The following is a 110,695-nucleotide window of genomic DNA, read 5'->3' as shown; positions in this document are numbered from 1 at the left end:
CCGTCTGGATCGAAAACGGCGTTTCCTTCAGCGCGGTATCGCTCTTGTTGGCGGTGGGCGCGACCACCGCGCGATAGGCCCGCTCGCGCGTGCCGGTGACGGTCACCGCTTCGAGCTCGGTCATCGCGCGGGCCTCGCCTTCCTGCGCCGTGCAGATGCCGGGCACCGCGGCAAGCAGCGCCATCGTGGCGCGCTGCTGCCATCGGTTCGTATGGGATCGTCTTCGCATGGTCGAGCGCAAGGTGAGCAGGTCCGGGTCGGTGGGATCGGCGAGAAGGCCGAGATCAGCCATACCGATAAAGTCGATAATGATATTTCATTATCATTAGAAGTCAATCGCACCGGTTCAGGCAGCGCGTGTTCGCGTACGCCCACGCGCCGCGAGCACAGCCACGACGGCAGCTGGCACGGCGGTTGCATTCCATCTTGGATACAAGATTGGATGCACCAAAAATGCTAACTGCCGCTACCGACCTCACTGTTCACGACAAGATCTCCCCGGCCTGGATCCGCCGCTTCGACGCTGCGCTGGCCGGCGCGGCCACAGGCCCGCTGGTCGGCCTGTCGTTTGCCATCAAGGACAACATCGACCTGGCCGGCTACCCGACCACGGCGGCCTGCCCCGCTTTCGACCGGATGCCGCGCGACAGCGCGCCGGTGGTGCAGCGGCTGCTTGCAGCTGGTGCATCGCTGTACGGCAAGACCAATCTCGATCAGTTCGCCTGCGGGTTGAACGGCACGCGCTCGCCCTATGGCGCGGTGCCCAACGCCTTCGATGCCCGCTATGTGTCCGGAGGATCGAGTTCGGGCTCGGCCTATGTGGTGGCCACCGGAGAAGTCGATTTCGCGCTGGGTACCGATACCGCGGGCTCCGGCCGCGTGCCGGCGGGGTTGAACAATATCGTCGGGCTCAAGCCCAGCAAGGGTCTGATCAGCGCCCGCGGCGTCCTGCCGGCGGCGCAGAGCGTCGATTGCGTGTCCATCTTCGCGCGCACGGTCGACATCGCATGCCGCGTACTGGCCGTTGCCCAAGGCTACGATGCGCTCGACCCCTACTCGCGCCCTCTGCAGCTTTGCCGGCGCCCTTTTCCGGCCGCCTTCCGCTTTGGCGTGCCCGACACGCTCGAATTCCGCGGCGATGCGCTGGCCGAGCGCGAGTTCAGCGCCGCGATCGAACGGCTGCGCGAACTGGGCGGCGAGCCGGTGACGATCGACTACGCGCCGCTGGCCGAAGCCGCTGCCCTGCTCTACGACAGCGCGCTGGTGGCCGAGCGCTATGCCGCGATCCGGGGCTTCTTCGATGCGCACGAAGCCGACGTGTTCGAGCCGGTGCGCGGCATCATTGCCAGTGGCCGCGACTACAGCGCGGCCGACGTGTTCGACGCGCAGACGCGATTGCGTGCCCTCGGACAGCGCGCGGCAGCGATGTGGGAGCGTATCGACCTGCTGTTGGTGCCGACCGCACCGACCCACTACACGATCGCGCAGATGCGCGACGACCCGATCGCGCTGAACCGCCATCTCGGCGCCTATACCAATTTCGTCAACCTGCTGGACTACGCGGCCTTGTCGGTGCCGAGCAGCCTGCGCGCGGACGGCCTGCCCTTCGGCGTCACGCTGATCGGCCCGTGCGGCAGCGATCTGCAACTGGCCGAACTGGGGCAGCGCTACCACCACCGCAGCGGACTGACGCAGGGCGCCACCGGCCTGCCGTTGCCCGCGCCCGGCCCGATCCCGGGGCTCGTACCGGCGGACCAGGACACCGTGCGGGTGGCCGTGGTGGGCGCGCATCTGAGCGGCATGCCGCTGAACCACCAGCTGACCGAGCGCCACGGGCGCCTGGTATCCCACGCCATGACCGCCGCGGACTATCGGCTTTATGCGCTGCCGGACAGCACGCCGGCAAAGCCCGGCCTGTTGCGCGTCGCGCCCGGCACCGGGCACCGGATCGCGGTGGAAATCTGGCAGATGCCGGTGCAGGCCTACGGTTCGTTCGTCGCGTTGATCCCCGCGCCGCTGGGCATCGGACGCATCCGCCTGGACGACGGCGGCGAGGTGCAGGGCTTCCTGTGCGAGCCGTTCGCACTGGCCGGCGCCACCGATATCAGCCACTTCGGCGGCTGGCGCGCCTATGTCGCGGCGAACGCCTGACGCGTTCCTTGCAGCCCAGCACTGCGCACACCGAATCCATCCCGTCCCTTACTACCGACCAGCGATCTCAACCTCCAGGAGCGATCTGATGCCCCGTGAATCCATGCCCTTCCGTGCCGCCGACGCGTTGCCGGCTCCCGCCACCGTCACGGCGCCGCAACGCGGCCGCCGCCGCATGCTCAAGGCCGCCGCTGCGACCGCGCTCGGCGCCATCGCCGCCCCCGCCATCGTGCGTGCGCAAGGCACGCCGCCGATCCGCATCGGCTTCTGGCCGGTGGCCTCTGGCCTGCCCTTCTTCGCCGCCATCGACAAGGGCTACTTCAAGGAGGCGGGCCTGAACGTGCAGGCGCTCAAGTTCGCCAGCCCGCAGCAGGTCACCGAAGCCATCCTCGCCGGGCGCGCCGAGGGCAGCGCCAGTGGAACCGCATCGGCCGCGCTGGCGATCGGCGAAATCGCACAGCCGGGACTGGTCAAGATCTTCTGCGCCAATCCGAGCAATGCCAGGTACGTCCTCGACGAATTCCTGGTCGCCAAGGACAGTCCGATCCAGCGCATCGCCGAGCTGAAGGGCAAGAAGATCGGCTGCGGACCTGGCGTACAGAACGTGCTGATGGCCAGGACGGTGCTCGAGCGCGCCGGTGCGACCGGCGCCACCGTGGTCGAGTTGCCGATCGGCCAGCATGTGGCCGCGATCGCCGCCGGGCAGATCGAAGCGTGCTACACGCTGGAGCCGACCGGCACGATCGGCCGCCTCAATGGCGCGACCCGCACGCTGGAAGTAGGCGTGATCGCCAAATACCTGCTGGGCGATCCAATGGCGCCCTGGTTCGGCGGCTCGGCCAGCCTGTCCAGTGAATTCATCGCCAGGCATCCCGACGCGGCGCGCAAGTACATCGCGGCCTATCGGCGCGGCGTCGAACTGGTGCAGAAGAACCTGCCCGAGGCTCGCGCATCGCTGAAGGGCTATACCGCGATCGAAGGCGCGCTGACGGCCGAGGTGCCGATGGTCGACTACGTGTTCTCGACCGATTTCAAGCCCAGCGACGTCGCCTACTTCCAGAAGTATTTCGACCTGTTCGCCGAGAAGGGCATCTTCAGCAAGCGCGTGCTGGTCGATTCGATGCTTTACAAGGGTTGATTGCCATGCCGGAAACGACCACGACTTCGCCAGCCTCTCCGCCGTGGGCCGCCGCGGCGGCGGCAGCCACGCCGGCGCCGCCGAAACCGTCGCTGGGCAGCCGCCTGCTGCCCTTCGTCGGCCCGCTGGTGCTGTTCATCATCTGGGACCTCGCCGTGCGCGGCGGTTTCATCAAGGCCATCCTGTTGCCGCCGCCGTCCGACACCATCGCCACGCTGGTATCGGGCCTGCTCGGCGGTCCGCTGCTGACCGACTTCCTGGTGACGGTCGCGCGCACGCTGCAGGCCTTCCTGGTGGCCGCGGTGGTCGGCATGCCGCTGGGCGTGCTGCTCGGCAGCAACGAGAAGGCCTATCGCAGCGTCGAATCCCTGATCGACTTCTTTCGCTCGACGCCGTCGTCGGCGCTGATCCCGCTGTTCCTGCTGATCTTCGGCGTATCGGACATCAACAAGGTGGCGATCGCCGCGTTCGGCGCCCTGCTGATCGTGGTATTCAACAGCGCCTACGGCGTGATCAACGCGCGCAAGCAGCGCGTGGCGGCGGCACAGGTGATGGGCGCCTCGCGCTGGCAGATCTTCAAGGACGTGCTGATCTGGGAAAGCCTGCAGCCCTCCTTCGTCGGCCTGCGCTCGGCGGTGTCGATGGCGCTGGTGATCGTGATTGTCGCCGAGATGTTCATCGGCTCGGAGAACGGTCTTGGCCATCGCATCATCGACGCGCAGCAGGTGCTGAACGTCAAGAGCATGTACGCGGCGATCCTGGCCGCGGGCGCGCTCGGCTATGTATTGAACATCCTGTTTCTGGTGATCGAACGCCGGATCGTGCATTGGAGCGGCAGATGAGCGCAGTGATCAACGCCCCCGTTTTCGCGGACACGCCGAAGCCGGCCTTCCGCCCCGGCCCCGCCGGCACGCATATCACCATCCGTGGGTTGACCAAGTACTTCGCCGGCTGGCCGCTGTACGAGAATTTCGATCTCGATATTCCGAAGGGCAAGATTGTCTCGATCTTCGGCCCCAATGGCTGCGGCAAGTCCACGCTGATCAACATGATTGCCGGGCTGGTGCCGACCGACGCCGGCGAAATCCTGTTCGACGGCAAGTCGCTGAAGGACACGAAGATCGGCTACGTGTTCCAGAACTACCGCGAGGCGCTGTTCCCGTGGATGCGGACCATCGACAATATCGCCTACCCGTTGAAGCTGGCCGGGCAATCGAAGGCCGAGGTCGACCGCCGCATGGCCGAGCTGGTCGCCTCCTTCGACGTCAAGTTCGACCTGAACCGCTATCCGTATGAGCTGTCCGGGGGCCAGCAGCAGACCGCGTCGATCATGCGCGCGCTGGCGCCGAAGCCCGAAGTGCTGTTCCTAGACGAGCCCTTCTCGGCGCTGGATTTCGAGATGACCCTGTTCATCCGCGAGAAGCTGCAGGAGGTCTTCATGCAGACCGGTACCACGATGATGCTGGTCTCGCACGATCTGGAGGAGGCGGTCTATCTGGCCGACGAAGTGCTGCTGCTGACCAAGCGGCCGACGCGCGTCGCGGAAATCCTGCATTACGGCGATGCGCGGCCCCGCACCGTCGAGACGCTGTCGCAGCCCAGCTTCGTCGATACCAAGCGGCTCAGCATGGAAATCTTCCAGCGCGAGGTACGGCGCTGAGCGCCGCGCGACGTGCCGGACCGGCCCGCCGCGCGGTATGCTTCGAACCAGCAGAAGACGGAGACACCTTCTTTCCATGCAGACCCTCGGCAAGCCGGCACGCGCGGCCACCATCAAGGCGCCCACGAAGGCGGGCCCGAAGACCGCCCTCGAGCGCACCGGGGCGGCGCCCCCAAAGGCAACGCCCGCCGCCGTCGCCGCAGGCCCGCGGCGCTCGGTTGCCGACCAGGTCTACGATGGACTGAAGCGCGATATCGGCCAGTTCCGGCTGGTGCCCGGGGACCGCTTCACCGAACTGGAACTATGCGCCCGGCTGGGCGTGTCGCGCACGCCGGTGCGTCAGGCGCTGGTGCGCCTGCAGCAGGAGGGCTATGTCGAGGTGTTGTTCCGCAGCGGCTGGCGTGTTCTGCCGTTCGACTTCGACCGCTACGAACAGCTCTATGACCTGCGCATGGTGCTGGAAACCACGGCGGCGCAGCGGCTGTGCACCGAGCCCGCGGTCTGCGGGAATGCGGTCGATCGTGCCCGCCTGGAGCGGTTGACCGCGATCTGGCTGGTCGAGCCGGCGCGCCGCAGTACCGATGGCGCGCAGGTCCGGCAATGGGACGAAGAATTCCATTGCGCGCTGGTGGAGGCGGCCGGCAACGCCGAAATGGCGCGGGTACATCGCGACATCACCGAGCGCATCCGCATGGTGCGCAGCCTGGATTTCACCAAGTCGTTCCGGATCGAGGCCACCTACGAAGAGCACGCGCAGATCCTGCGCGCGATCCTGGCCAAGCGCGCCGACCAGGCCACGATGCTGCTGCGCGCGCATATCGGCAGCAGCCAGGCCGAGGTCCGCAAGATCACGCTGCACCAACTGCATCTGGCGCGGCATCAGGGCGGGGCCGCGGGCGACGGCCTCACCTGACGCCGCGAGGCCGGCATCCTCCGGCGCCGATTTCCTGCCCGATCCGGAACGATTTCAACTCCATCAGTCCAAGGGGATTTCCAGGCGATCGCGGCCGAGCACTACGTTACCGCCATAGTGTTTCCGCACGCCCTCCAGCCACTGCTCGTCGTGCATGGCGGGATCCGCTCCGGGGACGAAATGCGTCAGCACCACGTTCTTGACGCCGGCCGCCGCGGCGATCCTGCCGACATCCTCGGTTGTGGTATGCGAGGCCAGCAGATGTTTCATCAGCGTCTTGGCATTTGGCGACCGCTGCGTCAGGCGCTCCAATGCCGGCACGTACATCACCTCGTGCACCAGGTAATCGGCATTTCTGGCAAACGCCGCCAGTGGCGGAAAGTAGGTCGTATCGCCGGAGAAGACGATCGTCTTGCCGCCCTTCACTTCGATCTTCAGCGCATAGCTGTCGTCGATCGGCGGATGCGCGACCTTCAGCGCGGTCACCTTGATCCGCTCGTTCTCCATCACCGGCCCTTCGCTGTACGTCTTGACGTCGATCAGCCGGCGCAGGTCGGGACGTCCTTCGTCCTGCATGCGCGTCGTCATGTCGAAGGCATTGGACTGCAGATATCCGGCGACGAGGTTCTCCACGCCGCGCGGCCCGTAGACGCCGACGGGCTTGGCGAGCCCTCCGGTCCACGCGCTGTAGATCAGAGGCCCAACGTCGAGGTTGTGATCGGAATGGTGATGCGTCAGCAGGATGGCACGCACCGAAGTCAGCGGAATCCTGGCTTCGACGAGCCGGAGCGCCGCGCCATATCCTGCGTCGACCAGATACGTGTCCTTGCCGAGCACCACGGCGTTCGACGTCGGCACCTGGTCGACGTCACGCACGCTCGGGCCACCCTTGGTGCCAAGCAGTATGAGGCGGTCGCGGTCCGTCCTTGAGTCCGCCGTGGCGGGCACGGCGGTGACCGACATGGCGGCCGCCAGCATGCAGGCAACAGCCGTCCGCCACACCTTCGCGGGCAAGTTCATATCTCCTCCTTGTCGTGTTTATTCGGGCGGAAATGCCCTGTCAGGCCAGCTTCTTCAGTTGGCTCTTGTAGTCGGTGCCGCGCTTGACGTAGTCGGCGGCGTTGGCGCGCAGGTTGCGCACTTCCTCTTCGCTCAGTTCGCGCACGGCCTTGGCCGGCGAGCCGAGGATCAGCGAGCGCGGCGGGAAGGACTTGCCTTCGGTGACCAGCGCGCCCGCCGCGACCAGCGATTCGCTGCCGATCGTCGCGTTGTTCAGGATCACCGCCTGGATGCCTATCAGTGCGCCATCGCCGATGGTGCAGCCATGCAGCATCGCCTGATGACCGATGGTGACGTCGGTACCGATGCGCAGCGGGCAGCCTGGATCGGTATGCAGCACCGCGCCTTCCTGCACGTTGGCGCGATCGCCGATCGCGATGGGTTCGTTGTCGGCGCGGATCACCGCGCCGGGCCAGACGGTGACCTGCTCGCCAAGCTGCGCGTTGCCGATGACGGTGGCCTGATCCGCAACGAAGGCGGTGTCGGAGATCGACGGCGTCAGGTCGCCGAGCTGGTAGAGAGCCATGTTCGAGGATGCGTTGGTAGGGAGAAGAAAGGCCCGCGTGACGCGTCACGCTATTCGATCGACACGTTGGCCTTCTTGACCAGCGTGGCATAACGCGCGACCTCGCTGGCGAAGAACTTTGCCGCCTGCGCCGGCGTGGTCGGGCGCGTGGCGGTCGCCTGCTTCTTCAGCGCCTCGACCACCTCTGGGCTGGTGAAGGCCTTGGCGAAGGCGTCGTGCAGGCGCTGGACTTCGGCGGGCGGCATGTTGGCCGGACCGACGAGCGCGAACCAGCCCTCGATGTCGTAAGCGGGCAAGCCTTGTTCCGCGATGGTCGGGATATCGGGGGCCGCCTGCGATCGGGTGGCGCCGCACAGGCCGATCGCACGCAGCGTGCCCGCCTTCAGGTGCGGCAGCACGGCGTTCAACGCGACCACGCCCATCTGGACCTGGCCCGACAGCAGATCGGTGACCATCGGACCGGTTCCCTTGTACGGAATATGACGGGCCTTGACGCCGGCCTCCTCCAGGAACATCTGGCCGGCCAGATGAATCACGGTACCGTTGCCCGAGGACGCGTAGTTGTATTCGTCCGGCCTGGCCTTCAGCAGAGCGACCAGCTCCTTGACGTTGCGCGCCGGCACCTTGGGATTGACCACCAGCACCAGCGAGGTCGCGCCCAGCACGCTGATCGGCGTGATGTCCTTGATCGCATCGAACGGCATCGACTTGAACACGCTGGGATTGATCGCGTGGTTGTTCGACACCATGCCGAGCGTGGTGCCGTCCGGCGCGGCCTTGGCCACCGCCGCCGTACCGGTGATGCCGCCCGCACCGGGCATGTTCTCGATGACGACCGGCTGGCCGAGCGCCTTGCCAAGCGCCGGCGCAGCGGCCCGGGCGATCGCATCGACGCCGGAACCGGCGCTGATCGGCAGGATCAGCCGGATCGGCTTGCCGGAGACCGGCTGCGCCTGCACAGCGCGATGGGGATACAGCGCGGGCACCCCCAGCACGCCGAACGTGACGGCCGCCGCGGCCAGCTTCATCACGTTGCGGCGGTTCGGAAGCGAGGGCGCGGGAGAACGCGGGCGAGAGGAATTCATCAGTTGTCTCCGGATGGTCGTGTTCGGCCGCTGTGCCGCGGCCTGTTCGGGTTTGCCCGGCGTGCATCGCACGCCGGGCGCACCGGTGAGGTCAGCGCGCGCCTTTGCCCAGGCGCGACAGGATTTCGTCGTTGTGCTCCCCGGGCTTGGGCAAGGGACTACGCACGCCGGGACGGCGGCCCCCCATCAATAGCGGCAGCAACACGGTCGGCGCCGTCGAGCCGTCCTCGACCTGCATCGGCACCAGTCCTCCGCTCACCTTCAGATGCACGTCGTCGAGCAACTGATCCGGGCGGACGATCGGCGCGTAGGGAATGCCAGCCGCCTCGAGCTTCGGCGCCAGCTCGGCGACGCGGTAATGCCGCAGGATGTTGCCGAGCTGCTCCAGCAACTGGGGACGCACGGCTACGCGCGAGGCATTGGTGGCGTACTCGGGCACGTCGAGCAGGTCGGGCCGCTCCAGAACCGTGCATAGCGTGACGAACTGCTTGTCGCTGACCGCGCCGATGAACAGCTGCTCGTCGTCGGCCAGCGCGAAGACGTCGTAGACGCTCCAGGCCGATACGCGCGAGGGCATCGGCGGCGGGGCCTCGCCGGTCATCGCGAATTGCTGCATATGCTGCGAGGCGAGGAACACGCAGTTCTCGAACAGCGCGCTCTGGATCTCCTGGCCGCGCCCGGTGCGATCGCGTTCGCGCAGCGCGGCCAGCACGCCGATCGCGCCGAACATGCCCCCCATGATGTCGTTGACCGAAGTCCCGGCGCGCAACGGCCGCCCCTTCGGCCCGGTCATGTACGACAGGCCGCCCATCATCTGCACCACCTCGTCCAGCGCCAGCCGGTTCTCGTACGGCCCCGGCAGGAAGCCCTTGTGCGAGACATAGATCAGCCGCAGACAGGACTTCGACAGCGTGTCGTAGTCCAATCCGAGCTTGCGCATCAGACCGGGGCGAAAGTTCTCCAGCAGCACGTCGCACTGCCCGGCCAGTTCCGCCGCGGCGGCGCGGCCCTCGTCGGTCGTGATGTCGAGCACCACGCTCTTCTTGTTGCGGTTGAAGGCGCGAAAAAAGCCGATGCCCAGGCCCGGCAGATTGCGCGTCTTGTCGCCGCCCGGCGGTTCGACCTTGATCACCTCGGCACCGAGGTCGGCGAGGATCATGCCGCAGGTCGGCCCCATGACCATATGGGTGAACTCGACCACGCGGATGCCGGCAAGCGGCAGGGATTCGTTCCTTTGCGTCATGATATGAGCCAATTGGCGGCGATCAGGCGTGGAAAGTCGGGGAAGTTGCCGCGCCACAGCGGCTCGGCACATCAGGGCCGGCATCCTGGTCGGCGCCGACGCCGGGGAATGTCCTCGGCAAGCCGGCGCGCCACAACGTGCCGTGCAAGGTCTCGCCAGCAAGCCAGCCTGCAACCCGCCCGCGCAGGCGCAGCAGCGCGCCGATATCGACGCCGGTGTCGATGCCCATGCTGCCGAGCATATAGGCCAGGTCTTCGGACGCGACATTGCCGCTGGCGCCCGGCGCATGCGGGCAGCCACCGATGCCGCCAAGGCAGGCGTCGAAGCGGCTCACGCCGGCCTGCATCGCCGCGTAGACATTGGCCAATCCGAGTCCGCGGGTATCGTGGAAGTGGCCGCACCATAGCCGGTCGCCGGCGATCGCGACAGCGCGTTCGAACAGCGATGCGACCTGCGCTGGATCGGCATAGCCGACCGTATCGGCGAGGCTGACGCGGTCCGCGCCGGCATCGAGCAGCGCCTGCATCAGGCGCAATACCTCGTTTGCATCGACATGGCCCTGGATCGTGCAGCCGAACGCTGTGCCAACCCCGCCTTCGATCAGCGTGCGGGCACCGGCGGCATCGCGGGCCGCGCGCATGCGGGCCACCTCGGCCACCACCTGGTCCGGCGTCTTGCGCAGGTTCGCCAGGCTGTGCGCATGGCTGGCAGACAGCGGCACCAGCATCAGGTCGGCGCCGTGGGCCAGCGCCAGCTCGGCACCGCGCAGATTTGGCACCAGCACCGAACAGAACAGGCCCGGCAGCGTCCTGGCGAAGGCGAGCAGTTCGGCCGTATCCGCCAATTGGGGCAGCAGCCGTGCCGGCACGAACGAACCGATCTCGATTTCGCGCTGGCCGGCCTCATAGGCGGCGCGGATCCATTCACGCTTGTGCTCGGTCGGCACGATGGTCTGCACGCTCTGCAGCCCGTCGCGCAGGCCGACCTCGCGGATCACGGCGCGGCTTGGAAGGGAGGAAAGATGGCTGGCGTTCATGGCTCTCACAACGATACGGGCCGGCAGATTGGCGATCTGGCGCGGCCAGGTGGGAGCAATGTATGCCATTCCGGAAATGATCTACAGCGATGATTAGTGCAGATGACGATTCCAAATCGGAAAGTCTCGACGCTACGCAACGGAAGCCGTCGGAACGCTTCCTGTGAGACGCGGCACTGGATCGCAGACACAAAATACAAGTAATAATTTCCATTTTTCCGTCACAGCACTATTATTATTTCCATGCCACGCAAAGCAAACGCCGTAACCACGCTTCCTGGACCCGTCTCGCGATCGCTCAAGACCTTGGGCGCCAATCTGCGGGTCGCCCGCAAGCGACGCAAGGAAACCATGACGGCATTCGCCGAGCGAATGCAGGTATCCGTGCCTACGTTGAGGAAGATGGAGAACGGCGACCCGACCGTTTCGATGGCGGTTTATGCAATGGCGCTCTGGCTGGTGGGCCGCTTGAACTGGCTACCTCAGATTGCGGATCCCGCTGTGGATGCGGTAGCCCTGGAACTGGAACTGTCGCGAATTCAACGCACAAGCACCGCTCCCAAAGTGACATGGAGAAAGCCGTGACGGACCATCTCTTTGTATGGATATATCCGCCGCATCAGCCGACGCCAGTCCTATGCGGACGCCTGGACCTGATCGGCGGACGCCAGAGCCTGTTTTCCTATGCCACCGGGTATCTCGAACGCCAGGACAGCTTTCCGGTTTCCCCAGACCTTCCATTGCGGCCGGGTCAATATGCGCCACCCCCAGGCCTCCCGTTGCCCCCGATCTTTGAAGACGCGGGACCGGATCGCTGGGGTCAGCGCGTCATCGACCGAGCGTTCAATCCGCGCCGCCGGGCCGCCATCGACTATCTGGCACTGGCTGGCGAAGACCGCATTGGCGCGTTCGGCTTTTGCCTTTCCGATCAGGCGTACATCGTCGAACAGTCCCCGATTTTCGATCGAGGCGATCTGGCCAGCCTGCTAGAGGCAGCACGCGCGGTGGAACTGCAACTGCCGATCGACGAACGGCTCCGGCAATTGCTTCGACCCGGGGGGACGGCGGGCGGAGCTCGGCCCAAAGCAACCATCGATGATGACGGACGTGCATGGATAGCGAAATTCCCGGCGCAAGGAGACGACGTCGACTTCTGTGCAATTGAGCATGCCTGCTTGCGACTCGCCGCCACCTGCGGCATCGAGGTACCGGAATCGCGGCTGGTGAAGCTGGACCGCAGCAGCGTTCTGCTGGTGGCCCGCTTCGATCGTGAACCGGATGGGGCTCGTACGCATTTCGCCAGCGCACGTACCATGCTTCTTGCCCAGGGAATTGGCGAACCGGAAATGTCCTACGCGGACATAGCGGAGGTGGCTCGGCAGTTTTCACCAACACCCGTCGATGACAGCCGGCAGATGTTCCGAAGGATGGTGTTCAACGTGCTGATCGAGAACACCGACGATCACGCCAAGAATCACGCCTTCCTCCACGCGGGAGGACAGGCATGGCGCCTGGCACCCGCCTATGACCTTCAGCCACAGATGCAGGGCCTCCACTACCATCAGTTGATCATCGGCAACGACGGTTCGGAGCCGACCTTGGCGAACGCATTGTCATACGCATCGAGATTCATGCTGACCGAGAGCGAAGCGCGCACGGAGATCGAGGCCCTGCTCGACGGTGTATCGAGGTGGAAACAGGTGTTCTCGGAAGCTGGCGTACCAGCCTGCAACATCGAGGCCTGCGCTCCTTACATGATGCGCGACACGACGCTTCCTCGGCCACGCAGCCGTCGGCGACCCTAGCGAGAGAGATTGGCCTGAAAAACAAGCCCCCGGTCGCCCCCGTCCCGGTAGAAACTGCCGTGCGGCCGATATACGACGTCATGAACCGCTGCCATGCGCCGCACTATGGACAGGGCCGCGGCAAAGGCGATCCATCATAGAATTTCGTCTCCCCAAACGAACGACGAGATCGCGATGGACGATTGGAACTTGCCCTGGACCGGTGGATGCCGATGTGGACGATTGCGCTTTGAAATCACCGCCCCGCCGCTGCTGACGATGGCGTGCCACTGTACCGGCTGCCAGAAAATGAGCGCCAGCGCCTTTTCGCTATCGATGGCGATTCCCCAGGCTGGCTTTCGCGTGACCGAAGGGAACCCCGTCGTCGGTGGCATGCATGGCGAACAGATCCACCACCGGCATTGCGATTGGTGCAAGAGCTGGGTATTCACCGAGATGGAACCCAGCATGGGGTTTGTGAACGTGCGCCCCACCATGCTCGACGATGCCGCATGGTTCGCGCCGTACGTCGAAACCTATACGAGCGAAGCGCTGCCTTGGGCGAAGACCGGGGCGGCGCATAGCTTTGCCAGGTTCCCGCAGATGGAAGAGTATGGTCCGCTCGTCGCGGAGTTCGGGGCCAGGGGTCCGCGGCCGGGCCGCTAGCATGGATTCCGGACCGGCGCACGAGCCGATCGTGCGCCCGGTCCCAGCCAGCTTGGCGCAAGGCGGCTCAAGTCGGATCAGGTGGGCCAGGCCGACCCGAGAATGATGCTGCAGAAGTTCAGGCGCTGGTAGCCCGGGTCCTTCAGTGCCAGCACATCGGCCTTGACGTTGCCGAAGGTCGTCAGCGGCTTGCGGCGCGTGCCCTCGGCGAAATGGTCGATGATGCTTTCCTTGAAGTTGTGCTCGCGTGGGTGATGCTGGCAGACGTGGTCGCGCTGCTCGCCGGTGAAGTCGTGATAGCACAGCCCCAGCACATCCATTTCGACGCCCGCCGTGACCAGCGCCACCGTCGGCCGCATATGCTCGGGGATGCCGGGGGTCGTATGCAGTGCGATGGCCGCCCAGACATCGTCGATATCCCGCTCCGCAATACCGTACCCCTTCAGGAAGTCCCGCGCCGCATTGGCGCCGTCCACTTCGAAGCGCAAGTCGTCGCTGGCATAGCGCGGCGTCAGCCCCATGTCATGGAACATCGCGCCGATATAGAGCAGCTCGGGATCGTAGGCCAGCGCCTTGCGCTCGCCCGTCAGCGCGCCCCAGAAAAATACGCGGCGGCTATGGTGGTACAGCAGATCGTCTTCGGTGTCGCGCACCAGCTGGGTCGCTGCACGCGCCATCGCGCTGTCGGGCACGCGAATGCCGGCAATGATTTCAGCCATCGTAATTGCTCCTGAATGATCGGCATGGCGGGCATCGGCACGGATCGGCAAGAATCCGCATGAAGACGACGCCTTGGCCATCGCAGCAGTGGAAAGGAAACCGCCAGCCGGAACCGCCATCCTTGGTCGGTCTTGCGGTCCCGGTCTCGCGCTTTCATTCTGGTCTGCGCTGCGTTTGGCTACAATGATGTGGATCCGTCAGATCCGGACATCGTGACGGCGCTTGAAGACAACACCGGGAAACCGACTCCTTGAGCGTGACCACCGTAGCGATCCTGATGCTCGATGGCGTGCAGGCGCTGGATATCGCCGGGCCCGTCGACGTCTTCGCCGAAGCCAATGCCTTCATCCGCGGCAAGAACCGCTATGAGACGGTGCTGGTCAGCAAGACTCGCAAGCCGCTGCGCGCGTCCAACGGCATGCAACTGGTGCCGGACCTGTCGCTGAACGACGAGGCGCCACGCCTCGATATCGTGCTGGTAGCGGGCGGCCCCGGGCTGCCGGCCGCGCCGGCGGATGCCGCGGTCTCGAAGTGGCTGCGTACCGCGGCATCGCGCGCGCGGCTGCATGGTTCGGTCTGTACGGGCGCCTTCGTGCTGGGCCACGCTGGCCTGCTCGATGGCCGCACGGTGACGACCCACTGGCAGAACGCCGCTCACCTGGCCGAGCGCTTTCCCGCGGCCACGGTCGAGTACGACCGCATCTATCTGCGCGACGGCAAGCTGGTCACTTCGGCCGGGGTCACCGCCGGCATCGACCTGGCGTTGGCGTTGGTGCGGGAAGACCACGGCGCCGCGGTGGCGCTGGCCGTGGCCAAGCGGCTGGTCGTGGTGGCGCAGCGCCAGGGCGGCCAGTCGCAGTTCAGCCCTTATCTGGCCGCGGCGCCCACGCAGGCCGATTCTCCGGTCGCCCGCGTGCAGGCCTATGTGATGGCGAATATCGGCGCCAGATTGACGCTCGATGCGCTGGCCGCCGAAGTCGGCATGAGCGGACGCAATCTGGTGCGCCTGTTCGTCGCGGATACTGGCATGACGCCGCATGCGTTCATCGAGCGCGCCCGCATCGATATCGCGCGCAATCTGCTGGAGGGCAGCGCCCTGCCGTTGAAGTCGATCGCCTACAAGTGCGGCTTCGTGACGGTGGACCGCATGCGCGTGCTGTTCCAGCAGCGGCTCGGTATTTCCCCGGCGCAGTATCGCGCCAGCTTCCGCTAGCGCCGGCGCGATACTCGGGCATCAAATCACGCCGCCGTTCGCGCGCAGCGTCTGCCCATTGACCCAGGCACCATCCGGGCCGGCGAGGAAGGACACCACACCGGCGATGTCCTCCGGCTGACCGAGCCGCTCCAGCGGTGCGAGCTTGGCCAGGCGCTCGACGACCTGCTCAGGCTTGCCGTCGAGAAACAGCGCTGTAGCGGTGGGACCGGGCGCCACCGTGTTGACGGTGATATTGCGGCCGCGCAATTCCTTGGTCAGGACGTGCGTCATCGCTTCGACGCCAGCCTTGGTGGCTGCATAGGCGCCGTAGGTAGGCTGATACAGGCCGACCACGCTCGAGGACAGATTGATGATCCGCCCGCCGCTGCGCAGCCGTCGCGATGCCTCCCGCAGCGTGTTGAAGGTGCCTTTCAGATTGATGGCGATCTGGCTGTCGAACAAGGTGTCGTCGCTGTCGGCCAGTGTGGCCAGACGCATGATGCCGGCGTTGTTGACCAGCACGTCGACGCCGCCGAACGCGGTTTCGGCCGCGTCGAACATGCGCCGCACGGCCGCACCGTCGCTGACGTCGGCCTGGGCGGTGATCGCGTGCCCGCCGGCCTGCTCGATCTGCCGCGCCAGTGCTTCCGCGTCGCGGGCACTGCCGGCATAGTTGATGACGACGGTAAAGCCGTCGCGGGCCAGGCGCTGCGCGATCGCGGCGCCGATGCCGCGGGAGGCGCCGGTCACGATGGCAACCTGGTTTTCGGTGCGCTTGTCGGCGGGCTGGTCGGTACTCATGTCAGTTCTCCGTTGGAAGGTCGCGGATGGAAGGGTTGCGACATGGGAGAACTATGCGCGGCGGCGACCAAAAGATCATCGCCCGGGCATTGGCAGGACTGTTGGCGCGGCTTGAACAATGGCGCGCCGCGGTAATGCGTTATCGCATCATCGTGGGCATCGCGAACAGGCGCTATTGCGGCCCGAGCAACATGGCGATCAGATTGTCCGCCGTGGCGCGCAGCCGCTTCTCGTCCTGATAGACCCGTTCCACCACGACCAGCCCCCGCGTGAACGTGACGATCAGCCGGGCTGCCTGCCGCGGCGGCAGCGTCAGCGGCGCCTGATCGCCCTCACGCGACAAGCGCTCGAACAGCACCTGCTCGATATCGTCGAGCAAGGCCTTCAGGGCCGTGCGCAACGGCCCCTCCAGATCTTCTGTGCCCACCGCGGTCTTGGTGCTGAGGCAGCCGCGGGTCGGCATCCCGCTGGCCATCGACGTGGTCATCGAGGTGATCACGCAAGCGAAGAAGCTGCGCAGCGCGTCGCGCATTCTCGGCTTGTCCAGCGCCTCGCGCATCTGCCCGACGAAGCGCTCGCGATAGACATCGAACACGCGCAGGAACAACGTTTCCTTGTCACCATAGGCGTTGTACAGGGAGCCGCGCTGCACCCCCGTGGCCGCAGCCAGCTCCTGCATCGAGGTCGCGGCATAGCCCTTCTGCCAGAACAGCGCCAGCGCCTTGTCCAGCGCAAGGCCTTCATCGAATTGGCGAACCCCAGCCATCTGTTTCTCCGAATGCTCGGGCTGCAAAGCCCTTGAAAACATGTTGCCATTTAAGCCGAAGATTGACACCTCCGTCAATCTTGACTAACTTGTCCAACATGACAATGGTGTCAAACATTGGCCATCCATCGGACCGGCGCCGGACGATGCCTGCCCTGCCCCCCATTACATCAACCCATGAACAAACGTCCTCTTTCCTACACGCCAGCACAACTCGACCGCGCGCTGGTCTGGCGCTACATCTTTGCCGGCCTGTGCGCCAGCCTCGACAGCATCGGACTGGCGCGCTTCGCCTTCACGCCGCTGATCCCCGAGCTGATCCAGGCCCACTGGTTTCCCGCTTCCAGCGTGATCTATCTGGGCGCCGCCAATCTGGCCGGCTATGTCTGCGGCGCGCTGATCGGCCGTACCGTTGGCGCGCGGCTCGGTAACGAACGCACGCTGCGGCTGATGATGGTGTGGATCACCGCCGCCTTCCTCGCCTGTGCCGTGCCGCTGTCGTTCGGCTGGTACTTCGCGTGGCGCTTCATGTCCGGCATGGCGGGCGGGATCGTCATGGTGCTGGTCGCCGGCACCATCCTGCCGCACGTGCCGCCGGCGCGCAAAGGCGCCGCGGGCGGCGCCATCTTCCTCGGTCTCGGGCTCGGCATTGCGGGATCGGGCACCATCATTCCGCTGTTGCTGCAATGGGGGCTGGCGCAAACCTGGATCGGCCTGGCAATCGTGTCGGCGCTGCTGACCGCGGCCAGCTGGTTCGCGTGGCCGCCACGGCAGCTGGACCGGCCTCACCCGGCGCCGGCAAGACCGGTACCGTCCGCGACGCCGCACTTCGGCCGCGCGGTCTGGATGCTGTTCCTGCAGTACGCGCTGATGGCGACCGCCGCGGTGGTGCCGATGGTATTCCTGGTGGACTTCATCGCCCGCGGCCTGGGCGCGGGCACGCATCTGGGGGCGGTGTTCTGGGCGGTCTATGGGCTTGGCGCCATCGCTGGACCGCCGCTGTACGGCTTTCTCGCCGATCGGCTGGGCGCCGGCCCTGGTATCAGGCTGGTGTCGCTGGTGCTGGCAATCGTGCTGGCCGCCGTGTATGTCACCGACAACCTGCTGGTGCTCGGCGCCCTGACCGTCGTGATCGGCACCTTCGCGCCAGGCATGGTGCCATTGGCACTGGCCCGCGTGCACGAACTCGTACCGGAGCATTCGCCACGGCAAAACATCGCGTGGAGCCGCGCCAGCATCGTGTCGGCAGGGGCGATGGCCGTCGCCGGTTACGCCTATTCCGCGCTGTTCAACGCGAGCGGCGGATCGCACCGGCTGCTGTTTCTGACCGCCGCAGCGCTCCTCGTGGTGGCGTTGCTGGCGGACCTCTGCTTCCCGGCCAAGGCGAGGAATTCGCAGATGGCCCGCTCCTGACGCGTCCGCGTCGTTACGCCGCTGCCTCAATCATCCTCAGCACGGCCGCGGCAAGCGCGCCGCGTGCGTCGCCGAGGGCGTCGACCGCGTCGAAATGATGGCCACTCGGTTGGTCGACGATCTCCACAGGCACGCCATGCTGGCGCAGCAGCGCCGCATAGTCGGCCTGCAGGCGATGATATTCGTCGGACTCGTCGCCGCCGACGGTGAGGATCATCGGCAGCCGGGTCGAAGGCGGATGGCGCATCGGACTGAAGGCGGCCACGTCCGCCTCGGTCAGTCCCACCACCTTGTTGAGATAACAGAGCCGGATCGGCTCCAGATCGTAAAGGCCGCTGATTGCGCACCCGCCCTTGAGCACATCCGCCGGCACCCCGAAGTCCTGCCAGTGTGTGCCGGCCAGCGTCGCAGTCAGATGCCCCCCGGCCGAATGTCCGGACAGGAAGATGCGATCCGCATCGAAGCCCAGCTTCTGCGCCTGCCGGTACAGCCACACCACGGCATCCTGGTTGTCGCGCACGATATCGGCCATTGCGACGGTCGGTGCGAGCCGATAATTGACCACGGCGACATTGATATCACGCTTGAGATACGGGATTGCCAGATAGCTGAAATCGGATTTGTCCAGCGATTGCCAATATCCCCCGTGAATGAAGATCAGCAATGGCCGGGCGGCACTGCGGGCGGAAAAGAAATCGAGCGTCTGTTTGGCGTCATCGCCGTAGGCGAGATCCTGGCTGACTGCATGCACGTGCCGAATCTCTGCGCTTTGCTTGGCCCACCGGTCGAAGATCGCCTGATAGTGCGGAATGCCACCGCGAACGTTGTACTGCCGATCAAGCGATTCCTGATTGAAGTTTCGATACACTGACATTAAATTTGGCTCCGAACATTCTGGTTCGATGCGGACATCGATCCCGGAAAAAAATACGACGCGCTCACGTCGAACCCCAAGATAAATGGCCGCGCCGCCAACGGCGCCCCGCCAGATGACATCCGCTATCTCGGAGACGCCATGTTCGGAAAGAGCGAGAATCGCGACGACTACCAGCATATCGACCGCCCGCTCGGTGGCATGGCTCGCGAGCTGCCCGACCGGTTCTACATCGACTATCACTCGCACCCGCGGGGCCAGCTGATCTATGCCTATTCCGGGGCGATTCTGGTGACCACGGAATTGGGATCCTGGGTGGTTCCCCCGCAGCGGGCGGTCTGGGTGCCCTGCAATGTCCGGCATGCGATGAAGGCGTGCGGCGACGTGGAAATGCGTACCGTCTATGTCCGGGAGGACGCCGTCCCCGCCGAGCTGACGACGTGTTGCGTGGTGGCGGTGCCGCCGCTGCTGCGCGAGTTGATTTCGGCGGCGGTGAGCATGCCGCTCGATTATCAGGAGGAAGGCCGCGACGGTCTGGTCGCCAGGCTGCTGTTGCATGAAATGCGGCCGCTCTCGGTCGTGCCGCTCCATCTGCCGATGCCCCGCGATGCACGCCTGGCCCGCATTTGCGCCCGCATCGTCGCCGAGCCGTCCGACGAGACGTCGGTCGAGGAATGGAGCCGCTCCGTTGGCGCCAGCGAACGCACGATCATCCGGTTGTTTCCTGAGGAGACTGGCCTCACCTTCAGCCGCTGGAAACAACAGGCCAGGCTGATGGCCGCCGTGCGGCTGCTGGCCGAAGGCAAGCCGATCACCGACATCGCGCTCGAACTTGGATACGAGAGCCCCAGCGCGTTCAGCGCCATGTTCCGTCGCGCGCTGGGCATGACGCCGACCGAGTACTTTCAGGATAGGGCACCGCGTTAGCAGCGCACAGGCGCGCAATCTGGCGTCCGCGCGACAACGCATGGCCTCGCCGCAAGGGACAGGGTCCCGGCGCGCGAGGCACAGTGAGATGGCGACGCTGCCGTGCAAGGCGCCGGCAGCGCGTCGCCATTGCTCACGAGGAAGCTCATGCCAGTCATCGACCGCATCCGGGAGGCGGGAATCGTCCTGCCCTCGCTCGAAGTGCCAGCCGCGCTGTTTGTCCCCTATACCCTGCACCGTGGGGTCCTGACGGTCTCCGGCCAATTGCCAATGGTTGGCGGCAAGGCATTTGCGACGGGCCGTGTCCCTGACGACGTGTCGCTCGACACAGCCCGCGAAGCCGCGCGGCATTGCGTGGCCAACGTACTGGGCTGGGTCGCGGCCGCCACCGGCGGCGATCTGGAGCGGGTTCAGCGCGTGCTTCGCATAGGCGGCTTCGTGGCTACCTCAGCGGGCTTCCATGATGCCCCTGCCGTGGTCAACGCCGCGTCGGAGCTGATCAACTTCGTCTTCGGCGACAAGGGCAAGCACGCGCGCATTGCGATCGGTGTCGCCAGCCTGCCATTTTGCGCTCCGGTCGAGATCGAGGCCACGTTCGCGCTGGCCGTGGACGCATGACGATGGTATCCCGCACCGGATATGCCGACGTGCTGGTCGGCCTGCAATACGGGGACGAAGGAAAGGCAAGAATCGTCGACCATCTCGCCGGCGACTATGACGTCATCGCGCGCTTCAACGGCGGCGCCAATGCGGGCCACACGATCGATGCCCCCGGCGGCGCACTTCGATTGCGCCAGGTTCCCTCCGGCGTCCTGCACCCGTCGCTGTCGCTCTACATCGGATCGGGATGCGCGATCGGCCTGGCCGACCTGGCCGACGAGATCGCCATGCTGGCGTCGCGGGGCATCTCATTGCGCGGGCGCCTCATCGTCAGCGACCGCTGCCTGCTGGTCCAACCCGCGCATGTGGCGCGCGATCGGGACGAGGGCGGCGGCGTCGGAACCACGGGGAACGGCATCGGCCCCTGCCACGCCGACCACGCCACCCGCATGCGCGGCGGCATGCGCGTGGCATTCCAGCTACGCGACCTGGTCGCGGACAGCGAAGCGGTGTTCCGCCATCTGGGCAAGCCGGACACACGGGTTGGCATGGATGCCGGCATGCTCACCAATAGCTCGGGAATCGCACGTATGCGCGCCGCCTGGCGGACCGTACGCGGCTTCGTCACCGCCGAGCCGGACCACCTGCTCCGGCGCGTCGAGGGCGGTGCGCGCGTGCTGTTCGAGGGCGCCCAATCCGTGTTGCTCGACTTGACGCACGGCGAACAGCCGTGGGTGACCTCCAGCCATACCGTGCCGGCCTATGCATATGTCGGCGGCGACCTGCCGTGCAAATACCACCGCAAGACCATCGGCGTCGCCAAGGCCATCGTCTCGCGCGTTGGCGCCGGACCGTTCCCGTCGGAGCTTGGCGGCACGCGCTCGGCGCGATACTGCGCGACGGCGGCCGCGGACCGTGGTGCCCGGCATCGCGAGGCCGCCCACCATGAGCCGGCTCGTCTGCTTGCCAGCGACGACGCCTTCGACATCGGCAGCGCCCTTCGCGTGCTGGCCGACGAGTACGGCACCGTGACCGGCCGGCCGCGTCGCATTGGACTGCTCGATGTCGCACAACTGCGAATGACCATGCGCCAGCATGGCATCGATGAGTGGTTCCTGAACAAATGCGACTGCCTGGCATGGTTCGCCGACACACCGCGCCAGGCCATCCCGCTGTTCGATGGTGCCCCTCATGGCGCAGCCGAGCCCGCCGTCCGCGAGTTTGCGGCGTTTCGTCTCGACGCGTTGCCCCAAGGCCGTGAAGACCCGCTGCCACCGCAGCTCGACGCGCTGCTGCATTGGCTGGAAGACGCCGTCTCTTGCCGCCTTCTTGGCATCGGCCTCGGTCCGGCACGCGACCAGCTGCGCTTCCTGTACTGAATTCCCCCAACCTCTCGACCCGAGTGCAAACATGACGCCCGCCTACTTGACCAACGACATGCGAAGAACCGACCTGGCCTGGTCCGACTGGCCCGCCATCGAAGCCTTCTTGAAGGATGAACTGATTTGCCGGGTCGCCGTCCACGACACCCCCTTCCCTTACGTGACGGCGCAGAGCTTCACCTTTACCGGCGATGCCTTCCTGATCCATAGCTCCCGCTACGGCAAACTGGCTTCGGCTATCCGTGCCAACCCTCACGTGACCATCGAGGTCGACCGCCCGGTGGCATTGCTCAAGGCACCCAAAGGCCAGAACACCAGCCTCGAGTACTACAGCGTCATCGCGAGATGCGTCGCCACCTTGCGCGACCAGACCGACGAAATACGGGCGCATCAGTACGTGGCGCTCGACAAGTTCCGGCCCGAGAAGGACTACACGCCAATCGAAGACGGGGCCGCAAACCAGATCGTGGCGTACTGCTGTGAGGTCCGCTCGCTGTCGGCCAAGAAGCGGATTCTCGCGGACGGTCAATATTCGCCGCCCGGCCAGCCCCGGGCGCCGTACTTGCGCTATCCGCTTCCGGCCGGCGCGACGCTGTCGGCGCTGCCCGAGGAAGCCTTCGATACGCAGCGCTTCGCCCGCTGAGGCCTGCCACCTTCTCACTCCGATCGCTCTCACCTGGCCCGCTTCGATGGGCCGCCAGGCGTGGCCAGCCTGCTCGATGTCCTGGCGGCCACGTATTCCACAGTGTCTTGTGTTTGCGCGCATCCCTCCATCGCGCGATGGTCAGCCCCATGCGCCACGCCGACCGAACCTGTTGGCGCCATGGCGACAGTCGTTGGCATCCCTACGCGGGCCCCGCCCGCCATCCCGCGCGACAGTAGCGAACGACATGCCGCACGGCCATGTTGCACACCGCCGCTCCGCAGGGAGACGGCCACGACAAGACAGGAGACAACATGAGAGTGACACCGATCGAGCTGATGCGCGTGCGCGTCGGCGACCGCCTTGAACGCTTGCCCATCTGCGGCTACCACCGCTGTCTGTTCGCCGTCATTGCGATGGCGTTCTTCTTCGACAATCTCGATCTCGCCATGATGACGTATCTGCTGGGGTCAATCCGCACCGAGTTTGGGCTGACCAGCGCGCAGGCGGGGATGCTGGGCAGCGCCAGCTTTGTCGGCATGGCAGTCGGCGCCCTTGGCTCCGGCATGCTGGCGGACCGCTTCGGGCGCAAGCCGGTCTTCCAGGTCAGCATGATCGTCTGGGGCGTGGGCAGTTTTCTGTGCTCGACGGCAAACGACCCCGTCACCCTCGGCCTGTACCGGCTGCTGCTGGGCATTGGCATGGGCATGGAACTGCCGCTGGCGCAGACGCTGTTGTCGGAATTCATTCCGGCGCGCCAGCGCGGCAAGTATCTGGCGCTGATGGATGGCAACTGGCCGATCGCCTTCATCTGCGCAGGACTGATGTCCTACTATGTTCTCTCGGCATACGACTGGCGCACCATGTTCATGCTCGGCGCCGTGCCCGCACTATTTCTCTTCGTGGTCCGTCGCTACGTACCGGAATCGCCGCGCTGGCTGGAGTCCAAGGGACGACACGAGGAGGCGGCACGCATTGTCGACGGCATCGAATCCACGGTGATGCGCCGCCTGAAGCTGACCTCGCTGCCCGAAGCCACCGCCACGGTGACGACCGCCGATGCACAGACCTTCGGCGTAAAGGTGCTGTGGTCTGCCGAGTACCGCAATCGGACGATGACGGTGTGGGGACTATGGTTCTTCGCCTTGCTGGGCTTCTACGGGCTGAATACCTGGATCGGGGCGCTGCTGCAGCAGGGCGGCATGGGTGTCACCAAGTCGGTGCTCTATACCGTCTACATTTCCATCGGCGGCATTCCCGGCTTCCTGTTCGCCGCCTGGGCGGTCGAGCGATGGGGCAGGAAGCCGGCATGCGTGGCGACCCTGGTGGGCGGCGCCGTGGCCGCGTTTCTCTACGGCCGGGTCGCGGGCATGCATGCGGACCCGGCCGCGCTGTTTCTGTCCGGCGGCATGATGCAGTTCTTCATGTTCGGCATGTGGGCGGTGCTCTACACCTACACCCCCGAGCTTTACCCGACAAGGGCGCGCGCCACAGGATGCGGCATGGCTTCCACGGTGGGCCGGGTCGGCTCCCTGATCGGACCCTCTCTGGTCGGGCTGGTACTACCGCTTGCGGGTCAGTCCGGCGTATTCGCGCTGGGCGCCGCCTCCTTTCTGGCGGCCGCGTGGATCGTCTACCGGTTCGGCATCGAGACACGGGGCGAAGCGCTGGAGTCCATTTCGGCGAGCTGACCGCCTTCTGCCTGGACGATCCGCCGCAGCGGACCCAGGCGGCCCAATCTGCCTGAGCAGGCGTTACGCTGCCGCTTCGATCATTGCCAATACCGCCGCGGCCAGCTCGCTTTGCGCATCGCCAAGAGGCTCCAGCGCATCGAAATGGTGCCCGCCCGTCTGCACGACGATGCGGACCGGCACGCCGCGCTGCCGAAGCAGCGCGGCATACTCGTCCTGCTGGCGGTGATACTCCGCCGATTCGTCGCCGCCGACGGTCAGGATCATCGGCAGCGTGGTCGTTGGCGGATGACGCATCGGGCTGTAGGCGGCGACATCGGCCTCGGTCAGACCGATCACACGATTCAGATAGCAGAGGCGGATCGGCTCAAGATCATAGAGCCCGCTGATCGAGCAGGCGCCCTTCAGCACGTCCGCCGGCAGACCGAAGTCCTGCCATTGCGTGCCGGCCAGCATGCCGACCAGTTGGCCGCCTGCCGAATGGCCGGACACAAAGACGCGCTCGGCATCGAAGCCCAGCACCCTCGCGTTTCGGTGCAGCCACACCACGGCCCCCCGGTTGTCGCGCACGATTTCGGCCATCGTCGCCTGGGGCGCAAGCCGGTAGTTGAGCACCGCCACGTCGATGCCGCGTGCCAGATACGGGGCGGCCAGATGGCTCGAGTCGGACTTGTCCAGCGCCTGCCAATAACCACCGTGAATGAAGATCAGCAGCGGCCGGCCCGGCCCACCGGCGGGGAAATAGTCCAGCGTCTGCTTCGGATCGCTGGCATAGCAAAGGTCCTCCTGGACCGCATGCGCCTGGCGGAAGGCCGCGGCATCCGCCGCCCATCGCGCAAGAATGGCCGGGTGCTGCGGCACCGCGGCACGGTTGTTGTACTGCTTGTCGAGAGATTCCTGATCCAGGTCGCGAAACACGGGCATGCAACGAACCTCCGAATGGTCTGGCGAAAGCGACAACGCCGGAACGACGATGCCGGAACGACGATGTGGGAACGACGATGTGGGAACGACGAGGCGTTCGTACGATATCAGTTTGTGGCCCGCCCCTCTTCCCCGACGATCCTCCGAACCAGATCGCACACCGACGGCACCAATCCCTCCAGCCGTGCCGGCCCCGCGCCCTCGATCCGCTCGAGCACCAGCTCGTGCACGGCGCCGACCAGGGCCAGTGCGCTCTCGTAGGGCAGGCGCTGCCGGCGGCGCTGATCGGTGCCGACGGTGCGCTGGATGAATTCGGCCAGTTCGCGATGGACCTGCCGGCGTACCGCCAGGCCGGGACCGCCGAGACTGAGGATCTCGATGAACAGCGTGCGCAGCAAAGCGGGGTTGCCCGCCATGTAGCCGAGGTAGGCGCGCATCGCGCCTTCGACCTGTGCGGTCCACGGCTGGCGCGGGTCGATCGCGTCGCGCAGCACCTGCAGCGCATGCCGGCTCGCGCTGACGTACAGCGCCATCAGGCAATCGGCCTTGGAGTCGAAGTGTTCGTAGAAGGTCCGGCGCGAGACGTTGGCCTCGGCCACGATATCGGCGATGGTGACGTCGGCATAGCCCTTGCGCGCGACCGCGCCGGCCATGCCCTCGAGCAGGCGGCGTCGATGTTCGCTGCGGTCCGGCGCGGTGCCGGCGGTCAGGATGGCGGGTGCGTGCATGGGCGGCTAGGCATGGGTCGCTCGTTATCCGCCGCCATGGTACTTGACAGTACCGATGCGCGCCATCATGATCGGTACTCCGCAGTACCAGCCGGGCGACGTGCCGGCAACACCCCCTGGGAGACCACCGTGACGCATCTCGTCGTTCGCCGCCTGCTCGTCGATATGGAAGCGCCGATCCCGCGGCATTGGTGCGCGGGCGATCCGTTCCGCACGGCGTTCCTCAATGCGTTGTCGATGAGCTTCCCGGTCGGCGAGCAGTTCTTTATCGATGCGGTGCGCAATGGCTTGAAGGCGCTGCCGCCAGAGCAGCAGGACCGTTTCCGCGCCGAGGTGCAAGGCTTCGTTGGCCAGGAGGCCACGCACCGCCGCCTGCACGGCCTCTACAACGAGCATCTGCGCAGGCAGGGGCTGGTCAATGCCTGGGAGGTCCGTTCGAAGGAACGGCTCAAGCAGCTCGAGGGCGTGGACCCGCGCCATCCGCTGGCGATCACCGCGGCGTTCGAACACTTCACCGCAATCTTTGCCGACTGGATGCTGCGCAACGCGGACATGCTCGGCGAGCAGGACCCGCGTCTGGCGACGCTTTGGCTGTGGCACAGCGCCGAGGAGACCGAGCATCGCAACACCGCCTTCGACCTGTACCAGGCGCTGGGCGGCTCGCACGAATGGCGCATTACCTGGTTCCGCCGCATCAGCATCACCTTCCTCGGTGATGCGCTGCGTCAGACCATCGACAACCTGCGCCGCGACGGCACGCTATGGCAATGGCGGACCTGGGCCGGCGCGATGCGGTTCCTGCTCGGCAAGCGCGGCCTGATCCGCCAGACGTTCGGCGCATGGCGCGACTACTTCCGCCGCGACTTTCACCCGACCGACCACGACGCCAGCGCCTCGGCACAATGGCTCGAGGCCCATCGGGACAAGTACGTGCCGGTAGGCGCCTGAGCGTACCAAGGGCTGATCGCGCTTCGGCGGTCGCCCGACTGCATTACCAGTACGACAGCATCAGCAGCCCGATCAGCACGATCGCGATGAATACCCACAGCATCGGGCGCGCGATCAGGTGGCGGCCGCGCGTCGACGCCCGCGCGGCCTCGGCATTGGTGCCGTACTCGTCTTTCTTTGCCATGGCGATGACTCGAAGGGCTTGAAGTCCTTCCGATGACGCATGGATCGTGCCGGGGTGCAACCGCGCCCGTCGCTGCGGCGCGCCATGCCGCGCCGCGTGCAATTTTGACAACCGCATGGCCTTACGCGCCCGCCTCGTCCGCCTCGCCCGCGATCCGTGCGATCACCGTGCATCGCTTCCCCATGCCGCCGTCCGCTCGGCTATGCTTCGGTGGCCGGATTCCGCTGAGCCACCATCCGGCACGCGCTCCACCAAGACCAACAAAGCAAGGAGACCCGATGCGCATCGTCCGCCGGCGGCCCGCCGCCACCCTGCTCCGCCACCTCGCTGTCGCCGCTGCCCTGCCAGTGCTGGCCGGCACCGCTGGCGCCGCCCCGCCCACCGACCGTTATGCCGCCCCTGGCCTGGAGAAGCCGGCCAGCATCCTGATCGATCGCTGGGGCGTGCCGCACATCTACGCCGGCACGCTGTACGACGCCTTCTACGCGCAAGGCTTCATCGCCGCGCGCGACCGGCTGTGGCAAATCGACCTTTGGCGCAAGCGCGGACTCGGCGAGATGGCCAAGGACTTCGGCCCGGCCTATGTCGACGGCGACCGGATGGCGCGCGCGGTGCTGTACCGCGGCGACATGTACCGCGAATGGCTGGCCTACGGCTCGGACGCAAAGCGCGTGGCCGAGGCCTTCGTTGCCGGCGTCAACGCCTACGTGGCGCTGACCGAGGCGCAGCCCGAGCTGCTGCCGCGCGAGTTCAAGCAGCTTGGCTACAAGCCCTCGCGCTGGCGCGCCGAGGACATCGTCCGCATCCGCCACCACGGCCTGACGCTGAACTTCACCGGCGAGGTCGACCGCGCCACGCTGTACTGCCAGGCCAAGGAGCAGGCAGCGCGCGCGGACTGGCTGCGGCGCGAGCTCGATCCGCCGATCACGCCGACACTGCCCGAGGGCCTGGACCCGTGCGCGGTGCCCGCCGCCGCGCTGAAGAAGGCCTATACGCTGGCCACGGCCGCGGCGAACTTCCCGAAGGAAGCCTGGCAGAAGGCGGCCGCCGGTACGGTGCCGGTCGAGCAGCTCTACGCCGCGGTCGATGCGAACAGCGACACCGGCCGCAGCCTGGGCTCGAACAACTGGGTGATCTCCGGCAGCCGGACGTCGACGGGCCGGCCCATTCTCGCTAACGACCCGCACCGGGCGCACGGCGCGCCGAGCCTGCGCTATGTCTCGCATCTGAATGCGCCGGGCCTGTCGGTGATCGGCGCGGGCGAGCCCTTCCTGCCCGGCATCTCGATCGGCCACAACGGCACGATCGCCTTCGGCCTGACGCGCTTCTACATGGATCAGGAAGACCTGTACGTCTACGAGACCGATCCCGCGCAGCCCAAGTCTTACCGCTATCGCGGACGCTGGGAGCCGATGGAAACCATCACGGAGAAAATCGCGGTCCGCGGCGAGGCGGAACCGCGCACCGTCACGATCGACTTCACGCGCCATGGCCCCGTGCTGCATGCCGACGATGCCAGCCACCGCGCCTGGGCGCTGCGCGCGGCCTGGCTCGATGCCGGCATGGCGCCGTACTTCGGCTCGATGGATTACATGCGCGCCACCAACTGGGACCAGTTCCGCGCGGCGATGAACCGCTGGGGCGCGCCCGGCGAAAACCAGGTCTATGCCGACCGCAACGGCAATATCGGCTGGATTCCGGGCGGCCTGACGGTGATCCGCCCCAACTGGGACGGCCTGTTTCCGGTACCGGGCGATGGCCGCTACGAGTGGGCCGGCTACCGCAACATGGACGAGCTGCCGTGGGCCTATAACCCGTCCGCCGGACATATCGTCACCGCGAACGAGAACAATATTCCGCCGGATCACCCTGCCGCGAAGCTCGGCGTCGGCTACGAATGGAGCGACAGCTCACGGGCGCGCCGGCTCAAGAGCCTGGTCGCGGCCGCACCGGTCAGCTCGCTGCGCGATTCGATCGCGTGGCAGAACGACACCGTGTCGCTGCCGGCGCAGCGCACGCTGGCCGTGATGCGCACCGTCGGCAATGCCGGCGCCGCGGCCTCGCTACTGCAGGACCCGCAGGTGCAGCGGGCCGTCGCGCTGCTGCGAGGCTGGGACGGCAATGTGCGCGCCGACAGCGTGCCGGCCGCGCTGTTCGAGATCTGGTTCAGCAACCACCTGCGGCCCGCGGTGGTGCGCGCCGCGCTGCCGGAGGACGCGGCCAAGCTGGTTGGCGCCGGCGACGCGGCCCGCGTGCTGGCGGTGCTGGAGCAGCCGGACTCGTGGATGCCGGTGGCGCGGCGCGACGAAGTCATGCTGACGTCGCTGAAGGCCGCGATGGCCGAACTGGAGCGGCGTTCGCCCTCGCCGGAAAAACTGGCGGACTGGGGCGCGCTGCATCGCGCGATCTTCCGCCATCCACTCGCCAACATCGTCGACGACGCGACCCGCGCCCAGTACAACGTCGATGCGGGCGGCATCGGCGGGTCCGCCTTCACGCCGATGAACACCAGCTATCGCAACAGCGACTACCACCTGACCGCGGGCGCGTCGTTCCGCATGGTGCTGGACGTCGGCAACTGGGACCAGGGGCGCGTGATCAACACCCCGGGACAGTCGGGCGACCCGGCCAACCCGCACTACCGTGATCTGGCACCGGTGTGGGCCAAGGGGCAGACGTTCCCGCTGGTGTATTCGCGCAAGGCGGTCGAGCGGGCGGCGGAGAAGCGGATCGAGCTGACGCCTCGCTAAGGCGTCATCACCGCATCGGATCCGATTGCCGATGCGGCCGGCGGGCGTGCCTCGTGCACGCCCGCAACATGCACCCCGAAGCCCGTCTCCCCCGGCGCGAGGTCGTCCCGCAACGTCAACTGCGGAATCGCATAATCCCCACCGTTTTGCCGCCGGAATGGAATCGGCGCTGTCGTGTCGATCCGATCCAGCCGCTGTCCCAACTCGTCCTGGATGATCGCAAAGCGTGCCGCATCGACGCGGCCGGTCCGGTAGACCACGTAGGGCGGCAACACATCGAAACCCGGGTAGTGCAGGATCCCGTGTTGTATCGGGAACAGGATGTCGTCGATCGGTCCGTTGATGCCGCGCGGGCTGTAGTGCGACTCCCATCCGCCGGCGGTGACGACCAGCATCGCCCGCTTGCCGGCCAGCGTGCCCTCGCCATAACGGTCGCCCCAGCGCGCATCCGAGTGTTCGCCCACGCCATAGGCGAACCCGTAGGCATAGACGCGTTCCACCCATCCCTTCAGGATCGCCGGCATCGAGAACCACCACAGCGGAAACTGCAGGATCACCGCATCGGCCCACAGCAGCTTGCGCTGCTCGGCCGCGATGTCCTCGCTTTGCGTGCCGTTCTCGAACGCCTGTTTGGAGTCGAGTGAAGGATCGAAGCGCTCGCCGGCCCGGTGGCCGAGATTGTCCGCGGCATCGAGCGTGGCCTTCCACCGCATCGCGTACAGATCGGATACCTGCACCGTATGGCCGGCCGCTTTCAGCCGCTCGACGGCAAAGTCGCGAATCGCCCCGTTCAGCGAGCGCGGTTCGGGATGCGCATAGACCAGAAGAACGTTCATCGTGAGCCTCCATTGCCCATTGCAAGAGAAGGCCAGCTTAGGGTCGCGTCCGGTATATTGGAAATGAATTTCTGAAATTCCAGGTATTGTCATGAACAATTTCGGACGGCTGGATCTGAACCTGCTGATCACGCTCGACGTGTTGCTGGCCGAGCGCAATGTCACGCGCGCGGCCGAGCGGCTGAATCTGTCCCAACCGTCGGTCAGCGTGCAGCTGGCCAAGCTGCGTGACACGCTGGGCGACCCGCTGCTGCTGCCCGGTCCGCGCGGCATGCGGCCGACGGCCCGTGCCGAGGCGTTGCACGAGCCCTTGCGCGAAGCACTGGAGGCGCTGCAGCGCGCGGTATCCCCGCAGGACCGGTTCGATCCGGCGCGGGCGACCAACACGTGGCGCGTCGCGGCCTTCGACTACGCCGAATCGACCGTCGTGCTGCCGGTGTTGCACGGCTTGCGAACGATGGCGCCCGGCACCCGGCTCGCTGTCATGCAGGCGGTGCCGTCGCTGCTGGCGCGGCAGGCGGAACAAGGCGAGATCGATCTTGCGTTCCATACCACCGAGGGCGCGCCGCCGGGCCTGCATCGCCGCCCCCTGTTCACCGAGCGCTATGTGCTGGCCGGCCGCGCCGGTCACCCCGGCCTGAGGCGCAAGCCGACGCCGGCGCAGTTCTGCAGGCTAGAACACGTGATCGTGTCGCCCGATGGCGGCGGCTTTCTCGGGCCGACCGACGAGGCGCTGGCGGCGCGCGGGCTGTCACGCCGGGTCGTCCTGTCGGTGCCGCATTTCCTGTTCGTGTTGTCCGTGCTGGCCAGCACCGATCTGGTCGCGATGCTGCCGTCGCGCCTGGTGCGCGATGCCGCCGGTATCAAGGTGGTCGAGGCCCCGATCGAGATACCGGGCTACGAGATGTCGATGCTGTGGCATGAGCGCGTCCATCGCGACCCCGCGCATCGCTGGCTGCGCGACACCATCGTGGCGTCCGTGTAGTCCCGTCCCGGGCCCGCTACACGCACGCCGATCCGCGGCTACGATGCGCCGCCGCAAAAGGAAGCGCTGCGGCAAGCGATCAATGCCTGGATACGCCACAGCGGCGAGTTCGACGCCGTCGCGGATTTCGATGCGGCGTTGCGCGATCCGGCGCGGCCGCAGGCGATGCTGGCGCGCTACGACAGTGGCGATCGTCTGCATCCGGGCGACGCCGGCTATCGGCGAATGGCCGAAGTCGCGGCCGCCGCGGTGGCCACTGTGGCCACTGTGGCAACTGTGGCCACGATCGCCACGGATGCCACCGACGCCACGGACGACTGAACCGCGATGCCGGCGCGGCGCAGCGCTTGCCCGAATCCGTCGCCGTTCCGGAACTTCACGCCCGAGCACCGACTCACACCGGGACAACCCTGTCCCGCAGCATCGGCCGCCGCTCGGCGGCCTCCCGTCAAGAGGTGCGCAGATGAGACTGCAAGGCAAGACTGTGCTGGTGACCGGCGCCGCCTCCGGCATCGGCCGCGGCATCGCGCTGCGGCTGGCAAGCGAAGGCGCCAACGTGGTGGTCGCGGTGCATCGGCTCGACGAACGATCCGAGCAGGTGTGCAAGCAGATCCGCGAGGCTGGCGTGCAGGCATGGGTCGTGAAAGGCGATGTCTCCGGCGTAGGCGAGGTCGAGCGGCTCTTCCGCGAGGCCGCCGATGCCGCCGGTTCGATCGACGCGCTGATCAACAATGCCGGCATCGAAATCCGCGCCCCATTCGGCGAGGTCACCGAGGAAGACTACGACCGCGTGCTGAACGTCAACCTGAAGGGACCGTTCTTCCTGTCGCAGCAATTCGTGCATCACTGCCGTCAGCAGGGACGCGGCGGCAAGATCGTCAATATCAGCTCGGTGCACGAAGACCTGCCCTTCCCCAACTTCACCAGCTACTGCGCCAGCAAGGGAGGCTTGCGGATGTTGATGCGCAACCTCGCGATCGAGCTGGCGCCGCTCGGCATCACCGTCAACAACATCGCGCCCGGAGCGATCCAGACCCCGATCAATCACGCGCTGCAGCAACGCCCGGACCAGCTGCGCGCGCTGCTGGCCAATATCCCGCTGGGCCGGCTGGGCGAACCGGGCGACGTGGCGGGGCTGGCGGCCTTCCTGTGCAGCGCCGACGCGGACTACATCACCGGGGCCACGCTGGTGATCGACGGCGGGCTGCTGTGGAATTACAGCGAGCAGTAAGGGCTGGGGTGGCCGCGTTTTTCCGACGGCGTGCAGCATCAGCCACATCAGCGATCTTCATGTCATTCCAGCGCAATTCCATATCGCCCGCGGGGTGAAGATTTCCCGCCGCAGGCCGTTAGCCATCGCGTCTGCTACCGCAGGCCTCGTCAATTGGCCGGCGCCACCGATGGCGGCCCTTTCCTGGAATTGCTTCGTATGTTCTCCTCCATCCGCTCGCGCATCGTCGCGCTGTGCGTGGCTATCGTCGTGGCCGCGCTGGCGGTCAACGCCGCCATCAACTATGTGGTTGCCGACTCCTACAACGACACGGCGATCGACGAATCGCTGACCGCGCTGCAGGCGGGCCATGCCGGCGCGATCGCCGACTGGGTCGACAGCCATGGCCGGATGATCGCCTCGCTGCGCGACGCGGTGCTGCAGGCCGATCCGTCGGCGGCGCTGAAGCAGGTCGCGGACGCCGGCGGCTTCGTCAACGTCTATGTCGGCTATGACGACAAGCGGGCGATGTTCTCGAACCCGGCCGGCATTCCGCCGGGCTACGATCCGACCGGCCGTCCGTGGTATCGGCAGGCAGCCGCCGCCGGCAAGCCGGTGGTGACGCCGCCCTATGTCGATGCCGGCAGCGGCAAGCTGGTGGTGGCCTTTGCCGCGCCGGTCATCGCCGACGGCGGCGTCAAGGCGGTGGTGTCGGGCGACGTGGCGATGGACCGCGTGAGCGCCACCGTCAAGGCGATCCACCCGACGCCATCGAGCTTTGGCATGCTGGTGACCCAGTCCGGGCTGATCGTTGCGCATCCCGATGACAAGCTGACGCTCAAGCCTGTTGCCGATCTGGTGCCGGGCCTGGACGCCGTGCAACTGGCCGCGCTGCTGACGGCTGCCGCGCCGACCGAAGTGCAGGTCGGCGGCGCCGCCAAGCTGCTGCGTGCCCGCGCGATTCCGAACACCGACTGGCTCGCGGTGATCGCGCTGGACAAGACCGAAGCGACCGCGGGCATGCGCTCGGTGCTGATGGCCTCCGCGCTGACGCTGATCGTCATCGCGCTGGTCGCCGCCGCGTTGGCCGCCATGGCGACGGCGGCCTCGTTCCGCCGCCTGTCGCAGGTGCGCGACGTGATGGAGGCGATCGGCTCGGCCGATGGCGATCTGACGCGCCGCCTGCCTGCCGACGGCAAGGATGAGGTCGCGCAGATCGCGCGGGCGTTCAATACCTTCGTCGACAAGCTGTGCACCGTGATGCGCCAGATCCGCGCCGCGAGCGACTCGGTGCGCCATGCGGCCGACGAGATCGCCGCCGGCAACCTGGATCTGTCGCAGCGCACCGAATCGGCGGCCGCGAGCCTGCAGCAGACCGCGGCGTCGATGGAGCAGATCACCGCCACCGTCGCGCAGTCGGCCACTTCGGCCAGGCAGGCGGACGATTCCGCGGTCGCGGCTTCGCGGATCGCCTCCGAAGGCGGCGTCGTGATCGGCGAGGTCATCGGCACGATGGGCAAGATCGAGCAGGCCTCGGCCAAGGTCTCCGACATCATCGGCGTGATCGAGGGCATCGCCTTCCAGACCAATATCCTGGCGCTGAACGCGGCCGTGGAAGCGGCCCGCGCGGGCGATCAGGGCCGCGGCTTCGCGGTGGTCGCCGGCGAGGTCCGGGGGCTCGCCCAGCGCAGCGCGCAGGCGGCCAAGGAGATCAAGACGCTGATCGAATCAACGGTCGGCGAGGTGGCGTCGGGCTCGGGCCAGGTGCGCAGGGCCGGCGAGACCATGACGGCGATCGTCGGCAATGTGGCGCAGGTCAGCACGGTGATTTCGGAAATCTCCAATGCCGCGGTCGAGCAGACGCGCGGCATTCAGGAGGTCAACCAGGCGGTCGGCCAGCTCGACGAGATGGTGCAGCAGAACGCCGCGCTGGTCGAACAGTCGTCGGCGGCCGCATCGGCGCTGCAGGCGCAGGCGAACAAGCTGGCCGGCGCGGTGGGACTGTTCCGGCTGGCGTGAGGATGGTCGGGACGTTCCCGCGCACGCGGGAACCCAGTGTCTTTTGTAATCGCTGGGTCCCCGCCCGCGCGGGGACGACGGATCGGTTCGCCGTTGTGGCCGGCGACCGTTATTCCAACCCGGCCTTGTCCAGCCCGAACATCTTGTCCGCCGAACCCGGCACCGTGCGGAACGCCACGTTGGCCCGGTTCCAGCCGTTGATGCCCATCACCGCGAAGGTCAGGTCGGACAACTCCTTCTCCGACAGCTGCTCCCGCACGCGCGCGTAGACGTCGTCCGGCACGCCATGCGGCGGCAGCTGCGTCAGCGTCTCGGTCCATTCGAGCACCGCGCGCTCGCGCGGCGAGAACAGCGTCGATTCGCGCCAGATCGCGACATGGTAAAGGCGCAGTTCGCGCTCGCCGTGCAGCTTGGCTTCCTTGACGTGCATATCGAGGCAGAACGCGCAGCCATTGAGCTGCGACGCGCGGATCGACACCAGATCGAGCAGCGATCGTTCGATGGCGCCGCCATCGATGGCCTGGCTGAAGTTCAGATAGGCCTTGAACAGTTCGGGCGATTGCTGGATGTAATTCAGGCGTTGGGTCATGGTTTTCTCCTGGTCCAAATGGGTGCGCACCGGGGGGAGCGCGGCGGTCATCACGGCGGTGGCCAGCGGCCACGCGCCTCTGAAATAAACGAACATGCAAGCGCTCAGCAGGCGCCGCGCGCAAGCGCGATGCGCAGCAGCTTGTCGGGATTGCGCTGGGCGTGGATGCGGACGATGCGCTCGCCGTCGGTCTCGTAGCACTGCGCCGATTCCAGCTGGCCGTCGACAAAGCGCAGCAAGGCCCAGTCACCATTGAGCAGCGCCAGCTCGACGCTGACCGCCGTGCCGGGGCGCTGCGCGCTGACCGCGAACACCTTGGCGATGCGCCAGCCGCCGACCAGCGGCTTGGGAAAGCTCGGCACCTTGCCGCCGCCGTCGCCGATCAGCTCCGCGTCCTCCGCCAGCATCGACTGCAATGCCGCCATGTCGCCGCGCTCCATCGCCTGGGCAAACCCCTGCAGCAGGCGCAGATGCGTCTCGCGCGCAACGGCGAAGCGCGGCCGCTCGTCGCGCAGCTGCACCTTGGCGCGGCTGACCAGCTGGCGGCAGGCTGCCTCGCTCTTGCCGATCGCGCGGGCGACGTCCGCGTAGTCGGCGTCGAACACCTCGCGCAGCAGGAAGGCCGCACGCGACTCGGGGGTCAGACGTTCCAGCAGCATCAGGAAGGCCACCGACAGATCGTCGGCCCGCTCGGTCAGCTGCTCCGGGGTGGCGGGCGACTCCGTCAGTTCGGGCTCCGGCAGCCAGATGCCGGCGTAGTGCTCGCGCTGGACCTTGGCCATGCGCAGCCGGTCGATCGACAGTCGCGTGGTGACGGTGACCAGCCAGGCCTCGGCGTTGTCGATGCTGCCGCGGTCGGCCTCATGCCAACGCAGCCAGGCGTCCTGCACCACATCCTCGGCTTCCGCGACCGTGCCGAGCATCCGATAGGCGATGCCGTGCAGGCGCGGCCGCAGCCGGGCGAACGTCAGCGTGGCGGGATCGGCCGGCGCGGCCGTGGCGGCCGGGTCGGGCCGGTCGCGGGTATCGGGTAGGCGGGTCATCGCGTTCCAGATCGTCAAAGGTCAAGGCCATGGCATCGTGGCGGGGCCGCGGCACGGCTGCGGTGCCGGCGTGGCACTGTAGCAGCCAGTCAAAACGCAAGACGTCTGGCGAGGCCCGTTTGTGACAGCGTTGCGCTGCCAAACGGTCAGGTACCGCTCCCGGCCAGCGCCCGCGCCGCCGGCATCCGGTCCCAATACGGGGGATAGCCGATGACGAGGCCCCCGGCATCGATGGTCAGCTCGGCGGTGAATGCCGAGTCCTGGCCGTGATAGCCGCCCAGGCCGCTGCCGGCGCCCTGACGCTCTCCCGCCGGCCCGAGCGTCTCATAGCGAAAACGGCGGCAACCGTCCGTGTCCGTGGCCAGCAAGGTGTAGCGCTGCCGGACCGGCTCGACCCGCAGTTCGGGCAAGCGGACGTAGGCCATCGTGAAGACCTGGGCCACGCCCGGCTCCCAGGTGGCATGGCAGACCGGCAGCGTGTTGGTGATCGGCGTGGCCATGATGTCGATATAGGCGGCCCCGGCGAGGTCGTCGCGCGGGCCCTGCCCATCGGTCCACTGCCTGCCGTCCCAGGCCAGCTGCAGCGCCCGCGTGTCGCCCTGGTACACGGTGCGGGCATCGAGCCGGACAAAGCGCCAGTCCGCCTCGCATTCGAGCCGATAGGCCAGTTCCAGCGGCCCGTCGTCCCACTGCGCCTGCATCCGCCCTTCGACCCGTACGCGATCCTGGGTACGGATCACCGCGGCCACATCGAGGCCGGTGCGCGTCAGCCAGGACCACGCGACCAGTTGCGGATCGGCCGGTTGCCGATTGCCGGTCGGGGATGTCGATGGATTCATGATCGCCCTCCTTTGCGCAGACAGGCTCCGGCAGGCGCGGTCTGCTGTCAAAGGCCGCCTGCCCTCGCCATCGAGAGCGTCAATCTACCGCGATACCGGCAAGCCGGCGATGCACAATCGGCATCGCCGGCGGTTATGGATCGATTCGGTACAGCCATGCCGATAATGGACCTGAATATCGCTGGCAAAATATCCGGAAAACCAGCCAAACCAGGCCAATAATCTTCCGGCTCGCTCTCGCAGCGGCATCCGATATTGCACGGCGTCATCACGCCTGCCGCCTTGCCGGCCATTTTCAAAGGGCAATCATTTTATTTTCCATAATCATTCTTCATGCACCTGAAGCGGCGCAGCATAGTGATTTCAGGAATGAATCCCTGCTGGTGAAAACCCTGCCATCCCTTTCACTTGACTTAATTGATATATCACATACCTTGTAACCCATCGCCACACCCAATGCGAGCGGGGCGATGTCCGTGATGGCAACCGGCACCCCAACAGAGGGACAGCAACGGCAAGGAGGAATGCATGGAAAACGATTCGACCGGGTCGTCCATCGCCGCCAGATCAGTTTAAGCAAGCCCGCTTCGCCCCATTCTTCAGTTCCGATCGCGCCTGCCGCCGCCGGCAGCGCAATAGCGCAGGTTTTTTTGTTTCAGGAGCGGATGTGTAACGGACATAGAAGCCAACGATACAGGAGACATTGAAATGCTAGCGACGATATCCCAGCCGAGGTGCGGCACCGCACATTCGGACAGGCAGGATCAAACGATTGAAGGAGTGCGCCATGAATAATTCGTCGACGGCGGCATTCCGCCCCAATCCGCAGGTCTCCGAAAAGACGCGCTGGACGCAGCTTATCGTTGGCGTCATCTGCATGGTCGCCACCGCCAACATCCAATACGCCTGGACGCTGTTCGTCCCGGAAATCCAGGAAACCTTCGGCTGGTCGCGCGCCAATATCCAGATCGCCTTCACGGTGTTCGTGCTGGTGCAGACCTGGCTGGCGCCGATCGAGGGCTATTTCATCGACAAGTTCGGGCCGCGGATGATGGTCGCCTTCGGCGCCTTGCTGATGGGTAGTTCGTGGGTCATCAACTCGCAGGCCACCACGCTGATGGGCTTCTACGTCGGCGCCGCGGTCGGCGGGCTTGGCGTCGGTTCGATCTACGCGACCTGCATCAACAACGCGATCAAGTGGTTCCCCGACCGCCGCGGTCTCGCGGTCGGCCTGACCGCGGGCGGTTACGGCGCCGGCTCGGCCGCCACGATCCTGCCGATCGCGGCGATGATCGAGTCCTCGGGCTTCCAGCACACCTTCCTGTTCTTCGGCGTGCTGCAGGGCACGCTGGCATTCGCGGCTGCCTGGTTCCTGCGCTCGCCGAAGGCAACCGAGGTCAAGGCATCGAACAAGCTGGCGCAGGCCACGCGCGACTACACGTTGAAGGAAGCGCTTTGCACCAGGCTGTTCTGGCTGATGCTGGTGATGTTCGTGCTGGTGGTCACCGGCGGCATGATGGCCGTGGCACAGCTGGGCGTCATCGCCAAGGACCTCGGCGTCAAGGACTTCCAGGTCGACCTGCACTTCTTCGTGATGGCCGCCCTGCCGCTGGCACTGATGCTCGACCGCGTGATGAACGGGATCTCGCGTCCGCTGTTCGGCTGGATCTCCGACCATATCGGCCGCGAGAAAACCATGGTGATCGCCTTCTCGCTGGAGGGGATGGGCATCATCGCGCTGGGGTACTTCGGCCACAACCCGTATGCCTTCCTGATCCTGTCCGGCGTCGTGTTCCTGGCCTGGGGCGAGGTCTACTCGCTGTTCTCCGCGCTGGCCGGGGACGCCTTCGGCACCAAGCACATCGGCAAGATCTACGGCGTGCTCTATACCGCCAAGGGCATCGGGGCGCTGTTCGTGCCGATCGGCAACCTGATCATGGAGGCAACCGGTACCTGGTCTACCGTGCTGTACACCGTGGCCACCATGGACCTGATCGCGGCCTTCCTCGCGCTGATGGTGCTGCGGCCGGTACTGGCGGGGCATGTGGCGACATCCAGACGGCTGTTCTCGAAGGAGGAGGCGGCGGCAGCCGGCACGCAGGTACCCGCCTGATCGATCTCCACCCCGGCCAACGCCGGAGCTGACGCGGGCTTCTTCGGAAGCCCGTTTTTTTTGAAGCAGTTTTGTTCAATACAGCGGCCCACGGCCCCTTCTAGCATGCGCCATCGTCCACTCCGGAGCGCAACGATGGCCTCTGTTACCGTGCTGCTGTCCATGGCCGCCTTTGCCCTGGTGTCCTCGATCACGCCCGGGCCGGTCAATATCGTGGCGCTGAGCGCGGGCGCCCAGCATGGCTTGCGCGCGAGCCTGCGGCATGTCGCCGGCGCGACGGTCGGCTTTTCCGTGCTGCTGCTGTTGGTCGGCCTCGGCATGCATCGATTGCTGACGCAGTGGCCCGCGTTGACGACGGCGATTCGCTGGGGAGGGATCGCCTTCCTGCTGTTCATGGCCTGGAAACTGGCCACCGACGAGGGGCAGATCGACGCGAGCGGCGGCGGCAAGGGGCCGTCGTTCCTGTACGGCGCCGCGATGCAATGGCTCAACCCCAAGGCCTGGCTGGCGTCGGTGGCCGGCATCGGCGTCTACGCGGCCGATGGCGCCGGCGTCCAGGTGTGGCGCTTCGCGGCGATCTATTTCGTGGTCTGCTATCTGTCGATCGCCTGCTGGGCCTATGCCGGGGCGTTCCTGCGCGGTTATCTGCGCGATGCGCGCCGCGTGCGCATCTTCAACCGCGCGATGGCGCTGCTGCTGGTCGCCAGCGCCCTGTTCCTGGTGGAGCGTTAAGGCCCGGCTTGGGGCCCGACTTGAGGCCCGACCTGCAGCACACCGGTACTCAGCGCATCCGCTGATACTGCGCCGGCGTGGCGGCCACCATCCGCTTGAACACCCGTTGCAGGTGCGCCTGATCGGCGAATCCCGCTTCCACCGCGACATCGGAAATCGCGCGGCCCCGCTTGAGCTGGCTGCGGCTGTACTGCACGCGCCGATTGACCAGATAGGCGTGCGGCGTCAGCCCATAGTGCTGCTTGAAGGCGCGGATCAGATGCGATTCGGACAGTTGCGCAGTGGCGCAGATATCGCCAAGCCGCAGCGGCCGGGCGAAATTGGCGTCGATGAATTCGGCGGCGCGGCGCAGGCGATATTCCGGCCATTGGCGATGCGCTCCGTTTTCGCCGGTATCGAAAGACCGCGGCCTCGGCGCGGGAAGAAGACGCCGATGCACCGCCGAGAAAAAAGCGATCGCGGCCTCCTCCTTGCGCATCGGCTCGATGTCCTCGTCGGTCAGCAAGGCATGGAAGCGGCCCAGCGCGCGATGCAGCGCGGCATCGTCGCTGACCCACGTCGAGAAGGCCTGGAAGTCGCAGTTGCGGTCAAAGCCCAGATCGTGCTGCAGCGAACCCAGCCAGCCGGCGTCGACATGCAGCATCCGATACGACCATGGTGCATCGTCGAGCGGATTGCACGCGTGCACCTCTTCGGGATTCATCAGCACCACGGCTCCGGCACCGACTTCGGCGCGCATGCGGCCACCGACGTAGATGCTGCGCCCGCCGGTCACCGCACCGATCGAGAAAGTCTCGTGCGAATGCGCGCCGTAGCGGATGCGGCGGCCGTCCTCGATCCAACGCGCCTCGATAAACGACAGGGAAGGATCGCGCCAGAACACCGGCGTCGCTGTACTCGTCATCGTCGGTTGCCCGTTTGTCAGGAGTGCTCAGATTGCATGCGCGCCATTCTAGCCGGGCGTCAAGGCCGTTTCCGGCGGTACGGCGCCAAACTCGGCGTGAACCCAGTCGCGCACCAGCCGAGTGGCTGGCCGTTCTGCCGCGCGCGGGCTGTAGACCAGGTCGTAGCGGAAGCTCTGCAGCGACAATTCGAACGGCTGCACCAGCACGCCGGAGGCCAGTTCTTCGGCGACCAGCGTCAGGCTCAGCAAGCCAACGCCCTGCCCCGCGATGGTGGCCTGGATCGCGTGGATCTCGTCGGTGAAGGTGAGGCCCGCGGAGGCATCGATTTCGCCGGCGCCATCGCCCGCCCGTTCGAGCCAATGCCGCCACACCGCGGCGCGCGGGTCCTGCCGCACGCCTGCGCCCCATTCGAAATGAATCAGCTCGGCGTGACGCAGGTCGGCCAGCGACGACAGCTTCAGATGCGGACTGCAGACCGGCGCAAAACGGTCCTGGAACAGCGGCTCGACCGTCAGGCCGGGATAGTGGCCGCCGCCATAGCGGATCGCCACGTCGGCATCGCCGTCGAGATCCACGACAGCGTTGGACGCATCGAGCCGCAGCGTCCAGTCGGGATAGGCGGCGCGGAACGACCCCGCGCGCGGCGCCAGCCGCTTGGCGACAAAGGCGACCGTCGACGACAGCGTGGCGATATTGGCCGCGCGCTGCCGCTGCACCGCCGCCACCGCGCGCTCGAAGCCGTCGAGCCCATCGCGGATCGCCGGAAACAGCAGCCGCCCGCTCGCGGTCAGATCGACCTTGCGGGTTTCGCGCTCGAACAACCTGACGCCGAGCCATTCCTCCAGCAGACGGATCTGGTGGCTGATCGCGGTCGCGGTCACGTTCAATTCGTCGGCCGCGCGCTTGAAGCTCAGGCGCCTGGCGGCTGCCTCGAAGGCGCGCAGCGCGCTCAGAGGAGGCAGGCGTCTCATGGCAGCCTCATGAATGAGTTCATCTCATCCATACGTTGAGATTTGACCATTTGTCGGTGTAGGGTGAGATCACGATACTGGGGACGTTCTCCGCAGCGGCCATGTCCAGCGCCGGCTGACGGATGAAATTCCCTCAACTTTATCCTGGAGTTCGCCATGCTGCTCGAACAAGTCCGCACCAACCCCGATCCGTACGCGCCGTTCCTGCTGTCGCAGGGCATCCGCGTCGGCAATCTGGTCTTCATCTCGGGACAGGCCGCCATCGGCGACGACGGCAATATCGTCGGCCGCGGCGACTTCGACAAGCAGGCCGAGCAGGCCTTCCGCAATCTGCAGCGCGCGCTCGAAGCCGCCGGCTCGAGCCTGGACCGCGTCGCCAAGGTCACGATCTTCCTGAAGTCGATGGACAACTTCGGCAAGATCGTCGAGCTGCGCCGCAAGTGGTTCTCGGCGCCCTACCCGGCCGATACCATCGTCGAGATCTCGAGCCTGTATTCGCCGGACGCCCTGATCGAGATCGAGGCCATCGCGGTGGCCGAAGGAGAGCCGGCATGAACGCCGACGTACGACCGACGCTGTTCGATCCGCTCGACATTCGAAACATCGCGCTGCGCAACCGGCTTGTCGTTGCGCCGATGACGCGCATCAGTGCGACGCCCGAGGGCGTACCGACGCCGACGATGGCCGATTACTACGCGGGTTTCGCGCGCGGCGGCTTCGGCCTGATCGTCACCGAAGGCACCTACACCGATCGCGCCTATGCACAGGGCTATGCGGGGCAGCCGGGCCTGACCGATCTCGGGCAGGCGCGCGCTTGGCGCGCGGTCACCGATGCCGTGCACGATGCCGGCGGCCGCATCTTCGTGCAGCTGATGCATGCGGGCGCGCTGTCGCAGGCCAACCGCTTCCGCGACGAGACGGTCGGCCCATCGAGCATCACGCCCAGGGGCATGCAGATGGCCGTCTATCGCGGCAACGGAGCCTATCGCACGCCGCGCGCGATCGAGCCGCACGAGATCGACGCGGCGATCGCGGGGTTTGCCGAAGCGGCCCGGCTCGCCCGCGATGTCGCCGGCTTCGATGGCATCGAGATCCACGGCGCCAACGGCTATCTGCTCGACCAGTTCCTGACCGACTATACCAATCGCCGTGACGATGCCTGGGGCGGTGCCATCGGCCAACGCGTCCGGCTCGCCGAGCAGACCGCGCGGGCCGTCCGTGCCGCGGTCGGTGACGCGTTTCCGGTCGGCGTGCGCATTTCGCAGGGCAAGGTCAACGATTTCACGCACAAGTGGGCCGAGGGAGCCGAGGGCGCGGCGATCGTATTCGGCACGCTGGCCGCGACGGACATCGACTTCCTCCATCTGACGGAGTTCGAGGCGTGGCAGCCGGCATTCCCGGGCGACGCGCGCTCGCTGGTCCGGCATGCGCGGCTTGCCGCGCCGCATCTGACCGTGATCGCCAACGGCAGCCTGCACGAGCCGGCGCGGGCGCAGGATGCGCTGGCCGATGGCGCGGACCTTGTCGCGCTGGGCCGCGGCGCGCTGGCCAATCCCGACTGGCCGATGCGCGTGGCGAAAGGCATCGCACCGCGTGCCTTCGCCCCCGCGCTGCTGTCGCCGTTGGGCGAGATCAAGCCGGCGGAACTGCGGATGCGTGAAGCGCTGCCGCTGGTGGCGTGAACGGCCGCATGGGACCGGCCCTCCCGCGCATCGCGGGAGGGTCCATCAACGTGCTACGTGGCGAACGTCCGTTCCCGTCGTGCCTGACAGGGCGCACAGCGCGTCGCTGTCGGATTGGCCAGCAGGCGCTCGTACGGGATCTCGACCCCGCAGTCTTCGCAGACGCCGTAATCGCCGGACGCGAGGCGCTCGCGCGCCTGTGCAATGTCATCGAGCTCGCCACGGTAGTGCTGCTGCAGCGCGGCGCGATCGAGCTCCTCGTTGACGCCCTCGGCGGTGTCGGCCAGGTCCTGCGGCTCCCGTAGCGGGTTGGTCGGGGGACGGTCGCGCCCCTGCTGATAGAGCGGATCGAGCTCGCGTTCGCGCCGGTCCAGGCGCTCCCCGAGCGCCGCGATCTGTTCGCTGTTCAGATGTGTCATGTCGGCCTCCATCACGCCGGTCATCTCGGCAGTTGCCGAGGCGGCGCCATACGTTGATCGACATCCCCGTTCGCTGGCCGTTCCCCAAGCGCCGACATCCCGCTACTGCATGCCCGGCGGCGCCTGCGGCGCGTGCACCGACACCCAGTTGCCGTTCTCGTACTTCTTCCAGTTGTCGCCGGCGTCGCGCGCGTACAGCCCATCCTCCAGGATCATCAGCCGGGTCGGATGCGGTGCAACCGGCGGCGGGCCGGCCGTTTCCGGCCCCTCGCCCTCGATCACGCCCTCGGCGGCACCGTCGGCGCCCTGGGTCGCGCTTTCTGCCGCCGATGCGGTATCCGGCGGCGCGGCGGGCGGAGCGTCGGCCAGCGCGCGCTGCGCCGCTTCGCTCAAACGTGCGCCTTCGTCCGGCGAACCTCCTCCGCATCCCCCCAGCACCAGCGGTATCGCCGTCGACCCCGGCGACATAGGTCGAACGATGGCTGATCGTGAACAGGTAGTACTTGCCGTCCTTGATATAGATCTGCGGCCGCTCGGTCTGGTCGTTGACGCAATTGGCCGAGAGGATGGGCGGCAGGAACATGATCGGTTGAACGAGGTCGCCGTATAGAACCCCACGATGCGGCCATCCGGCATGATGCGCGTCGACCCGGACCACTCGGCGTTGTGGGTCATCGGCACACCGCCGAATATCCGCAGGCTCGAACCGTCGAGGAACAGGTGGCCGCCATAGATCCAGCCGCCGTTCGCCGGCCGCTTCGAGGCCGGAATGCCGGCGCGGCGACAGAAGTAGCCGATGCGCGCGTGGGATATGGCGGTCGTCGAAGGTATAGCCCGCACTGCGGTCGCGACGCCGGGCGAAATCGGCACAGATCCAGGAAGGGGCGGCCTGTCACGCGATTACGTGAAGCGTCAAGCCGCGTGAAGCCCCGCGAGGCCGCAATGCGGACGCGAGCGCGCCTCTTCGTCGCAGGTCATCCGAAGCCAGCGTCTTGCCGGGGAAGTCCCCACGCGACCACAAGGACAGGTCGCGGACAAAGGCGGCATCGGCATGCATTGCGATGCGCGCTCGTGAACGACGACGGGGACCTCGTCGGCCCCGTTATCGTTCGGGTCTGTGTTGGCCAGCGCGGATCATTCCTGCCGCGCATGGCCACGGGAGGATTGCGAATGGGTTAAAAAAAGGCAGGACAACTGTCCTGCGTGCGCGCCTGCAATGGCGCCGCTGCGGCGGCGTAAACCCGGTTCGCCGCAACGTAGAACGAGGTTAGTACACGGGTTGATCGAATGCCAAGGCTTCAATCGGTGCCGATGTGCCGGCGCCGAGCGGCGCTGCGCAAACGCCGTTCAGGCCTGCCGCCGCCAGACCGGCGAGGCGCTTACCACCACCTTGCGCGGAATGATCTGCTGCGCGTGGAAGGCATCGGCGATGCGCTGCTGCTCGTCCAGCGCCGGCGTGTCCACCGCCTGCAACTGGTAGCTGCGGCGCCGGTTCGCGATCTGCACGGTAGCCGCGTCGAGTCCGATCAACGGTGCATGCCATTCGGCCGCGGCGGCCGGATTGGCCTTGACCCACTCTCCTGCCTGCGCGAGCGCATCGAACACGGTGGCCAGCACATCGGCGCGTCGGCGTGCGAAGTCGCTGGCCGCCAGATAGAAGCGCCGATAGCTGGCCAGGCCGGTGCCGTCGGCCAGCACGCGGGCCTGGGCCTGGCGCTGCGCGGCCGCCAGGAACGGATCCCAGATGACCCATGCCGATACGTTGCCGCGCTCGAAGGCGGCGCGCGCATCGGCCGGCGTCAGGTATGCGGGCTCGATATCGCGCATGGACAGGCCGTTGCGCGCCAGCGCCTCGAGCAGCAGATAGTGCGCGCCGGCGCCCTTGGCGAAGGCGACACGGTGGCCCTTCAATTGCGCGATGGACGTGAGCGACGAGTCGCGCGGCACCACGATCGCCTGCGCCGTCGGCGACGGTGTCTCGATCGCGTAGTAGGTCAGCCTGGCGCCGGCGGCGAGCGCGAACGGCGGCACCGCGTCGGCGACATCGGCACTGAGGTCCAGCCCGCCGACATTGAGCGCCTCCAGCAGAGGCAGGCCTGAGGTGAATTCGTGCCAGGACACCGAGACGCCCTGCGGGGCCAGCGCCTTCTCCAGCGTGCCGCGCGACTTCAGCAGGATCATCAGCGTCGACGACTTCTGGTAGCCGATCCGCACCGTCTCCGGCTTGCCGCCCGCTTGCCCGCGTGCCGCGCCGGCCAGCGTCCATGCCGCGATGCCGGCGCCGGCCAGCAGCAGCTGCCGCCGCTTCTGTTGCATATCGCTGTCCCTTCGCGTCATAGCGTGGCGATCGACACTTCGGTCGACTTCACCAGCGCGATCACTTCCTTGCCGACCGCGAGCTCGAGCTCCTTGACCGAGCGGGTCGTGATGACCGAGGTCACCACCAGCCCGCCGGCGGTTTCGACATCGATCTCGGACACCACCGGTCCCTCGATGATTTCGCGGATCCTGCCGCGGAACTGGTTGCGCACGTTGATGGCATGAATCGTCATGACAGGTTCCTCGATGAAATTGCCGAATGCCTGGAATATCAGACCGACCAGCGCACACGCTCGGCGGGCCACGGTGCGCTGTTTGCGGAAGCCGTTGCGGCACGGGCCAGTTCGGCCTCGCGCTGCTGCAGTTCGCGCGCCCGCGCGGCGACACGCTGCACCGAGCGGTCGAGCCGTTCGACGATATCGCCGGTCGCGGTGTAGCCGCCCTCTGGGCGCGATGGCAGCTGCTGGTCGGTCGCGTAGATGCCGTCGAGGATGTCCCGGGCGCCGAGCGCCGACAGCACCGGCTTGAGCGCATAGTCGAGCGCCAGCAGGTGCGCGGGACTGCCGCCGGTGGCCAGCGGCAGCACGGTCTTGTCGCGCAGGCCGTCCTGCGGCAGCAGATCGAGGAAGGCCTTCAAAACGCCGCTGTACGAGGCCTTGTAGATCGGCGTGGCGACGATCACCAGCTGCGATTCACCAACCGCGCGCACTGCCTCCTGCAGGCGGGCGTCGCCGAAATCGGCCTGCGTCAGTGCCTGCGCCGGCAGGTCGCGCGGCCGGATCGAGCGGTAGGAGGACGTGAAGGCGTCCAGCCGCGACAGCGCGAGCTCCAGCAGGTAGGCCGAACGGGAAGGCGTGGAAGGACTGCCGAGTATGCCGACGATATTCATCAGAGCGTTGCCAATGCGCGGGTCCGCGCGTCGTTGTCAGGGGATTCGGTCGCGGGCTGCCGCAGCACCCGCCGCAGCACGCGCTCCTCGAGCGCGGCGAATGCCGGCGCGCCGTGGCTGCGCGGGCGCGGCAACGGCACGCGTTCGTCGAAGGCGATGCGGTGGTCTTCAATCAGCACCACGCGGTCGGCCAGCGCGACGGCCTCTGCCACATCGTGCGTGACGAGCAGCGCGGTGAAGCCGTGCGCCAGCCACAGGCGCTCGATCAGCTGCTGCATCTCGATACGGGTCAGCGCATCGAGCGCGCCAAGCGGCTCGTCGAGCAGCAGCAGCCGCGGCCGATGCACCAGCGCACGCGCCAGCGCGACGCGCTGGCGCTGGCCGCCGGACAGCACCGCGGGCCACTCGTTGGCGCGCTCGGCCAGCCCCACCTGGGCCAGCGCTTCGCGCGCGCGTTCGCGGCCTTCCCGCCCCGGCAGGCCCAGTGCGATGTTGTCGAGCACGCGCTTCCACGGCAGCAGCCGCGCATCCTGGAACATGATGCGGGTGCCGTCGTCATGGCCGTCCTGGGGCCGGCCATCGAGCGCGATGCGACCAGCGCCGGGGCGCTCGAGTCCAGCGACCAGACGCAGCAGCGTGCTCTTTCCGCAGCCGCTGCGGCCGACGATCGCGACGAATTCTCCCGGCGCGATGCGCAGATCGATCTGCTGCAGCACGGCGCGGTCGCCGTAGGCCTTGTGCAGGCCGCCGATCGCGACCTCGGTGCCGTGCGGACGGGCGGGACGGTCGCTACGGCTGGGCCTGTCGCCGGCGGTCCGCAATGTGGCGGGCGGGCCTGGCTCGCCGGCCTCACGGCCCCCGCGCCGCAGCGGCAAGTGTTGTTGCGTGGCATGCATCGGTTCTGCTCCAGCAGGAAGTCGTTCGTGTTGGCTCGCGCGCGGTCGGCCCGTCGGCGGGCTCAGCCGCCCGGGCTCTGGTAGCCGGGATGCCAGCGCAGCCACCAGCGCTCCAGTCCTTTGGCCAGCAGGTCGGCCAGCTTGCCCAGCAACGCGTAGAGCAGGATGCCGACCAGCACCACGTCGGTCTGCAGGAACTCGCGCGCGTTCATCGTCAGGTAGCCGATGCCGGCCTGCGCGGAAATCGTCTCGGCGACGATCAGCAGCACCCACATCAGGCCCAGCGAGAAGCGCAGCCCGACCAGGATCGAGGGCAGCGCACCCGGCAGGATCACCTGCCAGTACAGCGCCCAGCCGGACAACCCGTAGCTGCGCGCCATCTCGATCAGGCCCTTGTCGACCGAGCGGATGCCATGGAAGGTGTTCAGATAGATCGGGAAGAACACGCCGACCGCCACCAGGAACAGCTTGGCGGCCTCGTCGATGCCGAACCACAGGATCACCAGCGGGATCAGCGCCAGCGCCGGGATATTGCGCACCATCTGCAGGCTCGAGTCGAGCAGCGTCTCGGCAATCCGGAAGGTACCGTTCAGCAGCCCGAGCAACAGGCCGAGTCCGCCGCCGATTGCCAGCCCGGCCAGCGCACGCCACGCGCTGACGGCGGTGTGCTGCCACAGCTCGCCGGACAGCGCCAGCGTGCGGAACGCGGCCACGACCGCCAGCGGCTCGGGCAGGACGCGGCTCGACAGCCAGCCGCTGCGCGAGGCCAGCTCCCACAGCAGCAGGATCAGCGCCGGCACCAGCCACGGCAAGCCGCGCCGCAGCGCGGATGCCGCCCAACCCTGGGGCAGCAGCGCGCGCGCCGGCGCGCCCGCATGGAAGTCGGCCGCCAGCGCGGCACCGCTTTTCGATGAATTCGACATGGCGTTCAGCTCGCGGACAGATTGGCGCCCTGCGTGCCCCCCTTCGTGGCCGCCTGCGCGGCGCTCGAAGGCACGAAGGTATTGGCGACGATCTCGCCGAACGGTCCGGTCAGCACGCGCTCGGCGGCCTCCCGATGGGCCAGCGGCAGCAGCGGAAACACCAGTTCGGCGAAGCGGTGCGCCTCTTCCAGATGCGGGTAGCCGGACAGGATGAAATACTCCAGCCCGAGCTGCGCGTATTGCTCGATGCGAGCGGCCACCTGCTCGGGGTTGCCGACCAGCGCGGTACCGGCGCCGCCTCGCACCAGCCCGACGCCGGCCCACAGGTTTGGCGCGATCTCCAGGCCCTGGCGGACGTCGTGCTTGTTGAAGCGGCCGCCATGCAGCTGCGCCATGCGCCGCTGCCCCACCGAATCCATCGCGGCGAACTTGCGCTGGGCCGCCGCGACGATCTCCTCGTCCAGATGCGACACCAGTTCGCTCGCCGCACGCCAGGCCTCCTCCTCGGTCTCGCGCACGATCACGTGCAACCGGATGCCAAAGCGCAGCTGCCGGCCGACCGCGGCGGCACGCGCGCGCACGTCGGCGATCTTCTGCGCCACCGCCTCGGGCGGCTCGCCCCAGGTCAGATAGGTATCGACTTGCTCGGCGGCAAGATCGTGCGCCTCGGGCGACGAGCCGCCGAAGAACAGCGGCGGATAGGGCCGGCTGATCGGCGGATACAGCGCCTTCGCGCCCTCGACGCGCAGATGTTCGCCGGCAAAGTCGAAGGCCTCGCCATCATGGCTGCGCGCCAGGATCTCGCGCCAGATCGTCAGGAATTCGCGCGACAGCGCATAGCGGTCGCGATGCGACAGGAACAAGCCGTCGCCCTCCAGCTCTTCGGGATCGCCGCCGGTGACCAGATTGACCAGCAGCCGCCCGCCCGACAAGCGGTCCAGCGTCGCGGCCATGCGCGCGGTCTGCGAGGGCTGCATCAGGCCTGGACGCAGCGCCACCAGGAACTTGAGCCGCCGCGTGGCATCGATCAGGCTCGAGGCCAGGATCCACGAGTCCTCGCAGGAGCGGCCCGTCGGCAGCAGCACGCCCTCGTAGCCGAGGCTGTCGGCGGCGATCGCCACCTGCTTGAAGTAGTCGAAGGTCGCGGCGCGCGCGCCCCGGGCGGTGCCCAGGTAGCGCGAATCGCCGTGCGTGGGCAGGAACCACAGGACTTTCATCGGGCATCTCCGGCGTTCGGCGCACGCTGTGCGACGGCGTCTCGCTTTGCGGGCAGCGCGTCGGCGATGCGGATCGGCTTTGGGATCAGCTTCAGCGCGTGGAAGGTATCGGCGATCTGCTGCTGTTGCGCGGCCACGGCCGGGGTCAGCGGCGCCACACCGAATTCGCTGCGGTTCAGCGTGCGTTCGACGACGTCGACGTCGAGCCCCTGCTGCGGGGCGATCAGCGCCGCCGCGGCACGGGTATCGGCCTTCAGGCGCTGGCCCTCTCGCAACAGCTGATCGAACAGCGCCTCGACGATCTGCGGCTTCTGCGTGGCAAAGCGCCGGGCGGCGAGGTAATAGGCGTAGTTGTTGACCAGGCCGCGGCCATCGGCCAGCACGCGCGCGCCGATCTGCTTTTCCGCGGCGGCCAGGAACGGGTCCCAGATGACCCAGGCATCGACGGCGCCGCGCTCGAAGGCTGCTCGCGCGTCCGCCGGCGCCAGATACACCGGCTGGATATCGCTAATCTTCAGGCCGGCCTTCTCCAGCGCCTTGACCAGCAGGTAATGGACGTTCGACCCCTTGTTCAGCGCGACCTTGCTGCCCTTCAGATCGGCCACCGAGCGCAGCGGCGAATCGCGGCGCACGACGATAGCCTCGGACCCGGGCGCGGCGGGATCGAAGCCGATATAGACGAAGTCGGCGCCGGCCGCCTGCGCGAAGATCGGCGGCGCTTCGCCGACGAAGCCGACATCGACGGCACCGACGTTCAGGCCCTCGAGCAATTGCGGGCCGGCCGGAAACTCCACCCATTTGACGGCGGTGCCCAGCGGTGCCAGCCTGCGCTCGAGCGACTGCTGCGATTTGAGCAGCACCAGCAGGCTGGCGGACTTCTGATAGCCGATGCGCAACGTGTCGGTGGCCGGTTGCGCCAGCGCGGCGCCCGAGGACGCCACGGCGGCGTACGCGATGGCGAGCGCCGCCAGGCCGCGAAGGGTGCGCAGCCGGCGCAGCCCTTGATTCAGGAGCGAAAGCGTCATGGCTTGATGGATCGGGGATCGGAACAGCCCCGACGATAGCGCGACGGGCCGCCATGACAAACGAAGCGTTTCGGATTTCGATACGCGGCCAGCGCATGTGCGACACCGCGGTACCGGCCGCTGGAATCACGACCTTGGCCTGGCCCGATACGCCGTCCTGCCGATATGGCAGGCCGATGACGTCGCGCAGGCCCCATGGCGACCTCCTGCCGTCGACGGCCCGCACGAGGGAACCGCAGGCGGGACGAATCCTCATGTCAGGTCATGGCAGGCGGCATGGCCCGCTATGCCGCAGGACCCCTCCGTCGCGGTACGCGCCTGTGGGCGCCGCCCCTGCCCTCCTTCAGCGCGGCGACGAAGGCCTGCACCGCCGGCGGCGAGCGGTCGGCGCGCGTGATCGCGACCACCGTTGCATGGGTGTCGAGATCGGCGATCGGTACGAAGGCGACGTCGGGCCGGTTGGCCTCGCCGACCGAGGCGCCGACCAGCGTAAAGCCCAGTCCGGCGGCGACCAGCCCGAGCGCGGTATGGATCTCGATCGCCTCATGGCCGGCGCGCGGATCGCAACCGGCGCTGCGCAGCGCCGCCACCATCAGGTCCGCGAATCCGCTCTGCGGATCCTTCGGATACCGGATCAGCGCCATCGCGCCAAGCTCGGCCGCGCGCAACGACTTGCGCCGCGCCAGCGGCGACGTCGCCGGCAGCGCCGCCACGAAGGGCTCTTCGAACAGGATCGTGTAGTCGAGGTCGGCCGGCCGCTCGAACTCCCCGATATAGCGCGAGATGCCCACGTCGATGCGCCCGCGCCGCAGCAGCGCGCCCTGATGCTCGGACAGCTGCTCGACCAGGTCCAGATGGACATCGGGAAAGCGCTTGCGAAAACGGCGGACCGCCGCGGGCAGGATCGAGAAGATCGCCGAGCGCGTAAAGCCGATGCCGAGCCAGCCGAGATTGCCGGCGGCAACCGCACGCGCCTCCTCGTCGAGCCGCCGCATCTGCGACAGCAGGTCCTTGGCGCGCGGATAGAGGAAGCGTCCGGTCGCGGTCAGCGACATGGGCCGCGTCGAGCGATCGAACACCGGCGCGCCGAGCTGGTCCTCGAGCTGCGCGATCTGCATGCTGATCGCCGTCGGTGCCACGAACAGGCGGTTGGCGGCCTCGACGGCGCTGCCGGCGTCGACCACGGCACAGAAATAGCTCAGCTGTCTCAAGTTCATTTTTTATGAATCCGAGTCCAATAATCGATGTTTGATCCGGCTCGCACTTTACTTGAAACTGCGCTTCGAGCTTACGAGGACATCGACATGGATGCTATGCAATGCGCAGATGGGCACGGAGACGAGCGGAAGGAGGGCTGGCTGCAGGCCGTACGCGAGCTCTCCACCGCCGAGGTTTCCGACGCCCTGGACTATTTCCGCCTGCCCGGCAGCGCGCTGGGCATCCAGCCGATCGCCGGCGCGCCGGCGCTGTTCGGCCCGGCCTTCACCGTCAGCTTCGTGCCGGTGGACGTGGCCTGCCCCGGCACCGTCGGCGATTTTCTCGACGACATCCCGGCGGGCGCGGTGGCCGTGCTCGACAACGGCGGCCGGCTCGACTGCACCGTCTGGGGCGGCATCATGAGCCGGCTGGCGGCACACCGCGGCGTCGCCGGCACCGTGATCCACGGCGTCTGCCGGGACACCGCGCAGGCCGATGCCGCCGGCTATCCGCTCTATGCCCGCGGCCGCTTCATGCGCACCGGAAAGGATCGCGTGCAGGTCTCGGCGGTCGGGCAGCCCGTCAGCCTCGGCGACGTGCGCGTGGTACCGGGCGACTACATGCTGGCCGATGCCGACGGCGTGGTCGTCATTCCGCGATCGCAGGCGCAGCGCGTGATCGAGCGCGCGCTGCGGACGCGCGATGTCGAGCAGCGCATTGTCGATGCGGCGCTGGCCGGCATGGCGCTGGGCGAGGCTCGCCGGCAGTTCGGCTACCACGTGCTGCAGCGCGCCGGCCATTAGCCGTTGCCAAAGCCTGTCCGCAGCCATTCACCGCTGCCGGCCTCGGCTTCATCGACAGACGACGGACCACGTCGCACCACATGCATCAGGAGACAGCATGACCATCGAACCCACACCCGCGCACCGCCTTCCACGCCACCTTCCGCGCCGATACCGCACCGTGCTGCTGGCCGCCGGCGCGATCGCGGGCTTCGGCCTGATCGCCACGGCCGCCCGCGCCGCGGCCCCCGAGCCCTACCCGTGCGCGACCTTGCGGATCGTGTCGCCGTATCCGCCGGGCGGCACCACCGACATTCTCGCGCGCATCGTGTCGCCCGGGCTGTCGAAGCAGCTCGGCATTCCGGTGATCGTCGACAACCGCGGCGGGGCCAGCAGCAATATCGGCACGGAGTTCGTCGCGCGCGCCAAGGGCGATGGCTGCACCGCGCTGCTGGGCAACAACACCGGGATCGTGATCAACCGCAATCTGTACCAGCTCAAACTCGATCCCACCCGCGCGCTGGCTCCGGTCGGCGAGATTGCGTCGGTGCCGCTGGTGCTGTACGTCAACAGTGCGCTGCCGGTCAACTCGGTAGCGCAGCTGGTTGCGCTCGCCAAGGCCGCGCCCGGCAAATACAGCTACGCGTCGGGCGGCAGCGGCAGCCCGCAGCATCTGGCCGGCGAAATGCTCAAGCTCGAACGCCAGCTCGATATCGTCCATATCCCCTATCGCGGACAAGGGCCGGCGCTCAGCGACGTGATTGCCGGCCAGGTGCCGATCGCCTTCGAGACCACCACCGCGATCGCCCCGCAACTGAAATCCGGACGGCTGCGCCCGCTGGCGACCACCGGTGCGAAACGCGCCCGCACGCTGCCCGATCTGCCGACGATGCAGGAAGCCGGCTTTCCCGGCTTCGTGATCGAGAACTGGTACGGGCTGTTCGTGCCGGCCGACACACCGGCGCCGCTGGTGCAACGACTGAACGCCGCGCTGAACGCGGTGCTGGGCCAGCCCGATATCGCCGGCCGGCTGTCGGACATGGGCTCGGCCGACGTGCGCGGCACCACCGCGCAGTTCCGCGCCTTCATCGCCAAGGAAATGCCCTACTGGGAATCGCTGGTCAAGCGCTCCGGCGCCACCGTCGACTGAACCGTAACCCTGCCTTCATCCCTGTCCCGATCTCTGCTTCCCCGCTCGCCATGACGCACGCCGACATCACCATCGCCCAGCTGGACCGCCTGAAGCGGCTCGGCACGGCCACCATCCACGAGGCGCAGGGCCAGCAAGGCGCCGTCGATCCGCGCATCGCCGCGCTCGATCCCGGTATGCGCCTGGCCGGACCGGCGTTGACCGTCGATATCCGTCCGGGCGACAACCTGATGATCCACTACGCGCTGACCAAGGCCCGGCCCGGCGACGTACTGGTGGTCGACGCCAAGGGCTTCGCCGACGCCGGCCCGTGGGGCGACGTGCTGACCTTCGCCGCGCAGACGATCGGCCTTGCCGGGCTGGTGATCGACGGCGCGGTGCGCGACGCGTCCAGCATCGTCGAGATGGGCTTCCCGGTGTTCTGCCGCGGCGTCTGCATCCGCGGTACCAACAAGCAGCAGCCGGGCAGGCTCGGCGTGCCGCTGATCGTCGGCGGCGCCGCGATCCGCCCCGGCGATATCGTGGTCGGCGATCGCGACGGCCTGGTCGTGGTGGCGCGCGAGCAGGTGGCGCAGGTCATCGAAGCCAGCGAAGCGCGCGAACGCAAGGAGCAACGCATGCGCGAGCAGCTCGCCGGCGGTGCCACCATGGTCGAGCTGCTGGAATTGCAGGACACGCTGGCGCGCTACGGCCTGCATTGAGCGAGGCCGGCGGAAGCCGCCGAAGGCGCGCGCTGCATGCGCACGCTGGTGACAAGCCCCGCCAGCGTCAGCGCACTAGCGATCAACAGCGTGGTCTGTAGCCCCGCCACATCGACCGCGATGCCGCCGAAGAACGAACCCAGCGCAATGCCGAGGTTGAACACCGACACCAGCAGCGCGGTCGCGGCCTCGATCCCGTCGATGCCGTCGGCTGCGCGCAGCATCCAGCTCTGCACCGACACTGACACCGCGCCGTACGACAGGCCCCAGCACAGCAGCAACGCCGCCCCGCTCGTCATGGTGTTGCCGAAGGTCGCGAACAGCAGCAGCGTCGCGCTCAGCGCCAGCGCGACGGCCAGCAGCGCGCGTCCCGGATGCCGCCCCGCCAGCGGCCCCGCGGCGAAGTTGGCGATCATGCCGGCCACGCCGTAGCCGAACAGCAGCACGCCGATCCAGCCGGCGCCAAAGCCCGATACCTGCTGCAGCAAGGGGCGGACGAAGGTGTAGGCCATGAAGTGGCCGGCCACCAGGAAGAAGGTGACCGTCAGGCCGAGCCGCACGCCGCGGTTGCGGAACTGCGCGCGCATTCCTTGCCGAGCGCCGCTTGCGGCGGCCGGCAGCGGCGGCAACGTCGCGATGTTCAGCACGAAGATCAGGCCGCTGCAGACCGCCATCGCGCCGAAGGCCGCGCGCCAGCCGACCAGTTCGCCCAGCCAGGCGCCCAGCGGCACGCCAACCACCGAGGCCACCGACACGCCGCCGAAGATGATCGCCGTGGCCCAGCCGACCGATGGCGCGGCCACCAGCCGCGGCGCCAGCCCGCCGGCCACGGACCAGATGCCGCCGATGCAGAAGCCCACCACCACCCTTGCGGCCAGTAGCCAGGGCAGCGTCGGCGCCAGCGCGCACAGCACGTTGGCGCCGGCCAATGCCAGCAGCAGCGCGGCCAGCAGACGCCGGCGATCGATCGAACCGGCACCCAGAACGATCAGCGGGGCAAACAGCGCGGCCAGCAGCGCGGGCGCCGACAGCATCAGGCCAGCGCTGCCGGCCGATACCTGCAGGCTCTGCGCGATTGGCGTCAGCAGGCCGACCGGCAGCATCTCGGTGGTGACGACACCGAAGGTGGCCAGGCCGACCGCGGCGACCGCGGGCCAGCGGTTGGGGGGCGTGTCGCCGGATGCCGCGGATGGACCGGCAAGAGGGGAATCGTCGAATCTTCCTTGATGGATGTCGTTCATTGGCAATCGCTCCGTCTGACGCGGTGCCGGCCCCAATTCGCCGGGCCGCCCGCGAGTCCGGCAAGCGTAATCGTTGCCAATGCGGTGATAAAGTAGCCGACTTTCGCAACACTGGGACGAATCGTGCCTAATGGGGAAGGCATCGCGCTCGATCACCTGGGCGATGTGCGCGCCTTCGTGCAGGTCGCGCAGGCGCACAGCTTCACGCTGGCGGCGCAGCGGCTGGGCATCTCGCGCTCGGCGGTCGGCAAATGCATCGGCCGGCTGGAAGCGGGACTGGCGGCCCGCCTGCTGCAGCGGACCACGCGCAGCGTCAGCCTGACCGACGAGGGCCGCCTGTTCTACGAGCATGCGGTGCGCATCCTGGCCGAGGTCGACGAAGCACACGCCGCGCTGGCCTGGCGCAACGAGGTGCCGCGCGGCCGCCTGCGCATCGATCTGCCGGTCACGCTCGGGCGCCTGCACATCGTGCCGATCCTGCACCGGTACCTGGCGCAATGGCCCGAGCTGCGGGCCGAGGTGTCGTTCTCGGACGAATACAGCGACCTCGTGCGCGACGGCATCGACCTGGCGATCCGCGTCGGCGGCGAGCACGACAGCGGGCTGATCCGCCGGGTGCTGGCCCCGCACCGGCTGGTGACCTGCGCCACGCCGGCCTATCTGGCCAGGCACGGCACGCCTGCGACGCTTGACGATATCGCGCGCCATGAGACCATCGTCTATACGCATGCGGGCATGGCACCGCCGTGGCGTTTCACCGTCGACGGCAGCGCCTGTACGCTCGCGATCGAGGGCCGCTGGCGGATGAACAATACCGAGGCGATGCGCGACCTGGCGCTGGCGGACGCGGGGCTAGTGCAGATCGCGGCCTTCCTGGTCGGCGGCGATCTGCGGGCGGGCACGCTGGTGCCGGTGCTCGAGCGGTTCACCGGCCCCGGCGCGCCGGTCTGCGCGGTCTATCCGAACCGCCGCCATCTGTCGCCGAAGGTGCGCCGGCTGATCGACGAGATCGACCGCGCGTGGGCGAACGGAGCGCCGTGGAATTGATTTCACCGTCATCCCCGCGCACGCCGGGACCCAGTGACGTTGGCTTCGGCGCAACAAGAGCCGCTGGGACTCGCTTTCGCGGGGACGACGGAGGTAGGCGTGGGAGAACGTCAGCCCTCGCCCAGCAGCCCCTGCGCATCGAGAATCGCGTAGGCGATCTCGGGATGGCGCTCCAGGCAGCGCCGGATCGCGGCGGGGATGGTTTGCCGGGTCTTCTTGCACAAGCCCAGCTGTTCTGCCAGCTCGATACTGAAGCCGCGCACGGTCCGCACGCCGTGAATGCTCGGCTCGATCGTCACCGTGATGCCGAGCAGCTCGTGCATCTTCTGCTGCATGCGGCGCAGGTCCTCGAGCGTTTGCACGTCCTCGAGCCGCGCGATCAGCCGCTTCTCCTCCTCCTTGGTCAGCCGCAGCACGCGGATGTCCGCCTGCGGATCGTCGAGCAGCTGCTCGCGCCCGCAGACACAGGCCCCGGGTGGGCATTCCTTGCGGATCGGAAACGGGGCGTTCATGTCGACGCGGATCGGGACCGGTGTTGCGCGATGATTCTGGCGTGGCGGGATGGCGCAGGCGATGCAAAGGCCGCATGGTGGCGGCGCGCCCGCAGCCGGGCATTATAGCGGCGGCGGCGATCGCCCGCGCCGGCGGCCGGGGCAGTACAATGCCGTCCGTTTCCACCGCTTACCGCCGTTCGGCGCCGCCTGCCGGCGCGGCACGGACGCTCTCCCCTCATGTCGAATCTGATCGTGCATGGCGGCACGCCGCTGCGTGGCCGCATCGTACCCTCCGCCAACAAGAACGCCGTGCTGCCGGTGCTGTGCGCCACCTTGCTGACCGACCAGCCCGTGCGGCTGCACCGGGTCCCGGACATCACCGACGTGCGCAAGATCCTCGATATCTTCCGCACGCTTGGCTCCGATGTCCGCATGGACCATGACAGCGGCACGCTGGACCTGCATCACCGCGACACCGTCTTCGATCCCGCCCGCCACCACCTGCCGGAGGAAATGCGCTCCTCGATCATGCTGGTGCCGCCGCTGCTGAGCCGCTTCGGCGTCGCGCGCCTCGAGGACAACGTCAAGGGCTGCACGCTGGGCGTACGCGAGATTGATCCGCACGTCGAGATCTTCCGGCGCTTCGGCGGCGAGGTCGAACGCGCGCAGGGCTCGCTGCTGCTCCACAGCGACGGCCCGCTGCGGCCGATCGACCATTGGCTGGACTATGCCTCGGTGACCACCACCGAGAACTTCGTGATGTGCGCGGCCGCGGCCGGTGGCACCTCGACGCTGACCAACGCCGCGTCCGAACCGCATGTGCAGGAGTTCTGCCGCTTCATGACGATGATGGGCGCGCGCATCGAGGGCATCGGCACCTCGCGCGTGACCGTGCATGGCGGCGAGAAGCTCGGCGGCGGCGAGTTCACCTTCGACGAGGACTTCCACGAGATCACGACGTTCCTCGCGCTGGGCGCGATCACCAATGGCGATGTGGTCGTGCGCAACGGCGCGCCGGCGAATTTCCCGCTGATCGATCGCACCTTCGAGAAGTTCGGCGTGCGCATCGTGCACGAGGACGGCTGGTCGCGCGCCGAGCGTTCTGGCCCGCTGCAGGTGCAGACGCCGTTCACCAGCAACGTGCTGACCAAGGTCGAGGCCGCGCCGTGGCCCTACTTCCCGGTCGACCTGCTGCCGATCTTCATCGCGCTGGGCGTGCGCGCGCAGGGCAATGCGATGTTCTGGAACAAGGTCTACGACAGCGCGCTGGGCTGGACCAGCGAGCTGTCGAAGTTCGGCGCGCATGTATTCTCGTCGGACCCGCACCGGCTGATCACCTTCGGCGGCAACACGCTGGCGCCGGCCGTGGTGGAGAGCCCGTACATCATCCGCGTCGCCATCGCGCTGTTCATGGTCGCGGCCAGCATCGACGGCCGCTCGGAAATCCGCAACGCGGCGCCGATCCGGCGCGCCCACCCGCGCTTCGTCGAGAACCTGCGCAGCCTTGGCGTGCAGGTGGAGTGGACCGACGGCGAGTAAGGCCGTCAGCGGAGACGGCCAGGGCGACGCCAGGCAGGCCGTCGGCCTTCGCCATGCAACGTGGCGGCCCGCAAGGCCGCCACGTTGCCCCTTTCGCTGCTTCGTTATTTGGCCCAGCGCAGCACCAGCGGATCGAGCCGCCGTGCGATCGCGATCAGCTCCCTGCGCGTTTCCGGATGCATCGGCGGCAGCGGGTGGCGCGGCGCCTCGCAGGCGATCACGCCGCCCTCCTTCATCAGCGCCTTGGCCGCGAGGATGCCGGCCTGCCGGTTCTCGTGGTTGATCAGCGGCAGCCAGCGCTGGTACAGCGCGAAGGCCCGATCGCCATCGCCCCGACGGTGCGCCTCGATGATCGGCCGGATGCCGTCGGGAAAGCCGCCGCCGGTCATCGCGCCGGTCGCGCCGGCCTCCAGGTCGGCCAGCAGCGTGATCGCTTCCTCGCCATCCCACGGCCCTTCCACCGCGTCGCCGCCGAGCCGGATCAGTTCGCGCAACTTGTTGGCCGCCCCCGGCGTCTCGATCTTGAAGTAGGCGACCTGCTCGATCTCGCGCGCCATCCGCGCGAGGAACGGCGCCGACAGCACGGTGCCGCTGGCCGGCGCGTCCTGGATCATGATCGGGATGCGGATCGCATCGGACAGCCGCGCATAGAACTCGTGGATCTGCGGCTCCGGCACACGGAAGGTGGCGCCATGATAGGGCGGCATCACCATCACCATCGCGGCGCCCATCTGCTGCGCGCGCAGGCTGCGCTCGATGCAGACGGCCGTGCTGTAGTGCGTGGTGGTGACGATCACCGGCACCCTGCCCCGCACATGTTCGAGCACGGTGCGCGTCAGCACCTCGCGCTCGTCGTCCGACAGCGCGAACTGCTCGGAGAAATTGGCCAGGATGCACAGGCCGTCGGAGCCGGCGTCGATCATGAAATCGATCGCGCGCTTCTGGCTCGGCAGATCCAGCTCGCCGGTTTCGGTGAAGGTGGTCGGCACCACCGGAAAGATGCCGCGATAGCGCGGCGAAGCGTAGGTGTCAGGCATGGGCAGGGCTTGTCTTATCAGCGGGGCGCGCGCGGCTCGAGCGCGGCGCGTACCACGAAGGTCATGACCACCGCGAACACCAGCATCGCGGCGAGGAAATAGAGGCCGGCGGCGAGGCTTCCGGTGGCGTCCTTGATCAGGCCGATGCCATAAGGGCCGAGGTAGCCGCCGAGGTTGGCCAGCGAATTGATGGTGGCGATGCCGACCGCGGCGCTGGCGCCGGTCAGGAACTGGCCCGGCAGCGCCCACACCACCGCCTGGATCGAATAGATCGAGAAGGCCGTCAGGCAGATGAACAGGAATTGCAGCGCCGGCGTCTGGACCCAGGCGCTGGCCGCCATCGTCAGCGCCGCCGCGCCCGATACCACGACGATGTGCCAGTAGCGCTCGCCCTTGCGGTCCGAATGGCGCGGCACGAGATACAGACCGACCACCGCGAACAGGTACGGCACCGCCGACAGCAGGCCGGTACTCCCGTCGGTCACGCCGAACTGCTTGATGATGGTCGGCAGCCACAGCGACAGGCCGTAGATGCTCAGTGGAAACGGCAGGAACAGCAGCGACAGCAGCAGCACGCGCTTGTCCTTCAGCGCCTTCAGCGGGTTGCCGTGCGACTTCAGCGCGAAGGTCTTCTGGTCCGCCGCCAGCTCGCGCTCGATCCAGGCACGGTCGCGCGCCGACAGCCATTTCGCGTCCGCCGGTGACTCCGGCACCAGCCGCAGCGTCGGCAGGCACAGCAGCACCGCGGGCAGGCCGCTGACGACGAACAGCGTCTGCCAGTTCGACATCCCGAACAGCCCCGGCGTCGACAGCACCCAGCCGGCAATCGGGCCGGTGATGATCAGCGCGATCGGCTGCGCCAGCACCAGCAGGCCGATGATGCGGGCGCGATGCCGCATCGGGAACCACTTGGTCAGGAAGTACAGGATGCCGGGATAGAGTCCCGCCTCGGCCGCGCCCAGCAGGAAGCGCAGCACGTAGAAGGTGGTGGCGTTGTGGATCAGCGCCATCGCCATCGTGATCAGGCCCCAGGTCAGCAGGATGCGCGCGAACCAGCGGCGCGCGCCGAAGCGCTCCAGCGCCAGGTTGCTGGGCACCTCGCAGAGGAAATAGCCGATGAAGAACAGCCCCGCGCCGAGACCGTAGGCGGCATCGCTGATGCCGACCGCCGCGTTCATATGCAGCTTGGCGAAGCCGACCACCGAGCGGTCGATGTAGGCCACGACATAGATCAGCGCAAGGAACGGGATCAGCTTGCGGGTCAGCATGCCGATGATCCGCGATTCGTCGGCGGCAGCGGTGTCGGTGGTGTCGTGCGGCAGCGGCACGGGCTGCGGCATGGTCTGCGGTACGGGCTGCTCCAGCCCGGCCGTGGAATGGCTGTTCATATGGGTCTCCTCACCTTGTTCTTGGAAATGGGATGGGCGTCGATGCGCGAGCCTCAGGCTGGCGCGGGCGACCCTTCCGGCTTGCCGCCGACACGGCGCCGCAGCCCGAGCGGATTGCCGTCGCGCAACGCGTCGGGCAGCAGCGCATCGGGCAGGTTCTGGTAGCAGACCGGACGCAGGAAGCGTTCGATCGCCGCGGTGCCGACCGAGGTGCTGCGCCCGTCCGATGTCGCAGGGAACGGTCCGCCATGGACGATCGCGTCGCACACCTCGACGCCGGTCGGAAAGCCATTGGCCAGGATGCGGCCGGCCTTGCGCTCCAGCACCGGCAGCAGCGCGCGGGCGGCGTCGTGGTCGTCATCGTCCAGATGCAGCGTCGCGGTCAGCTGCCCCTCGCCCTGCTGCAGCACCTCGCGCAGCTGCCCGGCATCCGCGCATTCGACCAGCACGCTGCACGGGCCGAAGCACTCCTCGGCCAGGCGTGCGTCGGCCAGCAGATCGGCGGCCCGCACGCGGAACAGGGTCGCGGTGGCGCGGCCCGGGACCCGGGCACCTTGCGCGACCGTGGCGACCGCCGGATGCGAAATCAGCCGTTCGACGCCGTCGGCATAGGCGCGCGCGATGCCGGCGGTCAGCATCACGCCGGCGGGCACCGCGGCGATCGCGCCGGCCGCGGCCGCGACGAAGCGCTCGAACGCTTCGCCGCCGACCGCCAGAACGAGGCCCGGATTGGTGCAGAACTGGCCGCAGCCCAGCGTCACCGAGGCGACGAAGTCGCGCGCCAGCGCTTCGCCGCGCCGTGCCAGTGCGGCAGGCAGCAGGATATTCGGATTGACACTGCTCATCTCGGCATACACGGGAATCGGTGCGGGCCGTGCCGCGGCGATCGCCATCAGCGCGAGGCCGCCGCGCCGCGAGCCGGTGAAGCCGACCGCCTGGATGGCCGGATGCGCGACCAATGCCCCGCCGACCGCGTGGCCGGCATCGAACAGCAGCGAGAACACGCCGTCGGGCAGCCCCGCCGCGGCCACCGCCTGCTGCACCGCACGGCCGACCAGTTCCGAAGTGCCGGGGTGCGCGGGATGGGCCTTGACGACCACCGGGCAGCCTGCCGCCAGCGCCGATGCGGTATCGCCGCCGGCGACAGAGAATGCCAGCGGGAAATTGCTGGCGCCGAACACCGCCACGGGCCCGATGCCGATACGGCGCAGGCGCAGATCGGTGCGCGGCGGCTGGCGCTGCGGCAGCGCCGGTTCGATGCGCGCGTCCCAGGCGTCGCCGCTGCGTACCAGCGCCGCGAACATCCGCAACTGGCCGGTGGTGCGGGCGCGCTCGCCTTCGAGCCGGGCGCGCGGCAGGCCGGTCTCGTCCATCGCGCGCAGGATCAGCGCATCGCCGATCGCCTCGATGCGCGCGGCGATATCGTCGAGAAAGGCGGCGCGCGCTGCATCGGGCAGCGCCCGGTAGGCGTCGAAGGCCTCGGCGGCCAGCGCGCAGGCCTGGTCGACCTCGGCGCGCGAGGCGCCGTGGAAAACGGGGTCCGCGATGGTTTCGCCGCTGACCGCATGGACCGCGTGGAAGGCCTCGCCGCTGCCGCGAAGCGCGGCGGCGCCGATCAGCAGATTGCCGGTCAATGGCATTGCGTGTGCTCCTGGTTGCCGTTCATCGGTTGCCGTGCCATCCGTGCTCAATGCGAGTGGCGCGGCACCTCGGCGCCGCGGCAGCCCACCAGGAAATCGAGATCGCAACCCTGGTCGGCCTGCAACACGTGGTCGACATAGAGGCGTTGATAGCCCCCCTCGCCCGCGCGGCTCTCTGGCTTCGGCGGCCGGAACATCTCCATGCGGTCGGCCAGCTCCTCGGTCGAGATGTCCAGATGCAGCGTGCCGGCCTCGCAGTCCAGCTCGATCCAGTCGCCGTCGCGCACCGCCGCCAGCGGGCCGCCCGCGGCGGCCTCCGGCGCGACGTGCAGCACCACGGTGCCGTAGGCCGTGCCGCTCATGCGCGCATCGGAGATCCGCACCATGTCCTTGATGCCCTGCCGCAGCAGTTTCGGCGGCAGGCCCATGTTGCCGACCTCGGCCATGCCGGGGTAGCCCTTGGGCCCGCAGTTCTTCATCACCAGCACCGAGTCCGCGTCGACCTCGAGCGATTCGTCGACGATGCGGGCCTTGTAGTGCTCCAGGTTTTCGAACACGACCGCGCGGCCGCGGTGCTTCAGCAGCGAAGGCGTCGCGGCCGACGGTTTGAGCACCGCGCCGCGCGGCGCCAGGTTGCCGCGCAGCACGCGGATGCTGCCATCCGCAATCAGCGGCCGATCGAGCGGGCGAATCACCTCGTCGTTGAAGTTCGGCGCGTCCTTGACGTTCTCCCACAGCGTCCGGCCATTGACGGTCAGCGCGCCGGGATGCGGCAGCAGGCCGCCCTCGCCGAGCCGGCGCAGCACCGCAGGCAGGCCGCCGGCGTAGTAGAACTCCTCCATCAGGAAGCGTCCCGACGGCATCAGGTCGACGATGGTCGGCGTATCGCGGCCGATACGGGTCCAGTCCTCGAGTTCGAGCGGCACGCCGATGCGGCCGGCGATCGCCTTCAGATGGATCACCGCATTGGTCGAACCGCCGATCGCCGCATTGGTGCGGATCGCATTCTCGAAGGCCTCGCGCGTCAGGATCTTCGACAGGCACAGCCCTTCCTTTGCCATCTCGACGATGCGGATACCGGACATGTGGGCCAACACGTAGCGCCGCGCGTCGACCGCCGGAATCGCCGCGTTGTGCGGCAGCGTGGTGCCGAGCGCCTCCGCCATGCAGGCCATCGTCGACGCGGTGCCCATCGTGTTGCAGGTGCCGGCCGAGCGCGACATGCCGGCTTCGGCCGACAGGAAATGGTGCAGGTCGATCTCGCCGGCCTTCAGCGATTCGTGCAGCTGCCAGACCGCGGTGCCAGAGCCGATGTCCTTGCCATCGAGCTTGCCGTTGAGCATCGGGCCGCCGCTGACGACGAGCGCCGGCACGTCGCAGCTGGCCGCGCCCATCAGCAGCGCCGGCGTGGTCTTGTCGCAGCCGGCCAGCAGCACGACGGCGTCGACCGGATTGCCTCGAATCGCTTCCTCGACATCCATCGCCGCCAGATTGCGCGTCAGCATCGCGGTCGGCCGCAGATTCGATTCGCCATTGGAGAACACCGGGAATTCGACCGGAAAGCCGCCGGCTTCATAGACGCCGCGCTTGACGTGCTCGGCCAGCTTGCGGAAATGCGCATTGCATGGCGTCAATTCCGACCAGGTATTGCAAATGCCGATGATCGGCCGGCCATCGAATTCATGATTGGGAATGCCCTGGTTTTTCATCCAGCTGCGGTACATGAAGCCGTTCTTGTCGGCGGTGCCGAACCATTGGGCGGAGCGGAGCTTGGGTTTTGAATCCGGCATGGAAATTCCTGAGTGCGGCGGGACGAACGCCGGCCCGCGGCATCGGCCGCGCGGCGGGGACGTCATCGGGATTGGGGCAGCTGAGGGTGTCTCCTGGCTGCGTCGCGCCTCGGGGGCGATCGGTTTTGTTTTCGACAGGCGGCAGTGTACAAACCGATCGGATATCCTTCTAATGAAAATTCACGCCATTGCGATATCGAATCAGATATCCGTGTTAACCCGATGCCGACTTCCCCGCCCTGGTATATCCGCGCCCGCCTGAAAACCCGGCAGTTGCTGTTGCTGGTCGCCTTGGCCGAGGAGGGCAATATTCATCGCGCCGCGGCGGTCCTGAACATGACGCAGCCGGCGGCATCGAAGCTGCTGCGCGAACTCGAGGAAATGCTGGGCGTGCCGCTGTTCGAGAGGCTGCCGCGCGGCATGCGGCCCACGCTGTATGGCGACGCGATGATCCGCCATGCGCGCGCCGTGGTCGGCAGCCTGGACCAAGCCCAGCAGGAAGTGATGGGGCTGCGCGCCGGCCGCCTCGGCCATGTCGCGGTCGGCGCGATCACCTCGCCCGCGGTCAAGCTGCTGCCGCCCGCGGTGGCCGAGCTCAAGCGCGACAATCCCGGGCTGCGCGTCTCGCTGGAGATCGAGAACAGCAACGTGCTGCTGGAGCGCCTGGCGCAGGACAAGCTCGATCTGGTGGTGGCCCGGCTGTTCGCCGAGCATGACAAGCTGCAGCTGCGCTACGAGCCGCTGGCCGGCGAGCCTGTCTGCGTGGTGGCCCGCCGCGGCCATCGGCTGCTGGACGCCCCGGCGCTGTCGCTGGCCGATCTGGAAACGGCCACCTGGATCGTGCCGCCGGCCGGCAGCGTGCTGCGCCATCGCTTCGACCTGATGTTCCAGCGCGCCAGCCTGATGCCCCCGACCAATGTGGTCGAAACCGCGGCGCTGCTGTTCGTCACGCAGATGATCGAGCAGAGCGACATGCTGGCGGTACTGGCCGCCGATGTTGCCGAGTACTATGCGCGGCACGGCATGGTCGCGATCCTGCCGCTGGACGTGCCCTGCCATATGGACGACTTCGGCATCATCACGCGCACCGACCGGCTGCTGTCGCCGGCCGCGACGCTGATGGTCGAGGCGTTACGCGAGGCCGGCCGCGCCGTCTATCCGGGCGACCTTGGCCGCGGCGCCAGCGACCGGCGCTGAGCCCCTGCCGCTTTCGAAGGCCCCGCACGCATCGAAGACCGACCTCATGGCACGACACCGTCACGCAATGGAATTGCCGTCGATCGGCGAGCTGGACCGCTCCGCGGGACAGCTTGCCAGGCAGCTGTCGAGGCTGTTGCGCGAAGCGATCCGGCGGGGGGAACTGAAACCGGGCGAGCTGCTGCCCTCGACGCGCCATCTGGCAAGCTCGCTGGGCGTCTCGCGCGGGACCGTGCTGGAGGCGTTCGAGCAGCTGATCGCCGAGGGCTATCTCGAAGCGCAGGCCGGCGCGGGCACCCGGGTCGCGACGGCGTTGGCCGATGGGCCTGATGACGGGCGCAATGATGGGCGCAATGACGGGCCGAACGATCGCCCGCATCATCGCCCGACGACCCGCACACCGGCCCGCGATGTCCACGAACCCGCCGCGCCCAGGCAGTTCAGCACGCGGGCCACGGCGTTTGCCGAACTTGGGCGGCAATTCTCTCCGCTGCCCCCGGTGCCGTTCGCGGTCTCGGTCCCGCTTGGCCCCACCGCGCCGGACGACGTCTGGCGCCGCCTGGGCAATCGCACGCGGGCATTGCGTGCAGCCGCGCCGTCCGGTTACGACGATCCGCAAGGCGTGCCAGCGCTCCGGTCGGCGATCGCGGATTACGTGCGCCGCTCGCGCTCGGTGCATTGCACGCCGGAACAGGTGATCGTCACCACCGGCACGCAGCAAGGTCTCTACCTGTCGTGTCAGGTACTGCTCGATGCCGATGATCTGGCGTGGGTCGAGGACCCGGCCTACCGCGGCATCACCGGCATTCTGGAGAGCACCGGGCACCAGCGCGGCATGGTGCGCGTACCGGTCGACGAGGCTGGTATCGACGTCGAGGCAGGACGCGCGATGGCCGAGCACGCACGCGCGGCGTTCGTCACGCCGTCGCATCAGTATCCGCTCGGCATGCCGTTGAGCATGGCCCGAAGAAACGCGCTGCTGGCGTGGGCGCGGGCCACCGGCGCGTGGATCGTCGAGGACGACTATGACAGCGAGTTGCGCTACGTCGGCCATCCTTTTCCCTCGTTGCAGGGACTCGCGCCCGAGCTCGTCGTCTATCTGGGGACCTTCAGCAAGATCCTGTTCCCTTCGCTGCGGCTTGGCTATGCCATCGTTCCGCCGCCGCTGGTGCCGGCATTCTGCGGCGCCCGCGTGCTGATCGACCGGCACTCTCCCAGCGCCGACCAGCATGTGGTGGCCGCCTTCATCGACGAAGGACACCTGGATCGGCATATCCGCCGCGTGCGGCTGGTCTATGCCGACCGGCGCCAGCACCTGATCGCCGCCATCGCACGCTGGATACCGGACGAGTTGGCGTGGCTGCAGCCCGGGGACCAGGGCATGCACCTGGTGCTGTGGCTCGCCGAAGGGACCGACGATCAACGGATCGCGTCGCTGGCGATCGAGGCCGGCGTATCGGTCAGGCCCGTGTCGCCGATGTACTCGGCCACCAACGCGCGGCCGGGCCTGGTGCTGGGACTCGGCGGCTATAGCGACGACCAGATCGACGCGGCGGTGAAGACGCTGGCGAAGGTATTGACGTCGGCGGCCCGAAGCCGCGCCGCATCGCGCGCCGGCTGAAGAGCGGACACCGGCATTGGGATGGGATCGCCCCGGAATACTGGTCCATTCGAATTCCATCAAATTGGCTCTTCCTGCCGGCCGCCGTCGGACCGATGATCGAGCCGTCGCCGACGTTCGCGCGGCGCAACGGTCAACCCCATCGGAATTCGAGGCCATGTACATCCCATCCCATTTCGAAGTACAGGACGTCGAGGCACTGCATCGGCTGATCCGCGAGCACCCGTTCGGGATGCTGGTCACCCATGGCACCAATGGCCTGGACGCCAACCATCTTCCGTTCGAACTGGACCTTTCCGCGGGGACCAACGGCACGTTGCGCGCCCATGTCGCCCGGGCCAATCCGGTATGGCAGCACGCAGGGAACGGCGACGAGGTGATGGTCGTGTTCCGCGCCGAGGATGGGTACATCACGCCAACCTGGTACCCGAGCAAGCACGAATCGCACAAGCAGGTGCCGACCTGGAACTACCGGGTCGTTCATGCGCACGGCAGGATCACGATCCGCGATGAGGAGCGGTACGTCCGAGGCGTCGTGGCCCGGCTGACACGAGCGCACGAGGCTTCGCAGCCGGCGCCGTGGAAGATGACGGATGCTCCCGCCGACTATATCGATACCATGCTCAAGGCCATCGTCGGCATCGAGATCGACATCACCCGGCTGATCGGCAAGTTCAAGCTGAGCCAGAACCGCGAGCTGCGGGACAAGCTCGGCGCCGCCGAGGCGCTGAAGCAGCAAGGCGACGCCACGCTGGGCCAGGCGATGCTCGATGCCATCGCCGAGCGCCGCGACGACGACGGCCGATAGCGGCGGCGGCGACGGAGAACGGCATGGAACCCCTCGACTACCGCAAGTTCCGCACGCTCGACCTGAACCTGCTGGTGGCCTTCGACGCGCTGGCGAGCCAACGTTCCGTCAGCGGCGCGGCGCGGCAGCTGTTTCTCGGCCAGCCCGCGGTCAGCCATATGCTGGCGCGGCTGCGGCGGCTGTTCGACGACCCGCTGTTCGTGCGCGGCGCCAAGGGCATGGAACCGACCGCCAAGGCGCTGGCGCTGGTCGAACCGGTCCGCGCGCTGCTGAACGAGGCCTACGGGCTGGTGCGGCCCGCCGGCGAGTTCGATCCGTCGTCGACACAGGCGCGCCTGTGCATTGCGCTGCCGGCGCCATTGGAGGCGATGCTGCTGCCGGTGCTGTGCGCCGCGCTGGCCCGCGAAGCGCCGTCGATCCAGCTGGCGTCACGCGCGATGCCGGCCGCGCGCATGCCGGACGCCCTCGACGCGCGCGAGATCGATCTGGCGGTCACCGGCGTGCCGCTGGCGACGAAGGACTGGCACCGCAGCGCCGACCTGCATCGATGTCATCTGGTCTGCGCCCACGCGCCGGCGCAACTGCCGCTGCCGGCGAGCATCGGCGCCGAAGAATTGCGGACGTTGCAGGCGATCGGCCTGTCCCATGCAATCGAACTTGGCTCGGGCGGCAACGCCTTTCTCGGGCAGGTCAAGCACAACGGCGCGATGCCGACCGAAGTCGAGAGCCTGCTGACGCTGAGCCGTCTGCTGCAGACCGCACCGGTGGTTGCCGTGCTGCCCGCGCTGGTCGCGCCGTTGATCCTGGCGCAAGGCGCGCTGGTCTGCGTGCCGGTGCAAGGCACCGAAGAGACGGTCGCGATCCGTCTGCACTGGCACAGCGGCGCCGACGGCGATCCGGTGCATCGTTACGTCCGCCGGCACCTCGCCGACGCGTTCGCCGCGATGCTTGGACAAGGCCAAGGCTGATGCCTCTCACGCGCCCGCCGCAGCGGGCGCGGTCCCCATCGAAACGCCGCATGGGGGCCATCGAATCGTTCGATTTCCGCTGCGTGAAGGCCCTGCCTATAGTCGTGCCACTTCCACCACGAGGCGGCATGCAACGATGCCGGGCCAACGATGACTTTCCGGTTCTACCCCAGTTCGATCGCGCTGGCGATCGCGGCGGCCGCACTGTCCGGCTGCGCTACCAGGCAAGGCGATGTCGACAGCGATGGCGGCGGCGACGTCCGCCCTTCCTCCACGCCGGCGCCCATCGGCATGAGCCTGGGCGATATCAATCATCGGCATCCGATGCTCGACGACAGGCCGGTGCCACGGTCCGGCGTACGCCTGAACGATTCCTTCGTCGATCGCTAGGCAGCGGAGCGAACCCATGGCGACCCAGGCAAGGAGTCCCGCTTCGTCGCGGGGGCCATCGCGGCGAGCGCTGCTGGTCTCGCTGACGATCGCCGGCGCGCTGCTGGCAGGCTACGGCGGCTATCGCTGGTGGCAGCACCGCCAGCACACGGTCACCAGCGACAACGCCTATGTGCGCGCCGACGTCACCGCGGTGGCGCCGCGCGTGGCCGGTTATGTGCGTGCCGTCGCCGTCGACGACAACCAGCGGGTACGCGCGGGCGACGTGCTGTTCCGCATCGACGACGCCGACTATCAGGCTCGCGTGGGCCAGGCCGAGGCCGATGTGCAGGCGCGCCGCGCCGCGCTGGCGACGCTCGAGCGCCAGCATCGGCTGCAGCAGGCGCAGATCCGGCAGGCACAGGCGACGCTGCGCATCCGGCAGTCGGCCACGCACCGCGCGGCGCTCGATCACCGGCGCCACGCCTCGCTGCTGGAAGTCCATGCCAGCAGCCGCCAGACCTATGAGCTGGCGCGCGCCGAGGCCGAACAGGCGGCGGCCGCCGAGCAAGGCGCGCTAGCCCAGCTCGATGCCGAGCGCCGCCGGCTGGACGTGATCGCCGCGCAGGTCGACGAGGCCCGGGCCGCCGAGGCGGCCGCGATGGCACGGCTGGAGCTGGCGCGCATCGACCTGGGCAATACCGTGGTGCGTGCGCCGGTCGACGGCGTGGTCGGCAATCGGCAGATTCGCGTCGGCCGCTACGTGCAACCCGGCACGCAAGCGCTGGCGCTGGTACCGGTCGAGACATCGTGGGTCGTCGCGAACCTGAAGGAGACCGAGCTGCACCGCATCCGCGTCGGCAGCCCGGTACGGATCGAGCTCGATGGCTATCCCGGCGTGCCGATCGACGGCACCGTCGTCAGCGTCTCGCCGGGCAGCGGCGCGCAGTTCGCGCTGCTGCCGCCGGACAACGCCACCGGCAACTTCACGAAGATCGTGCAGCATGTGCCGGTCAAGATCATGCCGACGCGCGGCGGCCCGCTGCACGGGAAGCTGGTACCCGGACTGTCCGCGGTGGTGTCGATCGATACGCGGCCGGGCGCGGCGGCGTCGGCCACTCCGGCCGCACGGCAGGTCGCCCGACAACTTCCGCGGGGACTCGCGCAGGGACCTACGCAGGGACTGACGCAGGGTCTGACGCAGGGTCTGACGCAGGCCAGATGATGGACCCGCGCTTTGCCACGCTGCTGGGGGCGGTGACACTGCTCGCCCTGACCGACGCCATCAATGGCACGCTGATGATGGTCAATCGCGCCCATTTCGCCGGCGGCTTGCATGCAACGCTGGACGAGGCGGCGTGGATCAACATCCTCTACTTCGCGGCGAAGCTGGCAGGGTTCGTGATCGCGGCCGCGGTCGCGCGCCGCTTCGGCGAGGCAGCCGTGCTGCGGTGGTCCGGGGTACTGCTGGTGGCATCGACCGCGGCCGCATCGCTGCCGCTCGATCTGGCGATGCTTGGCGCGTGCCGCTTCGTGCAGGGGGCGAGCGCCGCGCTGATGCTCGCCACCGCGCAGGCGCTGCTGTTTCGCGATGCGCCGCCGCGCTGGACGCCACTGAGCCAGGCGGTGTTCGCGCTGGCGACCGTGATGGCGCCGACCACGCTGGCACCGCTGGCGCAGGGATGGGTCACCGATCATGGCTCCTGGCGCCTGGTGTTTCTGGCCGGCGTGCCATTCGGGCTGTCGGGCATCGGGCTGGCCTGGCTGGTCCTCGGTCGCGAGCCCGCTGACCAGCGGGGCGACGTGGGCAGCGCGGCGCTACCGCGCGCGCTCGATCCGGTCGGTATCGCGCTGCTGACCGTCACCTCGATCGCCACCGTATTCGTGCTGCAGGAAGGCAATCGCCACGACTGGCTGCACTCGCCGCCGATCGTGCAGGCAGCACTGCTGGCCGGGGCGGCGCTGTCGCTGACGGCATGGCGCCAACACCGGCGCGATGGCGGGCGCTGGCTGCAGGCGCAGCTGTTCCGCGATCCGCATTTCGCGTTCGGCTTCTGCGTCAGCTTCGTGGCCGGCTTCGCGCTGTTCGGCAGCGCCTTCCTGCTGCCCGCCTTTGCACTGAACGTGCTGCGGCTCAGCCCGACCCATGCGGGCGATCTGCTGACATCGAGCGCCGCCACCGCGTCGCTGGGGCTGCTGGCGGGCGGCGCGCTGGCGCAGTACACGCGCGTGGCGCCGTTCAAGCTGATCCCGCTGGGCATCGTGCTGTTCATGCTGGCGATGGGCATGCTGTCGTACACGACCGCGTACAGCGGCCTGCCGGACATGACGCCGCCATTGCTGATCCGCGGCTTCGGCCTCGGGCTGATGTTCCTGTCGCTGACGCTGGTCACGCTGGGGGGACTGCCGGTGCAATTCGCCTGCCAGGGCGCCGCGCTGTTCAACTTCGGCCGGCAGTTCGGCGGGCTGATCGGCATCGCCTTCCTGCAGACGTATCTGCATCATCGCCATGGCGCCGCGCGCAGCGCGCTGGTGCAGACGCTGCCGGTCGGCGTGGACGCCCCGCTCGCCGCGGCATCGATGGAATCGCCGTTGCAGCAGGCGCTGTCGCACGCCGACCCGACCGTGGCGATGGCCGCCACGCTGGAACCGCTGCTGGAACGGCAGGCAGGCGCGCTAGCCTTCAATGCGGGCTTCCTGTCGCTGGCGCTGCTGTTCGTCGTGGCGATTCCCGTGCTGCTGGCGATCAAGGCGGTGCTCGCCCGCCGCGCCGGCGGTACCGCCGCGCATTGACGGGGATGGCGATCCGGCCTCGCCGCTACGTCGGCTCCACCGCCCTCGGCACCTCGTGCGCCGGCGCGATCGCACGGTGCCATCGCACGGTGGCCAGCAGCGAGGCCAGCACGATCAGGCCGCCGCCGATCCAGCCGGACGGCGCGACCCGCTCGCCCAGCCACAGCCACGCGAACAGCGCGCCGAACGCAGGCTCGCTGCCCATCAGCAACGCGACACGGGTCGGGCTGCTGCGCTTGATCGCGTAGTTCTGCGCGAAGAAGGCGAACAGCGTGCAGGCGCCGACCAGATAAACGAGGCAGAACCAGAAGGCGCCCTGCGCGCCGAAGCCGGGTAACGACGGCAGCGGCGGCAGTGGCCAGGTGGGTGCGCCATTGGCGCCAGCGGCCCATGCGACTGCCACGCTGCCGATCGTCACGACGCCGGCCTGCAGCGCGGTAACCGCGAGCGCGGGCGGCGGCTGCCGGCCCATGCTGTGCTTCATCGCGCAGACATAGATGGCCCGCAGCAGCGCGGCCAGCAGGATCAGCGCATCGCCGGGATGAAAGGACAGCGGCCATGCCCCGCCGGCGGCCAATATCCAGGCACCGCACAGCGACAGCAACACCGCGACCCATTCCAGGCGCGCCGGCCGGCGCGACAGCAGCAGCCATTCGATCAGCGGCGTCAGCACCACGCACAGGCTGATCAGAAACGCCGCATTGGCGGCCCGGGTCAGCAACAGGCCGAAGGTCTCGCACAGGAAGATGCCGAGCAACAGCACGCCGGCCCCGGCGACGCGCGCCACCGACGCCGCCGGTATGCTCCGCAGGGACGCCAGCGCCGGCGACAGCAGCACGAAGGTCAGCCCGAAGCGCAGCGCCAGCAGACCCAGCACCGGGTAGTACTGCAGCGCCTGCTTGGCGACACCGTAGCTGGTGCCCCAAACCACGGCGACCCCGAGCAGCATCAGGTCGGACAACATCAGCAGGCGGGCTTGTGGGGCGGTCATGGCTTCGGGACTCGGCGGATGCGCGGACAAGGAGATCGTTTCGCGCATTGTCGGGTATTGCATCGACGGCGATAATCTGTCTCATCCGCAAATCTTTGATGTCGCCGATTCATCAATCTCCACGCCCGCCAGATGCACCAGAACACGCTGATCGCCCTGCTGCCGGACCTCGCGGTCTTCGCCCGCGTCGTCGAAACCGGCAACTTCTCGCTGGCGGCCCGCCAGCTCGGCAGCACGCCGTCCACCGTCAGCCGGCAGATCAAGCGGCTCGAGGAGGCGCTGGCCACGCGTCTGCTCGAACGTTCGACGCGCAAGGTGCGTGTGACCGAAGCCGGCGAACAGGTGGCGCGGTTCTGCCGCGACATGGTGGGCGCCGCGGCCGGCGCCGTCGATGCAGCCGGCCAACTGGGCGGAAGTCCACAGGGCCGCGTCACGCTGAGCGCGCCGGTGGCCTATGCGAAGACCGTCCTCCATCCGCTGATTCCGGCGTTCCTGCGCCAGTACGAGCAGATCGACGTGCATCTGCGCTTTTCCGACCAGAGCGTCGATCCGCTGGCCGACGAGGTCGATCTGGTGATCCGGCTGACCGACGATCCGCCGCCGGGGCTGGCTGGCCGCCGCCTCGGTACGGTGCGCTGGGTGTTGTGCGCGTCGCCGCGCTATCTGGCCAAGCGCGGCGTGCCGGCGCAGCCCCGGGAGCTAGCCGAGCACGACTGCCTGTTCCTTGGCGAGGTTGCCGACGACAATCGCTGGCGCTTTCGCCGCGGCGTCGAGACGCAGACGGTCGCGGTGCGCGGGCGCTATATCGCCAATCACGTCGGCGCGCGGCTCGAAGGCGCGCTAGGCCATCTCGGCATCGCGGCCCTGCCCGACTTCGCCGCGCACGCGGCGCTGCATTCGGGCAAGCTGGTGCAGGTACTGCCGGACTGGGACTTCCGCGCGCGGGCCTACCAGGGCGCGGTGTGGCTGCTGTATCCGCCCAAGCGCGTGCTGCCGCCGAAGGTCCGCGTGCTGATCGACTACCTCGCGATGCGCCTGAGCACGCAGGCGGACACGCAGTGGGGCCAGCATGAGCAAGGCCGGCCTCGCGCCGCGGCCGCGCCCCGCCGCAAGCCGGCCAATCAGGCGGCCTCGCGCTGAGTCGGCCTCAGCCCATCGGCGGCCCACGCGTCGATCATGAAGTCGACCTCGCGATAGCTGGCCGTGCGCGCATACCCGGTCTCCTGCTGGAGGATCCGATGCACCTCGTCCGCGGGACACGCCTGCTCGTCGAACGGATGCCGCCAATGGCAGGCCAGCAGCAGCCCGTCGGGCTCCATCGACTCGCGTACCCGGCGCGCCAGCAGCGCGACCTGGTCCGGCGCCAGGTAGTAGCAGAACTCGCTGAGCACGACCAGATCGAAACGCTGCGGCGGCCATTCCGACGGCACCTTGATCGTCTCCACGCGCACGTTCGGCACGTGGCCGGCGCGCGCGGCCGCAGCCTGGACCGCGCGGGCGTGCCGGTCGGCCGCCAGCAGCGCCTCGCAGCGCGGCGCCAGCACGGCCGTCATTTCACCGTTGGCGCAGCCGGGCTCGAAGGCCGAGCGATAGCGCGGCCGATCGAGCATCGCCAGCAGCAGCGCGCGCTTGCGCGCCTCGAACCAGCGCGTGCGGTAGTGCCAGGGATCGTCGCCGTTGGCGTAGACGGCGTCGAAGTAGGCGTCCGGGGTCGGCTCGCCGGCGCTCATGCCTGCGCCTCGTAGCGGCGCCGCAGTTCGCGCTTGAGCAGCTTGCCGCTCGGGTTCTTCGGCAGCGCCTCGGCGAAGATCACGCGCTTGGGCACCTTGAAATGCGCCATGCCCGCCTTGCAGAAGTCGATCACCTGCTGCTCCGACAGCGACCGCCCTTCCTTGAGCACGATCACCGCGGTCACCGCCTCGACCCAGTAGGGATCGGGCAGGCCGATCACCGCGACCTCGGACACCTCGGGGATGCGGAAGATCATTTCCTCGACCTCGCGGCTGGCTACGTTCTCGCCGCCGCTCTTGATCATGTCCTTCTTGCGGTCGACGATGGTGATATAGCCCTCGTCATCGCGCACCGCCAGGTCGCCGCTGTGGAACCAGCCGCCACGGAACGCCTCCGCGGTGCGTTCGGGATCGTTGTAGTAGCCGTCCAGCAACTGCGGCGAGCGATGGACGATCTCGCCGATCTCGCCCGGCGCGACATCGCGCATTTCGTCGTCGACGATGCGGGTCTCGACATTGAGTGCCGGCTTGCCGGCCGAGCCGGCCTTGCGCAGCTGGTCGTCGGGACGCAGCACGGTCGCCAGCGGCGCAATCTCGGTCTGGCCGTAGAAGTTCCACAGCCGCACGGCCGGCATGCGGCGCTGCATTTCCTTCAGCACCTCGACCGGCATGATCGACGCCCCGTAGTAGCCCTTGGCCAGCGAACCGAGGTCGGCACCGTCGAACAGCGGCGAGCGCAGCAACGCGATCCAGATCGACGGCGGCGCGAAGAAGGCATTGACGCGATGGCGCGCGATCAAGGGCAGGATCACGTCGGGCCGCGGCTGGCCGGTGATGATATTGGTGGCGCCCAGGTAGACGGCCGGCCCGAGGAACACGTCGAGCTGCGCGCAGTGATACAGCGGCAGCGCGTGCAGCACCACGTCGTCGGCCTGCATATTGCCCTCGACAATGCAGGTCACGTACTCCCACAGCACCGCCTCGTGGCTCAGCATCGCGCCCTTGGGCAGCGACTCGGTGCCGCTGGTGTAGATGATCTGCAGCAGTGAGCGCGGATCGACCGGCGCGATGTCGGGCGCCGGCGCGCTCGCCATCAGCAGATCGTCGAACCGCAGCATGCCCTCGGGCGCGCCGTCGGCCTGGTCCTCGGACGGCAGCCAGATCTGCAGGCCGATCTGCACGCCGGCAAGTTGGCCGTCCGCCGTACCTTGCTCGGCCGCGGCAATCGCGTCGACCGCCAGCGTCTCGAAGCCCGCGCCCACCAGCAGCGTGCGCGCGCCGGAGCTGCGCAGGATATAGGCGACCTCGCCGGCATTGAGCATGAAATTGATCGGTACCAGCACCGCGCCCATGCGGGCCAGCGCGAAGCGCATCGCCGCAAAGGCGTGCGAGTTGCGCGACAGGATGGCGACGCGGTCGCCGGCGGCGATGCCCTGCTGCGACAGCGCGGCGACCAGGCGGTCGCAGATCTGGTCGAAATCGCGGTAGCTCCACTGCACGTCGCCGCAGACGATGGCGGTCTTGTCGGGCGTACGCTGCGCCGAGCGCCGCAGGATGTCTCCCACACCATGCTGATGCGCGCGGCGGATCGCCGCCTGCTGGTCTAGCGTCATGCTGCTGTCTCCTATGCCTTTAACAGACTGCCGCTTACACGTGCCGCGTTAGGTCTTGCCCAATGCCAAAAGAGAGCGCTTGGTCTACCCATTAACCTCAGCGGGTCCCCAAGTCCTCGAACAGCTTCGAATGCGAGTGCACTCCTCTAATCGTGTGATGGGAGTCGTCTTCACGGGACGCGATATGCTGTATCCGCACTCCCATGTTTGATGGCCGTACGCATTCGACTTTGACGACGGGAATCACCCTATCCTTCGCGTACGTCAAGCAACTCGGATGCAATCGCGCTCGTCAAAAGAGGACTAATACCACGTGCTTTTGTGCCCAATATTTCCACTCTGAATCGTGCGCGGGTAAGTGCAACGTAAACTCTCTGATGTGAAGCATAGCTCAAAAAATTTTGACTATCTTCGTAAGACGAGGTGCCCCGCGGAGGAACACGCCCGTTATCAATACCAACTAAAACTGCCGCCCCGAATTCCAGCCCGCCTACAAATTCGGGAGCTGTCAGCACATAGCGCCCGGCCACACGAGCTCTATTCACCGCCTCGACGTCACCCCGACTCTTCACCAACTCGACGGGCTTGTTATATTCCTTCGCCCTTTTTTGCAACTCCCCAAAAACATCGTCACCAAATCCTATTATCACAACATCCGCTTTTGCTGCGGTAATTTCCTTTGCAATTATCTCCGCGCGAGCGAAGGCACCGACATACATTGCCTCATCGGAAGAAAACTGCAGCAGCACCGGTTTTTCACATTTTCTCTCCTCCTCCTGAGTGAACGCACTCACCGCGGCCGTAAGAGGATTATGAAAATTAGTAAATAAGGTGGCACCAGAAGAAGTTACCGAAAATGCCAAATTGACAATATCCGGGGAACACCGAAAAATCGATTTAATCTGCGTGGGAGCGATCTCGCCCACCATCGAGTCTGGATCAAAAGCCAACTCAAATGATTCATCGGTCCAACCACGATCGCCCAATGCTTGGGAACGATCAACTGAGTAAGCAATCGGTTGCGTATTTTCGTTCCGAGTTAATCGATGAAAAACAGACAATTCATTCAAATTAAACAGATGTGTTTCATCGATAAAAATACTATCATATCCCTCCCTGATCCGCCTGCGCTTCCAAATTGGGGTGCTGATCTGGGAGATAGCGCTGAGCACAACATCGTCTGTATCAAACTGACCCGCGGCAATAAGCTCCTTCTGATACTGCTCGTACATAATAAAAACAAATGCCCGATCCCCATCATTTTCAACCGGCAAACCGACCTTTAATCTCTGTAGCTTCTGATATTTTGATAAATCCTGATCAGCTCGCCCTTTAATCTGCACACTGATCTCGTGCTGCAACATATCCGCAAGCAACCATCCGTCTGTACGCAGTAGAAACTCTTTAAACCCGGAGGAAAGAAATGGCTCATGCGAAAGAAACTCTTTTTCTAGAACATGACCCACCGCTTCACGCGCATATAAAGTCTGAATTTGCTTGGACTCATATGCATCCCGGTCCACCAACTCCGCTTCCGATATATCCTGATGTAATAGTCCCGCGCATAGCTCCTGAAGCGTCGCGATCTTCAAAGCTTGCGGCTTTCCAAAAAAATCCATATCGTCCGCGGTGAAGGCCACCGAATCGTTCATTGCGAACAGATTTTCAATGGATCGCTTTGTGGCTTCACTATGTGCAATGAATAAAGCGCGGTGTTCCCGCTTTTCATTCGCAGCAGATTCGAGAGTGTTGAGGCACTTCAAAACAAGACATAGTGTTTTGCCAGTACCTGCGGGCCCCTCAATGCGATGCGGAACGTCCAATGTTCGCTCCACAAAATCCCGTTGTTTACTAGTGAGATACGGTAACCAGCCACTTAGACCAGTCTGCTGTGCGGGGCTACGTAAACCAGCGTGCTCCAACTCAGTTACGGCAAGCGCCTTACTCCCGGGCTGGCTAGCATGCTGAAACGCGCTTAACTCTTCATTTGCAGTTTGATATGCCGCATCTCGGCCTTCACTTGCCTTTCTGAAGTTTGTGAGCCTAGCGACCTCTGCAACACCGTCGCCTTCCGCATCAGCAAACTTATATACAAGTAGCGCGGAACCATCTTCGCGCTTGGAGCGCCGCTTTTCATCTGGATTTCGGTCTATAACCGCGCGAAGCTCTGTCTGCATTCCTATGGGGTAAGGAAACACAACAGCCTTATTATTACTCAAGATCTTTTCGTGCGAGCTTGGTTTAAGGTTTTCCCAGATCTTAATCGAAAATCGCAAAGTCTTTTGCAAGACAAGCAAAACGCCATTATCATCTCGAGAAAGAAGCAATGGCGCCTCCTCATAATCGAAGACAATAAAGTTGCTTTTTTGACCCTCTCGGCTGACGATAAAGCAGCCTTCTCCTTGTCTAAAACCCATTATCTTGTGATTGAAGAAGATTTTCATCACCTTCGATCGCAAGAAATCGACAAACAAGGCGCCACGCCCAAACTCAGCAGACTGAAGTGTTCGCTCGGAAATCAGCTCCGTCGCGGCGAATTGATCTACGTAAAGATATTTCATTTATGCCTCGACGCGGATTCTTGAAAGGGATTTCTTCACATCCCTATAGTCATTGGACCTTACCCCAATTCGGGCAAAAAGGAATGTAAAGCGTTGCATTAAATGCTCAATCCAAGGCGACTTCAGTCGACACACAGGGATAGCAATCTCATCATCACCTCGAAACACTGGACATGACAAATCCTCTCGAACAAATACCTCCTTATGCGCACCCTTCGATATCAACTTCGCGATAGCGGCTGGTATATGATGCACCTCACGAAGAAGCGCAACAAAATCGCTTCCATCGGCTTCACGTAGCGGATCCAAATCCCGAAGTAGATAATACCCGGCCAATTTGTTTTCCGTAAGCTCCCTTATAAGGGAGGTGACCTTATCATCAAATCGATGGATAAAATTATTTAAGCGAACGCTGTCGTGCAGGCAAGCTTTTATATTTCGACACTCCTGGACGTCACCGATTATTAATTTGAGCTTTTCACATCTATTCTTTCGCGAACGATCTGCCTCGAACTTTTCGATATGGGCGCTATAGATATTAGCCAGATCATGGACCCGAAGAATGGATTCGGATATGGAAAAATCCCTCAAATAATTTCCGATTGTATTTATAAGATCCGCCTCAATGCGCTCCAATACAAGCAGCGCACCGTCATAGAGCATCCAGCGATGGAGGGGAATTACCGGGACATAGCTAAATACCGGGACTTTATTCTGCGCCGCATCGCATCTCGCAGTGATTACCAGACCAAGTATGCCCGGTGCGCAGTAATTCTCGGCATAGGCACATGAAAATACCGTTCCTTGGGTAAATTCATTATTGAGCGGCAAATCGAACATTTTATTTCGCCTATTTTAGTATCCAACCCGACCCCGAAGGCACGCTCTAAGAGTGACCTTACGATGATGATTCTACGCGGGTGCTCTAACACAAGTCCAATTTGCCGCACTGCAAAACCGGAGACTCAAATGAACTCTTGCGTCATAGCGCAATTTATGATTGGTGCTTTACGACCATGCGCTGTCATCGCGGTGTTGCAGAACTAAGCTACCTGCACCTCGCACTTTTAAGGCGGACATTTGTTAGTGAAACAAACCTGCCCACAAAACTCTATGCTTTCGATGGCCGGCCGTCCGGATCCCTTCGTCGACCATCTGCTCGAACTGATGGCGCCGCTGGCCGCCCGCATCGGGCCGATCGCGGCCAAGCGCATGTTCGGCGGGCATGGCTTGTATTACGACGGGTTGATGTTCGGCCTGGTCAGCGACGGCCGCTGCTACCTGAAGGCCGATGCGCTGACGCTGCCGCGATTCGAGGCGCAAGGGTGCGAGCCCTTCAGCTATCGCAGCCGCGACAAGGAGGTGGTGATACGCCACTACCTGAGCCTGCCGGCGCAGTGCCTGGAGTCGGCGGGCGAGATGGAACCGTGGGCGCGCGCGGCGGTGGAGGCCACGCTGCGGCTGGCGAACGCGGCACCGGCCAGGCGCAAGCCGGCAGCGAGGAAGGCGGCACCGAAGGAGGCGGTGCCTGAGCAGGCGGCACCGAGCGCCGTGGCACCGACGAAGATGCCGGCGAAGAGGGGAACGGCGAAGAAGGTGGCGGCGAACAAGGATGCCGTCCAACCCGAGCCGCGGCGGAAGGCGCGGGGAAAGGCGCAGGGATAGCGCCCGTCAAATCTCGTCGATCGCGGTCGACGCGGCAGGCTTGCCCGCTTCCTGCTCCAGCGAGAAGCGCTCGCGCGTCGTCACATAGAAGCTCGCGCCAAAGCGGCCGACCGGGAAATAGTCCTGCAGCCGCACGCGCCAGCGTTCGGTATCGATCAGCCCGTCCCGCGCATGCAGGCGCAGCACGCGGCCGATGAAGATCTGGCGGCTATCGGTCTCCAGCGTCTCCCACAGCCGGCATTCGAACGCCACGGGCGCCTCGGCGATCCGCGGCGGCGCGATCCGCGTGCTGGGCGCGGCGGTCAGGCCGACGTGCGCGAGCTCGCTGACATCGGGCGGCAGCCGCTCGCCGCAGCGGTGCATCCGTTCCGTCATCGGCTCGTCGCACAGATGCACGACGAACTCGCCGGTGCGCACGATATTCGCGGCGGTGTCCTTCAGCGCGCCGTCACCCAGCCGGTTGATGCTGATCATCACGATCGGCGGCTCCTCGCCGAGCATGTTGAACATCGAGAACGGCGCGGCGTTCGCCGTGCCGTCCGCCCCCAGCGTGGTGACCAGCGCGATCGGTCTGGGCACGATCAGGCTGGCCATCAGCTTGTAGCGCTGGTATTCGGTAATGGCGTCGAAATCGATTTCCATGGTGGCGCAACTGCCTCGTTGGTGGTGTGTCATAGGCCGAGCATCTGGGCCAGGCTCTTCTCGCCCTGCATCCGCGAGGTCTCGATGCGCTGCTCCAGCTCGCGCAGATGCGCATCCATCCTGGCGATCGCGCCGGCCGCATCGCGCTGCTCGATGCAGTCGACGATCGCCGCGTGCTCCTCGTGCTCGCATGGTGCATGGCCGGGCGGCTCGTACAGGCCGACGATCAGCGAGCAGCGCGACACCAGTTCGGTCAGATAGCGCTGCAGCACCGCATTGCGCGCCAGCGCCGCGATGCGCAGATGAAAGCCGCTTGCCAGCCGCGCCCACGAGGGCTGGTCGAAGCGATGCATGGCGTCGTGCTCGTCGGCCAGCTGCCGGCGCAGATCGCGCAAGTCCGACGCGGTGGCGCGCGCCACCGCCATCTCGACCAGCACGCGTTCGAGCGCGCGGCGCGCCTCGAAGATCTGGCCGGTCTCTTCCGGCGTCGGTTCCGCGATCACCGCGCCCTTGTTGGGCCGCAGCGCCACGATGCCGTCATGCGCCAGCTTCTCCAGCACGCGCCGCACCACCGCCCGGCCCACGCCGAACAGCTGGCACAGCTCCGGCTCGGGCAGCTTGGTGCCGGGCGTCAGCCGATGGTTCAGCACGCCGTCGAAGATCGCCTGGTAGATGCGCGTATCGGCTTCCGCGCTCGCGTGCTCCGCGGCCGCCGGCCCTGTCGGGTGGACCGCCCTCGCGGTCCTCGCGCTGCTCGCGGTGGACCTGGTGCCGGCCTTGTTCAACGAACGAGCCGTCATGATGTCACCCTCCGGCCGCCACGGCGGTCGTCACCGTTGGCGTCGACGCCGGCATCGACGTTGGCGCAACGGCGTCTGCCTCGCCGGCCGCAGCCTCCATCGCCTCGCAGATCGCGCCCGGTGTCGTCATCCAGATCTCGCCATCGTCGCGGTGCCGCGCGATATGCGCGAGCGCCCGGCGCAGATGGCGCAGCCGGTGCGGCTGCCCGACCAGATAGGGATGCAGCGCGACCCCCATCACCAGCGGCTGCGGATGCGTGGCGTGGTTGGCCTGCGCCAGCATCTCGTCGAAGTGGTCGACGATCATGTCGGCGAAGGCAGCGCCGTCCATCTGCCGCCCGACGATCATCGGGATGTCGTTCAGCTCCTGCGGATAGGGAATCGACCATAGCGGCCCGCCGCGTGTAGCCATCCGCACCGGGCGATCGTCGTGGCACCAGTTCAGCGTATAGCGGTAACCGGTCTCGCTGAGCAAGTCGGGAGTCAGCGCGCTCTCCGAGATCCACGGCGACAGCCAGCCTTTTGGCGGCTCGCCCGCATGGGCGGCGATGCGGTCGCGGCAATGGCGCAGCAGCGCGCGCTCGCCCGCCTCGTCCAGATCGCTCTGGCGCACCGCGTTCGTATGCCCATGCCCGATCAGTTCGTCGCCGCGCGCGAGGAAGGCGTCCGGCACCTCGGGACAATGGTCGTACAGCGCGGTATTGAGCAGCACGCCGGTCGGCATGCGCAGCCGGTCGAACAGCTCCAGGCAGCGCCAGACGCCGACACGGTTGCCGTATTCGCGCCAGCTGTAGTTCAGCACATCGGGCTGCGGCGACGCGGGTCCGATATTGGCGCCCAGGCCCTCACCGAAGGCGAAGTGTTCGATGTTGAAGCCGAGATAGACGGCAAGCCGCGCGCCACCCGGCCAGGCGAAGTCGTCGACATCGGTAATGGGGCGATAGGGAAAGCGCCCATGCGAGCGCAGCGGGCCGAACGGCGGCAGCGAATCCGGATTGTGGGTCATCGACCTGTGTCTTTCCTGGTTTGGCGATCGCGGCATCCGCGCGACATCGAACGTCCCGCGCGGCAATGGCGGCGCGCGGTGCACCGCCCTGGCCCCGCTTCGCTGCGGGCCGCACCGCATTCGTGCGGCACGCACCGGCTTCGATCGCGATCATCTCGATATCGAAATCGTTCGCAAGATGCGGGCCAGATCGTCTGCGATCCGCGGGTCCTTTCCCTTCAAGGCATCGCGCTCGCGTGTCGACGCGTGGCATGCCTCTTGCGATCGCATCGGCGGCCGTCGCTTCGACGACGCCAATTCCATCCCCTTGCACCGATCCGGAGAACTGCCATGTCCCGCCACCGTCCCCAACCGCGTCGCCGCGCGCTGATGCTCGCCGTCGCCGCATCCACCGCCGCGTGCGCGCTGCCCGCCGTGCCGGCGCTGGCGGCCGACACCGTCAAGATCGGCCTGATCACGGCGATGACGGGACAGTCGGCACGCGCCGGCGAAGCGCTGACGCGCGGCATGACGATTGCGATCGACGAGATCAATGCGAAGGGCGGCGTGCTGAACGGCCGCAAGCTCGAGCTTGTCCGGCGCGACGACGAAAGCAATCCCGCCAAGGGCGTGCTCGCCGCGCGCGAACTGATCTACAAGGAGAAAGTCGCGGTGCTGTTCGGCGGCCTGGATACACCGGTATCGATGGCCATCGTGCCGATCGCCAACCAGGAGAAGGTGCCGTTCATGGGGCCGTGGGCCGCCGGCACGCCGATCACGCGCAACGGTGCCAACCCCAATTTCGTGTTCCGCGTGTCCGCGGTCGACGAGCTGGTCGACAAGGCGATGCTGCAGTACGCGCAGAAGACCTTCGGCGCCAGCAAGCCCGGGCTGATCCTGGTCAACAACCCGTGGGGCGAGTCCAACGAAAAGGGCATCGTTGCCGCGCTGACCGCCAAGGGCATGAAGCCGGCCGGCATCGAGAAATTCGAGGCCAACGATGTCGACGTGGTGCCGCAGCTCGGACGCCTGAAGGCCGCGGGCGCCGACGTGCTGCTGATGGTCGGCAACGTCGGCCCTTCGGCCCAGGTCGTCAAGTCGCTGGACCGCATGGGGTGGAAGGTGCCGGTGGTCTCGCACTGGGGCCCGGCCGGCGGACGCTTCACCGAGCTGGCCGGCCCGAACGCCCGCAACGTTCACTTCGTGCAGACCTACAGCTTCTTCGGCGCGCCGTCGCCGGTCGGCACGCGCGTCGTCAACGCGCTGAAGGCGAAATACAGCGACATCAAGGGGCCGGACGACATTACGCCCGCGGTGGGCGTCGCCAACGCCTACGACGCCACGCATCTGGCCGCGCTGGCCATCCAGCGCGCCGGCTCGACCAAGGGCGACGCGATACGCCAGGGCTTCTACCAGATCGATCGCTACGAAGGCCTGATCAAGACCTATCTGAAGCCCTTCTCGCCGCAGGTGCATGACGCGCTGACCGAGAACGACTACGTCTGGGCCCAGTTCATCGACAACCGCATCGTGCCGGTCGCCGACAAACAGGTCGCGTCGAAGTAAGCCACCGAATGAAGCGGCCGGACCAGGCCGCCGACGACGTCCGCTCGAGGAACACACGATGTTATGGATCTCCGCCGCGATCAGCGGCCTTGGCCTGGGAAGCATGTACGGGCTGATGGCGCTGGGTTTTCATCTGACCTATGTGGTCAGCGCCACCGTCAATTTCGCCCAGGGCAGCTCGATGATGCTCGGCGCGGTCTTGACCTACACCTTCGCGCAGACGCTGGGCTGGCCGATGGCGGCGTCGGTGCTGCTCGCGTTGGCGTTGTGCGCGCTGTACGGGCTGGCGATCGAATTCGTCGCGGTACGGCCGTTCGCCAGCCGCGGCTCGGACGCCTGGCTGATGGCCACAGTGGCGCTCGGCATCGTGCTCGATAACGTCGTCACGCTGACCTTCGGCACCGAGCCCCGCAGCCTGCCGTCGCCGCTGGCCACAAGCTCGCTGCAGCTGGCCGACGGCCTCGGCGTCTATCCGCTGCAGCTGCTGATTCCGGTCGTGGGCCTGGCGCTCGCGGGCGTGCTGCACTACGTGCTGCGCCATTCCCGCTGGGGGCTGGCGATGCTGGCGGTCGTGCAGAACCGCGATGCCGCCCGGCTGATGGCGATCCCGATCCGCCGCACCGTGGCCGCGGCCTTCGCGGTGTCGACGCTGCTGGCCGGCGTCGCCGGCGTGCTGATCGCCCCGCTGTTCAACGTGCAGTCGGACATGGGCACCGTCTTCGGGCTGAAGGCCTTCGCGGTGGCCATTCTCGGCGGGCTGTCCAGCGCCTGGGGCGTAATGATCGCGGGCCTGATCTTCGGCGTGGTCGAGGCCGCCATCACGGCCTCGCTGGGTTCGAGCTACACGCAGATCATCACGTTCGCGCTGGTGATCGCGCTGCTGGCACTGCGCCCGGCGGGACTGTTCGGCCGCGCGGAGGTACGCAAGGTATGAACGCGCACGCTCGTCTCGTTGCCGGCATCGGCACGCCGCCGCAGATCGGCGCCATGGCCCTGGCGCTGCTTGGCGCCGCGGCCGCCGCGATGATGCTGAACGGCTATTTCGTCTTCGTGATCGCCGGCGTCGCGATGCTGGCGATCTGCGGCGTGGGCCTGAACCTGCTGATCGGCCTGACCGGCCAGATCTCGTTCGGCCACGTCGGCTTCTACGCGATCGGCGCCTACAGCGTCGCGATCCTGACCGGCCAGGCCGGCTGGGCGTTCTGGCCGGCCTGGCTGGCCGGAACGGTCATGGCCGCGCTGACCGGCGCGCTGCTGGCGCTGCCCGCGCTGCGCGTCAAGGGACCGGGCCTGGCGATGATCACCATCGCGTTCGGCTTCATCGTCGAGCATGGGGCGGTCGAGTGGCGCACGCTGACCGGTGGGCAGAATGGGCTGATGGGCATCGCGCAGCCCTCGCTGCCCGGCGTCGAAGGCGGCGAGCGCGCGCTGACGCTGATCGCGCTGGCGGTGCTGGCCATCTCGCTGGCGGCCTACGCGCGCATTTCGCGCGGCAGCTGGGGCGCGGCGATGCGGGCGGTGCGCGACAGCGAGACCGCTGCGGCATCGATCGGCATCGATCCGCTGCTGGTGCGTACGGTGGCGTTTGCCTTCTCGGCCGCGCTGGCCGGGCTGGCCGGCGGACTGTTCGCGCCGATGCAGGGCATGGTCACGCCGGGCATGTTCTCCTTCCTGCAGTCGATCCTGTTCGTGCTGGCGGTGATGATCGGCGGTGCCGGCACCGTCGCCGGTCCGGTGATTGGCGCGGTAGTGGTCGGCATGCTGCCGGAACTGCTGTCCAGCCTGGAGAACCTGCGGCTGCTCTGCTTCGGCATGCTGCTGCTGGTGGTGCTGTGGGTCGCGCCGCAGGGGATCGTCGGCGTGGCCACCGCGCTGCTGCGCCGGCTGCGGACCCGACGCACCGTTGCCGCGGCATCGCGCGAGGCGGCCGACATGCCGCTGCCCGTGCGCGAGCCCGCGGCGCGGCGCGCGCTGGTGGCCGACGGGCTGTCGATGGTATTCGGCGGCGTGCGCGCCGTCGACCGGTTGTCGTTCACCGTGGCGGACAGCGCCGTGACCAGCCTGATCGGCCCCAACGGCGCAGGCAAATCGACGGTGCTCAATATGCTGTCCGGCTATTACCGGCCGCACGCAGGCGGCAGGCGCCTGGGCGACACCGCGCTGCCCGCGCGCGGCGCCTGTCATAGCGCGCGCCACGGCATTGCGCGGACCTATCAGACCTCGCAGCTGTTCGGCGGCCTCAGCGCCGCCGACAATGTCGCGCTCGCGCTGGGCGGCGGACGCCTCGGCACGCTGCTCGGCACCGCGCGCTTTACCGCCGCCCCGGTTCGGCAGCAGGCCCTTGCGCTGCTGCGCGCCTGCGGCTATCGCGGCGATCCGGACGCGAGTGCCGCCGATCTGGCGCACGTCGACCGCAGGCTGGTCGAGATTGCGCGGGCGCTGGCCACCCGGCCCGCCGTGCTGCTGCTCGACGAGCCCGCCGCGGGATTGTCGCGCGAGGACAAGGCCAGCCTCGGCCGGCTGCTGCGCCGCATCGCGGACAGCGGCATCGCCGTCGGCCTGGTCGAGCACGACATGTCGCTGGTGATGGAGGTATCCGACCGCATCGTCGTGATCGATGCCGGCCAGCGTCTGGCGGTCGGCACGCCGGCCGAGGTACGGGCCGATCCCGCGGTCCGCCGTGCGTACCTCGGCGAGGCGGCCGTCGGCAATGCGGCCGCCGCCGCACCGCGGCGCGTGTCGCGCGATGCCGCCGGCGCGGAACTGCTGGGCGTCAACGCGCTGCGGACCGGCTACGGCGCGGCGCCGGTGCTGCACGACATCGCGCTGCAGGTGCGCGAGGGCGAGATGGTGGCGCTGCTCGGCGCGAACGGCGCCGGCAAATCGACGCTGATGCGCGCGCTGTCGGGCCTGCACCGCCCGGTGCAGGGCGGCATCGCGTTCGACGGCGTCGACCTCGCCGGCATCGACGCGGCTCGCATCGCGGCGATGGGCATGGTGCTGGTGCCCGAGGGCCGGCAGGTCTTTGCCGAGCTGTCGGTGCTCGACAATCTCAGGCTGGGCGCATTCCCGTCCGGCCGCCTGAGCCGCGGCGAGATGCAGCGCCGCATCGAATCGATGCTGCTGCGATTCCCGCGGCTGCGCGAACGGCAGCATCAGCGCGCCGGCCTGCTGTCCGGCGGCGAGCAGCAGATGCTGGCCATCGCACGCGGCCTGATGTCGCAGCCGCGCATGCTGCTGCTGGACGAACCGTCGCTGGGCCTGGCGCCGAAGATCATCGACGAGCTGTTCGCGTCGCTGGACCGCCTGCGCGACGCGTCGCTCACGATCCTGCTGGTCGACCAGATGGCCGCGCTGGCACTGACGCTGGCCGACCGCGCCTACGTGCTGGAGGAAGGCCGCGTGGTCGCCAGCGGACGCGCCGATCTGCTGGCCCGCGATCCGGCGCTGGTGCAGGCGTACCTGGGTGGCGACGGCAGCGGCGAAGGCGACGCGACTGCCGGCGTGGCAACGCAAGCGGTGGTGGCCTGATGGACGCCGGCCTGTTGTCCCCGCCCGGTCTGGCGCGCTCCCGCGACGGCATGGTGACCAGCCCGCACGCGCTGGCCAGCGAGGCCGGACGCGAGGTATTGCGCAGCGGCGGCAATGCCATTGAAGCGGCGATTGCGATCGGCGCGACGCTGTCGGTCACCTACCCGCCTTTCACGGGGCTGGGCGGCGACGCCTTCTGGGTCATTGCCGACGGCGCAGGCCAGGTGCGCACGCTGTCCGGCATCGGCCAGGCGGCCGCCGCCCCGCCGAACTTCGATGGCGAGATTCCGACGCGAGGACCGGCGGCCGCCCTGACCACGGCCGCCACCGTCGATACCTGGGACCGTGCCTATCGGCTCAGCCGCGACACATGGGGTGGCACCACCTCATGGGAAGCGCTGTTCCACCGCGCCATCGAACATGCCGAGGCAGGGTTTCCCGTCACGCCGTCGCAACGCTTCTGGCTGGATTTTCGCGCGGGACAGTGGCGGGACTGGCCCGGCTTTGCCCGCGTGTTCCTGCCCGACGGCCGCATTCCGGAAATCGGCGAGCGCTTCCGCCAGCCGGAGCTGGCGCACAGCCTGCGCCGGATCGCCGAACGCGGCGCCCGCGACTTCTACGAAGGCGAACTGGCTGAACGCATCGCCAGCGGCCTGCGCGAGGCCGGTTCGCCATTGCGCGCGGCCGATCTCGCGGCGACACGGGCCCGTGAAGAATCGCCGCTGACGGTGCCGTATCGCGGCGGCGACCTCGTCAGCCTGCGTCCGCCCACCCAGGGCGTGACCACGCTGCAGATCATGGGCATACTCGACCGCTTCGACGTCCGCACGGTCGCCGAAGGCAGCGCCGATTACTACCATCTGCTGGTCGAGGCGGTAAAGCAGGCGTTCATCGAGCGCGACCGCCACGTGGCCGACCCCGAGTTCGTCGACGTGCCGGTACGGACGATGTTGTCGCCCTCGCATCTCGACCGGATGGCGGCGGCAATCCGGCCCGAGCGCGCGCTACCGTGGCCGCACCGCTTCCGTACCGGCGATACCGTCTATCTCGGCGCGGTCGACAGCCAGGGCCGCTGTGCCAGCGTACTGCAGACCGTCTACTTCGACTGGGGCAGCGGCGTGGTCGCCGGCGACACCGGCATCCTGTGGCACAACCGCGGCGCGGCGTTCAGCACCGATCCCCGGCACCACAATGTGCTGCGGCCGGGCAAGCGGCCCTTCCACACGCTCAATCCCGGGCTCTATCTGCAGGGCGGGCGCCCGCGGCTGCTGTACGGCACGCAGGGCGCCGACGGGCAGCCGCAGACGCTGGCGGCGGTGCTGACGCGGATGATCGACTACGGCATGGACCCGCTGGCGGCGCTGTCGCGCCCACGCTTTCTGCTTGGCCGGACGTTCTCGGATACGCGCGACACGTTGAAGCTGGAGGCCGATGCCGGCGACGCGGTGATGCGGGAGTTGGCCGCGCGCCGCCATGAACTGAGCCCGATCGCCGCGCAGAGCCCGCTCGCCGGCCATCCCGGCGCGATCCGCATCGGCGCCGACGGCACCATCGAGGGCGCCCACGACCCCCGCAGCGACGGCATGGCGCTCGGCTGCTAGCGGTCGCCGGGGACCTTCAGCGCAGTACCGGCGGCGGCGACAGCGGTGCCTGTGCCGCCGCGGGATGCAAGGCCACCGCCTCGACCTCGGCCAGCACGCCATAATGCAGTGCCGGCACCGGCACCACCGTGCGTGCCGGCCGCGCGTCGCCCAGCATCCGCCGGTAGGCCGCGTCGAACGCCGGCCAATGTTCGACACCGGCCAGATAGACGGTGACCTTGATGACGTCCTTCCAGCCGCAGCCGGCCGCGGCCAGCGCGGCCTCGACGTTGCGCAGCGCGAGCGCGGCCTGTTCCGCCAGCGGCAGATCGGCGCGCGGTTCGCCCCGCGCGTCCAGCGGCAGCTGACCCGACACGAATACCAGCCCCAGCCCCGTGGCAACGTGCGAGTAGTGGCCGCGCGGCGCCGCCAGTGTGGGCACGTCGGGATAGGCGACACCTTGCGCGGCGAGCGTTGCGGCGATCGGATTCGCGTCTCGATTCACGTTGGTCATCGCGCTCACCATCCACTGAAGCGCGGCCACCGCGCCTCGATGTCGGCGCTCCCTGCCACCACGGTGTAGGCACCGTGCTGTGCGGCCGTCGCGCACGCGTGGTTCGGCAGGATGCGCAGCAGCGTGCCGACCGGCAGCATCGGCGTCGCGTCCGGATCGGTGCGATGGCTGACGATCCCGTGCTCCTGGTTGGCGTCGACCATCAGCAGATCGGCCAGCGGCTTGCCGTCGATATCGCAGACCACGCCATAGCCCTGGTCGACCGGCTGCTTCGCGGTACCGCGATCGCGCGACATCGCCATCCAGCCCGCATCGGTGATCAGCCAGCCCTTGTCGCGCTGATGGCCGATCACGGTGCACAGCACCGACAGCGCGATGTCCGAGGTGTCGCAGACGCCGATGCCGTTCATCACCAGGTCGAAGAACACGAACACGCCGGCCCGCACTTCGGTGACGCCATCGAGCGACCGCGCGAAGTGCGCGGTCGGCGTGCTGCCCACGCTGACCACCGGCGCCGCATGCCCGGCCGCGCGCAGGCGCTGCGCGGCGCGCACGGCGCCGGCCCGCTCCTGTTCGGCCAGCGCCTCGATCGCTGCTGCCGAGCGGCAGTTGTACGAATCGCCCGCATGCGTCAGCACGCCGGCGAGCCAGGCGCCCTGCCCTTCATGGCCCCGCAGCGCTGCCGCGATCTCGAGGAGCAGCGGGTCCTCCGGCTTGACGCCGGAGCGGTGGCCGTCGGTATCGATCTCGATCAGCACCGGCACGCCGAGGCCGCGCTGGCGGCAATAGGCGGCGACCGCGGCGGCCGCCTCGACGTTGTCGAGCAACAGCGTCATCCGCGCCCCGCGCCGCACCAGGTCTTCGACATGCGGCAGCTTCGACGGCACGATGCCGACGGCATAGAGGATGTCGGTCCAGCCGTGTTCGAGAAAGTAGCCGGCCTCCTTCAGCGTCGACACGGTGATCGCCGAACCCGGTGCGCCGATACGCGCGGTGACGTCGGCCGACTTGTTGGTCTTCGCATGCGGACGCAGTGCCACGCCGAAAGGCAACAGCCGTTCGCGCAGACGCGCGATGTTGCGCTCCATCTTCGTGCGGTCGAGGACCAGCACCGGCGTTTCGAGTTCATGCAGCGTCATGGGTTTCCTTCCATTGCATCTGGCGCATCGTCTGGTCGAGGCGTTCCCCGCTCAATCGAGCTGCACCTTGTTGGCTTCGAGAATGGGCCGCAGCCGCGCGGTCTCGCTGTCGACCAGCCGCGCGAGATTGGCCGGCGTGTTGTCGGCACGGGCGGGAAATTCGACGCCGACCTCGCGCATCTGCCGGATCAACGCCGGATCGGCCAGCGCGTCGTTGATCGCCTGATTTAGTCGTGCCACCACCGCGGGGGGTGTTCCCCTGGGCGCCGCAGGCATAGGTGCGCTTCAGATACGCGGCGCGCCAGGCGCGACCCGGCGCCTCGCCGCCCGCCACGCTGTTCCACAGCGTCCACGAATCGAGCAGCGCGGTCAGCAGGTCGAACAGCACGACATCGTATTGGCGTGCGTAGTTGGGTTGGCGTGGTTGGCTGGTCATGGTGCGGCCCCGGTTGGAATCGATGCCACAGTGTAGGTGGCGTGTGCCCGGCCGTGGTTAATGGCATAGAATTTCTTGATTCACCTCTGGGTTAATAATGATGAAGCTGACCATCGACGACCTGCGCTTCGTGCTGGCGCTGGACCGGCTCGGCAGCCTCGCCGCGCTGGCGCGCGAGGAAAACGTGACGCCGCCGGCCGTGACCAAGCGGCTCGGCCAGCTGGAAGCGCGCCTTGGCATCCGGCTCGCGCTGCGCACCACGCGCCGGCTGCAGCTGACCCACGAGGGCCTTCTGCTGGCGCAGCACGCCACCGGCGTGCTCGAACACATGCAGACCATCGAGGAGGCGCTGCGGCAGCGCAGCCAGGCGGTGGCGGGCAAGCTGAAGGTGCATGGGCCGCTCGGCTTCGGACGGCGCTATCTCGGACCGCTGCTGGCGCAGTTCCAGGATGCGCACCCCAACCTCGAAGTGCAGCTGTACCTGTCGGACAACCTGATGCTGCCGCGCCAGCCTGTCCATGGCCACGATGCCTTCGACGTGCTGGTCAGCATCGGCGCCATTCCGGATTCACGGTGGGTCGCGCACCGGATCGCACCGAACCGCCGCCTCCTGTGCGCCGCGCCCGAGTACCTGGCGAAGGCGCCGCCGCTGACGCGTCCCGCCGACCTGGTGCACCACGCCTGCCTGGTGCTGCGCGAGAACGACGAGGACGTAACGCTATGGCGCTTCGCCGGCCGCGACGGCAAGGACGCGGCCAAGGGCAGTGGCACGGGCGGCAAGGGCGGCGAGAAGCGCGCCGGCAGCAGCGCCAGTGCAGGCAGTGCACGTGAACACACGGTGCGCGTGCGTCCGGCGATGGAGAGCAATGACGGAGACGTCGTCCATCAGTGGTGCCTGGCCGGCAAGGGCATCATGGCGCGGTCCGAGTGGGATGTGGCCGACGGTCTCGCCTCGGGCAGGCTTGTCGCGCTGTTGCCGGGCTACCGGCTGCCCGACGCGGACGTGATGGCGCTGGTGCCGCAATCGCGCGTAGCGTCGATGCGCACGCGGCTGTTCGTCGAGATGTTGCGCAAGGCGTTTGGACCGCGGCCGCCCTGGCGCAGCGATCGGCGCGCCTGATACACCGGCGTGCGGACGAGCGCGCGCTGCACAAGACTCAATCGCTGCTCTGGTGCGCGACCAGATGCAGCCGCATCACGCCGCCGTCGAAGTACTGTCCGTCGAACTGGCGCAGCAGCCCGAGGGCCGCGAAGAAATCCATGTCGAAGTCCAGCCAGGCCCATGGCTGCTCCGGGTCGCCATCGCGCATGATTTCCACCGAGCGCACCGGCGCAAACGGCGTGAACTTGTCGCGCAACCGCTGTTCGGTGATATCGCGGCGCAGGCCGCGAATCAGCACCTGCATGTCGGTCTCCTGGGGTATGACGCGCGGCCTGCATGCCGCCGAGGCGGTGCAAGGTGGGCCGGGCCACGAGACCACTATAGCCGTTCGCTGGCGGTTGCGGATCGCAGCACGGCAGACATCGGCCCTGCATCCGCCGCTGGCACGCATCGCCTTTGATCTGGCGCAATGACCGTCACCGCTGTGCTCGACAACCGCGACAACGCGGGCCGATAATCGTCCCACCTCGTGCCGGCGGCCCTGCACGGCCGCTGCCGTCATCCAAGGAAACGGCAATGTCCGATCTGCGCAGCAACGCGTCGCCTACGAATTCCACGCGGTCCGCACCGGCGACACCGGCAGCACCGGCGACACCAAATTCGGCGGCGAGCCCCGCCAGCTCCGCCACTGCGAGCAAGCGACCGCCGTGGGGACTGTTCGTCGCGGTGCTGGTGCTGATCGGCGTGCTGTCGCTGCCTGCCCCGCCCGACCTGCCCTTGGCTGGACACCGCATGCTCGCGATCCTCGCCTTCGCCGTCGTCGTATGGATCAGCGAGGCGGTGTCCTACGAGACCAGCGCGATCATGATCACCTCGCTGATGGCCGCGCTGATCGGCTTCGCGCCCACGGTCGGCGACCCCGATACGCTTTACGGCACCTCGCGCGCGCTCGGCATGGCGCTCGCTGGTTTCGCCAATACGGCGCTGGCGCTGGTCGCCGCCGCGCTGTTCATCTCCGCGGCGATGACGGTCACCGGACTGGACCGCCGCATCGCGCTGGTCACGCTGTCGGCGATCGGCACCAGCACGCGCCGCATCCTGGTCGGCACCATCGCGGTCACGATCGCGCTGTCGCTGGTGGTGCCGAGCGCCACCGCCCGCAGCGCCTGCGTGGTGCCGATCATGATGGGGATCATCGCGGCCTTCGGCGTCGACAAGCGCTCCAATATCGCGGCCGGCATCATGATCACCGTGGCGCAGGCCACCAGCATCTGGAACGTCGGCATCCAGACAGCCGCGGCGCAGAACCTGCTGGCGGTCGGCTTCATGGACAAGCTGCTGGGCGAGCGCGTGACCTGGCTCCAATGGCTGATCGCCGGCGCGCCGTGGGCGCTGGCGATGTCGGTGGTGCTGTATCTGCTGGTGCGCTGGCTGCTGCCGCCGGAGACCGAGGCAATTCCCGGCGGCAAGGAGGCCGTGCAGCGCGAGCTGGCAGGACTGGGGCCGATGAGCGGCCCGCAGAAGCGCCTCGCCGCGGTATCGATCGGGCTGCTGCTGGCGTGGGCCACCGAGGGCAAGCTGCACGGCTTCGACACCGCCACCGTGACCTTCGTCGGCCTCGTTGCCCTGATGCTGCCTCGCCTCGGCGTGATGGACTGGAAGACGATGCAGCAACGCACGCCGTGGGGCACGCTGATCGTGTTCGGCGTCGGCATCAGCCTGGGCACCGCGCTGCTGACCACGCAGGCCGGGCAATGGCTGGGCAAGTTCGTGGTCGCCAATTCGGGCCTGGCGACGCAGGGTCCGATCGCGGTGTTCGCGATCCTCGCCGCCTTCCTGATCGTGATCCACCTCGGCTTTGCCAGCGCCACGGCGCTGACGGCGGCGATGCTGCCGATCCTGATCTCGGTGCTGCAGACGCTGCCGGGCGACATCGACAAGGTCGGCATCACGATGCTGCTCGGCTTCACGATGAGCTTCGGCTTCATCCTGCCGATCAATGCGCCGCAGAACATGGTGTGCCTGAGCACCGATACCTTCAACGGCCGCCAGTTCGCGCGCATCGGCATTCCGGTCACGCTGGTCGGCTACGCGATGATGCTGCTGTTCGCGGCGACCTACTGGCGCTGGCTCGGCTGGATCTGAGGACGGATCCGCGGATCAGCGCCTCGCAATACGAGGAGTCCGACATGAAGCTCACCCTGCAGGACGCGCATCGGCTGGCGCGGGACATTCTGGTGGCGCTGAATGTGCCCGACGATATCGCCGACGATGTCGCCGAGCACCTGGTCGAGTCCGACCGCTGCGGCTATGCCAGCCACGGGCTGTCGATGCTGCCGCAGTATCGCGCTTCGGTCGAAGGCGGCAGCGTCAACCCATCGGGCCGCGCCAGCTGCGCGCTGGACCGCGGCACGCTGATGGTGTTCGACGGCAACGGCGGCTTCGGCCAGCATGTCGGCAAGCGCGTGATGCAGGCCGCCATCGAACGCACGCGCGAACATGGCCATTGCATCTTCACGCTGCGGCACTCGCACCATCTGGGCCGCATGGGCTATTACGGCGAGATGGCGGCGCAGGCGCGCATGGTGCTGCTCAGCTTCACCAACGTCATCAACCGGCCGCCGGCCGTCGCGCCCTATGGCGGCCGGGTTGCGCGGCTGACGACCAATCCGCTCTGTTTCGCCGGGCCGATGCCGAACGGGCGCCCGCCGCTGGTGATGGACATCGCCACCAGCGCCATCGCGATCAACAAGGCCCGCGTGCTGTCCGAAAAAGGCGAGCCGGCCCCGGAGCGCAGCGTCATCGATGCGAGCGGCGCGCCGACCACCGACGCCGGCGCGATCTTCGCCGATCCGCCCGGCGCGCTGCTGCCCTTCGGCGGCCACAAGGGTTACGCGCTCGGCGTGGTCGCCGAACTGCTGGCCGGCGTGCTGTCGGGCGGCGGCACCATTCAGCCGAACAATCCGCGCGGCGGCGTGGCCACCAACAACATGTTCGCGGTGCTGATCGATCCGCAGCTCGATCTGGGCCTGCAATGGCAGAGCACCGAGGTCGAATCGTTCATCCGCTATCTGCACGAGACCCCGCCCGCGCCGGGCTTCGATCGCGTGCAGTACCCGGGCGAGTACGAGGCCGACCACCGCGCCCGCACCGGGGACGAACTGGACGTCAATCCCGCGATCTGGCGCAATCTGGCCAGGGTGGCCGGCGATCTCGGGGTGGCACTGCCGGGCCGGTGAGGCCGGTCGCCGGCAGAGGCTCGCCATCCTGGCTGGATCAGATCACGCCGTCGCCCTTCAGCGCGGCAATCTCTTGCGCCGCGAAGCCCCAGTCGCGCAGCACCGCCTCGGTGTCGGCTCCGGGCGGCGATGCCTGCGTGGGCTTGTCCGCCGCCGTGCGCGAGAAGCGCGGCGCCGGCGCGGGATGGATCACGCCGCCGACGTCGATGAAGGTGTCGCGGGCGCGGTTGTGCGGGTGGACTGGCGCCTCGTCCCAGTCCAGTACCGGCGCGAAACACGCATCGCTGCCCTCCATCAGCGCGCACCACTGGTCGCGCGTGCGCGTGCCGAACACCTCGGCCAGCCGTTGCTTCAGTTGCGGCCAGTCGCGCGGATCGCCCTGCTTCGCAAAGGCCGGGTCCTCGATGCCGCACAGCTCGATCAGCTGGCGATAGAACTGCGGCTCGAGCGCGCCGATCGCGACATGCTTGCCGTCCGCGCAGGCATAGGTGCCGTAGTACGGGGCGCCGCCGTCGAGCAGGTTCTCGCCGCGCCGGTTGCTCCAGCGCCCGGCAGCCTTGAAGCCGTACATCATGGCCGACAGCAGCGCGGCGCCATCGGTCATCGCGGCATCGACCACCTGCCCCTTGCCGCTGCGCTGGCTCTCCAGCACCGCGCAGACGACGCCGAAGGCCAGCATCATCGCGCCGCCGCCGAAGTCGCCGATGTAGTTCAACGGCACGACCGGCGGTTCGTCGGGCAGGCCGATCGCATGCAGCGCGCCGGTGATCGCGATGTAGTTGATGTCGTGTCCCGCTGCCTGCGCCAGCGGTCCGTGCTGCCCCCAGCCTGTCATGCGGCCATAGACCAGCCTCGCATTGCGCGCCAGGCAGACGTCCGGACCGAGACCCAGCCGCTCCATCACGCCGGGCCGGAAGCCCTCGATCAGCACGTCGGCCTGTTCGATCAGGCGCAGCACCGTCTCGGCAGCGCCCTGTCGCTTCAGGTCGATCGCCAGCGAGCGGCGGCCGCGCGCGGTCACGTCGAAGCGGACGTCTTCGGGCAGCACGCCCGCACCGCGATCGGGCCGGTCGATGCGAATCACCTCGGCGCCCATATCGGCCAGCATCATCGCGCAGAACGGCCCCGGCCCGAGGCCGACCATCTCCACCACCTTCAGTCCATGCAGCGGACCCGCCATGCCTGTCTCCCGTTGTCGTGGTATCGTCGGACGCCAACTTACCATGCCATGCCCGGCGCCGCGCGCCGTTGCAGCGGACTGCCCCGGCCAGCCGGGTACGAGAGGAGACCATGAACGTCAGCGAAGCCATTGCCACGCGCCGCTCGATCCGCGGCTTTCTCGACAAGCCGGTGCCGCCGCAGCTGATCCGCGAGATCGTCGAGAAGGCCGCGCGCGCCCCGTCCGGTGGCAATCTGCAGCCCTGGCATATCCAGGTCGTCGGCGGCGCGCCGCTGGACGAGCTCAAGGCCATCATGCGCCAGCGCGTGGTCGATGAACCGAAGGGCGAGCCCGCCGAATACCACATCTATCCGCCCGAGCTGGTGTCGCCCTATCGCGAGCGGCGCTTCCAGGTCGGCGAGGACCTGTACGGCCATCTCGGCATCCCGCGCGAGGACAAGGCCGCGCGCCGCCAGCAGTTCGCGCGCAACTTCCAGTTCTTCGGCGCGCCGCTGGCGCTGTTCTGCACGGTGGACCGCCGCATGGGCCCGCCGCAATGGTCGGACCTCGGCATGTATCTGCAGAACGTGATGCTGCTGCTGCGCGAAGCGGGCCTGGACAGCTGCCCGCAGGAATGCTGGGCGATGTATCCGGAAACGATGCGCCGCTTCCTCGGAACGCCGCCCGAACGCATGCTGTTCACCGGCATGGCGATCGGCTACGCCGACCCCGACGCCCCGGCCAATCGGCTGGTGGCGCAGCGGGCGCCGGTCGAGGAATTTGCGCAGTTCATCGGGGTCTGAGTCGGCATCCGAGTCGTGGCCCGAGCGGCCGTATCTACGCGAACTGCGCCGCCTGCTGCGCCGGCGCGTCGGCATGCTGGCCGGCCTGCTCGCCCGCCAGCATGCGCCATAGCGCGTGCAAGGTCGGATTGGCGCTATGTGCCGACCGATAGGCGCAGATCTGCAGCGGCGAGCACCAGCTGTCGTCACCGGCCGGTACCAGCGTGCCCGCCGCCAGCGCCTGCGCGGCGGTGCTGCGCGGCAACCAGGCCACGCCGTGCCCTTCGCTGGCCATCTTCAGCAGCAGCATCGCCATATCGGCTTCGTAGCAGCGAACCAGCCGGCGATGGACCTGCTTGCGCTCCAGAATCGACTCGACCACGCGGCCCAGCGTGGTGTTGGCGGTGTAGGCAAGAAGCGGCGTCGGCTTCGACGCCTTCCCGCTCGCTTCGGCCAGCGAAAACATCGGCCCGCCGCGCGAGGTCGGCACCGACACCGGCATCAGCAGATCGCTGCCCACCGTCAGGCTGCGGAAGCGCTCGCTGTCCAGCGACACCGGCACGCGCGGATGGTTGTAGCCCAGCATCAGATCGCAATGGCCCTCGGACAACGCCACCACGGCGTCCAGCACGTTGGCGGCTACCACGCGCGCATGGAAGGTGCCCGCTCGCTGCCGGCACTGCCTTAGCCAGTCCGGAAGGAACGTCAGCGACAAGGTATGGCCGGCCGCGATTTCGAGCGCCTTGCCCGGCATCGTGGCCTCGCGCCGCAGCGCCGCGCGCGCTTCGAGCAGCCGCTCGCAGGCGTCGCGTGCCGTCGCGCAGAATGCCGCGCCCGCCCGCGTCAACGCCAGCGGATAGGTATTGCGGTCGACCAGCTCTGCCCCGGCCCACTCCTCGAGCGAGCGAATCCGGCGCGACAGCGCCGACTGGGTGATATGGCGCAATTCCGCGCCGCGCGAAAAGCTGCGCGTGCGCTCCAGCACGAGCAGGTCCTCGATCCACTTCAACTGCATGGTCATCTTCCGTCAGATGCGTGCCGACTCGTCGCCAGGGATGGCGGTGCGGTCCGGCTGGCGGTTATTCCGTTTCCGCATGGCGCCATGGCCAATCCGCATTCGCTGACGCACGGACCGTGCCTAGAATCGGCCATTCCCATCAGCGCAGTCCGCGGCCCGGCCGCGGACGCGGCATGACAGGCGCCCGGAGCCGCGCGACAAGCGGACCGCGCCAGATTCGCCATTCCGGCCTATCCCCGGCAACGTCGCCATGGCGGCGCGCCGTGGAGCCGGCCATCACGGAGCCGTCGACATCATGGTCATGCAATTGCTTCACCCCGCGCGCACCGCAACGGCGCATCCGCGCACCATCCTGAACACCGCGCGCCGCAAGGCGCTGCGGCTCGCCGCCGTCGCGGCAGTGGCAACGGCCGCGGCCGCCGCCGCACCCGCCGCGCTCGCCGAATATCCGGAACGTCCGATCCAGCTGGTGCTGTCTTTCCCGCCCGCGGGCGCGACCGATGTGCTGGCGCGCGCGGTCGGCCAACGCCTGTCTCAGCAATTGCAGCAACCGGTGGTGGTCGAGAACCGGCCGGGCGCAGGCGGCGCGATCGGCCTCGCCTATGCCGCCAAGGCGGCGCCCGATGGCTATACGCTGTACCTGGCTGCCGTCAGCAATGCGGCGATCGCCGCCGCTACCTATTCGAGCCAGCCCGCCGACCTCGCCAGGGATTTCGTGCCGATCGCCGGCATCGGCAACGTGCCGCATATCCTGGTGGTGCCCGCGACGTTGCCGGTCAAGACCGTGCCGGACCTGGTCAGGTATCTGCAAGGCGCGCCCGGCAGGTACAACTTCGCCTCGCAGGGCAACGGCACGCTGTCGCATCTGGAGTCCGAGCTGTTCCGGCTGCGCACGGGCGTCGATGTAGTGCACGTGCCGTACAAGGGGAGTTCGTTCGCGCTGCCCGATCTGATGGCTGGCCGCTCGGCCATGATGTTCGACAGCATTCCGGCCGCGCTGCCGCACGTCAAATCCGGCAAGCTGAGGCTGTTGGCGGTCGCTTCGGAGCGCCGCGTCGGCTCGCTGCCGGAAGCGCCGACCATGGCGGAGGCCGGCATCCGCGACTTCGGCGTCAATAACCTGTTCGGCCTGGTGGCGCCCAAGGGCACGCCGCCCGCCGTGGTGCAGAAGCTGGCGGCCGCCACCAGGGCCGCTCTGGCGATGCCCGACCTGGTGCAATCGCTCGAAGCGCAGGGCGTGCAGCTGCAATTCACGCCGAGCGACGCCTTCGCTCGGATGATCGGCGAGGAAATGCGGACCTGGAGCAAGGTCGCGCAGGCGGCAAAGGTCAGGATCGACTGACGCCCGAACGCCGCACGCCGCCGCGGGCGCTCGGGCAAATGCCCCCGCGCCCGTTCCTCGATCGCTTCCATTGCACATCCGATGACTTCCTTCCTGAACTTCCCCTACCGCTCGCAGCGCGTTCCCGTGCTGGCCGACAACGTGGTGGCCACCTCGCAGCCGCTGGCGGCGGCCGCCGGACTACGCATGCTCGCCCGCGGCGGCAACGCCGTCGATGCCGCGCTGGCCACCGCGATCGCGCTGACCGTGGTCGAGCCCTGCATGAACGGCATCGGCGGCGACGCCTTTGCGCTGATCTGGGACGGCAACAAGCTGCATGGCCTGAACGCATCGGGCCGCGCGCCGCGGGCGTGGACGCCCGAGTCCTTTTCCCGCTACGACGCGATGCCGTTCAAGGGCTGGGACAGCGTGACGGTGCCCGGCGTGGTGTCCGGCTGGCGCACCGCCTGGGACAAGTTCGGCTCGTTGCCGTTCGAAGACCTGTTCGAGCCGGCGCTCGAGTACGCGCGCAACGGCTTCGTGGTCTCGCCCACCGTGCACCGCCAATGGCAGTCGCAGATCCCGGTGCTGGAAAGCCAGCCGGGCTTTGCCGACGCGTTCGCGCCGCGCGGCCGCGCGCCGCTGCCGGGAGAACGCTTCGTCTGCCCCGGCCAGGCCGACACGCTCGAGCGCATCGCCCGCAGCGGCGGCGACGACTTCTATCACGGCGAACTGGCCGCGCGCATCGCCGCGCATGCGCGCGCCACCGGCGGCCGCATCGATGAAGCCGATCTCGCCGCGCATCGGACCGACTGGGTCGAGCCGATCCAGATGCGCTACCGCGATCTGACGCTGCACGAGATCGGTCCGAACGGACAGGGCATCGGTGCGTTGATGGCGCTGGGCATGCTCGACCGGTGGGACGTGGCGGCGGGCGACGCCGATTCGGCGCGCACCATGCACCTGCAGATCGAAGCGATGAAACTGGCCTTCGCGGATCTGCACGCCTATGTGGCGGATGCCGACGCGATGCGCACGGTCACCGCGCGCGACCTGCTCGATCCCGGCTATCTGAGCGAACGCGCCCGCGCCATCGACCCCGCCAGGGCGCGCTATCCGGGCCCCGGCAAGCCGCACAGCGGCGGCACCGTCTATCTGACCGCCGCCGATCAGAGCGGCTTGATGGTGTCGTTCATCCAGTCCAACTTCAAGGGCTTCGGCTCTGGCGTGGTGGTACCGGGTACCGGCATCGCGCTGCACAACCGCGGCTGGGGCTTCACGCTGCAGCCCGGACATCCGAACCAGGTCGCACCCGGCAAGCGCCCCTTCCATACGATCATTCCGGGCTTCCTGATGCGCCAGGGCGCGCCGCTGGCTGCGTTCGGCGTGATGGGCGGCTCGATGCAGGCGCAGGGCCACGTGCAGATGACCAGCCGGCTGGCGGACTTCCACCAGAACCCGCAGGTCGCCTGCGACGCGCCGCGCTGGCGGGTCATGGACGACAACGCGGGCGTCGCGGTGGAGGCGCACTGCCCGGCGGAAACGGTGCAGGCCCTGCGTGCGATGGGCCATGCGGTTCAGGTCGCGCCGGCCGACAGCCTCGAGTTTGGCGGCGCACAGATGGCGATGCGGCTGCCACAGGGGTATGCCGCGGCGTCGGATCATCGGAAGGACGGTTATCCGCTGGGATTCTAGGGCGCAGCGCGACGGGCCTGCCCGCCTTGGGTAACCCGTCGGCGCTATGATGGCGGCACTCTAAACCATCGGTTGCCGATCATGGACAAGGCCCGCGTTCTTACCCTGTTTATCGGCGTGGTGCGCGCCGGCAGCTTCCGCCGCGCGGCGGTCGAGGCCGGCGTCACGCCGCAGGCGGTCAGCAAGGCGGTGCGGACGCTCGAAGCGGAACTTGGCGTGCGCCTGCTGCACCGGACCACGCGCAAGCTGAGCCTGACGACCGAGGGCGCGCGGCTGTTCGAGCTGGCGGCGCCGGGCATGCGGCAGCTCGACGAGGCACTGGAGCAGATCCGCAGCAGCAGGAGCGAGGATGACGGCACGATCCGGCTGACTGCACCGCCATCGCTGGGCAGCCGCGTGCTGGTGCCGCTGATGCACGGCTTTCGCGAACGGTATCCGGGCATCGTGTTCGACGTGGTGCTCAGCGACCTCTTCACCGACCTGGTCGAAGCCCGCATCGATGTCGGCTTTCGCGTCGGCACCAGTCCGGGACAGAACCTGGTGGCGCGGCGGCTATGCGATGTGCCGTTGATCATCTGCGCATCGCCCGATTACCTCGCGCGCCACGGCGAACCGGCCACGCCCGAGGCGCTGCTGCAACACCGGTGCACCGGCTTTCGTCGCGCCTCGACCGGGCGCATGGTGCCATGGGAACTGCAGGTGGACGGCAATCTGGTCTACCAGGAGGTGCCCGCGGTCGCCAGCTTCAACGACCTGGACACCGAGGTCGAAGCGGTGCGCGCCGGCATCGGCATCGGCCAGCTGCTCGCCTACATGGTCCACGACGATCTGGTCGATGGCCGTCTCAAGCCGATCCTGACCGACTACACCAGCAGCAACGTCGGCCTGTACATGTATTTCCCCCATCGCACGCAAATGCCGGCGCGCGTCCGTCGTTTCATCGATTTCGTGGTCGAGGCGAGCCGCGGCGCGGAGCAGTCGCTCTCCAGGCTGGTCGGGCTAGCCTCCTGACGTTTCACCCCAACTGCCAACTTCTGGTTGCTTCTGAGACGGCATTGGTCGCCCTAGTGCCACTGTCGCCGCCCTCCTACATTGGTCTCAACGGCGGCTGCATCGCCCCCCACACCGGGGAACGCGCCGCAGCCACCGCCCAGAGCGAAACGATTCAGACCAATCATCAGGAGCGACATCATGATTTCCCAATTCACCCGCATCTTCGTCCCCGCCGCCGTCTCGCTGGCGATCGGCCTTTCGCTGCACGGAGCGCACGCCGCGCCGATCGACAGCGCCCCGGCCGGCACCGCGGCGCGCATGCACGACGTGTTCTCGGAAGGGCTGCGCCAGGGCTCGTTCAATCCGTTCACGGAGGGCGCCCGCGGCAATGTTTCCGCCGCCATCGTGAGCGCGCGCGCCCATGACGTCTTCAGCGAAGGGCTGCGCGATGGCCGCTTCGACCCCTACTCCGAAGGTGCGCGTGGCGCGGCCGACGGCGCGCTGGTGGCAGGCCTGGACCGCGGCGGCGTCTCCGCCCCGCCGGCACGGCAGTTCGATCCGTACTCGGACGGCGCCCGCACCGTCGACGGCGATCCGCGCGCACGCGGCGCGGCGCTGACGGGCGTACCGGCCCGGGTGTAACGGCGCAGCGCCGCGCCGAGCGCTGCCAAGACACGTATCCCTGCACACGCAGCCCTATTGCCAGACCCTGATTCGACATTCCCGAAGGAGAATCCCCATGTCCGCCAACACGAACACGAACACGAACACCAACACCGACGCCGACGCCAACGACAGCAAGGTCTGGTTCATCACCGGCGCTTCGCGCGGCTTCGGCCTGGAGCTGACGCGCGCCGCACTGGCTCGCGGCGACCGCGTCGTCGCCACCGCGCGCCGCCCTGAAACGATCGCTGCCGCGCTGGGCGAGCACGCAAACCTGCTGAGCGTGGCGCTGGACGTCACCAACGAGGCGCAGGCCATCGCCGCCGCCGATGCCGCGGTCGCACGGTTCGGCCGCATCGACGTGCTGGTCAACAACGCGGGCTACGGCCTGCTCGGCGCGGTGGAAGAGGCGTCGGCGAAGGAAGTCGAGCAGCAGTTCGCCACCAATGTGTTCGGCGTGCTTGCCGTGATCCGCGCGGTGCTGCCGCAGATGCGCCGCCAGCGCAGCGGGCACGTGATCAATATCTCGTCGATCGGCGGCTATGCGGCCTATCCCGGCTGGGGCGTGTACGGGGCGACCAAGTTCGCGGTCGAGGGGCTGACCGAGGCGCTCGATGCGGAACTGGCGCCGCTGGGCGTGCGCGCCACCGTGGTCGAACCGGGCTTCTTCCGCACGAACTTCCTCGACGACAGCTCGCTGGTACGCGTACGTTCGGAGATCGCCGCCTATGCCGAGACCGTCGGCGCGATGCGCGGCCACATGGCGTCCGCCAATCACCAGCAGCCGGGCGACCCGGTCAAGCTGGCCGCCGCGTTGCTGGCACTGGCCGACAGCGACACGCCGCCGGTGCGGCTGCCGCTCGGCTCGGACACGGTGGCCCGCATTACGGAGAAGAACCGCAAGGTCGAAGCGGAACTGTCGGCATGGCGAGCGCTGGCGGTGTCGACTGACCATGACGATGTGCGGGTGTGATGGGGCGGCGTGGGTAATGCCACTGGGGTGATGGCACTACCCCCCCTTGCCCTCTCCCCCGGCCCCTCTCCCGCAAGCGGGAGAGGGGAGAAAACCGCCGGCATGCGAAGCGGTCCGGGAAGCAGCGATGGCAACCGTGCTGGCGGCACACTGCTCCCTCTCCTGCCTGCGGGAGAGGGCTTGGGAGGGGGCAAGGCGTCCCCCAACCCCCTACCCTTGATCGTCAGGCAACAATCATTTGACGGCACAGGGCTGTTTCTTCCCGTCAATCGGTACCACAATGCGCCGAATCCCCAATCACGCATTCCTGGAGCCCACCATGACGCAAACGATTCCCGCCTTCGGCCTGGGCACGTTCCGCCTGACCGGCCAGACCGTGATCGACTCGGTCAAGAACGCGCTGTCGCTCGGCTATCGCCTGATCGATACCGCGCAGATCTACGGCAACGAGTCCGAAGTCGGACAGGCCATCGCGCAGAGCGGTGTTGCCCGCAAGGATCTGTTCGTCACGACCAAGATCTGGACCGACAACCTGGCCGGCGACAAGCTGATCCCGAGCCTGAAGGACAGCCTGTCCAGGCTGCGCACCGAGCAGGTCGACCTGACGCTGATCCACTGGCCGTCGCCGAACGGCGCGGTGCCGCTGCCCGAATACATGGGCGCGCTGGCCGAGGCCAAGGCGCAGGGCCTGACGCGGCTGATCGGCGTGTCGAACTTCACCGTGTCGCTGCTCGACCAGGCCATCGCCGCAGTCGGCGCGCGCGAGATCGCGACCAACCAGGTCGAGATCCATCCGTATCTGCAGAACCGCAAGCTGGTCGAGCATGCCCGCGGCCGAGGCATCCATCTGACCTCGTACATGACGCTGGCCTACGGCAAGGTGGTGCAGGATCCGGTCATCCAGGCCATCGCGCAGGCGCACGGCGCCACGCCGGCCCAGGTGGCGCTGGCCTGGGCGCTGCAGCAGGGCTTCGCGGTGATTCCGTCGTCGACCAGGCGCGAGAACCTCGCCAGCAACCTGCAGGCGCAGCAGCTGCGCCTGACCGACGACGAGATGGCCAAGATCGCCACGCTCGATCGCGGCGACCGGCTGGCCAATCCGGAAGGCATCGCGCCCGCCTGGGATTGACCTACCCTCCTCGTCGCCCCGTCGTCCCCGCGAAAGCGGGGACCCAGCGGCTTTGAGCCTATGTCGTGCCTAGAGTCACTGGGTCCCCCGTGCGCGGGGACGACGGGGGTCCCTTTTTGCAGGATCACCGGCCTGGCTGCAGAGCCTGATCGCTTCCCTGCGCGTCGCCCTGCGGCAGCGCGTGCGGATCGCTGCGCGGCACGCCGTTGAACAGCAGGTTCAGCAGTACCGACAGCACGCAGGCCAGCAGGATACTGCTGTGCATCAGCGGCTGCAGCCACTTGGGCAGATGGTGAAACAGCGCGGGCGCGAAGGTCGGCAGCAGCGAGATCGCCAGCGTCGCCGCGACGATATAGACGTTGTGCCGCTGCGATTCGAAATCGACCCGCCCGAGCGTACGCACGCCCGCCGCGGTGACCACGCCGAACATGAACAGCGCCGCGCCGCCGAGCGCGGGCAGCGGCACCGATGCCACCACAGTGGCCATCTTCGGGAACAGCCCCAGCACGCACAGGATCACGCCGGCGGCCACCACTACCCAGCGGCTCTTGACGCCGGTCACGACCAGCAGCCCGATGTTCTGGCTGTAGATCGTGTAGGGAAAGCCGTTCAGCGCGCCGCCGATCACGCTGGCCAGGCCGTTGGCGCGCAGGCCGTCGGTCATCTCGCGCGGCGTCAGGGTCTTGCCGACCACGTCGCCTGTGGCCAGGAACAAGCCCATCGACTCGATCATGATGATTACCATCACGACCACGATGGTGGCGACCGCGAGCGGATCGAAGACGGGCCAGCCGAAGTAGAACGGCCGGATCACGTCCACCACCGGCGCCTCGGCGACGCCGGCGAAGTCGACCATGCCGAACGGGATCGCCACCAGCATGCCGGCGGCCAGGGCCAGCAGCACCGAGACATTGGTCCAGAAGCCCTTGAGCCAGCGGTTGATCACGAGGATCAGCGCAAACACGAAGCCGGCCAGCGCGAGGTTGTGCGGCGCGCCGAAGTCCGGCGCGCCCTTGCCGCCGCCAATCCAGTTGACGCCGACCGGGAACAGCGACAGGCCCACCACCATCACGATGGAACCGCCGACGATCGGCGGGAAGAAACGCACCAGCCTGCCGAATACCGGTGAAATCAGCATCGTCAGCAAGCCGCCCGCCATCACCGCACCGATCACCGCGGGCAGGCCCAGGCCCGGATTGGTGGCGATCACGAGGATCGGCGGGATCGCGCTGAAGGCGACGCCCTGCATCACCGGCATCCGCACGCCGATGCGCCAGAAGCCGGCCGACTGCAGGATGGTGGCGATGCCGCAGGTAAACAGGTCCGCGTTGATCAGCACGGCCACCGCTTCCTTCGGCAGCTTCAGCGCGGTGGCAATGATCATCGGCACCGCGATCGCGCCGACATACATCACCAGCACATGCTGAAAGCCGAGCATCAGCAGCGGCCCCGTGGCGGGCACCGCATCGACGGGCGCGCGTGCCGGCGGCGCAGTGTCGCCCACCGCGTTGTATTGCGCTTTCATGGGGATGTCTCCTTCCGGATCTCGTTGTGGTTGTCGTAGTTGTCGTGCCGGCGCGGCCCGGCGGCGCCGGTGCCGGCATAGCGTGGGATGCCGCATCGTGACGCGCGGGTCAGATGCACGGGAAGCGGCGCGCCGTCGAAACGGCGCCGCCGCCACCGCGCTCATCGCTCGCGTCAGGCGAAGCGGAACGGCGTCGCGCGCAGGCGCTTGCCGGTCGCCGCGAAGATCGCGTTGCCGATGGCCGGGACCACCGGCGGATTGGACAGTTCGCCGACGCCGCCGGGCGCCCTGCCCGACGGCGGCATCAGCTCGATATCCAGCCGCGGCGCATCGGTGATCCGTACCACCGGGTAGTCGTGGTAGTTGCTGATGCGCACGGTGCCGTGGTCGATCGGCACCTCGTTCATCATCGCGGTCGACACGCCCCAGTACAGCCCGCCCGCCAGCTGCTGGCGCACCGAACTGGGGTCGACCGCCAGCCCGCAGTCGACCACGCAGCTGAGCCTGTGCACGGCGATCGCGCGCTCCTTGACCTCGACCTCCGCGACCACCGCGATATAGCTGTTGTAGCCCTGATAGGTCGCGATGCCGAGCCCGCGTCCCGGCGTCGAGGGGCGCGGCCAGCCGGCCAGCGCCGCGGCGCGCTCGAGCACCGCCAGATGCTCGGGCCGCTCCCGCAGCAGGCGGCGGCGATAGGCCAGCGGGTCCTGCCCCGCCGCGTGCGCCGCCCCGTCGATCAGGCTCTCGATCGCGAAGACGTTCGGCACATAGCTGACCGCGCGCCACCACCAGATCGGCAGCTTCGGCTCGACCCGCACCCACGCCAGGTCCAGCGTGCCAATGTCGTAGTAGAAATCGTTGCGCATCGCCTCGGTGCAGCTCGGATCCACCGGCACCTTGGCAAGGAAGCCGGGATCGTCGGGCTCCTTGATCGACGGCGTCACCGCGCGCAGGCTGAAGGCGGCGATGCCGCCGTCGCGGTCGAGCGCGGCGCGCGCCTTGTGCACGCTGGCGGTCTGGTAGAACAGGCCGCGCATATCGTCCTCGCGGCTGTAGATCAGCTTGACCGGCTTGCCGACGCGGCGCGAGATGAAGGTGGCCTCGAGAATCTGGTGCATGCCCTCGCGCGCGCCGAAGCTGCCGCCGGCCTCGGTCAGATGGATCTTCACCTTGTCGGCCGGCACGCCGGCGATGGTTTCGGCCGCCTGCGCGCAGCGCGACGGCACCTGGATGCCGCCCCAGTATTCGACGATGCCGTCGTGCACCCACGCCACCACGCTGAGCGGCTCCATCTGCGCGTGGGCCTTGTACGGCATCGTGTAGACGCCCTCGACCACCTTGTCGGCGCGCGCGAACGCCGCCGCGGCATCGCCCTTGACCTTGCTCTTGGCGCCGGGATCGTCGACATGCCGCGCCAGTTCACGCAGCGCGCCCTCCGCGCTGAAGTCGGCCATGTCGCTGTCGCCCCATCGGACCTTCAGCGCCTGGCGCGCACGCTGCGCGGCCCAGAAATGATCGGCGACGATCGCCACGCCGGGCTGGCAGGCGCCGTTGTCGGGCACGGCCGGGCCCATGCCGGGACGGAAATGCGCGATCGCCGCCGGGATCTCGGTCGCAAACACATCGTGCACGCCCGGCAACGCCTTGACCTCGGCCGCGTTGAACGACACCACCGGCGCATTGATCACCGGCGGATGGACCACGATCGCGGTCAGCATGCCCGGCAGCTTGATATCGACCGCGTACTGCGCGCGGCCGGTCAGCTTGTCGGCGACGCGATAGCTGCTGCGCTCCTTGCCGATCAGCACGAAATCGGCTGGGCGCTTGAGCGCGACCTCCTTCGGCACGGGCTGGCGCGCCGCGCCTTCCGCAAGGTCGCCGTAGCCGAACCGCCGCGACCCCGAAGCGTCGATCACCATGCCGTTGCTCGTGCGGCAGCTGGCGGGATCGACCCGCCAGCGCTGCGCGGCCTCGGCCACCAGCATCGCGCGCGCAGTGGCACCGGCACGCCGCAGCGTGTTCCATTCGAGCGGCACGCTGGTGCTGCCGCCGGTCGCGTGCATGCCCCACAACGGATGGATATAGACCTGCGCCAGCGGATCGTCGGGCTGCACCACGCGCACGCGCGACCAGTCGGCATCGAGTTCCTCGGCCAGCATCAG

General features: G+C 67.6%; 105 protein-coding genes and 3 pseudogenes (2 of these 108 only partly in view). 55 read left to right on the top strand and 53 right to left on the bottom strand.

All coding sequences use genetic code 11. The annotated features are described in order from the left end of the window. Positions 1–292, bottom strand: the beginning of a protein-coding gene (locus F7Q96_RS01990; RefSeq protein ID WP_211923492.1) for a TonB-dependent siderophore receptor. Its footprint begins 1,910 nt before the window's first position; the window shows 292 of its 2,202 coding nt (coding positions 1–292); its start codon is at positions 290–292; its stop codon lies beyond the left edge, outside the window. Positions 293–453: 161 nt separating this feature from the next. Here F7Q96_RS01990 and atzF point away from each other — a divergent pair, with 161 nt between their 5' ends. The 5 genes from atzF to F7Q96_RS01965 all read left to right on the top strand — a co-directional run bounded on the left by atzF (position 454) and on the right by F7Q96_RS01965 (position 5,862). Beyond that, on the top strand, positions 454–2,151 hold the full coding sequence (atzF, locus tag F7Q96_RS01985) for an allophanate hydrolase (protein WP_053824015.1): 1,698 nt from the start codon (positions 454–456) through the stop codon (positions 2,149–2,151). Between the two features lie 175 nt (positions 2,152–2,326). Beyond that, positions 2,327–3,289: an ABC transporter substrate-binding protein gene (locus F7Q96_RS01980; RefSeq protein WP_053824636.1), complete on the top strand. Its 963-nt coding sequence runs from the start codon at positions 2,327–2,329 to the stop codon at positions 3,287–3,289. A 5-nt stretch (positions 3,290–3,294) separates the two neighbouring features. Then, positions 3,295–4,131: an ABC transporter permease gene (locus tag F7Q96_RS01975; RefSeq protein ID WP_151021962.1), complete on the top strand. Its 837-nt coding sequence runs from the start codon at positions 3,295–3,297 to the stop codon at positions 4,129–4,131. Beyond that, the gene (locus F7Q96_RS01970) at positions 4,128–4,949 is read left to right on the top strand and encodes an ABC transporter ATP-binding protein (protein ID WP_053824017.1); all 822 of its coding nucleotides are present in this window, start codon (positions 4,128–4,130) and stop codon (positions 4,947–4,949) included. The genes F7Q96_RS01975 and F7Q96_RS01970 overlap by 4 nt, the downstream gene beginning before the upstream one ends. Positions 4,950–5,025: 76 nt before the next feature. Beyond that, positions 5,026–5,862, top strand: coding sequence for a GntR family transcriptional regulator (locus F7Q96_RS01965; RefSeq protein WP_082371755.1), 837 nt, complete (start codon positions 5,026–5,028; stop codon positions 5,860–5,862). Positions 5,863–5,925: 63 nt separating this feature from the next. On the opposite strand, the gene F7Q96_RS01960 is transcribed toward F7Q96_RS01965, so the two are convergent. From F7Q96_RS01960 to F7Q96_RS01940, 5 genes are all read right to left on the bottom strand, one after another. Then, positions 5,926–6,882, bottom strand: a complete 957-nt coding sequence (locus F7Q96_RS01960; RefSeq protein WP_082371756.1) for an MBL fold metallo-hydrolase — start codon at positions 6,880–6,882, stop codon at positions 5,926–5,928. Between the two features lie 40 nt (positions 6,883–6,922). After that, positions 6,923–7,447: a gamma carbonic anhydrase family protein gene (locus F7Q96_RS01955; protein ID WP_053824018.1), complete on the bottom strand. Its 525-nt coding sequence runs from the start codon at positions 7,445–7,447 to the stop codon at positions 6,923–6,925. Positions 7,448–7,497: 50 nt separating this feature from the next. Further along, entirely contained in the window at positions 7,498–8,532 is a 1,035-nt protein-coding gene (locus F7Q96_RS01950) for a tripartite tricarboxylate transporter substrate binding protein (RefSeq protein ID WP_082371757.1), read from the bottom strand. Between the two features lie 91 nt (positions 8,533–8,623). Then, positions 8,624–9,775, bottom strand: coding sequence for a CaiB/BaiF CoA transferase family protein (locus F7Q96_RS01945; protein ID WP_151021960.1), 1,152 nt, complete (start codon positions 9,773–9,775; stop codon positions 8,624–8,626). Between the two features lie 22 nt (positions 9,776–9,797). After that, positions 9,798–10,811 (bottom strand): hydroxymethylglutaryl-CoA lyase, encoded by a 1,014-nt coding sequence (locus tag F7Q96_RS01940; protein ID WP_226994945.1) that lies wholly within the window; start codon positions 10,809–10,811, stop codon positions 9,798–9,800. Between the two features lie 243 nt (positions 10,812–11,054). Here F7Q96_RS01940 and F7Q96_RS01935 point away from each other — a divergent pair, with 243 nt between their 5' ends. The 3 genes from F7Q96_RS01935 to F7Q96_RS01925 all read left to right on the top strand — a co-directional run bounded on the left by F7Q96_RS01935 (position 11,055) and on the right by F7Q96_RS01925 (position 13,261). Beyond that, complete coding sequence (locus F7Q96_RS01935; protein ID WP_082371758.1) at positions 11,055–11,396, top strand: helix-turn-helix domain-containing protein; 342 nt, start codon at positions 11,055–11,057, stop codon at positions 11,394–11,396. Continuing rightward, on the top strand, positions 11,393–12,616 hold the full coding sequence (locus F7Q96_RS01930) for a type II toxin-antitoxin system HipA family toxin (RefSeq protein ID WP_053824639.1): 1,224 nt from the start codon (positions 11,393–11,395) through the stop codon (positions 12,614–12,616). The genes F7Q96_RS01935 and F7Q96_RS01930 overlap by 4 nt, the downstream gene beginning before the upstream one ends. Before the next feature lie 174 nt (positions 12,617–12,790). After that, positions 12,791–13,261, top strand: a complete 471-nt coding sequence (locus F7Q96_RS01925; RefSeq protein WP_151021958.1) for a GFA family protein — start codon at positions 12,791–12,793, stop codon at positions 13,259–13,261. 77 nt (positions 13,262–13,338) lie between these two features. Here the strand turns inward: F7Q96_RS01925 and F7Q96_RS01920 are convergent, their stop codons facing one another. Further along, positions 13,339–13,980, bottom strand: coding sequence for an HD domain-containing protein (locus F7Q96_RS01920; RefSeq protein ID WP_151021956.1), 642 nt, complete (start codon positions 13,978–13,980; stop codon positions 13,339–13,341). 257 nt (positions 13,981–14,237) lie between these two features. Between F7Q96_RS01920 and F7Q96_RS01915 the strand changes: the two genes are divergently transcribed. Then, the gene (locus F7Q96_RS01915; protein WP_211923495.1) at positions 14,238–15,194 is read left to right on the top strand and encodes a GlxA family transcriptional regulator; all 957 of its coding nucleotides are present in this window, start codon (positions 14,238–14,240) and stop codon (positions 15,192–15,194) included. A 21-nt stretch (positions 15,195–15,215) separates the two neighbouring features. On the opposite strand, the gene F7Q96_RS01910 is transcribed toward F7Q96_RS01915, so the two are convergent. Both F7Q96_RS01910 and F7Q96_RS01905 read right to left on the bottom strand, forming a co-directional pair. After that, the gene (locus F7Q96_RS01910; protein WP_053824022.1) at positions 15,216–15,977 is read right to left on the bottom strand and encodes an SDR family oxidoreductase; all 762 of its coding nucleotides are present in this window, start codon (positions 15,975–15,977) and stop codon (positions 15,216–15,218) included. Between the two features lie 172 nt (positions 15,978–16,149). Further along, a complete protein-coding gene (locus tag F7Q96_RS01905) occupies positions 16,150–16,743 on the bottom strand; it encodes a TetR/AcrR family transcriptional regulator (RefSeq protein ID WP_053824023.1) in 594 nt (197 codons plus the stop codon). 177 nt (positions 16,744–16,920) lie between these two features. Here F7Q96_RS01905 and F7Q96_RS01900 point away from each other — a divergent pair, with 177 nt between their 5' ends. Beyond that, positions 16,921–18,156 carry a YbfB/YjiJ family MFS transporter gene (locus tag F7Q96_RS01900; protein ID WP_053824024.1) on the top strand — a complete coding sequence of 412 codons (1,236 nt, stop codon included), beginning with the start codon at positions 16,921–16,923 and terminating at the stop codon, positions 18,154–18,156. A gap of 13 nt (positions 18,157–18,169) precedes the next feature. Here F7Q96_RS01900 and F7Q96_RS01895 read toward each other — a convergent pair whose 3' ends face one another. After that, on the bottom strand, positions 18,170–19,030 hold the full coding sequence (locus tag F7Q96_RS01895; protein WP_053824025.1) for an alpha/beta hydrolase: 861 nt from the start codon (positions 19,028–19,030) through the stop codon (positions 18,170–18,172). Between the two features lie 141 nt (positions 19,031–19,171). On the opposite strand from F7Q96_RS01895, the gene F7Q96_RS01890 reads away from it, so the two are divergent. The 5 genes from F7Q96_RS01890 (at position 19,172) to F7Q96_RS01870 (ending at position 24,273) form a co-directional block, all read left to right on the top strand. Beyond that, positions 19,172–19,957 carry an AraC family transcriptional regulator gene (locus F7Q96_RS01890; protein ID WP_053824026.1) on the top strand — a complete coding sequence of 262 codons (786 nt, stop codon included), beginning with the start codon at positions 19,172–19,174 and terminating at the stop codon, positions 19,955–19,957. A gap of 147 nt (positions 19,958–20,104) precedes the next feature. Beyond that, positions 20,105–20,575 (top strand): RidA family protein, encoded by a 471-nt coding sequence (locus tag F7Q96_RS01885; RefSeq protein WP_053824027.1) that lies wholly within the window; start codon positions 20,105–20,107, stop codon positions 20,573–20,575. Beyond that, positions 20,572–21,936 (top strand): adenylosuccinate synthetase, encoded by a 1,365-nt coding sequence (locus F7Q96_RS01880; RefSeq protein WP_053824028.1) that lies wholly within the window; start codon positions 20,572–20,574, stop codon positions 21,934–21,936. The genes F7Q96_RS01885 and F7Q96_RS01880 overlap by 4 nt, the downstream gene beginning before the upstream one ends. Before the next feature lie 31 nt (positions 21,937–21,967). Further along, positions 21,968–22,582, top strand: a complete 615-nt coding sequence (locus F7Q96_RS01875; protein ID WP_170265867.1) for a pyridoxamine 5'-phosphate oxidase family protein — start codon at positions 21,968–21,970, stop codon at positions 22,580–22,582. 314 nt (positions 22,583–22,896) lie between these two features. Beyond that, a complete protein-coding gene (locus F7Q96_RS01870; RefSeq protein ID WP_053824642.1) occupies positions 22,897–24,273 on the top strand; it encodes an MFS transporter in 1,377 nt (458 codons plus the stop codon). A 63-nt stretch (positions 24,274–24,336) separates the two neighbouring features. Here F7Q96_RS01870 and F7Q96_RS01865 read toward each other — a convergent pair whose 3' ends face one another. Beyond that, positions 24,337–25,197 (bottom strand): alpha/beta hydrolase, encoded by an 861-nt coding sequence (locus tag F7Q96_RS01865; protein ID WP_053824029.1) that lies wholly within the window; start codon positions 25,195–25,197, stop codon positions 24,337–24,339. A gap of 107 nt (positions 25,198–25,304) precedes the next feature. Continuing rightward, positions 25,305–25,925: a TetR/AcrR family transcriptional regulator gene (locus tag F7Q96_RS01860; protein ID WP_053824030.1), complete on the bottom strand. Its 621-nt coding sequence runs from the start codon at positions 25,923–25,925 to the stop codon at positions 25,305–25,307. A 129-nt stretch (positions 25,926–26,054) separates the two neighbouring features. Between F7Q96_RS01860 and F7Q96_RS01855 the strand changes: the two genes are divergently transcribed. Beyond that, on the top strand, positions 26,055–26,873 hold the full coding sequence (locus tag F7Q96_RS01855) for a metal-dependent hydrolase (protein ID WP_053824031.1): 819 nt from the start codon (positions 26,055–26,057) through the stop codon (positions 26,871–26,873). 43 nt (positions 26,874–26,916) lie between these two features. On the opposite strand, the gene F7Q96_RS26760 is transcribed toward F7Q96_RS01855, so the two are convergent. Further along, the gene (locus F7Q96_RS26760) at positions 26,917–27,057 is read right to left on the bottom strand and encodes a hypothetical protein (protein ID WP_158507289.1); all 141 of its coding nucleotides are present in this window, start codon (positions 27,055–27,057) and stop codon (positions 26,917–26,919) included. A gap of 278 nt (positions 27,058–27,335) precedes the next feature. On the opposite strand from F7Q96_RS26760, the gene F7Q96_RS01850 reads away from it, so the two are divergent. Next, positions 27,336–29,807 carry a penicillin acylase family protein gene (locus F7Q96_RS01850; RefSeq protein ID WP_053824032.1) on the top strand — a complete coding sequence of 824 codons (2,472 nt, stop codon included), beginning with the start codon at positions 27,336–27,338 and terminating at the stop codon, positions 29,805–29,807. On the opposite strand, the gene F7Q96_RS01845 is transcribed toward F7Q96_RS01850, so the two are convergent. Next, on the bottom strand, positions 29,804–30,643 hold the full coding sequence (locus tag F7Q96_RS01845; RefSeq protein ID WP_053824033.1) for an NAD(P)H-dependent oxidoreductase: 840 nt from the start codon (positions 30,641–30,643) through the stop codon (positions 29,804–29,806). The genes F7Q96_RS01850 and F7Q96_RS01845 overlap by 4 nt on opposite strands. 91 nt (positions 30,644–30,734) lie before the next feature. On the opposite strand from F7Q96_RS01845, the gene F7Q96_RS01840 reads away from it, so the two are divergent. The 4 genes and pseudogenes from F7Q96_RS01840 to F7Q96_RS01825 all read left to right on the top strand — a co-directional run bounded on the left by F7Q96_RS01840 (position 30,735) and on the right by F7Q96_RS01825 (position 34,857). Then, positions 30,735–31,628, top strand: coding sequence for a LysR family transcriptional regulator (locus F7Q96_RS01840; protein ID WP_151021954.1), 894 nt, complete (start codon positions 30,735–30,737; stop codon positions 31,626–31,628). Between the two features lie 15 nt (positions 31,629–31,643). Further along, positions 31,644–31,949 (top strand): annotated as a pseudogene (locus F7Q96_RS01835) (SGNH/GDSL hydrolase family protein); the annotation flags it as partial. 142 nt (positions 31,950–32,091) lie between these two features. Continuing rightward, positions 32,092–32,859: an SDR family NAD(P)-dependent oxidoreductase gene (locus F7Q96_RS01830; RefSeq protein WP_053824035.1), complete on the top strand. Its 768-nt coding sequence runs from the start codon at positions 32,092–32,094 to the stop codon at positions 32,857–32,859. A 198-nt stretch (positions 32,860–33,057) separates the two neighbouring features. Then, entirely contained in the window at positions 33,058–34,857 is a 1,800-nt protein-coding gene (locus F7Q96_RS01825; RefSeq protein ID WP_053824643.1) for a methyl-accepting chemotaxis protein, read from the top strand. Between the two features lie 109 nt (positions 34,858–34,966). On the opposite strand, the gene F7Q96_RS01820 is transcribed toward F7Q96_RS01825, so the two are convergent. The 3 genes from F7Q96_RS01820 to F7Q96_RS01810 all read right to left on the bottom strand — a co-directional run bounded on the left by F7Q96_RS01820 (position 34,967) and on the right by F7Q96_RS01810 (position 37,328). Then, a complete protein-coding gene (locus F7Q96_RS01820) occupies positions 34,967–35,446 on the bottom strand; it encodes a carboxymuconolactone decarboxylase family protein (protein WP_053824644.1) in 480 nt (159 codons plus the stop codon). A gap of 104 nt (positions 35,447–35,550) precedes the next feature. Beyond that, complete coding sequence (locus F7Q96_RS01815) at positions 35,551–36,489, bottom strand: RNA polymerase sigma-70 factor (protein ID WP_261659551.1); 939 nt, start codon at positions 36,487–36,489, stop codon at positions 35,551–35,553. Between the two features lie 146 nt (positions 36,490–36,635). Beyond that, positions 36,636–37,328, bottom strand: coding sequence for a putative glycolipid-binding domain-containing protein (locus F7Q96_RS01810; protein WP_151021952.1), 693 nt, complete (start codon positions 37,326–37,328; stop codon positions 36,636–36,638). A 787-nt stretch (positions 37,329–38,115) separates the two neighbouring features. Between F7Q96_RS01810 and oxlT the strand changes: the two genes are divergently transcribed. Together oxlT and F7Q96_RS01800 are read left to right on the top strand one after the other, a co-directional pair. After that, positions 38,116–39,441, top strand: coding sequence for an oxalate/formate MFS antiporter (gene oxlT, locus F7Q96_RS01805; RefSeq protein ID WP_006576590.1), 1,326 nt, complete (start codon positions 38,116–38,118; stop codon positions 39,439–39,441). Between the two features lie 135 nt (positions 39,442–39,576). Continuing rightward, complete coding sequence (locus tag F7Q96_RS01800; protein ID WP_151021950.1) at positions 39,577–40,173, top strand: LysE family translocator; 597 nt, start codon at positions 39,577–39,579, stop codon at positions 40,171–40,173. A 49-nt stretch (positions 40,174–40,222) separates the two neighbouring features. Here F7Q96_RS01800 and F7Q96_RS01795 read toward each other — a convergent pair whose 3' ends face one another. Both F7Q96_RS01795 and F7Q96_RS01790 read right to left on the bottom strand, forming a co-directional pair. Next, positions 40,223–41,077 carry an AraC family transcriptional regulator gene (locus tag F7Q96_RS01795; protein ID WP_151021948.1) on the bottom strand — a complete coding sequence of 285 codons (855 nt, stop codon included), beginning with the start codon at positions 41,075–41,077 and terminating at the stop codon, positions 40,223–40,225. 48 nt (positions 41,078–41,125) lie between these two features. Then, entirely contained in the window at positions 41,126–42,049 is a 924-nt protein-coding gene (locus F7Q96_RS01790) for a LysR substrate-binding domain-containing protein (RefSeq protein ID WP_053824037.1), read from the bottom strand. Between the two features lie 156 nt (positions 42,050–42,205). On the opposite strand from F7Q96_RS01790, the gene F7Q96_RS01785 reads away from it, so the two are divergent. Both F7Q96_RS01785 and F7Q96_RS01780 read left to right on the top strand, forming a co-directional pair. Then, positions 42,206–42,604 carry a RidA family protein gene (locus F7Q96_RS01785; protein ID WP_053824038.1) on the top strand — a complete coding sequence of 133 codons (399 nt, stop codon included), beginning with the start codon at positions 42,206–42,208 and terminating at the stop codon, positions 42,602–42,604. Then, positions 42,601–43,731, top strand: a complete 1,131-nt coding sequence (locus F7Q96_RS01780; protein ID WP_053824039.1) for an oxidoreductase — start codon at positions 42,601–42,603, stop codon at positions 43,729–43,731. The genes F7Q96_RS01785 and F7Q96_RS01780 overlap by 4 nt, the downstream gene beginning before the upstream one ends. A gap of 53 nt (positions 43,732–43,784) precedes the next feature. Here the strand turns inward: F7Q96_RS01780 and F7Q96_RS01775 are convergent, their stop codons facing one another. The 11 genes and pseudogenes from F7Q96_RS01775 to F7Q96_RS01725 form a co-directional block, all read right to left on the bottom strand. Then, a complete protein-coding gene (locus F7Q96_RS01775; RefSeq protein ID WP_158507291.1) occupies positions 43,785–44,150 on the bottom strand; it encodes a TraR/DksA family transcriptional regulator in 366 nt (121 codons plus the stop codon). Between the two features lie 102 nt (positions 44,151–44,252). Next, positions 44,253–44,543 (bottom strand): hypothetical protein, encoded by a 291-nt coding sequence (locus tag F7Q96_RS01770; protein ID WP_053824041.1) that lies wholly within the window; start codon positions 44,541–44,543, stop codon positions 44,253–44,255. Between the two features lie 46 nt (positions 44,544–44,589). Continuing rightward, positions 44,590–45,012 (bottom strand): annotated as a pseudogene (locus tag F7Q96_RS01765) (glycoside hydrolase family 68 protein); the annotation flags it as partial. A 485-nt stretch (positions 45,013–45,497) separates the two neighbouring features. Beyond that, on the bottom strand, positions 45,498–46,466 hold the full coding sequence (locus tag F7Q96_RS01760) for an aliphatic sulfonate ABC transporter substrate-binding protein (RefSeq protein WP_082371761.1): 969 nt from the start codon (positions 46,464–46,466) through the stop codon (positions 45,498–45,500). Between the two features lie 17 nt (positions 46,467–46,483). Further along, on the bottom strand, positions 46,484–46,702 hold the full coding sequence (locus F7Q96_RS01755; protein WP_006577405.1) for a TOBE domain-containing protein: 219 nt from the start codon (positions 46,700–46,702) through the stop codon (positions 46,484–46,486). Between the two features lie 38 nt (positions 46,703–46,740). Further along, positions 46,741–47,358, bottom strand: coding sequence for an NADPH-dependent FMN reductase (gene ssuE, locus F7Q96_RS01750; RefSeq protein ID WP_053824043.1), 618 nt, complete (start codon positions 47,356–47,358; stop codon positions 46,741–46,743). After that, on the bottom strand, positions 47,358–48,254 hold the full coding sequence (locus tag F7Q96_RS01745) for an ATP-binding cassette domain-containing protein (RefSeq protein ID WP_082371762.1): 897 nt from the start codon (positions 48,252–48,254) through the stop codon (positions 47,358–47,360). The genes ssuE and F7Q96_RS01745 overlap by 1 nt, the downstream gene beginning before the upstream one ends. A 62-nt stretch (positions 48,255–48,316) precedes the next feature. Further along, positions 48,317–49,177 (bottom strand): aliphatic sulfonate ABC transporter permease SsuC, encoded by an 861-nt coding sequence (gene ssuC / locus F7Q96_RS01740; protein WP_151021946.1) that lies wholly within the window; start codon positions 49,175–49,177, stop codon positions 48,317–48,319. 5 nt (positions 49,178–49,182) lie between these two features. Further along, a complete protein-coding gene (gene ssuD / locus F7Q96_RS01735) occupies positions 49,183–50,394 on the bottom strand; it encodes an FMNH2-dependent alkanesulfonate monooxygenase (protein WP_053824044.1) in 1,212 nt (403 codons plus the stop codon). Next, the gene (locus F7Q96_RS01730) at positions 50,391–51,419 is read right to left on the bottom strand and encodes a sulfonate ABC transporter substrate-binding protein (RefSeq protein ID WP_053824045.1); all 1,029 of its coding nucleotides are present in this window, start codon (positions 51,417–51,419) and stop codon (positions 50,391–50,393) included. Before F7Q96_RS01730 ends, ssuD begins: the two co-directional genes overlap by 4 nt. Before the next feature lie 284 nt (positions 51,420–51,703). Further along, a complete protein-coding gene (locus F7Q96_RS01725; RefSeq protein WP_151021944.1) occupies positions 51,704–52,636 on the bottom strand; it encodes a LysR family transcriptional regulator in 933 nt (310 codons plus the stop codon). Between the two features lie 87 nt (positions 52,637–52,723). On the opposite strand from F7Q96_RS01725, the gene F7Q96_RS01720 reads away from it, so the two are divergent. The 3 genes from F7Q96_RS01720 to F7Q96_RS01710 all read left to right on the top strand — a co-directional run bounded on the left by F7Q96_RS01720 (position 52,724) and on the right by F7Q96_RS01710 (position 55,249). Continuing rightward, entirely contained in the window at positions 52,724–53,419 is a 696-nt protein-coding gene (locus F7Q96_RS01720) for an RraA family protein (RefSeq protein WP_151021942.1), read from the top strand. 97 nt (positions 53,420–53,516) lie between these two features. Further along, positions 53,517–54,548, top strand: a complete 1,032-nt coding sequence (locus F7Q96_RS01715) for a Bug family tripartite tricarboxylate transporter substrate binding protein (protein WP_226994947.1) — start codon at positions 53,517–53,519, stop codon at positions 54,546–54,548. A gap of 50 nt (positions 54,549–54,598) precedes the next feature. Then, on the top strand, positions 54,599–55,249 hold the full coding sequence (locus F7Q96_RS01710) for a 4-carboxy-4-hydroxy-2-oxoadipate aldolase/oxaloacetate decarboxylase (protein ID WP_053824048.1): 651 nt from the start codon (positions 54,599–54,601) through the stop codon (positions 55,247–55,249). On the opposite strand, the gene F7Q96_RS01705 is transcribed toward F7Q96_RS01710, so the two are convergent. Further along, positions 55,234–56,490, bottom strand: coding sequence for an MFS transporter (locus F7Q96_RS01705; protein WP_082371763.1), 1,257 nt, complete (start codon positions 56,488–56,490; stop codon positions 55,234–55,236). The two genes, F7Q96_RS01710 and F7Q96_RS01705, sit on opposite strands and share 16 nt — an antisense overlap. A gap of 123 nt (positions 56,491–56,613) precedes the next feature. Between F7Q96_RS01705 and F7Q96_RS01700 the strand changes: the two genes are divergently transcribed. Further along, positions 56,614–57,537, top strand: coding sequence for a LysR family transcriptional regulator (locus F7Q96_RS01700; protein ID WP_211923491.1), 924 nt, complete (start codon positions 56,614–56,616; stop codon positions 57,535–57,537). A gap of 110 nt (positions 57,538–57,647) precedes the next feature. Here the strand turns inward: F7Q96_RS01700 and F7Q96_RS01695 are convergent, their stop codons facing one another. Beyond that, a complete protein-coding gene (locus F7Q96_RS01695; protein WP_053824049.1) occupies positions 57,648–58,049 on the bottom strand; it encodes a hypothetical protein in 402 nt (133 codons plus the stop codon). A gap of 219 nt (positions 58,050–58,268) precedes the next feature. Here F7Q96_RS01695 and F7Q96_RS01690 point away from each other — a divergent pair, with 219 nt between their 5' ends. After that, entirely contained in the window at positions 58,269–59,570 is a 1,302-nt protein-coding gene (locus tag F7Q96_RS01690; RefSeq protein ID WP_053824050.1) for a UDP-N-acetylglucosamine 1-carboxyvinyltransferase, read from the top strand. 104 nt (positions 59,571–59,674) lie between these two features. Here F7Q96_RS01690 and F7Q96_RS01685 read toward each other — a convergent pair whose 3' ends face one another. From F7Q96_RS01685 to F7Q96_RS01670, 4 genes are all read right to left on the bottom strand, one after another. Further along, entirely contained in the window at positions 59,675–60,607 is a 933-nt protein-coding gene (locus F7Q96_RS01685; protein ID WP_053824051.1) for a dihydrodipicolinate synthase family protein, read from the bottom strand. A gap of 17 nt (positions 60,608–60,624) precedes the next feature. Further along, positions 60,625–61,947, bottom strand: coding sequence for an MFS transporter (locus tag F7Q96_RS01680; RefSeq protein ID WP_053824648.1), 1,323 nt, complete (start codon positions 61,945–61,947; stop codon positions 60,625–60,627). 101 nt (positions 61,948–62,048) lie between these two features. Beyond that, positions 62,049–63,635 (bottom strand): aldehyde dehydrogenase (NADP(+)), encoded by a 1,587-nt coding sequence (locus tag F7Q96_RS01675; protein WP_053824052.1) that lies wholly within the window; start codon positions 63,633–63,635, stop codon positions 62,049–62,051. Between the two features lie 47 nt (positions 63,636–63,682). Then, entirely contained in the window at positions 63,683–65,425 is a 1,743-nt protein-coding gene (locus tag F7Q96_RS01670) for an IlvD/Edd family dehydratase (RefSeq protein WP_053824053.1), read from the bottom strand. Between the two features lie 222 nt (positions 65,426–65,647). On the opposite strand from F7Q96_RS01670, the gene F7Q96_RS01665 reads away from it, so the two are divergent. The 7 genes from F7Q96_RS01665 to F7Q96_RS01635 all read left to right on the top strand — a co-directional run bounded on the left by F7Q96_RS01665 (position 65,648) and on the right by F7Q96_RS01635 (position 73,181). After that, a complete protein-coding gene (locus F7Q96_RS01665) occupies positions 65,648–66,622 on the top strand; it encodes a LysR family transcriptional regulator (RefSeq protein WP_053824054.1) in 975 nt (324 codons plus the stop codon). A 46-nt stretch (positions 66,623–66,668) separates the two neighbouring features. Next, positions 66,669–68,243 carry a MocR-like pyridoxine biosynthesis transcription factor PdxR gene (gene pdxR / locus F7Q96_RS01660; RefSeq protein WP_151021940.1) on the top strand — a complete coding sequence of 525 codons (1,575 nt, stop codon included), beginning with the start codon at positions 66,669–66,671 and terminating at the stop codon, positions 68,241–68,243. Positions 68,244–68,400: 157 nt separating this feature from the next. After that, entirely contained in the window at positions 68,401–69,051 is a 651-nt protein-coding gene (locus F7Q96_RS01655; protein WP_053824055.1) for an FMN-binding negative transcriptional regulator, read from the top strand. A gap of 23 nt (positions 69,052–69,074) precedes the next feature. Then, a complete protein-coding gene (locus tag F7Q96_RS01650) occupies positions 69,075–70,019 on the top strand; it encodes a LysR family transcriptional regulator (protein ID WP_053824056.1) in 945 nt (314 codons plus the stop codon). A 150-nt stretch (positions 70,020–70,169) separates the two neighbouring features. After that, a complete protein-coding gene (locus F7Q96_RS01645; RefSeq protein WP_053824057.1) occupies positions 70,170–70,409 on the top strand; it encodes a hypothetical protein in 240 nt (79 codons plus the stop codon). Positions 70,410–70,425: 16 nt separating this feature from the next. Further along, entirely contained in the window at positions 70,426–71,613 is a 1,188-nt protein-coding gene (locus F7Q96_RS01640; RefSeq protein WP_053824058.1) for an HlyD family secretion protein, read from the top strand. Beyond that, positions 71,610–73,181 carry an MFS transporter gene (locus F7Q96_RS01635; RefSeq protein ID WP_053824059.1) on the top strand — a complete coding sequence of 524 codons (1,572 nt, stop codon included), beginning with the start codon at positions 71,610–71,612 and terminating at the stop codon, positions 73,179–73,181. Before F7Q96_RS01640 ends, F7Q96_RS01635 begins: the two co-directional genes overlap by 4 nt. Before the next feature lie 25 nt (positions 73,182–73,206). Here the strand turns inward: F7Q96_RS01635 and F7Q96_RS01630 are convergent, their stop codons facing one another. Further along, positions 73,207–74,172 carry a DMT family transporter gene (locus F7Q96_RS01630; protein WP_053824649.1) on the bottom strand — a complete coding sequence of 322 codons (966 nt, stop codon included), beginning with the start codon at positions 74,170–74,172 and terminating at the stop codon, positions 73,207–73,209. A gap of 132 nt (positions 74,173–74,304) precedes the next feature. Here F7Q96_RS01630 and F7Q96_RS01625 point away from each other — a divergent pair, with 132 nt between their 5' ends. Further along, positions 74,305–75,312 carry a LysR family transcriptional regulator gene (locus F7Q96_RS01625; RefSeq protein WP_226994948.1) on the top strand — a complete coding sequence of 336 codons (1,008 nt, stop codon included), beginning with the start codon at positions 74,305–74,307 and terminating at the stop codon, positions 75,310–75,312. On the opposite strand, the gene F7Q96_RS01620 is transcribed toward F7Q96_RS01625, so the two are convergent. The 4 genes from F7Q96_RS01620 to F7Q96_RS01605 all read right to left on the bottom strand — a co-directional run bounded on the left by F7Q96_RS01620 (position 75,294) and on the right by F7Q96_RS01605 (position 80,916). Next, positions 75,294–75,902 (bottom strand): SAM-dependent methyltransferase, encoded by a 609-nt coding sequence (locus F7Q96_RS01620; protein WP_053824060.1) that lies wholly within the window; start codon positions 75,900–75,902, stop codon positions 75,294–75,296. The genes F7Q96_RS01625 and F7Q96_RS01620 overlap by 19 nt on opposite strands. After that, a complete protein-coding gene (locus F7Q96_RS01615; RefSeq protein ID WP_053824061.1) occupies positions 75,899–77,515 on the bottom strand; it encodes an acyl-CoA synthetase in 1,617 nt (538 codons plus the stop codon). Before F7Q96_RS01615 ends, F7Q96_RS01620 begins: the two co-directional genes overlap by 4 nt. A gap of 248 nt (positions 77,516–77,763) precedes the next feature. After that, positions 77,764–80,076: a UvrD-helicase domain-containing protein gene (locus tag F7Q96_RS01610; protein WP_082371765.1), complete on the bottom strand. Its 2,313-nt coding sequence runs from the start codon at positions 80,074–80,076 to the stop codon at positions 77,764–77,766. Further along, positions 80,077–80,916, bottom strand: coding sequence for a hypothetical protein (locus F7Q96_RS01605; protein WP_082371766.1), 840 nt, complete (start codon positions 80,914–80,916; stop codon positions 80,077–80,079). Positions 80,917–81,189: 273 nt separating this feature from the next. On the opposite strand from F7Q96_RS01605, the gene F7Q96_RS27480 reads away from it, so the two are divergent. Then, positions 81,190–81,741, top strand: coding sequence for a TfoX/Sxy family protein (locus F7Q96_RS27480; RefSeq protein ID WP_082371767.1), 552 nt, complete (start codon positions 81,190–81,192; stop codon positions 81,739–81,741). A 6-nt stretch (positions 81,742–81,747) separates the two neighbouring features. Here F7Q96_RS27480 and F7Q96_RS01595 read toward each other — a convergent pair whose 3' ends face one another. Genes F7Q96_RS01595 through F7Q96_RS01585 form a run of 3 tightly spaced genes read right to left on the bottom strand, consistent with a single transcriptional unit; the run spans position 81,748 to position 84,189 of the window. Beyond that, a complete protein-coding gene (locus tag F7Q96_RS01595; RefSeq protein ID WP_151021938.1) occupies positions 81,748–82,383 on the bottom strand; it encodes a flavin reductase family protein in 636 nt (211 codons plus the stop codon). Between the two features lie 29 nt (positions 82,384–82,412). Next, entirely contained in the window at positions 82,413–83,183 is a 771-nt protein-coding gene (locus F7Q96_RS01590) for a GntR family transcriptional regulator (protein WP_053824062.1), read from the bottom strand. Positions 83,184–83,187: 4 nt separating this feature from the next. After that, positions 83,188–84,189: a polysaccharide deacetylase family protein gene (locus tag F7Q96_RS01585; RefSeq protein ID WP_053824063.1), complete on the bottom strand. Its 1,002-nt coding sequence runs from the start codon at positions 84,187–84,189 to the stop codon at positions 83,188–83,190. Between F7Q96_RS01585 and F7Q96_RS01580 the strand changes: the two genes are divergently transcribed. Genes F7Q96_RS01580 through F7Q96_RS01560 form a run of 5 tightly spaced genes read left to right on the top strand, consistent with a single transcriptional unit; the run spans position 84,179 to position 90,866 of the window. Further along, positions 84,179–84,559 carry a hypothetical protein gene (locus F7Q96_RS01580; protein WP_053824064.1) on the top strand — a complete coding sequence of 127 codons (381 nt, stop codon included), beginning with the start codon at positions 84,179–84,181 and terminating at the stop codon, positions 84,557–84,559. The genes F7Q96_RS01585 and F7Q96_RS01580 overlap by 11 nt on opposite strands. Continuing rightward, complete coding sequence (locus F7Q96_RS01575; protein WP_082371874.1) at positions 84,559–85,734, top strand: ABC transporter substrate-binding protein; 1,176 nt, start codon at positions 84,559–84,561, stop codon at positions 85,732–85,734. Before F7Q96_RS01580 ends, F7Q96_RS01575 begins: the two co-directional genes overlap by 1 nt. Before the next feature lie 58 nt (positions 85,735–85,792). Further along, the gene (locus F7Q96_RS01570; RefSeq protein WP_053824066.1) at positions 85,793–86,668 is read left to right on the top strand and encodes a branched-chain amino acid ABC transporter permease; all 876 of its coding nucleotides are present in this window, start codon (positions 85,793–85,795) and stop codon (positions 86,666–86,668) included. Then, a complete protein-coding gene (locus F7Q96_RS01565; RefSeq protein ID WP_053824067.1) occupies positions 86,665–89,265 on the top strand; it encodes a branched-chain amino acid ABC transporter ATP-binding protein/permease in 2,601 nt (866 codons plus the stop codon). The genes F7Q96_RS01570 and F7Q96_RS01565 overlap by 4 nt, the downstream gene beginning before the upstream one ends. After that, complete coding sequence (locus F7Q96_RS01560; protein WP_249041638.1) at positions 89,265–90,866, top strand: gamma-glutamyltransferase family protein; 1,602 nt, start codon at positions 89,265–89,267, stop codon at positions 90,864–90,866. The genes F7Q96_RS01565 and F7Q96_RS01560 overlap by 1 nt, the downstream gene beginning before the upstream one ends. Positions 90,867–90,882: 16 nt before the next feature. Here the strand turns inward: F7Q96_RS01560 and F7Q96_RS01555 are convergent, their stop codons facing one another. The 4 genes and pseudogenes from F7Q96_RS01555 to F7Q96_RS27120 form a co-directional block, all read right to left on the bottom strand. After that, positions 90,883–91,359: a RidA family protein gene (locus F7Q96_RS01555; protein ID WP_082371875.1), complete on the bottom strand. Its 477-nt coding sequence runs from the start codon at positions 91,357–91,359 to the stop codon at positions 90,883–90,885. 5 nt (positions 91,360–91,364) lie between these two features. Next, positions 91,365–92,498, bottom strand: a complete 1,134-nt coding sequence (locus tag F7Q96_RS01550) for an alanine racemase (RefSeq protein ID WP_053824068.1) — start codon at positions 92,496–92,498, stop codon at positions 91,365–91,367. A gap of 51 nt (positions 92,499–92,549) precedes the next feature. After that, a complete protein-coding gene (locus tag F7Q96_RS01545; protein ID WP_249041637.1) occupies positions 92,550–92,738 on the bottom strand; it encodes a hypothetical protein in 189 nt (62 codons plus the stop codon). 22 nt (positions 92,739–92,760) lie between these two features. Then, positions 92,761–92,934, bottom strand: a pseudogene (locus F7Q96_RS27120) (haloacid dehalogenase); the annotation flags it as partial. A 97-nt stretch (positions 92,935–93,031) separates the two neighbouring features. Here F7Q96_RS27120 and F7Q96_RS01535 point away from each other — a divergent pair. After that, on the top strand, positions 93,032–94,054 hold the full coding sequence (locus tag F7Q96_RS01535) for a LysR family transcriptional regulator (protein WP_249041636.1): 1,023 nt from the start codon (positions 93,032–93,034) through the stop codon (positions 94,052–94,054). A 37-nt stretch (positions 94,055–94,091) separates the two neighbouring features. Here F7Q96_RS01535 and F7Q96_RS01530 read toward each other — a convergent pair whose 3' ends face one another. Next, on the bottom strand, positions 94,092–94,340 hold the full coding sequence (locus F7Q96_RS01530) for an RNA recognition motif domain-containing protein (protein ID WP_053824071.1): 249 nt from the start codon (positions 94,338–94,340) through the stop codon (positions 94,092–94,094). On the opposite strand from F7Q96_RS01530, the gene F7Q96_RS26755 reads away from it, so the two are divergent. The 3 genes from F7Q96_RS26755 to F7Q96_RS01520 all read left to right on the top strand — a co-directional run bounded on the left by F7Q96_RS26755 (position 94,339) and on the right by F7Q96_RS01520 (position 97,275). Further along, the gene (locus F7Q96_RS26755; protein WP_158507292.1) at positions 94,339–94,509 is read left to right on the top strand and encodes a hypothetical protein; all 171 of its coding nucleotides are present in this window, start codon (positions 94,339–94,341) and stop codon (positions 94,507–94,509) included. The two genes, F7Q96_RS01530 and F7Q96_RS26755, sit on opposite strands and share 2 nt — an antisense overlap. 103 nt (positions 94,510–94,612) lie before the next feature. Continuing rightward, positions 94,613–96,181 carry a DASS family sodium-coupled anion symporter gene (locus F7Q96_RS01525; protein WP_151021936.1) on the top strand — a complete coding sequence of 523 codons (1,569 nt, stop codon included), beginning with the start codon at positions 94,613–94,615 and terminating at the stop codon, positions 96,179–96,181. Positions 96,182–96,225: 44 nt separating this feature from the next. Then, entirely contained in the window at positions 96,226–97,275 is a 1,050-nt protein-coding gene (locus tag F7Q96_RS01520) for an Ldh family oxidoreductase (protein ID WP_053824072.1), read from the top strand. A gap of 37 nt (positions 97,276–97,312) precedes the next feature. On the opposite strand, the gene F7Q96_RS01515 is transcribed toward F7Q96_RS01520, so the two are convergent. Beyond that, entirely contained in the window at positions 97,313–98,455 is a 1,143-nt protein-coding gene (locus F7Q96_RS01515; RefSeq protein WP_053824073.1) for a CaiB/BaiF CoA transferase family protein, read from the bottom strand. A gap of 110 nt (positions 98,456–98,565) precedes the next feature. On the opposite strand from F7Q96_RS01515, the gene F7Q96_RS01510 reads away from it, so the two are divergent. Then, positions 98,566–99,237 (top strand): nitroreductase, encoded by a 672-nt coding sequence (locus F7Q96_RS01510; RefSeq protein ID WP_053824074.1) that lies wholly within the window; start codon positions 98,566–98,568, stop codon positions 99,235–99,237. Positions 99,238–99,271: 34 nt separating this feature from the next. On the opposite strand, the gene F7Q96_RS01505 is transcribed toward F7Q96_RS01510, so the two are convergent. Continuing rightward, complete coding sequence (locus tag F7Q96_RS01505) at positions 99,272–100,231, bottom strand: LysR substrate-binding domain-containing protein (RefSeq protein WP_053824651.1); 960 nt, start codon at positions 100,229–100,231, stop codon at positions 99,272–99,274. Between the two features lie 304 nt (positions 100,232–100,535). Here F7Q96_RS01505 and F7Q96_RS01500 point away from each other — a divergent pair, with 304 nt between their 5' ends. The 6 genes from F7Q96_RS01500 to dkgB all read left to right on the top strand — a co-directional run bounded on the left by F7Q96_RS01500 (position 100,536) and on the right by dkgB (position 107,008). Then, positions 100,536–101,576, top strand: coding sequence for a Bug family tripartite tricarboxylate transporter substrate binding protein (locus tag F7Q96_RS01500; RefSeq protein WP_226994952.1), 1,041 nt, complete (start codon positions 100,536–100,538; stop codon positions 101,574–101,576). Positions 101,577–101,657: 81 nt separating this feature from the next. Further along, positions 101,658–103,250, top strand: a complete 1,593-nt coding sequence (locus F7Q96_RS01495; protein ID WP_053824075.1) for a gamma-glutamyltransferase family protein — start codon at positions 101,658–101,660, stop codon at positions 103,248–103,250. Between the two features lie 81 nt (positions 103,251–103,331). Next, the gene (locus F7Q96_RS01490) at positions 103,332–104,261 is read left to right on the top strand and encodes a LysR family transcriptional regulator (RefSeq protein WP_053824653.1); all 930 of its coding nucleotides are present in this window, start codon (positions 103,332–103,334) and stop codon (positions 104,259–104,261) included. Between the two features lie 180 nt (positions 104,262–104,441). Next, complete coding sequence (locus F7Q96_RS01485) at positions 104,442–104,885, top strand: hypothetical protein (RefSeq protein WP_053824076.1); 444 nt, start codon at positions 104,442–104,444, stop codon at positions 104,883–104,885. A gap of 97 nt (positions 104,886–104,982) precedes the next feature. Next, on the top strand, positions 104,983–105,879 hold the full coding sequence (locus tag F7Q96_RS01480) for an oxidoreductase (RefSeq protein WP_053824077.1): 897 nt from the start codon (positions 104,983–104,985) through the stop codon (positions 105,877–105,879). A 319-nt stretch (positions 105,880–106,198) separates the two neighbouring features. Further along, positions 106,199–107,008, top strand: coding sequence for a 2,5-didehydrogluconate reductase DkgB (gene dkgB / locus F7Q96_RS01475; RefSeq protein ID WP_053824078.1), 810 nt, complete (start codon positions 106,199–106,201; stop codon positions 107,006–107,008). Between the two features lie 124 nt (positions 107,009–107,132). On the opposite strand, the gene F7Q96_RS01470 is transcribed toward dkgB, so the two are convergent. Further along, positions 107,133–108,533, bottom strand: a complete 1,401-nt coding sequence (locus F7Q96_RS01470; protein ID WP_053824079.1) for a nucleobase:cation symporter-2 family protein — start codon at positions 108,531–108,533, stop codon at positions 107,133–107,135. A 173-nt stretch (positions 108,534–108,706) separates the two neighbouring features. Next, a protein-coding gene (locus F7Q96_RS01465) for a xanthine dehydrogenase family protein molybdopterin-binding subunit (protein WP_151021934.1) crosses the window boundary here: on the bottom strand, positions 108,707–110,695 show its 3' portion. It continues 240 nt past the right edge of the window; 1,989 of the gene's 2,229 nt are visible here — the last part of the coding sequence; the start codon falls outside the window, past its right edge; its stop codon occupies positions 108,707–108,709.

The sequence above is a fragment of the Cupriavidus gilardii genome, assembly GCF_008801915.1.
GTDB lineage: Bacteria > Pseudomonadota > Gammaproteobacteria > Burkholderiales > Burkholderiaceae > Cupriavidus > Cupriavidus gilardii.
The sequence above is the reverse complement of the archived record's forward strand: the minus strand, read 5'-3'. Positions and strand labels throughout refer to the sequence as shown.

What these genes read in the sequence shown, in the direction of transcription:
- atzF (WP_053824015.1), top strand. Translation starts at nt 454, where the DNA reads ATGCTAACTGCCGCTACCGACCTCACTGTTCACGACAAGATCTCCCCG.
- F7Q96_RS01980 (WP_053824636.1), top strand. Translation starts at nt 2,327, where the DNA reads ATGCTCAAGGCCGCCGCTGCGACCGCGCTCGGCGCCATCGCCGCCCCC.
- F7Q96_RS01975 (WP_151021962.1), top strand. Translation starts at nt 3,295, where the DNA reads ATGCCGGAAACGACCACGACTTCGCCAGCCTCTCCGCCGTGGGCCGCC.
- F7Q96_RS01970 (WP_053824017.1), top strand. Translation starts at nt 4,128, where the DNA reads ATGAGCGCAGTGATCAACGCCCCCGTTTTCGCGGACACGCCGAAGCCG.
- F7Q96_RS01965 (WP_082371755.1), top strand. Translation starts at nt 5,026, where the DNA reads ATGCAGACCCTCGGCAAGCCGGCACGCGCGGCCACCATCAAGGCGCCC.
- F7Q96_RS01960 (WP_082371756.1), bottom strand. Translation starts at nt 6,882, where the DNA reads ATGAACTTGCCCGCGAAGGTGTGGCGGACGGCTGTTGCCTGCATGCTG.
- F7Q96_RS01955 (WP_053824018.1), bottom strand. Translation starts at nt 7,447, where the DNA reads ATGGCTCTCTACCAGCTCGGCGACCTGACGCCGTCGATCTCCGACACC.
- F7Q96_RS01950 (WP_082371757.1), bottom strand. Translation starts at nt 8,532, where the DNA reads ATGAATTCCTCTCGCCCGCGTTCTCCCGCGCCCTCGCTTCCGAACCGC.
- F7Q96_RS01945 (WP_151021960.1), bottom strand. Translation starts at nt 9,775, where the DNA reads ATGACGCAAAGGAACGAATCCCTGCCGCTTGCCGGCATCCGCGTGGTC.
- F7Q96_RS01940 (WP_226994945.1), bottom strand. Translation starts at nt 10,811, where the DNA reads ATGAACGCCAGCCATCTTTCCTCCCTTCCAAGCCGCGCCGTGATCCGC.
- F7Q96_RS01935 (WP_082371758.1), top strand. Translation starts at nt 11,055, where the DNA reads ATGCCACGCAAAGCAAACGCCGTAACCACGCTTCCTGGACCCGTCTCG.
- F7Q96_RS01925 (WP_151021958.1), top strand. Translation starts at nt 12,791, where the DNA reads ATGGACGATTGGAACTTGCCCTGGACCGGTGGATGCCGATGTGGACGA.
- F7Q96_RS01920 (WP_151021956.1), bottom strand. Translation starts at nt 13,980, where the DNA reads ATGGCTGAAATCATTGCCGGCATTCGCGTGCCCGACAGCGCGATGGCG.
- F7Q96_RS01910 (WP_053824022.1), bottom strand. Translation starts at nt 15,977, where the DNA reads ATGAGTACCGACCAGCCCGCCGACAAGCGCACCGAAAACCAGGTTGCC.
- F7Q96_RS01905 (WP_053824023.1), bottom strand. Translation starts at nt 16,743, where the DNA reads ATGGCTGGGGTTCGCCAATTCGATGAAGGCCTTGCGCTGGACAAGGCG.
- F7Q96_RS01900 (WP_053824024.1), top strand. Translation starts at nt 16,921, where the DNA reads ATGAACAAACGTCCTCTTTCCTACACGCCAGCACAACTCGACCGCGCG.
- F7Q96_RS01895 (WP_053824025.1), bottom strand. Translation starts at nt 19,030, where the DNA reads ATGTCAGTGTATCGAAACTTCAATCAGGAATCGCTTGATCGGCAGTAC.
- F7Q96_RS01890 (WP_053824026.1), top strand. Translation starts at nt 19,172, where the DNA reads ATGTTCGGAAAGAGCGAGAATCGCGACGACTACCAGCATATCGACCGC.
- F7Q96_RS01885 (WP_053824027.1), top strand. Translation starts at nt 20,105, where the DNA reads ATGCCAGTCATCGACCGCATCCGGGAGGCGGGAATCGTCCTGCCCTCG.
- F7Q96_RS01880 (WP_053824028.1), top strand. Translation starts at nt 20,572, where the DNA reads ATGACGATGGTATCCCGCACCGGATATGCCGACGTGCTGGTCGGCCTG.
- F7Q96_RS01875 (WP_170265867.1), top strand. Translation starts at nt 21,968, where the DNA reads ATGACGCCCGCCTACTTGACCAACGACATGCGAAGAACCGACCTGGCC.
- F7Q96_RS01870 (WP_053824642.1), top strand. Translation starts at nt 22,897, where the DNA reads ATGAGAGTGACACCGATCGAGCTGATGCGCGTGCGCGTCGGCGACCGC.
- F7Q96_RS01865 (WP_053824029.1), bottom strand. Translation starts at nt 25,197, where the DNA reads ATGCCCGTGTTTCGCGACCTGGATCAGGAATCTCTCGACAAGCAGTAC.
- F7Q96_RS01860 (WP_053824030.1), bottom strand. Translation starts at nt 25,925, where the DNA reads ATGCACGCACCCGCCATCCTGACCGCCGGCACCGCGCCGGACCGCAGC.
- F7Q96_RS26760 (WP_158507289.1), bottom strand. Translation starts at nt 27,057, where the DNA reads ATGGCAAAGAAAGACGAGTACGGCACCAATGCCGAGGCCGCGCGGGCG.
- F7Q96_RS01850 (WP_053824032.1), top strand. Translation starts at nt 27,336, where the DNA reads ATGCGCATCGTCCGCCGGCGGCCCGCCGCCACCCTGCTCCGCCACCTC.
- F7Q96_RS01845 (WP_053824033.1), bottom strand. Translation starts at nt 30,643, where the DNA reads ATGAACGTTCTTCTGGTCTATGCGCATCCCGAACCGCGCTCGCTGAAC.
- F7Q96_RS01840 (WP_151021954.1), top strand. Translation starts at nt 30,735, where the DNA reads ATGAACAATTTCGGACGGCTGGATCTGAACCTGCTGATCACGCTCGAC.
- F7Q96_RS01830 (WP_053824035.1), top strand. Translation starts at nt 32,092, where the DNA reads ATGAGACTGCAAGGCAAGACTGTGCTGGTGACCGGCGCCGCCTCCGGC.
- F7Q96_RS01825 (WP_053824643.1), top strand. Translation starts at nt 33,058, where the DNA reads ATGTTCTCCTCCATCCGCTCGCGCATCGTCGCGCTGTGCGTGGCTATC.
- F7Q96_RS01820 (WP_053824644.1), bottom strand. Translation starts at nt 35,446, where the DNA reads ATGACCCAACGCCTGAATTACATCCAGCAATCGCCCGAACTGTTCAAG.
- F7Q96_RS01815 (WP_261659551.1), bottom strand. Translation starts at nt 36,489, where the DNA reads ATGACCCGCCTACCCGATACCCGCGACCGGCCCGACCCGGCCGCCACG.
- F7Q96_RS01810 (WP_151021952.1), bottom strand. Translation starts at nt 37,328, where the DNA reads ATGAATCCATCGACATCCCCGACCGGCAATCGGCAACCGGCCGATCCG.
- oxlT (WP_006576590.1), top strand. Translation starts at nt 38,116, where the DNA reads ATGAATAATTCGTCGACGGCGGCATTCCGCCCCAATCCGCAGGTCTCC.
- F7Q96_RS01800 (WP_151021950.1), top strand. Translation starts at nt 39,577, where the DNA reads ATGGCCTCTGTTACCGTGCTGCTGTCCATGGCCGCCTTTGCCCTGGTG.
- F7Q96_RS01795 (WP_151021948.1), bottom strand. Translation starts at nt 41,077, where the DNA reads ATGACGAGTACAGCGACGCCGGTGTTCTGGCGCGATCCTTCCCTGTCG.
- F7Q96_RS01790 (WP_053824037.1), bottom strand. Translation starts at nt 42,049, where the DNA reads ATGAGACGCCTGCCTCCTCTGAGCGCGCTGCGCGCCTTCGAGGCAGCC.
- F7Q96_RS01785 (WP_053824038.1), top strand. Translation starts at nt 42,206, where the DNA reads ATGCTGCTCGAACAAGTCCGCACCAACCCCGATCCGTACGCGCCGTTC.
- F7Q96_RS01780 (WP_053824039.1), top strand. Translation starts at nt 42,601, where the DNA reads ATGAACGCCGACGTACGACCGACGCTGTTCGATCCGCTCGACATTCGA.
- F7Q96_RS01775 (WP_158507291.1), bottom strand. Translation starts at nt 44,150, where the DNA reads ATGACACATCTGAACAGCGAACAGATCGCGGCGCTCGGGGAGCGCCTG.
- F7Q96_RS01760 (WP_082371761.1), bottom strand. Translation starts at nt 46,466, where the DNA reads ATGCAACAGAAGCGGCGGCAGCTGCTGCTGGCCGGCGCCGGCATCGCG.
- F7Q96_RS01755 (WP_006577405.1), bottom strand. Translation starts at nt 46,702, where the DNA reads ATGACGATTCATGCCATCAACGTGCGCAACCAGTTCCGCGGCAGGATC.
- ssuE (WP_053824043.1), bottom strand. Translation starts at nt 47,358, where the DNA reads ATGAATATCGTCGGCATACTCGGCAGTCCTTCCACGCCTTCCCGTTCG.
- F7Q96_RS01745 (WP_082371762.1), bottom strand. Translation starts at nt 48,254, where the DNA reads ATGCATGCCACGCAACAACACTTGCCGCTGCGGCGCGGGGGCCGTGAG.
- ssuC (WP_151021946.1), bottom strand. Translation starts at nt 49,177, where the DNA reads ATGTCGAATTCATCGAAAAGCGGTGCCGCGCTGGCGGCCGACTTCCAT.
- ssuD (WP_053824044.1), bottom strand. Translation starts at nt 50,394, where the DNA reads ATGAAAGTCCTGTGGTTCCTGCCCACGCACGGCGATTCGCGCTACCTG.
- F7Q96_RS01730 (WP_053824045.1), bottom strand. Translation starts at nt 51,419, where the DNA reads ATGACGCTTTCGCTCCTGAATCAAGGGCTGCGCCGGCTGCGCACCCTT.
- F7Q96_RS01725 (WP_151021944.1), bottom strand. Translation starts at nt 52,636, where the DNA reads ATGAACTTGAGACAGCTGAGCTATTTCTGTGCCGTGGTCGACGCCGGC.
- F7Q96_RS01720 (WP_151021942.1), top strand. Translation starts at nt 52,724, where the DNA reads ATGGATGCTATGCAATGCGCAGATGGGCACGGAGACGAGCGGAAGGAG.
- F7Q96_RS01715 (WP_226994947.1), top strand. Translation starts at nt 53,517, where the DNA reads ATGACCATCGAACCCACACCCGCGCACCGCCTTCCACGCCACCTTCCG.
- F7Q96_RS01710 (WP_053824048.1), top strand. Translation starts at nt 54,599, where the DNA reads ATGACGCACGCCGACATCACCATCGCCCAGCTGGACCGCCTGAAGCGG.
- F7Q96_RS01705 (WP_082371763.1), bottom strand. Translation starts at nt 56,490, where the DNA reads ATGAACGACATCCATCAAGGAAGATTCGACGATTCCCCTCTTGCCGGT.
- F7Q96_RS01695 (WP_053824049.1), bottom strand. Translation starts at nt 58,049, where the DNA reads ATGAACGCCCCGTTTCCGATCCGCAAGGAATGCCCACCCGGGGCCTGT.
- F7Q96_RS01690 (WP_053824050.1), top strand. Translation starts at nt 58,269, where the DNA reads ATGTCGAATCTGATCGTGCATGGCGGCACGCCGCTGCGTGGCCGCATC.
- F7Q96_RS01685 (WP_053824051.1), bottom strand. Translation starts at nt 60,607, where the DNA reads ATGCCTGACACCTACGCTTCGCCGCGCTATCGCGGCATCTTTCCGGTG.
- F7Q96_RS01680 (WP_053824648.1), bottom strand. Translation starts at nt 61,947, where the DNA reads ATGCCGCAGCCCGTGCCGCTGCCGCACGACACCACCGACACCGCTGCC.
- F7Q96_RS01675 (WP_053824052.1), bottom strand. Translation starts at nt 63,635, where the DNA reads ATGCCATTGACCGGCAATCTGCTGATCGGCGCCGCCGCGCTTCGCGGC.
- F7Q96_RS01670 (WP_053824053.1), bottom strand. Translation starts at nt 65,425, where the DNA reads ATGCCGGATTCAAAACCCAAGCTCCGCTCCGCCCAATGGTTCGGCACC.
- F7Q96_RS01665 (WP_053824054.1), top strand. Translation starts at nt 65,648, where the DNA reads ATGCCGACTTCCCCGCCCTGGTATATCCGCGCCCGCCTGAAAACCCGG.
- pdxR (WP_151021940.1), top strand. Translation starts at nt 66,669, where the DNA reads ATGGCACGACACCGTCACGCAATGGAATTGCCGTCGATCGGCGAGCTG.
- F7Q96_RS01655 (WP_053824055.1), top strand. Translation starts at nt 68,401, where the DNA reads ATGTACATCCCATCCCATTTCGAAGTACAGGACGTCGAGGCACTGCAT.
- F7Q96_RS01650 (WP_053824056.1), top strand. Translation starts at nt 69,075, where the DNA reads ATGGAACCCCTCGACTACCGCAAGTTCCGCACGCTCGACCTGAACCTG.
- F7Q96_RS01645 (WP_053824057.1), top strand. Translation starts at nt 70,170, where the DNA reads ATGACTTTCCGGTTCTACCCCAGTTCGATCGCGCTGGCGATCGCGGCG.
- F7Q96_RS01640 (WP_053824058.1), top strand. Translation starts at nt 70,426, where the DNA reads ATGGCGACCCAGGCAAGGAGTCCCGCTTCGTCGCGGGGGCCATCGCGG.
- F7Q96_RS01635 (WP_053824059.1), top strand. Translation starts at nt 71,610, where the DNA reads ATGATGGACCCGCGCTTTGCCACGCTGCTGGGGGCGGTGACACTGCTC.
- F7Q96_RS01630 (WP_053824649.1), bottom strand. Translation starts at nt 74,172, where the DNA reads ATGACCGCCCCACAAGCCCGCCTGCTGATGTTGTCCGACCTGATGCTG.
- F7Q96_RS01625 (WP_226994948.1), top strand. Translation starts at nt 74,305, where the DNA reads ATGCACCAGAACACGCTGATCGCCCTGCTGCCGGACCTCGCGGTCTTC.
- F7Q96_RS01620 (WP_053824060.1), bottom strand. Translation starts at nt 75,902, where the DNA reads ATGAGCGCCGGCGAGCCGACCCCGGACGCCTACTTCGACGCCGTCTAC.
- F7Q96_RS01615 (WP_053824061.1), bottom strand. Translation starts at nt 77,515, where the DNA reads ATGACGCTAGACCAGCAGGCGGCGATCCGCCGCGCGCATCAGCATGGT.
- F7Q96_RS01610 (WP_082371765.1), bottom strand. Translation starts at nt 80,076, where the DNA reads ATGAAATATCTTTACGTAGATCAATTCGCCGCGACGGAGCTGATTTCC.
- F7Q96_RS01605 (WP_082371766.1), bottom strand. Translation starts at nt 80,916, where the DNA reads ATGTTCGATTTGCCGCTCAATAATGAATTTACCCAAGGAACGGTATTT.
- F7Q96_RS27480 (WP_082371767.1), top strand. Translation starts at nt 81,190, where the DNA reads ATGCTTTCGATGGCCGGCCGTCCGGATCCCTTCGTCGACCATCTGCTC.
- F7Q96_RS01595 (WP_151021938.1), bottom strand. Translation starts at nt 82,383, where the DNA reads ATGGAAATCGATTTCGACGCCATTACCGAATACCAGCGCTACAAGCTG.
- F7Q96_RS01590 (WP_053824062.1), bottom strand. Translation starts at nt 83,183, where the DNA reads ATGACGGCTCGTTCGTTGAACAAGGCCGGCACCAGGTCCACCGCGAGC.
- F7Q96_RS01585 (WP_053824063.1), bottom strand. Translation starts at nt 84,189, where the DNA reads ATGACCCACAATCCGGATTCGCTGCCGCCGTTCGGCCCGCTGCGCTCG.
- F7Q96_RS01575 (WP_082371874.1), top strand. Translation starts at nt 84,559, where the DNA reads ATGCTCGCCGTCGCCGCATCCACCGCCGCGTGCGCGCTGCCCGCCGTG.
- F7Q96_RS01570 (WP_053824066.1), top strand. Translation starts at nt 85,793, where the DNA reads ATGTTATGGATCTCCGCCGCGATCAGCGGCCTTGGCCTGGGAAGCATG.
- F7Q96_RS01565 (WP_053824067.1), top strand. Translation starts at nt 86,665, where the DNA reads ATGAACGCGCACGCTCGTCTCGTTGCCGGCATCGGCACGCCGCCGCAG.
- F7Q96_RS01560 (WP_249041638.1), top strand. Translation starts at nt 89,265, where the DNA reads ATGGACGCCGGCCTGTTGTCCCCGCCCGGTCTGGCGCGCTCCCGCGAC.
- F7Q96_RS01555 (WP_082371875.1), bottom strand. Translation starts at nt 91,359, where the DNA reads ATGACCAACGTGAATCGAGACGCGAATCCGATCGCCGCAACGCTCGCC.
- F7Q96_RS01550 (WP_053824068.1), bottom strand. Translation starts at nt 92,498, where the DNA reads ATGACGCTGCATGAACTCGAAACGCCGGTGCTGGTCCTCGACCGCACG.
- F7Q96_RS01535 (WP_249041636.1), top strand. Translation starts at nt 93,032, where the DNA reads ATGATGAAGCTGACCATCGACGACCTGCGCTTCGTGCTGGCGCTGGAC.
- F7Q96_RS26755 (WP_158507292.1), top strand. Translation starts at nt 94,339, where the DNA reads ATGTCGGTCTCCTGGGGTATGACGCGCGGCCTGCATGCCGCCGAGGCG.
- F7Q96_RS01530 (WP_053824071.1), bottom strand. Translation starts at nt 94,340, where the DNA reads ATGCAGGTGCTGATTCGCGGCCTGCGCCGCGATATCACCGAACAGCGG.
- F7Q96_RS01525 (WP_151021936.1), top strand. Translation starts at nt 94,613, where the DNA reads ATGTCCGATCTGCGCAGCAACGCGTCGCCTACGAATTCCACGCGGTCC.
- F7Q96_RS01520 (WP_053824072.1), top strand. Translation starts at nt 96,226, where the DNA reads ATGAAGCTCACCCTGCAGGACGCGCATCGGCTGGCGCGGGACATTCTG.
- F7Q96_RS01515 (WP_053824073.1), bottom strand. Translation starts at nt 98,455, where the DNA reads ATGGCGGGTCCGCTGCATGGACTGAAGGTGGTGGAGATGGTCGGCCTC.
- F7Q96_RS01510 (WP_053824074.1), top strand. Translation starts at nt 98,566, where the DNA reads ATGAACGTCAGCGAAGCCATTGCCACGCGCCGCTCGATCCGCGGCTTT.
- F7Q96_RS01505 (WP_053824651.1), bottom strand. Translation starts at nt 100,231, where the DNA reads ATGCAGTTGAAGTGGATCGAGGACCTGCTCGTGCTGGAGCGCACGCGC.
- F7Q96_RS01500 (WP_226994952.1), top strand. Translation starts at nt 100,536, where the DNA reads ATGCAATTGCTTCACCCCGCGCGCACCGCAACGGCGCATCCGCGCACC.
- F7Q96_RS01495 (WP_053824075.1), top strand. Translation starts at nt 101,658, where the DNA reads ATGACTTCCTTCCTGAACTTCCCCTACCGCTCGCAGCGCGTTCCCGTG.
- F7Q96_RS01490 (WP_053824653.1), top strand. Translation starts at nt 103,332, where the DNA reads ATGGACAAGGCCCGCGTTCTTACCCTGTTTATCGGCGTGGTGCGCGCC.
- F7Q96_RS01485 (WP_053824076.1), top strand. Translation starts at nt 104,442, where the DNA reads ATGATTTCCCAATTCACCCGCATCTTCGTCCCCGCCGCCGTCTCGCTG.
- F7Q96_RS01480 (WP_053824077.1), top strand. Translation starts at nt 104,983, where the DNA reads ATGTCCGCCAACACGAACACGAACACGAACACCAACACCGACGCCGAC.
- dkgB (WP_053824078.1), top strand. Translation starts at nt 106,199, where the DNA reads ATGACGCAAACGATTCCCGCCTTCGGCCTGGGCACGTTCCGCCTGACC.
- F7Q96_RS01470 (WP_053824079.1), bottom strand. Translation starts at nt 108,533, where the DNA reads ATGAAAGCGCAATACAACGCGGTGGGCGACACTGCGCCGCCGGCACGC.